Raw genomic sequence first — 98469 nt, forward strand, 5'->3', positions numbered from 1 at the left:
GAACGCGTCGTGACGGCGCTGCCGCCCGGCCCGACCACCGACGACGCGGCGCTCCTCGTCGCCCGGACCCACCGGCTCGGCCCGGACCAGGTCGTCGTGCACGAGCTGGAGGCCGACCCGGCGACGGTGGCCGACGCCCGCAAGGAGGCCGCCCGCAGCCTCGAAGACTGGGGCATGGGCGTGCTGGGCTTCACCACCGAGCTGATCGTGAGCGAGCTGGTCACCAACGCCGTCCGCTACGCCGAGGGGCCCATCCAGCTCCGGCTGATCCGGGACGGGCGCACCCTCGTGTGCGAGGTCTCCGACCGCGGTCACACCTCCCCCCACCTGCGCCGCGCCGCCGCCGAGGACGAGGGCGGACGCGGCCTCTTCCTCATCGCCCAGCTCGCCCGGCACTGGGGCACGCGCTACACCCCCACCGGCAAGACCATCTGGACGGAGCAGGACCTGGACGCACCCGGCCTGGACGTCGCGGGGTGACGCGTCCGTACGGCGCGCCCCGCCGGGGAGCGCGGCCGTCGCGCCCGGGTTCAGGCGCGGGCGTCGAGGAGCGCCAGCTCGGTCGCGAGGTTGTGCCGGGCCGGTGCCTCCCAGTGCGCGGCGCCGTGCGGGGTGCGGAACAGCCGGGGCAGGGCGAGGAGCTGCCGGAGCACGTCGGCGCGCCCGGCGGTGAACGCGTCGTCGGGCACGAAGGCGTACTCGGCGCGCACGGCCGCCGCGTAGGCCGCGTACGCGCCCGGTGAACCCGCCAGGACGGCGAGGTCCGCGTCGCACAGCACCTCCCCGTCGCGGTCGCCGGGCGCCGGGTCGTGGGTGACGGTCAGCCGGACCAGGCGGACCACCTCCGCCGTCCGGGCGGCCCCGACCCCGGCTTCGGGGAGGGCGCGCTGGGCGAGGCCGGCGCTCCGCTCCTCGTTCTCGCTGCGGTCGGGCCGGTAGACGGCGTCGTGGAACCAGGCGGCGAGCCGGACGGCGTCGGGGTCGGCGGCGTGCCCGGCCAGCGCGTCGACGCGGTCCAGGACGGCCAGCAGGTGGTCGGTCGTGTGGTAGCGACGGTGCGGCTCCGCCCACCGGCGGAGCAGGTCGCGCCCGTAGGGCTCGGGGTCGGGGGCGGCGTCGGCACCCCCGGTCATGCCGCCGCGGGCGGAGGTCAGGGTGGCGTTCCAGCGGGCCAGGAGGGCGGCGGAGGCGGGGTGCGTCTCGGACATGGCATCCATGGTGCGGGCGGGGCTACCGCTGCCGGTGCGGGTGTGGCACTCTAACCCACATGTCTAGACCAATTCTTGAGGTGATCGCGCTCTCCGCCGACGACGCGGTGGCGGCGGAAGCGGGCGGGGCCGACCGCCTCGAACTGGTCACCGACATCGCCGCGGACGGCCTGACCCCGTCCCTGGAGACCTTCACCGCCGTCCGCGACGCCGTCCGCATCCCCGTGCGCGTCATGCTGCGCGCCACCGACGGCTTCGCGGCGGGCAACGCCGTCGAACGCGCCGCCCTGCGCGACCGGGCCGCGGCCCTGCGCGCCGCCGGGGCGGAGGAGTTCGTGCTCGGCTTCCTCGACGAGACCGGCGGCCCGGACCTGCCCGCCGTCCGGAGCCTGCTCGACGTCCTGCACGGCTGCCGCTGGACGTTCCACCGCGCCATCGACCACAGCACCGACCGGGCCGCCCTGCGCAAGGCGCTCACCGAGCTGCCCGGCCTGGACGGCTACCTCACCGCCGGTGCGGCCGACGGCGTCACGGCCGGCCTCGACGTCCTGCGGGCCGAGGCGCGGCGCTCGGCCCGGGGCGACCTGGGCTACGAGGCACGCGTCATGGCGGGCGGCGGACTGTCCCTCCCGCACGTCCCGATCCTGCGCGACGCGGGGGTCGACGCCTTCCACATCGGCGGCGCCGCACGGCCGGGCGGCTGGTCGGCACCGGTCGAGGCCCCCGCCGTCCGGCAGTGGCGCACGGTCCTGGACGCCTGACGGCCGCCCCGGAGCGGCGCACGTCGACCGCCCGGCCGGTCCGTACACCGCCGGCCGGTGGGCGGGCCCGCGTCAGCGCCGGTGGGGGCGGTGCGCGGCGGGGTGCTGCGCCTCGTCCGTCTCGCCCAGCACCGCCACGCGGAACGCCGAGGAGACGAAGACGCGGACCGCCCGCAGCGCGTTGCCGAGCCGGTGCGGCGGATGGTGCTCGGTGGGGCCGACCGCGGTGGCGCCCTGCGCCCGTGACGGCGACCGACCGCCGTCACCCGGTCCGCCCATCGCGGGGGTAACCGATGCGGTACTCATGCCACCAGCATGCGCGGCGCACGCCCCGCGACACATCGGCCGAAGGTCCCGTCCCCCCGCTGGCGCACCCCCACCGACGGGTGTAGGGGCCCTGGGGCCCGAGGAGCCGGCCGCCGCCGGGGCGGGCTCGCCCGGACACCGACGGCCGACGAGCCCGTACCCGGGCGGCGGACGAGCCTGTACCCGGGCGGCGGACGCCGGCGCAATCCGTTCGTCCGGACGGCGGGAGGCGGGTATGCTCGCGCGTCTTGCCGCCTCCCGGTCCGGGGAGGACCGCGTCCGGTCGGAACCGGACGCCTCCCACCCGCACCGCAGACCACCGGAGGCCCCTCCCCGTGCCCGCCCCCGCCGAGGGCCCGCTCCACGCCGAGCAGGCCCACCTCACCGCGTCCCGAACCGCCCTGCGCACCATGCGCGCCGACGTCGAAGCCCTCGACATCCGCGACGTGGCCGCCAACTGGGTGAACGCCGCCGTCCTCCAGACCCAGGTCGGCGAGCGCATCGCCGCCCTCGCCGACCTGGCCCACACCCCGCTGTTCTTCGGCCGCCTCGACTACGGGGGCGGCGACCACGCCGGCCACCGCTACTACATCGGACGCCGACACGTCCACGACGCGGCGGGCGACCCCATGGTCGTCGACTGGCGCGCCCCCGTGTCCCAGCCGTTCTACCGGGCCTCCCGGCGCGACCCGCAGCACGTCGCGCTGCGCCGCCGCTTCGGCTACACCGCCGGGGAGCTGACCGCCTACGAGGACGAGCACCTCACCGACCCCGCAGCCGCCGACGCGCCGGCCGGCGCGCTCCTCCAGCGGGAGATCGAACGGCCCCGCGTCGGCCCCATGCGCGACATCGTCGCCACCATCCAGCCCGAGCAGGACGAGATCGTCCGCGCCGGCGTCGAGGGCACCGTGTGCGTGCAGGGCGCCCCCGGCACCGGCAAGACGGCCGTCGGCCTGCACCGCGTCGCCTTCCTGCTCTACGCCCACCGGGAGCGGCTGGCCCGCACCGGCACCCTCGTCATCGGCCCGAACGCGTCGTTCCTGCGCTACATCGAGCAGGTGCTCCCCGCGCTCGGCGAACTCCAGGTGCGGCAGTCCACCGTCGACGCGCTGGTGGCCCACGTCCCCGTGCGCGCCGAGGACGACGCGCGGGCGGCGGCCGTCAAGGGCGACGCCCGCATGGCGGAGGTGCTGCGCCGCGCCCTGTGGTCCCACGTCGGCGAGCCGGACGCACCCTGCGTCGTCGTGCGCGGCTCCCGGCGGTGGCGCGTCGCCACCGACGAACTGTCCGCCGTCGTCGCCGAACTCCGCGAGCGCGGCATCCGCTACGGCGCCGCCCGCGAGGCCCTGCCCCAACGCATCGCGCACGCCGTCCTCGTCCGCATGGAACGCGCCGGGGAGGCCCCCGACGACCGGACGCAGAACGCCGTCGCCCGCGACGCCGCCGTCAAGGCGACGGTGAAGTCCCTCTGGCCACCCGTCGACCCCGCCAAACTCGTCCTGCGGCTCCTCTCCGACGAGGGCTTCCTCGCCACCCACGCCGACGGCCTCCTCACCGCCGACGAGCAGAAGGCCGTGCTGTGGCCGAAGCCGGCGCGCGGCGTGAAGTCCGCGCCCTGGACCCCGGCCGACGCCGTCCTCGTCGACGAGGCGAGCGACCTCGTCAGCCGCACGCCCTCCCTCGGCCACGTCGTCCTGGACGAGGCGCAGGACCTCTCGCCCATGCAGTACCGGGCCGTCGGACGCCGCTGCTCCACCGGCTCCGCGACCGTCCTCGGCGACCTCGCCCAGGGCACCACCCCCTGGTCGACCGCCGGTTGGGCCGAAGCCCTCGCCCACCTCGGCAAGCCCGACGCCGCCGTGGAGGAACTGACGCGCGGCTTCCGCGTCCCCCGGCACGTCATCGACTACGCCTCCCGCCTGCTGCCCGCCATCGCCCCCGAACTGGCCCCCGCCACCTCCGTCCGCGAGTCCCCCGGCGACTTCGCCGTCCGCCCCGTCCCCGCGGCCGAACTGACCGACGCCGTCGTGGCCGCCTGCCGCGAAGCCCTCACCCGCGAAGGCTCGGTCGGCCTCATCGCCGCCGCCGCCCGCCTCCCCGCACTGACCGCGGCCCTCGACGCCGCCGGGCTGCCGTACCTCGACCCCGGCGAGGAGACCACCCCCACCGCCCGTCTCACCCTCGTCCCCGCCACCCTCGCGAAGGGCCTGGAGTACGACTCCGTCGTCCTCGACGAACCCGCCGCCATCGTCGACGGCGAACCCGACACCCGCACCGGCCTGCGCCGCCTCTACGTCACCCTCACCCGCGCCGTCACCGCCCTCACCGTCCTCCACGCCACCCCCCTCCCGCAGGAGTTGGCCGACTGACGCCTCTGGACACCCCTTCCCCGCGATCAGCACGGCCCCTCACGGGCGAGGTCGGCAAGCGTGTCGATCTGCCTCCTTGCCGAGGACGCGCTTGATCAGGCCATGGACTTGACCGCTGCGGGACGGTCCTTCTCAACTGGCCGCAAGCGGCCCGGCAAAGGAGATGGCGATGGCGTTACGGTTCGTCGGGATGGACCCGAACACCGGTGGTGAGGGATCACCGACCGTGTGGGTGGAAGAGGAGAGTGCGGACGTCGTTCTTCAGGGTGAGGAGGCCGACGAACTTCTCCTGGCCCTGGTGGGTTCGACACAGTGGGTTCCCGGCCACACTCTCGGCGTCCCGGCTCACGAGCGTGTCATCCGAATCCCGGCCCGTATGGTGCCGATCCTGAGGGAGGCGTGTGATGTCGCTGAGCACCGCGACGTTCGCTGAACTGCTCGCCGCGACTCGGCATAGTGCTGTTCACCTGGAGATGCGGGACTCCTACGCGGTGGGGGACGAGGCCGAGGACTATGAGACGTTCCTGCGGACCGGCGTCGCCAACACCGACCCGACGCAATCGTTCTGGCCGCAGTGGATGCCGCTGGTGATCGAGGCCGTCGACCGCGGCGTAGTGATGCGCCGCGCACGAATCGTCTCCGAACCGGTCACCGACTACATCCGCTACGAGCATGCCATCACGCAGCTGAACCGGCAGGCGGGAGAGGAAGTGCGTTGGCTGCCCCGTCGTCACGCGAGCGACATCCCGCTTCCGGGGAACGACTTCTGGCTGTTGGATGACCGGATCGTGCAGTTCAACCACTGGACCGGTGACGGCGACTGGGCTACCCCGCCCAAGGAACGCACCGACGATCCCGCAGTGGCCGCGCTGTGCTCGCGCGCCTTCGCCGTGGTGTGGGAGCGTGCGATCCCGCACGAGAAGTACTCCGTCTGATTCAGCAACCGGACAGCCCGTGCCCGCTTCCCCCTCCTCCAGCGCCCAAGCCGCACGCGAAGCTCTCGCCGTGCGGCTGGCTCATCTGATGAGAGACGCCGGGGTCAGCGGGCGCGAGCTGTCCTCCCGGTGCCGCTGGCATCCGGCCAAGACCTCCCGCATTCTCCACGCGAAGGCTGTGCCCTCCGATGCCGACATCCGTGCCTGGTGCACGGCGTGCGGCGCCGACGAACAGGTCGACGATCTCATCGCTGTCGCACGGGCGGTGGAGTCGATGTACATGGAATGGCGGCGTCTGCACCGCCACGGAATGCGTCGGGTTCAGGAGGACGTCCTCACCCGCAATGCTGCCGCTCGCCTCTGCCGCGCCTACACCTCCAACGTCATTCCGGGCTTCTTCCAGACCGCGCCCTATGCCGAAGCCCTGATGCACGCCATCACGGACTTCCAGGGGACCCCCGACGACGTCACTCAGGCTGTTGCTGCTCGGCTGGCCCGGAGCCGATACCTATACCAAGGCGGTCATCGCTTCGTCGTCCTCCTCGAAGAATGGGTGCTCCACTCGCGTATCGGCACCGTCGAGACGATGGCAGGCCGACTTCAACACTTGTTCACGGTGATGCCGCTGCCCTCCGTCTCCCTCGGCATCATTCCGCAGGCGGCGCAGCGGACGGTATGGCCGCTGGAGGCGTTCTACCTCTACGACGACCGGCACACCGTCGTCGAAACGCTGACCGCAGGCATTCATGTCCGCCAGCCTCGGGAGCTCGCTGACTACGCCCGTGCCTTCACCCGCCTGTCCGGTATGGCCGTTCACGGCCATGCGGCTCGCGCGCTCATCCGGGCCGCACTCGAGTCACTTGGGTGATGGCGGCGCAATCATCCGCAACATGGTTGAGCCTCGTCGCCACGTGTCCATAGCGTCAGTGGTCCCGCCGAGCGCTTGTGGTCGGCTTTCGCCGGTGCGCGAGGCGCTGATGGAGACTCGCCCTTGGTCCGGCCCTGGCTTCTCGCAGCGCTCCGCACGTGGGCCGCTCAACTGGCACCCTTGCACGCCGCCGGTTGGGCCCACGCGGACGTTCAGCCCACCAACACGCTCGTCACCGAGCACGGACGCGTGGCGGTCATCGACTACGCCTCGGCCTGCGGTCCCGGTACTCATCGGCGCCTGCCCTACCGTGGGGCGCTCACCCACACCACCGCTCCCGAGATCGCTGCGGCCATCCTCGACACCTCCTCGGACACGCACATTCAAGCGCAGCCGAGCGCCGACATCTGGAGCCTGGGCGCCTCCCTGTTCTGGTGCTGGACCGGCCACCGCCCTGTCGCCTACGACGACGTCACCGAGCGGCTGGAAAAGCTACGTGCGATCTCCAGGGGCACGACCTCGCCGTTGAGCGATCTCCGCCCCTGGTCCTTTCCCGCATTCGAGGAAGCCATCACCGCGTGCCTGGCTCCCGTCCCCGCCGATCGCCCCACTGCTGGTGAACTGGCCGACTCGTGGTGATTCTGCGACCTCTTGTTCCCGAAGATGCCGCTGCCCTTCAGCATGTCTACAGCGGCGCCTCCATCCGATTCACCACCGGAAGTGCACTCACCTACAGTCAGGCGCAACAGAAGATTCGCTCAGCGCTCGCAGAGACAGACGAGAGCCCCCGCACGCGGTGGAGTTGGGGCATCGTCGCCGACAACGTCTTGGTCGGCAAGATCGCTGTCAGGCGACGCTCCTGCCACACGGGTACGCTCAGGTACATTCTCTGCGAGGCGGCATGGGGTCACGGCTACGCCACCGAGGCAACGGAGCGGGCTGCGACCTTCGCCTTCACCGTGGTCCGCTTTGACCGACTGGAAGCCGAGCACCACCCCGCCAACCCCGCCTCCGGCCGTGTCTTGACGAAAGCCGGATTCCGCTACGTGGGGACCTCTGAGCGGTGCATGGGGGGCGGGGCCGTCCTGCCGTATCCGACCTACGTGTTGCTGCGCATGTGAGGTGGCGCGGGGGCGGAGTGCCTATGCCGGGGGTGTGGAGAGTTCGGCCCAGACCGTCTTGCCCGGTGCTGCGGGGCGGGGGCGTGTGCCCCAGGCCGAGGCGAGTTGAGAGACGAGGAACAGTCCCCGGCCGCCCTCGGTATCGTCAGGCGGCTGCCGACCGGACAGCTCCGGCAGCCGCTCGTCCCGCGCGTCGCATGCGGAGTGACCTACCGCGCGGGGCCGCGTTGGCGGCAGTGGAGGTGGCGTGGATGAGCGAAGAGTCGACCGAAGACGGAACCCAGGCCGACCATGAGCCGAGTGCGGGCATCCTGTCCGTCTTCGGACGCCAACTCAAGCGATTCCGGCTGAGAGCAGGTATGGAACGGGCCGAACTCGGCGCCGCGACCGGTTACTCGGTCTCCACCATCGCGTCCTACGAGCAGGGCCGCCGCATTCCACCGCCGACGTTCATCGACAAGGCCGACGAGGTTCTGGACGCGGGCGGCGTGCTGCTGGAGATGAAGGAGGAGGTCCGGCGGGCGCAGTATCCGCCGTTCTTCAGGGGCGCGGCGAAGCTGGAGGCGGAGGCCATGGAGGTACACGTCTACGCCAATCAGGCTCTGCCTGGACTGCTACAGACGGAGGAGTACGCCAAAGCCGTGTTCCGAATGAGGCGTCCGCTCCTGGACGAAGAAGTCGTGGAAGAGCGTGTGTTGGCCCGTATCGCTCGTCAGGACATCTTCTGCCGCAAGCTGCCCACCCTGATTTCGTGGTGGAGGAAGCGGCTCTGACGCGGCCCCTCGGTGGTCCTTCGGTGATGAGGGGACAGCTTGAGCAGGTCCTCCTACGTGGTCAGCTTCGCCATGTGGAAATGCAGATCATGCCAACTGCCTGTGTAGAGCATGCGGCTTTGGCTGGACCGTTCACCTTGATCGAGACCAGAGATGAACGGAGGATCGCCTATGTGGAGGTGCTGAAGGAGAGCCGCCTGTACGCAGATCGCCGTGCGGTCAGGGAGATCGAGGAGTGTTACGGCATCCTTCGAGCTCAGGCTCTCAGCCCACGAGAGTCACTGGTGTACGTCGAGAAGCTGCTGGGAGAGCTATGAGTGCCGCAGAAGCATGGCAGGCCATGTCCGCCTTGGCCTGGTTCAAGAGCAGCTACAGCAGTGGTGAGGGCGGGGAGTGCGTAGAGGTCGCGGTGGCCTGGCGCACATCCAGCTACAGCGGAAGCGCTGGCGGGGAGTGTGTCGAGGTGGCGGAGTGTCCCGGCACCGTGCACGTGCGGGACTCCAAGCGCCGGTCCGGGCCGGTGCTGTCGTCGACGCCGCAGGCGTGGGGCGCGTTCGTCGGCTTCACCTCCGAGGCCGGTCACGGGAGTACCTGAGTATCCCGACGGATGTCCGGGGTGGCCGGTGTTCGGTGGGATGGGCGGATGAGTGCTTCCTCGTCAGCGTCCGCAGCGGGTACCGGCGACGACCGGAGGGCCGTGCCGTCGACCGTGCCGGTCCGGTCGGGGCGGCGGGCCCGGGTGACCGCCTCCGTGCTCGGGGCGGTGGTGGACGTGCCGCTGCTGGCCCTGGGGTTCGCGTTGGGCACCCATCCTTTCCTGCTCCTGTGCGCGCCGAGCCTGCTGTTCGTCCTCCTCGGGTGGGTCGTGCCGGATCAGCGCGGCGGGCGCGGGCTCGCCATCGCCGGGAGCGTCATGGCCGTCCTCGCGGCCCTGTTCTTCCTCGTGCTCTTCGGCATGCTGCTCTACCTGGGTGCGACGCTCGACACCTGAGCGCGGTCCCGGGCGGGCGGCGCGGCCTCAGGCGCCTTCGGTGGCGTCGGGTTCGGGGAGGTCGGTGGCGTCGATGATGCGGTAGGCGTAGCCCTGCTCGGCGAGGAAGCGCTGGCGGTGGGCGGCGAAGTCCTGGTCGACGGTGTCGCGGGCGACGACGGAGTAGAAGCGGGCCTCGTGCCCGTCGGCCTTGGGCCGCAGGACGCGGCCGAGGCGCTGGGCCTCCTCCTGGCGGGAGCCGAACGTCCCGGAGACCTGGATGGCGACGGTCGCCTCGGGCAGGTCGATGGAGAAGTTGGCGACCTTGGAGACGACGAGGACGGACAGCTCCCCGGAGCGGAAGGCGTCGAAGAGCTTCTCGCGCTGCGCGTTGCTGGTCTCGCCCTTGATGACGGGGGCGCCGAGGCGTTCGCCGAGTTCGTCGAGCTGGTCGATGTACTGGCCGATGACGAGCGTCTGGTCGCCCCGGTGGCGGCGGACCAGGGTTTCGGTGACGCGCAGTTTGGACGGCGTCGTGGCGCAGAAGCGGTACTTCTCGTCGGTCTCGGCGGTGGCGTAGGCGAGCCGTTCGGTGTCGGTGAGGCTGACGCGGACCTCCACGCAGTCGGCGGGGGCGATGTAGCCCTGTGCCTCGATCTCCTTCCAGGGCGCGTCGAAGCGCTTGGGGCCGATGAGGGAGAAGACGTCGGACTCGCGGCCGTCCTCGCGCACGAGGGTGGCGGTCAGGCCGAGGCGGCGGCGGGCCTGGAGGTCGGCGGTGAACTTGAAGACGGGCGCGGGCAGCAGGTGCACCTCGTCGTAGACGATGAGTCCCCAGTCGCGGGAGTCGAACAGTTCCAGGTGCGGGTAGACGCCCTTCCGCTTGGTCGTCAGCACCTGGTAGGTGGCGATGGTGACGGGCCGGATCTCCTTCTTCGTGCCGCTGTACTCGCCGATCTCGTCCTCGGTCAGTGAGGTGCGCCGCACGAGTTCGTGCTTCCACTGGCGGGCGGAGACGGTGTTGGTGACGAGGATCAGCGTCGTCGCCCTCGCCTCGGCCATCGCCCCGGCGCCGACGAGTGTCTTGCCGGCGCCGCAGGGCAGGACGACGACGCCGGAGCCGCCGTGCCAGAAGCCCTCGACGGCCTGCTTCTGGTAGGGGCGCAGCGCCCAGTCGTCCTCCTTGAGCGCGATGGGGTGCGCCTCGCCGTCGATGTAGCCGGCGAGGTCCTCGGCGGGCCAGCCGAGCTTGAGCAGCGCCTGCTTGATCTGGCCGCGGTCGGAGGGGTGGACGGCGACGGTGTCGGCGTCGATGCGCTCGCCGACGAGGGGCTTGATCCGCTTGGAGCGCAGCACCTCCTCCAGCACCGGCCGGTCGGTGGTCTGGAGGACGAGGCCGTGGGCGGGGTGCTTGGACAGGCTGAGGCGCCCGTAGCGGTCCATGGTGTCGGCGATGTCGACGAGCAGCGCGTGGGGGACCGGGTAGCGCGAGTGGGTGACGAGGGCGTCGACGACCTGCTCGGCGTCGTGCCCCGCCGCCCGCGCGTTCCACAGCCCGAGCGGGGTCAGCCGGTAGGTGTGGATGTGCTCGGGGGCCCGTTCCAGCTCCGCGAAGGGAGCGATGGCGCGGCGGCAGGCGTCGGCCTGCTCGTGGTCGACCTCGAGCAGGAGCGTTTTGTCGCTCTGGACGATCAGGGGGCCACTGTTCACCGTTCGGTCCTCACGCGTGGGATCGGTCGACTCTCCAGTCTCTCGCACGCCGCGCCCGTGTCCCCCCTCCCGCAGGGTGTGCCCTTGCCCACGGAGAAGGGTGTCACTCGTTGGAGTCGATGTCGTTGGCGGTGTCGTTTGGCAGGCTGTATCGTCAAACTTTGACGCGATTGCCTCTCAAACGACATGGCCCGATGCTTGGAGCCGCCGTGCTGCTTCGCTTCCAGGTGACGAACCACGCCTCCTTGCGCGATGAGCAGGAGCTCTCACTCGTCGCGACCGACCGGCATGAGAGCAGGGCGGAGGGTGAGGTCGCGGGCGGTGGGCACCGGGCCGTCCCCGTCGCGGCGATCTACGGAACCAATGCCTCCGGCAAGTCGAACGTGATCGACGCCATGGGTTGGATGAGGGCGGCGATCCTCTCCTCCTTCCGGCGGTGGGACCCCAGCGGCGGCGTGCCGAGACGGCCCTTCGCCCTGCGGGAGCGGCCCTCCTCGTTCCCCAGCACCTTCGTGATGGACTTCGCCCTCGACGGGGTGCGGCACGAGTACGGCTTCTCCGTGGACGACGTCGAGGTCCGGGAGGAATGGCTGTACTACTACCCGGAGGCGAGAGCGCGTCGGCTGTACGAGCGGAAGCGGGGTGAGCCCGTCGCCTTCGGCCGGTGGCTCACGGGCCACCGGAAGGTCATCTCGGAGCTGCTACGGCCTAACAGCCTCTATCTGTCCGTCGCCGCCGCTCAGGGCCATCCACAGCTGGGCCGGGTCTACCGCTGGTTCCAGTCGGGCATGCGCATGGCCACGGACGAGGATTTCGCCTCCCGGCTCGATCACACGGTGCGGCTGTGTCTGGACGGCTCGACCCGGGAGGACGGCGGATCCGTGCTCGCCCTGCTCACCTACGCCGACCTGGGCGTGTCCGGGCTGCGGATCGAAGAACCGGACGAGGAGTCACGTGCGGCGCACGAGCGGCTGACCCGTGCGGTGCGTGAGGCGCTGGGGGACAAGGTGAGGGTGGCTCAGGCCCGGCAGGACGTGCTGGTCGAGCACCGCGCGACGGGCGGGACGTATCGCCTCGGTCTGGGGGAGGAGTCCAGCGGCACGCGGACGTGGATCGGCCTGGTCGGGCCGGTGATCACCACGTTGGCCAGCGGCGCGGTGCTGTGTGTGGACGAACTGGACGCACGCCTCCACCCGTACCTCGTGGACGCGCTCGTGGGCATGTTCCAGTCCCCGGAGACGAACCGCACCGGGGCGCAGCTCGTGTTCAGCACCCACGAGGCGGGCCTTCTCGGCCGCAACGCGCGGACCGAGCTCTACCGCGACCAGGTGTGGTTCACGGAGAAGGACCCGGAGTCACTGGCCACCCGGCTCTTTCCGATGACCGAGTTCCGTGTGCGTGACCAGAGTGGCGAGAACCTGGAGAAGCGCTACCTGGCGGGGCGATACGGGGCCGTGCCGTATCTGGACGACGATCTGCTGCGGTCCCTGGCCGCGGCCTGCCGAGGTGGGAGTGCGGGTGGGGCCGGGCAAGCCGCTGAAGCGGACGAAGGGCGTGCGCCCGGAGCAGCGTAGGTTCCTCATCTACTGCGAGGGCGAGTGCACCGAGAACCAGTACTTCAAGGGGTTGCGCGGCGAGTTGCGGGCCCTGCCCGTCTCGATCTGCATCGGAGGCGAGCACGGTGAGCCGAAGTCCTTGGTGAAGGCGGCGATCGCGCACCAGGAACGGGCCCCGAGGTCCGCAGCGGACCGCTACACCCCGTACGACGAGGTCTGGTGCGTCGTGGACGTGGAGGCTCCCGTGGCTCAGCCCTCGCTGGAGGCCGCGCGCAGGCTTGCCGACCGGCACGGCGTCGCCATCGCCTACAGCAACCCCTGCTTCGAGCTGTGGCTGCTGCCGCACTGTGCCCCGGTGACGGCCTATCACACGTCGGCGCAGATGCAGCGGGCGCTGGAGCACAGTGGTGCGTGCGGCTACGCCACGTCGCGCAAGCACCTGGAGTACGAGGCGCTGCGGGCCGGGTATCCGCAGGCCCGCGCGCGGGCGGTGGAGCTGAGGCGGCGCGGTTCCGGCGGCTGGTCCGGCAACCCGTGGACCAACGTGGACCACCTCGTGGAGTGCCTGCGGTCCGCCCGGCACGGTGTCCCGCCACAGCTCTGATCCCCTCATGCACGAACGGGCCGACCGACAGTGGCCCGTCCGGGCTGGAGTGGTTGCTGTTGCGGGTGTGAACGTAAGAGGTCTAAATGGATGGGAGGTACAAATGGTACGAATCCGAAGGGGATGATCCGATGCTGCCGCTCAACGAACCGCTGACCGACCAGGCCACCAGGGAAGCGCTCGCCCAGGACGTGGACGCCGCCCTGAACGCGACCGAGGCCGACGGGACGTTCCGCGACACCAGTGAGTGCGCCGGGCTGCTGCTGCTGGCCGGTGCGGTCCTGCTTTCCCCGCCCGCCCCGCGGCCGAAGAAGGGATGAGCTGACCGCTCGTGGCTGAAGCAACGTCGCCCGCGTCCGGACTGCCGGACGCGGTGCAGAACACCGCTTCGGTGATTGCCTCCGCCCTCGCGGGCGGGGGCAATCACCTGTCCGCTCCCGATCTCGCCGGGTCGGTCGCGCTGTCCGCGCACGACCCGCTGCTCGTCGCCTGCGTCCGGGTGCTCGGCGCGGACGCGCTGGCGCCCGCCCTGCTGTACGGGGTCGCTGCCGCGCCGGCCGACGTCGCGCTCGCGGAGACCGCCCGTGACGCCTACCCGCCCCCGCCCGAGGCGACGGCGGCGTCCGCGTGGAGCCACTGGGGGCTCGCCGAGGCGCTGCGGACGCTGACCGGGCGCGGCGTCCGGGAGACGCAGCCGGACGCCGACTGGGTGGCGGGGGAGCCGTGGCCGCGCCTGGCCCACCGCATGGCGCAGCTCGCCCCCCTGGCCGTCCCGGGCGTGGAGTCGGCGCTGGCCACGGGGGCCGCCAAGCGTCCGGTGGACCTCGGGCGCGGCTTCGTGCGGGCCGTCCGCCGCCGCGACTGGCTCCAGGCGGCGGGGCTCGGTCGCTGGCTCGCCCTCGTCCCCGGGGTGCCGACGACGCTGGGCCTGGACGCCGGGCTGGACTTCGTCCACCACATGGGCGCCGCCGCCGACGCCCGCGTCGCCCTGCACGTGCGGGCCGCCCAGCTCATGCGGGTGACCGCGCCGGTCCGGCGGGCCCCGGCATGAGTGCCGCCGACGCCCCCGTCGACGCCCCGACCGGGAGCGGCGTCCAGGCGGCCGTGCTGCGCCGGGCGCTGGGCTGGCTGTCCGCGCACCGGGAGCGGTTCCGTCCGCCGCCGGACGCCGCCGAGCGGGCCGAGCCGGACGTCACCGTCAAGCCGCTGGGCGAGCTGGCGGAGCTGATGGCCGCCGTCCTGCGCCGCACCGCGCCCGGCGGGCAGGAGCACGCGCTGGCCGGGGAGTTGCTGGAGGCGGCGTGGGACGCGTCCGGGCGCGGGGAGCTGTTCCTCGCCCTCGCGCGGGCCGAGCCGCACGCCACCTACCCCCTGGAGATGTACGCGGCGTTCGCGGGGGCGGGTCGTCGGCACGCGGGTTTCGAGGCGTTCGCGCGGTCGGCAGCCGCGACCCGGTCGTGGCACTGCACCGAGCGGGAGCCGACGCGCGCGCTGGCCGTGCTGGGCGCCGAGCGGCGCCTGGGCCTGGCCCCGCACACCGACCCGGCGGCGGTCGCGGCGGGCACCTGGCTCGGGGGGCTGCCGGAGCCGTGGGCGTTCGAGAGCCGGTCGGGGTACGCGGCCACCCACCACGTCTTCCACGTCACCCGGTGGGGCGCGGCGCCCGAGCTGCTGCCCGCCGACGTGCGCGGCCACCTCGCCGCCTGGCTCCCGGCGTGGACGGTGGCCTGCCTGGAGGAGGAGTCCTGGGATCTGGCGGGTGAGCTGCTCGCCGTGCGCGCCTGTCTGCCGGAGCCGCCGCCCGCCGACGCGGAGTGGGCCGCCTACGCGGCGGGGCAGGGCCCGGACGGGGTCGTCGCGCCACGCGGCCCGGCTCCCGAAGCCACCGACGAGGCCGCGTTCCGTGCCTGCTACCACCCCACGCTGGTCGCCGCGTTCGCCGCCGCCCTCACTCTCACCAGCACCCCCGCAGATCCCGCAGATCCCGCACTTCCCGACCCCGCCGCCCTCAGTCCGTCCGCCGGAGGCCGACCGTGACCACCCGCCCCCAGCTCCTGCACGACGTCGGTGTCCGGGCCCTGGAGTGGCTGTCCGACCACCGGCGGCACTTCCGGCTCAGCCTGGAGCCCGGCGAGGTCCCCGACCTGGGCCGGCTCAAGCCCGTCGGCGAGCTGGCCGTCATCGGCACGGCCCTCTTCCGCGAAGGGGTGGCCGGCAGCCGGCAGGCCCGGCTGGCCCGCGAACTCCTCGACTTCGCCTGGGAGGAGGTGCTGGAGGGCGGCGCCGTCCTCGACCGCGTCCAGCGGGACGAGCCGCTCAGCCCGATGCCGCTGGAGGTGTACGCGCCGTTCAGGGAGGACGGCCGCCGCCACCCGGGGCTGGAGCGCGGCGTCGCCCACGGCCGGGCCCTGGGGAGCTGGGCCGCGCTGGAGATGCTGCCGGTGCGCCGGCTCGGGTTCTCCGTCACCGAGGAACGCGCCGGGCTGAGCCCGTCGCTGGGCATCGCCGAGGCGACGCGCCGCACCTGGCTGGGGCGACGGCCGGAGCCGTGGACGCTGGGCTACCACATCGGCTACGACGTGACGCACACCGTCTTCCACCTCACGCGCTGGGGCTCCCGCCCCGAGGGGCTGCCGTCCGACCTCGCCGACTACCTCGACCTGTGGCTGCCCACCTGGCTGGAGGACTGGGCCGAGCGCGGGCACTGGGACCTGCTCGGCGAACTCCTCGTCGTCGACGCCTGCCTGCCGCGGCCGACGCTGGACGAGGACGCCTGGCGGCGCTACGCGGCGGCCCAGGACGGCAGCGGGGCCATGCCGATCGAGGGCGGGATGCCGCAGACCGCCGACCCGGCCGAGCTGTTCGACCTCCTCCACCACCCCACCCTCGTCGCCGCGTTCGCCTCCGTCATGGCCACCTCCCGCTCCCTGGCGGCGCTCCCGGCGGGTCCGGCGTGACGGCCGGGACGCTCCGCCGGGCCACCGCGGCGGGCTGGGAGGAGCGGGTGCGGGCGGCGGTGCGGTCCCTGGACGGGCCCGACGTCGTCGTCGCCGTCAGCCGCGACGGGGAGCGCCTCGTGCACAGCGGGGGCCACGGCCCCGCCCGGCACGCCGACCGGGAACGGCTGCGGTACGAGATCGGGTCGGCATCCAAGACGTACACGGTGCTGCTCCTGGCGGCGCTGGCGCACGCCGGCCGCGTCGGCGCCCACGACCCCGTCACGGCGCACCTGCCGCCCCTGCGGCCGGACCCGCACCGGGACGCCATCACCCTCACCCACCTGGCCACCCACACCTCGGGGCTGCCCCGGCTGCCGCACGACGCGGAGTTCCTGCGCCGCGCCGTCCCGGCCTGGCGCACCAACCCCTACGCCGACTACGGCACCGGGCACCTGCTGGACGCCTTCGCGCGCGCCCGCGTCCGGCACCGGCCGGGCAGCCGCTGGTGGTACTCGAACTTCGGCGGCGCGCTGCTCGGGCAGGCCCTGGCCCGCACGACGGCCACCTCCTACGCCGACCTGCTCACCGACCACGTCCTCGGGCCGCTCGGACTCGGCAACACCGGCCTGCACCCGGGAACGTCCGGCCGGGACGCCGTGGGGCACCGCCGGGACGGCACGACGCCGGTGCCGCCGCTGGTCATGCGCGGCTTCGCCCCGGCCGGGGCCGTCCGCGCCACCCCGCACGACCTGCTGACCTTCCTGGAGGCCCACGTCGCGCCGGAGCGCACGCCGCTGACCGCCGCGCTGCGGGAGGTGACCCGGCCGGTGCTGCGGCGGGGGCTGCGTCCCCGGCAGACCCACACCCTGACGTGGTTCCGGGACGGCGAGGTCTTCTACCACCCCGGTGCGACACCGGGCCTCGAGGCGTTCCTCGGCTTCCACCGGGCGACCCGCACGGCCGTCGCCGTCCTCGCGGCCCGCAGCTGGAGCCGTCGCAGCTCCCTCGGGCTGACCGGCTACGCGCTCCTGACGGAGGCCGACGGCTGAGCTGCGGCCCGTGAACTCCGGCCGCTGAGCTCCGGCCCCTGACGGGAGTTCAGTCCTCGGCCAGCTCGGCCACGCCCGTCACCCGGTGGAGGGCGAAGGTGCGGACCTCGTCGGCCGTGTGGTCGTAGGCGGTCACGAAGCCGCCCTCGACCCGGACGGGTGCGATGACGCGCTGGCTGGCCGCGCCGTCCGCGTTGACGTAGCCGATCCACACCGCCGTCCCCGTCAGCACCGCCGACTGCATCGTGGCGAGGGTGTCGGCCGATGTCGTCCGCGGCGGCTCACCCGTGGGCGAGGCGCCGCCCGGGGCCCGGTGGGGTGCGGTGGCGGCCAGGTCGCCCGCCCGGACGGCCCGCACGGCCGCCGCCAGGAGGGTCGGGCCGGGCGGCGGCGGCCCCTCGGGCACCGGCTCGGGCGGTGTACGCGGGGGCGTGCGGTGGGCGCCGGCGCGGGCGATCAGCACGTCGCCGTCGGCCGACTCGGCGGCCGGGGCGTGCCCCATCTCCCGCAGGGTCTCCAGCAGTCGGCCGGGCTCGGCCGTGGCGGCCAGGACCGTCGGCGCGAGCAGCCGCAGCCCGAGGGCGGCCGAGCGCCGGTCGGCCATGATCTCCGCCAGCAGGGCGTCGTCGTCGCAGCGCACGTAGGCGGAGGCCGCGCCGACCCGCAGCCTGCCGTGCCGCCGGGCGACGTCGTCGACGAGGTAGGTGAGCGGCTGCGGTACGGGGGTGCGGGAGTGGGCGGCGAGGAAGGCGTGCAGGTCGGCGGCCGAACGCCCGGCGTCCAGAGCGCGCCGTACCGAGGCGGGCGTGAAGCGGTAGACGGTCGCGCCGCCCTTGGACTCGACGTCGGCCAGCACCGCCAGCGCGTCCGCCAGCGGGCGTTCCAGCGGGCCGGGGGCGACGGCCGTCAGGTCGGCCTGGAGCAGGACGTGGTCCAGCGGCTCGGGCAGGAGCGGGGCGAGCCGGGCGGCGGCGGCGTCCGCCGCGTCCGCCCAGGCGTCGGACGCGCGGGCGGCCGTTGCGGCGTGGGCCGTCCCGGTGTCGGCCGTCGCGGCGTCGCCGGTCCCGTCGTGGGCCGTGTGGTCGGCCGCGTGGGGGGCGAGCAGTCCGCGCGCGTACCCGGCGAGCGCCCCCCGGCCGGTCAGCCCGAGCAGCTCCGCCTCCTGCGACGCCGCCGCACACAGCCGCGCCCGCAGCTCCTCGGGGCCGCGCGAGGGGCGTTCCCAGCGCAGCCGGGCCAGCACGTCGTCCGGCAGGGGAGCGCCGCCCTGCGGCAGCTCCGCCAGCAGCTCCAGGACGCGGCGGCGCACCTCGGGGGCCAGGGACCGGTCCAGGCCGGGCCCGAGCGCGGCCAGCGCCCGGCCCTTCGCGTCCCGCCCGCCGACGAGCCCCGGCACGCGGGTGGCCGGGAGCCAGGCGGCCACCAGCCGCGCCCAGCGCTCCTGCGGCGGCAGGTCCCGCCACCGGTCGGCGACGGGGGTGGGCGCGTACCGTTCGTCGGCCTCCCCGTCGGAGGCCACCAGGCCCGCCGCGTAGGCGAGTTCGACCCAGAACGCGGCGGCCGGCTCGGGCAGGTCCAGCGCCAGGGCGGTCCGCTTCAGGTCACGCACGCCCAGGCCGCCCGCCCGCAGCACCGGCGGTGGCAGGCGCTCCCAGCCCGCCAGCAGCTCCTCGACGGTGGCCAGGGCGGTGAACGCCTGGCCCGCCGCCGTGGTGTCCACGGTGCGCACCTCGTGGGAGCGGGCGACCCCGACCTGCGGGGGGACGGGCTCCAGCTCGCGGTGCGCCCGGCCCCCGCGCAGGTGCAGGGCCACCTCGCGGGGCAGGACGACCGTCCGACCGCCGCTCCCCTGCCCGGCGGGCAGCAGCAGCCCCCGGTCCAGCAGCCAGCGCACCGGGGCCGTGGCGGCGCCGTCGGCGGTGCCGCCGTCGGTGGGCGTCGTGCCGCCGCCGAGGGTGCCCAGCGGCGGGCCCCACACGAGCTTTCCCAGGACCTCGCGGGCCCCGGCGGGCGCCTGCCCCAGGAGGGCCGCCAGCCGGTCCGCGTCGGCGAACAGCCCGGTCAGCGCGGCGAGCGCGCTGACCGGGTCGTGCGTCGTCGGCAGCCCGGCGTGCGCCAGGATCTCCTGGAGCCGGCCCGGCGACATCCCGGCCGCCGCCTCCGCCAGCGACGGGCCCAGGCCGGTCGGTGACGGGGCCGCCGCCGACGGCGCCAGCACCTCGCGCGCGGTGCGGACCAGCCGCAGCTGCGTGTCCGGCCCCCACACCAGCGCCCGCACCCGCAGGACGGCCAGCGCGTCCGGCAGCGCCTCCTCCCCGCCGGGCAGCAGGGCGGCCAGTTCCTCGCGGGCGCAGGGGTCGGGCGCCACGGCCAGCGCCTGGGCGGTCTGGAGGGCGAAGCGGTCCAGCCGTTCCAGGGAGCGGACGACGGACGCCCGCGTCGCGGCCCGGGTGGCCAGCTGCGTCACGTCGCCGGGGACCGGTGAGAGCAGGTCGGGACGGGCCCGCAGCAGCTCGGCGAGTGCGGCGTCGGGCCTGCCGCGCAGCTCGTCGGCGAGCGTGCGCGGCGCGGCGGTCTCACGGGTCATCCCACCCACGGTACCGGGCCCGGCCCTGTACGGTCGGGGCGTGGGGATCGAGAGTGAGAAGCTCGTCTTCGACTACCTCAGCCGGGTCGGCGACGTGGCGCACCGAACGACGATGACGGCGGCCGAACGGGCGCGGCTGGTCGGCGAGTTGCGGGCGGGTATCGAACGCATGCGGGCCGAGGGCAGTGTGGAGTCCGTGGCGGAGGTCCGGCGCATCCTCGGCCGCTTCGGCAAACCGGAGGACGTCGTCGCGGCGGCGCGCGGCGGAGGCGGCGTCCCGACGCCGCGTCCCGCCGAGGACTCCGGCGAGTCCGGCGACCGGCCGTCGTCCGCCCGTGCCGCCCGCCGCCGCCGCGCGCCACGGGCGGAGCCGCCCGCCCCGACCGGGCCCACGCCGCCGCACCTCGTGGGCCTGGACGAGCTGCCCCCCGAGGCGGCGGACCCGCAGTGGTGGAACGGCGACGGCGGCCCCTTCGGCAAGACCAGCGGCGGCCACGTCGACGGCTTCGTCGGCGGCATCGAGATCCCCGAGATGCTGGTGCCGCCCACGGCGGACGGCGACGCCCCCAAGCTCGTCCCCGGCCAGGCGCTGCCCGGCGAGGCGCCGCCCGGCCGGGTGCCGCTGGGCAAGGAGCCGTCGAAGCCCGAGGGCGGGGCGTCCGCGGGCCCGCCGGAGCCGGCCGGGGCCGAGGAGCCCGCGCCGCCGGACGGCCGGTGGGCCCGGCTGCGTCGGCTGGCCCGCGTGCCCGTCCCCGCGGGGGGTGCGGGCGTGGCCCGCGTCGGCGGCCCGGTGGAGCTGCTGGCCGTCGCGGCGCTCGTCGCCGGCACCGTCCTCGGCTCCCTCCTGGCGCTCGCCGCCGGGTGGCTGGTGGCCTGGTGGTCGCCCCGGCTGCCGCTCGCCGAGCGCAAGTGGGCGGTCCTCGGCATGCCCGCGCTCGTCGCGGGCGGGGGCGCCGTGTGGCTGTGGGGCCGCGCGACGGGCCGCTGGGGCGAGCCCGTGCCCGAGGGCGCGCTCGGCGACGTGCTCCAGGAGAACTACCCCTGGTTCGTGCGCGCCGCCGCCCTGGCCTCGGCGGTGTTCCTCCTCTGGCGCGCCCGCCGCGTCCAGGGCTGAGCCCGGACCTGCGGTCCACCGGCTTCCGGGTGGCCCGTACGGGTGACGTGGGCGGCCCGCACAATGGACGGCATGCCCGAGCTGACCCCGGAGGCCGTCACCGTCGGCTTCGACCTGGACATGACCCTCATCGACACCCGACCCGGCATCAGGGCGGCCTACGACCTGCTGGCCGCCGAGACGGGCACCCCCATCGACAGCGCCCTCGCCGTGAGCCGGCTCGGGCCCCCGCTGGAGACGGAGCTGGCGTACTGGTTCCCGGCCGACGACGTCCCGGCGGCGGCGGCGCGCTACCGCGAGCTGTACCCGGACCACGCGATCGCCCCCGCCCGCGCGCTGCCCGGCTCCCACGCCGCGCTGGCCGCCGTCCGGGCGGCGGGCGGCCGGACCCTCGTCGTCACGGCCAAGAACGAGCCGCACGCCAAGCTGCACCTGGACCACCTCGGGCTGCTGCCCGACGCGCTGGTCGGCGGGTTGTGGGCGGAGGCCAAGGCCGCGGCCCTGCGCGAGCACGGCGCGCACGTCTACGTCGGCGACCACGTCGGCGACGTGCGCGGGGCCCGGGCGGCCGGAGCGGTCTCGGTCACCGTCACCACCGGACCGTGCTCCGCCGAGGAGCTGCGGGCGGCCGGGGCCGACGCCGTCCTGCCGGGCCTGGCGGCGTTCCCGGCCTGGCTGGCCGCCCACCGCGCGGGGGCCGGCTACCCCGGCGAGCCCTCGGGCGTCGCCTGACCGTGGCGGCGCGCGGCCCGCCGCTGCGCCGCCACCCCCCGCAGGAAGCCGGCCCCGGCGAGCGCGAACCCCACGCCCATGAGCATCGACAGCACGTACGCCGCCGTCGGGAAGGGCTCGGTGCCGAGGAACAGCGGGAGGAACGTGATGACCGTCGCCAGCGCACCGAGCGTGAAGACGACCATCCCGACCCGGATCAGCACGTCCCCGGGCCGACGCCCGTCGTCCGACGCGGAGGAGGAAGCGGAAGGTGTAGTGGTCACCTGTCCAGGGTAAGACCGGTGCACCTGTGCACGGCCTCGACCGTCGCTGACTCTCCGGTGGCCTCTTGTCACCGGCCACGGGGAGATTAATCTTGGGTACGGCGGGTCGAGAGCGGCCCGCCGTACCGTTATCCGGATGCCACACGAGTGCGAGGACAGGACAGACGTGCCTACCGGCAAGGTCAAGTGGTTCAACAGCGAGAAGGGCTTCGGCTTCCTCTCCCGTGACGACGGCGGCGACGTCTTCGTGCACTCCTCCGTACTCCCGAGCGGCGTCAGTGCCCTGAAGCCGGGGCAGCGGGTGGAGTTCGGCGTCGTCGCCGGACAGCGGGGTGACCAGGCGCTGTCCCTCACCCTGCTCGACCCCGCGCCGTCCGTCGCGGCGGCGCAGCGCCGCAAGCCGGACGAACTGGCGTCCATCGTGCAGGACCTGACGACGCTGCTGGACGGCGTCTCGCAGCAGTTGGAGCGGGGGCGCTACCCGGACAAGCAGCACGGGGCGAAGATCGCCGGAATGCTGCGCGCGGTGGCCGACCAGCTCGACGTCTGACCGCGCGACGCCGGGTCGGGGCACGCCGCTGCGGCGTGCCCCGTTCGCGTTCCTCCCGGTTTCCCGGTCTTCCCGGTGCGCGCCCGCGTCAGCGGCGCAGGGCGTCCGGCGCCAGGGGCGGCACCAGGCCCTCGGCGGCGGCGCGCGTCAGCAGGCCGCGCACGGCGGCGTACCCGGCCTCGCCGAGGTCGGCGGTGAACTCGTTGACGTACAGGCCGATGTGCTGGTCCATCACCGCGTCGTCCATCTCCTGCGCGTGCTCCCGCACGTACGCCCGCGACGCCGCCGGGTCGTCCCAGGCCCTGCGCACCGAGGCCCGCGCGGCGTCGGCGAGGGCCGCCAGCCGCTCCGGGCCCAGCGAGCGGCGCGCGACGATCGCGCCGAGCGGGATCGGCAGCCGCGTCGTGCGCTCCCAGTGCTCGCCCATGTCGGCCAGCTGGTGCAGCCCGTACCGCCCGTAGGTGAAGCGGGCCTCGTGGATGACGAGGCCCGCGTCGACCGAGCCGTCCCGCACGGCGGGCATGATCTCGTGGAACGGCAGCACCACGATCTCCCCGATGCCGCCGGGCACCTCGGCCGCGGCCCACAGCCGGAACAGCAGGTAGGCGGTCGAGCGTTCGCTCGGCACGGCGACGGTGCCCCCGGTGAGCGCACGGCCCGGTTCGCGGGTCAGCACCAGCGGACCGCACCCCGTCCCCAGCGCCCCACCGCACGGCAGCAACGCGAACTCGTCCAGCACGTACGGCAGTTGCCCGTAGGAGATCTTCAGCATGTCGAAGGGGCACGCGGCCCCCCGCTCGGCCAGCCCGTTGGTGACGTCGATGTCCGCGAACGTCACCTCGATCGGGGGCGCGCCCGGCACGAGCCCGTGCGCCCAGGCGTGAAAGACGAACGTGTCGTTGGGGCACGGCGAGTACGCCACCGCCAGCGGCCCCCCGTGGCCCTCCGCGCGGGCCTGCGTGTCAGCCATGCGATCCCCTCGGCATCCCGGACGTCGTCCACGTCCCCAGCAGCGGCGCGGCGGCGCGGAACACCCCGGTCAGAGCCGACAGGGCCTCGGGGACGCGCCACGCCGCCCGGTCCCGGGGACCCACGGCGTTGGAGACGGTCCGCACCTCCAGCACCGGGACGCCGTACCCGGCGGCGGCCTCCGCCACACCGAAGCCCTCCATCGCCTCGGCCGCCGCGTCCGGGTACCGCCGGACCAGCTCGGCGGCGCCCCGCGCGGTGCCGGTGACGGTGGAGAGGGTCAGCACGGGCCCGAGGACGCCGTCCACGGCCCCGGCCAGCTCGCGTGCCGCCCCGGCCGGCGGCAGGTGGACGGAGGTGCCGAAACCCAGCTCCGTCACGGGCAGGAACCCCTCGGCCGTCTCCGCGCCCAGATCCGCCGCGACGATCCGCGACGCCACCACGGCCCGGCCCGGCGCCGGCCCGAAGCCGCCGCCGATGCCCGCCGAGACGACCAGCCCGTACGGCGCACCCGCCAGCACGGCGGCCGTCAGGGCCGTGGCCGTCCCCGCCGCGGCGGCGGCCGGACCGACCCCCGCCGCCAGCACGTCCAGCTCGACCTCCGCGCCCGGCGGCCCCGGCAGCGTCCACACGACGCGGCGCAGCTCCGCCGTCCCCGGCAGCTCGACCGGCTGCGGCGGGCACGGCGCGGCGCGCGTCACCGCGTCCCGCTCGGGCGGGACGGCGGTGACGACCAGGACGCGCGCGTTCACGTTCGCCGCTACCGGGACGTGCTACTCGCTCAGTTCGAGCTCGAAGTTCCAGACGCCGTAGTAGCCGGGCTGCGCCTGCTGCTCACCGGCGTCCGGGAGCGGCGTCTCGACGATCGACATCTTGACGCTGTCCACCTCCTGACCGCCGCGCTGCAGGGCCTGCACGATGATCGAGGCGTCCACCGACTGGTAGGTGGAGTCGGCGAACGCGTCGAACGGCTGGCCCTCCAGCCAGATCTGCCAGCCGCGCTCCGCGATGTCCGGCTCCACACCGACCTTGATGCTGTCGTTGCGGTCGATGGAGATGGAGGGGGCCTCCTTGGCGTCCTCGACGCACGTGGCGAAGGATTCCTCGGTCAGCTTCTTGCCGTCGTTGTAGCAGGCCGCCTCGGAGTAGACGCTGTCCGAGCCGACGGTGACCGTCGTCATCGGCGTCGGCTTCTCGCACGCGGACAGGGCGACGAGCGCGAAGGCGGCGCCGGTCGCCGCGAGGGCCCGGGTGTGACGGCCCCGGAGCCGAGAGAGCATGCTGGTCATGGTGGGCAGGCTATCGCCCCGCGTCCCTCAGGCGACGCGGGGGTGCGGCGTGCCGCGGCGGGCCGCACCCAGCAGCCCCCGCACCGACGCCACGGCCCCGGCCGCGATCAGACCCGCCCCCACGGCCATCCCGAGCGTCCCGATCAGCGGCAGCACGATGCCCACCGCGCCCCCCGCCACCCACGACATCTGCACCAACGTCTCCGACCGGGCGAACGCCGAGGTCCGCACCTGCTCGGGCACGTCGCGCTGGATGAGCGCGTCCATCGACAGCTTCGCCAGCGCCTGGCAGACGCCCGCGCACGCGGCGACCGCCGTCACCGTCGCCGTGTCGTACCGGACGGCCGCCACCACCGTCGCGCCCAGGGCCAGCGCCAGCACCGTCGCGATGATGATCTCCGGACCCCGTGCCCGCAGCCACGCCCCGACGGCCGTGCCCAGCGCGTTGCCCGTGCCCGCCGCGACGGCCACCAGACCCAGGGAGAACGCGGCGCCGTGGCCGTCCAGCGGGTGCTCGCGCAGCAGGAAGGCCAGAAAGAAGGTGAGGAACCCCGACAGCGCGCGCACCGAGGAGTTCGCGATGAGCGCGTTCAACACCGAGGCCCCGACCGTCCGCAGGCCGGGACGCTCCTCGGACCGGCGCCGGTGGCCCGGGCTGTGCTTGGCCACCCACGGCTCGGGCTCCCCCCGGTCGGCCGCCAACTGCGCGCGCGCCTCGCCCTTGGCCGAGTCCACCTGGTGGGGCAGCGTGAAGGCCAGGAACAGCCCGATGACGAACACGGCGAACGCCCCGTACAGCGGCCACTGCGGACCGAACTGGTGCAGCCCGGCACCCACCGGAGCCGCCGCCCCCGTCGCCAGCAGACCCGCCAGGGTGATCCGGGAGTTCGCCTTGACGAGGGAGATGCGCGGGGGCAGCAGCCGCGGGACGACGGCCGACCGCACGATGTTGTACGCCTTCGACGCCACCAGGACGCCCAGCGCCGCCGGATACAGCTCCAGCCCGCCGTCCGCCACCGCGCCCGAGAGCGCGAGCGCCAGCAGCGCGCGGGCCAGCATCGCCCCGGCCATCGCGGCCCGCCGCCCGTGCGGGATGCGGTCCAGCAGCGGCCCGATCACCGGGGCCAGCAGGATGAAGGGCGCCAGCGTCACCGCCAGGTACAGGGCCACCCGTCCGCGCGCCTCGCCGGTGGGAACGGAGAAGAAGATGGTGGAGGCCAGCGCGATCGTGATGAGCATGTCGCCGGCCGAGTTGATCATGTGCAGCTCGGTGAGCTTGCCGAGCCCCGACTCCCCGGCGCCCTGCGCGTGCGTCGCCCGGCGGATGCCGCGCCCGAGCGCGGCCGGCGGACGGTGCACGGCCCGCCCGAAGCCCCGCGCGACGCGCCGCGCCACGCCCGGACGTCGCCCCGCCCCGAGGCCGTCCCCCACCTCCGCGGGAGCCTGCGCCACCGGCGGAGCGGACCGCAGCCGCGCGTCGGTGCGCTTCGGGCGTCCGGCCCCGTCCGTCAGGCGCGTGCCCCCCACTTCGTCAGTCACGTCGTCAGTGTGCCCCACGGCGCGCGCCTTGAACGGGACCCCTGCCGGACGGTCGGCGACCGCCTCGCGCGGTTGCCCGGCGGAGTGGTGGGGTAGCGTGGGTGCACAGCGCGCCCCGTACGGCATCGTCCCCTGTGTGTCCCCGGCGCGGGTACGTCGCAGCGGTCCACCGGTCCGCTCCGTCCCCCCACGGCGAACACGCGGCTCCTGTCGTGCGCGCAGGCGCGACAAGGCGTAGGGAAGAGACGATTGCTGTGAGTGCTGCGATGCGAAGCCGTACCCCCGACCGGCTGTGCGCCGAGGCAGTGGAACTCGCCCGCGAAGCCGCGGCCGAGGCCGCCCACCCCGGGACCGTCGGCGACTACCTCGGGGCCGTGGCCGACGCCGACCGCGTGGTCACCCACTTCTTCGAGTGCCAGGAGTTCGGCTACCGGGGCTGGCGCTGGGCCGTCACCGTCGCCCGCGCCTCCCGCGCCCGCGTCGTCACCCTCGACGAGACCGTGCTGCTGCCCGGCCCGGAGGCCGTCCTGGCCCCCGAATGGGTGCCGTGGAGCGAGCGGCTGCGCCCCGGCGACCTCGGCACCGGCGACCTCCTGCCCACCGAGGCCGACGACGTGCGCCTCGAACAGGGCTACACCGACGAGGAGGCCCCGCCGCCGAACTCCGTCGTCGCCGAGGAGCCGCCCACCGCGCCCCGGCCCGCCGAGATCGGCGCCGTCGCCGACGAACTGGGCCTGCGTCGCGCCCGCGTCCTGTCCCGACTCGGCCTCCACCTGGCCGCCGAGCGCTGGGAGGACGACTTCGGCCCCCGCACGCCGATGGCCCAGGCGGCGCCCGCCTCCTGCCAGACCTGCGGCTTCCTCGTGCCGCTCGCCGGTTCGCTCAAGCAGGCGTTCGGGGTGTGCGCCAACGAGTACGCCCCCGCCGACGGCCGCGTCGTCTCCTTCGGCTACGGCTGCGGCGGGCACTCCGAGGCGGCCGTCATGCCGACGCCGCCGCAGCCCCCGCCACCGGTGATCGACGAGAACAGGGTCGACGCGCTGGCCCTGCACGACACCCCGCCCCCGGACGCCGCCACGCAGACCCGCCCAGGCGAAACCGGCAGCTGACCCCTTCCCCCTTCCTCCCCGTTCCCTCCGCCGCCGGAGCGGCTCGTTCCGCCGAACCCCGCCCCGCTGCGGCGCTAGAGTGACGCCCGCACGCCGCGTAGCCGACCGGCCACGCGGCACGCGCCGAACGCAGGCGAGGCGAGAGGGCGGGGAGCGATGTCCTTCGAGGAGGAATGGGCCCGGCTGCACGAGCAGGCCGGGCTGCGGCTCGCGGGAGTGGCACCGATCGACGGCGGCGGCGGGGCGCCCGGACCGAAGCTGAAGGTCACGCCCAGCCTGCTGGAGAACCGGGCCGGTGAGGCCGACACCGTCCGCGACGCCCTGCGCCGGGCCGACGACGCCACACTCCGCGAGACCGGACAGATCCCCGGCGGCCTCGCCGGATTCACCTCGGCGGGGGCCATCCCCGTCTTCCAGGAGCGGTGGGCCGAACAGATGACCCACCTGGACGACCTGCTGGACCGGGGCGTGGCCCAGAGCCTCCGCAACGCCGCCGGACTCCTGCGCACCGAGGACCTCGCCCAGGCCGACAACGCGAAGGGCATCGACGTCCCCAAGGGGTGACGGGCCGATGCGGAGGGGGTGTACGGGGAGATGGTGACCTACCGGGACCTGACGAGCGCCGATCTCGGCCCACTGGACGAGGCCGTCGTGAAGTGGCGCAACCTGCCCAGCCAGTTCAACACGATCAGCCGGGAGTTCGACGGCAACGTGGCCGCGCGGCTGCGCGGCTCCGACTGGACCGGCGAGACGGCCGACGCCGCCTTCGTGCGGCTGGACGACGTCACAGCGCAGTTCCACGCCGCCGAGGACGAGGCGGGCGCGATCCACCGGCTCCTGGAAAGCGCCCTGGAGGCGTTCAGATCCGCGCAGAAGCGGGCGCGAGCGGTCCGCGACGAAGTGGAGGAGGACCGCAACCTCAGCATCTCCGCCCAGGGCGTCGTCTCCTTCTCCGCGACCGCCGACGATGACGACGGCAGCCGGCAACGGCTCTACGCCGAGACGATCAGCGGCTACAACACCCGGGTCCGGGCCGCGGTGGGCGACGCCACGGACGCCGACGAGGCCCTGCACTGGGCCCTGACGCAGGACCGCAACGGACGGGACCAGGGCTTCAACGCCGGCACCTACGACAGCGTGCAGGTGGCGGCCGAGGGCAGGCGCCAGGCGGTCCGCGACGCCGAGGCCGTCACCCGCATCCTCGCCGAGGGCGCTTCGGCAAGCCACGCGGACCTCCAGCAACTCAACAGGACCCTGAGCCGACGCGAGGGCGACCCGTTCTTCGCCGAGCAGGTGGCCCTCAAGGCCGGGCCGCGCGGCGTCCTGGAGTTCTGGTCCGGCGTCACAGCCGACCAGGACCGCAGCAAGGCGGAGGAGAAGATCCTCACCCGGTTGCAGGAGTCCCTGGGCCACACCCTGGCCACCGCCACCCACTCCCAGAGCCCGGAGATGCGGGAGTGGAAGAAGGACATCATCGACCTGGGCTCCGACCGCGTCTTCGGCGCGGTCAACTCCTCCGCCGACCCGCAGAAGAGCCGACCGCCCTACGGCTTCCAGCTGCTGAGCAGCCTGATGCACGAGGGGGACTACGACTCCGACTTCCTCCAGACCTACGGCCGGGAACTCATCGACTTCGAGAAGAAGAACAGCGAGCACGTCTGGACTGACAGCGTCGACCCGTACGAGCTGCACATCGGTGGGTTGGACAAGGGTAACGATCCCTTTTCCGGATTCCTGACTGCTCTGGGGAACAATCCCGAAGCCTCCAAGGGATTCTTCTCCTCAGATGAGGGAAAGCTGGACAAGGAACTGCAGTACCTCCTCTTGGATCGCGACTGGCCCCACGACCCGGTGGAGGGCGAGGACCCTCGGCGCGGCTACGCCTACGACGAGCTCGGCCGTGCCCTGGAGTCGGCGACGCTGGGCGTCCCGTACCGTGAGGTCGGACTCCAGCGCGACGACGTCACTGCCAACGTCATGGAGCAGGTGGTAGCCGTAGTGGCGGAGAGGCACGACCTCTTGGATAAGATGCCGGGTTTGACTAACAGCTTGGCAGAGATGGGCGCCGGCTACATCGACGATCTGACGTGGGCCACCGCGCTTATGGGCGGCTCCATGGAGCCGCCCATGCGTGCGGATTTGTTTGACCGCAGTAGCGCTGGTCACGCGGAGTTTTCTTCGACTGACGCTCGCTGGTTTCTCTACAACGTTGGTCAACAGGCCGGTGGTCACGAGGTCCTCTCTGCTTCCCAGCACGCTTACACTGCGAGCCTCATGGAGGCCCACGGTGATGAGGTGTCGATGGCACGCCATGCGCAGAACGTGGGTGCCTACAATCATGGAGTACTCGATGAGGCCCGGACTTCACAGATTGACCAGGATTTCAGAGGAAAGGCCGAGGCGGCGAACAAGGCCAGGGAAGACTCGTCGTCATGGCAGAAGTACAGCGTGAGCACGGCCGTCGGTGGCATCGCAGCCCTGGGTGTGACTGCGGCGGCGGGGCCAGGGGCTGGTATCGCCACGGCCGTTGCTGTTCCGATCGTCGTGGACGCGGGCGTCAAGGCATTCGACACCTATTTCGGAAATGAGATGAACGAGAACCTCAAGGCGATGGAGAAGGATTTCTCTGCTGAGGCGGGGTTGGCGTCTGAGGAATTTGTTGAGAGGGGTCGGGCAATGGCGATCAGTAACGGGCACGCCTACCAAAAGATCCACCAGGTGGATAACCCGGGTGAAATGAGCACGGAGGCCAACTCTGCCTATAGTAACGGGAAGCTGGACGCGGACTCCATGGATGCAGATTGATGGGCAGGATCCTCCTTTTTGCCGCGTTGCTGATTTCGGTCCTTGTCGGCTGTAGTCAGAATCCGGACGATGATGAGTCTGTGGAGTTGCAAGCCGCCTGTCACGGAATTCTTGATGGCCGGGTCGCGGCAGGAATTATTGAGACGGGCAGGCATGATCCCGAAGAGCTCGTCGAAATCGCGGACGACAAGGTGAAGTACCCCGGGAAATTTTGTAACGTTCAACGGAAGAGTGATGCTCTCCTGCAATTCGATTTGTCCTACGCATGGGTGGACATTAGTGACGCTCCCGCTCCTCCGGAAGAGAGGCGCAGCGACGATTCCGGTTATGTCTACGACGCCGGGGAGGATATTGAGATTGTTTCTGGCGGGCGCCTCGATCCCGGTGTTTCGACCGTGCGGTTCCGTTGTGAAGTAGCCGACCCCGGTCCTCGCGCGGTCGAAGGTCGCTTGATCGAGCATTTGTTCGGCTTGAATCAGGAGGCCACGTTCTCCGTCCTCCTCGCGTCGGCGGAGAAGGCGGCGGAGGGGTTCGGGTGTCGTAACGCGTTGGACTTCCCGGACGCCGCCGACGTCAAGGGGCCCGCGCCGACCGCTTCGGCCACGCCGGAGGGCTGACGGCCCCTCCGGCCGGGGGAGCGGGTCCGGGGAGCGGTACGGTCGGCCGCATGGACGGTGATGTGTTCGGGGCCGGGGAACTGCGGCGGCGCGTGCTGGAGGCATGGGCGGCCTCGCCCGCCCGGTTCCGGGAGGACGCCAACGCCGAGGAGGAGCTGGCGCTCGGGGGCTACCGGGACCGGCTCGTCGTGGAGCTGGCCCAGAACGCGGCGGACGCGGCGGCCCGTGCCGGGGTGCCGGGTCGGCTGCGGCTGACGCTCCGGGACGGCACGCTGGTCGCGGCGAACACCGGGGCGCAGCTGGACGCCGCCGGGGTGGAGTCGCTGGCGACGCTGCGGGCGTCCGCGAAGCGGGACGAGGTCGGCACCGTGGGTCGGTTCGGGGTCGGGTTCGCGGCCGTGCTGACGATCAGTGACGAGCCGGCCGTGGTCAGCCATGGCGGGGGCGTGCGGTGGTCGCTGGCCGAGGCGCGCGGGCTGGCGGCCGCCGTGCCGGGGCTGGCGGAGGAGTTGCGGCGCCGTGACGGTCACGTGCCGCTGCTGCGGCTGCCGTTCGCGGCCGAGGGCCAGGCGCCCGCCGGGTACGACACGGCCGTGGTGCTGCCGTTGCGGGACGCCGCCGCGCACGAGCTGGCGACGCGGTTGTTGGACGGGGTGGACGACGCGTTGCTGCTGGCCCTGCCGGGGCTGGCGGAGGTCGTCGTGGACACACCGGAGGGCGAGCGCACTCTGACGCGCCACGAGGACGGCCCGTACACCGTCATCGGCGGGCGCCGTTGGCGGGTGGCCGCCGCGCGGGGGGCGACGGACCCGGCGCTGCTCGCGGACCGGCCGGTGGAGGAGCGTCGCCGTCCCACCTGGTCGGTGACGTGGGCGGTTCCGGTGGACGCCGCCGGGGCGCCGGTGCGTCCGGCGACGGAGCCCGTGGTGCACGCGCCGACTCCCACCGACGAGCCGCTGGGGCTGCCCGCGCTGCTCATCGCCTCGTTCCCGCTGGAGTCCACCCGGCGGCACACGGCGCCGGGGCCGCTGACGGACTTCCTCCTGGATCAGGTGGCCGACGTCTACGCCGAGCTGCTGCGCGCGTGGCACCCGGTGGAGCCGGGCGTCATCGACCTCGTTCCCGGGCCGCTGGGCCGGGGAGAGCTGGACGGTGCGCTGCGGGCGCGGTTGTTGGAGCGGCTGCCGGGCGTGCCGTTCCTGCCGAGCGCGGGGAGGGACGACGACGGCGAGCCGCACGTGCTGCGGCCTCGGGACGCGGAGGTCGCCGAGGGTGCCGGGGCGGCGACGGTGGAGGTGCTGGCGGAGCTGTTCCCCAGCCTGCTGCCGGCCGGGCTGGAACGCCGTACCGAGCTGCGCACGCTGGAGGTGCCGCGCATCCCGCTGGGCGAGATCATCGACCGGCTCGCCGGGGTCGAGCGCGATCCGGCGTGGTGGCGGCGGTTGTACGACTCGCTGGCCGGGGTGGATCCGGACCGGTTGACGGGTCTGCCCGTGCCGCTCGCCGACGGTCGCACGACGATCGGCCCCCGGCAGGTGCTGCTGCCGCTGCCGGATCTGGCCGGGGCCGATCGGCTCGCGCGGCTCGGGTTGAAGGTGGCGCACGCCGAGGCCGCGCATCCGCTGCTGGAGAAGCTGGGCGCCGTCCCGGCGACGCCGCGCGCCGTTCTGACCACTCCGCAGGTGCGCGCGGCGGTCGCGGCCTCTCTGGACGCCGACGAGGTGTGGGACGAGGACGACTCGACGCTGGACGCGGAGGAGCTGGCCGACCTCGTGCTGGGCCTGGTCCGTGACGCGGGGCTCGCGCCCGGCGACGAGCCGTGGCTCGGGGCGCTCGCCCTGCCCGACGAGGACGGTGAGCCGGCCCCGGCCGGGGAGCTGGTGTATCCGGGCAGTGCCTTCGCGGCCGTCCTCCGTGTGGGTGAACTGCCCGTCTGCGACGCCGAGCTGGCGGAGCGCTGGGGCGAGCAGACGCTGACGGCCGCCGGGGTGCTGGCCGGCTTCCCGCTGGTCCGCGCCGCCGACGTGGTCCTGGACCCGGACGAGCTCGACCCGCGCGACTCGGACTACGCGGAACCCGACGACGCCGGGCTGCTCGACGCCGTCGACGTGTGGTGCGAGGACGTGCTCGACCAGCTGCCCGAGACGCCCGTACCACCGGTGGTCACCGAGCTGCTGGCCGTCCGCGATCTGGACCTGGTGGACGACGACCGGTGGCCGCAGGCGCTCGCGCTGCTGTCCCGGCCGCCGCTGCGCGACGCGCTGGCCACGCCGGTGCGCGTCCTGCTGCCGGACGGTACGGCGGAGACCGTACGGCCCTACACCGCCTGGTGGCTGCGCGGTCATCCGGTGCTGGACGGGCGCCGTCCGGCGGGTCTGCGCGCGGCGGGCGGGGACCCGCTGCTGGCCGGGCTGTACGAGGAGGCCGACGCGCGGGGCTTCGACGACCCGGCCCTGCTGCACGCGCTCGGCGTCCGCACGTCGGCCGCGGCGCTGCTGGACGAGCCGGGTGGTGCGGCCGAGCTGCTGGGCCGGCTCGCGGACGCGGAGCTGCCGGTGGGCCCGGCCCAGCTCCACGGCCTCTACACGCTGCTGGCCGAGCTCGACCCCGACGAGGTGACGCTCCCCGACGACGTCCGGGCCGTGGTGGACGGCCGGGTGCGGGTCGTCGACGCGGCGGGCGCGCTCGTCGCCGACGCCCCGGACCTGCTGCCGCTCGCGACGGGCCGCGCCCTGCTGCCGGTGCGTCCGACGCTGGCCGCCCGGCTGGCGTCGGTCCTGGACGTCGGCCTGCTCAGCGACGCGGTGCCCGCCCCCGCCCCGGCGGGCGGCGCGGTGCGCGCGGTGCCGGACGGCGTCCGCGCGCTGCTGGGCGCCCGGACGCCGGACTCCTACACCGAGCACGACGAACTCCTCGTCGACGGCGTGGAGCTGGACTGGCGGTTCACCGGGGACGGTGGTCTGCACGCGGCCACGCTGGAGGGTGTCGCCGCCGGGCTCGCCTGGGCCGCCGGCGCCTGGCCGCGCCGCTTCGAGGTGGCCGCGCTGCTGGAGGACCCGGAGCGTACCCGCGAGCTGACGGTGGCCCGCTGGTTCGACTGACGCGTGCTGGAGGGGCGCCGGTCGGACGCCGGTCGGACGCCGGTCCGGCGCCCGTCCGGCGTGCCACCGGCCGTCTCAGCCCCCGGACAGCCCCGTTGCCCGGCTACCGAGCCGTTAGGCTCGGGCCGTGGCTGAGATCCAGATTCCCGCTGACATCAAGCCCGCCGACGGACGCTTCGGGTCGGGCCCCTCCAAGGTGCGGACCGAGGCGCTCAGCGCCCTGGCCGCCACCGGCACGTCGCTGCTGGGCACCTCGCACCGCCAGGCTCCGGTGAAGAACCTGGTCGGCCGGGTCCGCGAGGGCGTGCGCGAGCTGTTCTCCCTGCCCGAGGGCTACGAGGTGGTCCTGGGCAACGGCGGCTCCACCGCCTTCTGGGACATCGCGACGCACGGGCTCATCGAGCAGCGCTCGCAGCACCTGTCCTTCGGCGAGTTCTCCTCGAAGTTCGCGAAGGCGGCCAAGCTGGCGCCGTGGCTGGCCGCACCGACGGTCGTCGAGTCGCCCGCCGGGACGCACCCGGAGCCGCGCGCGGAGGAGGGCGTCGACGTCTACGCCTTCACGCACAACGAGACCTCCACCGGTGTCGCCGCCCCGCTCTCGCGGGTGCCGGGCGCCGACGCGGGCTCGCTCGTGCTGGTGGACGCGACGTCGGGCGCGGGCGGTCTGCCCGTGGACATCGCCGAGACGGACGTCTACTACTTCGCCCCGCAGAAGTCCTTCGCGGCCGACGGTGGTCTGTGGATCGGGGTCTTCTCCCCGGCCGCGCTGGAGCGGGCGGAGCGGATCGCCGCCAGCGACCGGCACATCCCGGCCTTCTTCGACCTGCCGACGGCGATCGACAACTCGCGCAAGAACCAGACGTACAACACCCCGGCGCTCGCCACGCTCTTCCTCCTCGCCGACCAGCTCGACTGGATCAACGGGCAGGGCGGCCTGGACTGGGCCGTGCGCCGTACGGCCACCTCGGCCCGCGCGCTGTACGGGTGGGCCGAGGACGTCAAGTACGCCTCGCCGTTCGTCGTCGACCCGGCGCAGCGCTCGCAGGTCGTCGGCACCATCGACTTCGCGGACGAGGTGGACGCCGCCGCCGTGGCGAAGGTCCTGCGGGCCAACGGCGTCGTCGACACCGAGCCCTACCGCAAGCTGGGTCGCAACCAGCTGCGGGTGGCGATGTTCCCGGCCGTCGAGCCCTCCGACGTCGAGGCGCTCACCCGCTGCGTCGACTACGTGATCGAGAACCTCTGATCCGCCGCTGACGAGGGGCCCGTCCGCCCGGACGGGCCCCTCGCGCGGGTCCGGCGGCCCGGGAGAGCGTGCCTACCGGCTCAAGCTGCCGTAGGTGCGCACGGCGAGCGGCAGGAACACCGCCGTGACGACGACCGGCCAGACGACGGCCATGAGCAGCGGGTGTGTCTCGATCCAGCTGCCGCCGGAGGTCGCCATGGGCTGCCCGAACAGCTCCCGCACGGCGCCGGCCGTGGAGGAGACGGGGTTCCACATGGCGATCGCGCCGAGCCAGTCGGGCATCATCGACGGCGGTGTGAAGACGCTGGAGATCATGCCGAAGGGGAACGCGAGGGCGAACAGGTTGCCCGCCGACTCCTGGTTCTTCACCCGCAGCCCGATCCAGACGCCGACCCAGATGAGCGCGAAGCGCAGGACCAGCAGCAGCGCGAAGGCCGCCAGGGTGGCCGCGATCCCGCCGCCCGGCCGCCAGCCGATGACCAGAGCGATGCCGGCGAGGACGGCGAGGTCGAGCGCGGCGTGCAGCACGTCGGACACGCCCCGTCCGGTGACGACGGCCGAGGGGGCCATCGGCATGGAGCGGAACCGGTCGATGACGCCCCGGTCCTTGTCGACGGCCACGGCCATGGCGGTGTTCATGAAGCCGAAGGCCATGGTCATGGTGAACATGCCCGGCATCGCGAAGTCCTTGTAGTCCGTGGTGCCGCCGACGTCCATGGCGCTGCCGAAGACGTAGACGAACAGCAGGACCGAGACGATGGGGAAGCCCAGCTGCCAGGCGATGATCGTCGGCTGGCGGACGAGGTGCGTCAGCTCGCGGCGGACGATCGTCCAGCAGTCGGCGAGCGCCCAGCGCAGCCGCTGCCCGGGGCCGTCCTCCCGTACGGGGTCGAGGGTGATGCTCATGCCGCGGTGACCTCCTGGGACGTGGTGCCGGCGCCGTCGGCGCCCTCGGAACGGGTGGTGTTCTCGGCGGGGGAGCCGGTGAGGCGCAGGAAGACCTCGTCGAGGGTGGGGCGCCGCACGGCGAGGTCGACGACGTCGACCGCCTCGTCACGCAGCTGCCGGGCCACCTCGGTGAGGGCCTCGACCCGGTCGGCGACGGGGGCGCTGACCCGCAGCGTCTCGGCCTCGGTGCGCGGTGCGGCGCGGCCCACCCGCGCGACGACCTTCTCCACGGCCGCCAGGTGTTCGGGCCCGGCGGCGACGACCTCGACCTGGTCCCCGCCGATCCGGTTCTTCAGGGCCTCGGGGGTGTCGTCGGCGATGGTCCGCCCGCCCTCGCCGTCGGGTGCGGAGATCACGGCGATGCGGTCCGCGAGCCGGTCGGCCTCCTCCAGGTACTGGGTGGTGAGCAGGACGGTCGTGCCGGCGGCGGCCAGCTCACGCACGGCGTCCCAGACCTCGTTGCGCGCCCGGGGGTCGAGCCCGGTGGTGGGTTCGTCGAGGAAGAGCACCTTCGGGGCGAGCACGAGGGAGGCGGCCAGGTCGAGACGGCGCCGCATGCCGCCGCTGTATCCGGAGACGACCCGGTCCGCCGCGTCGGTGAGCCGGAACTGCTCCAGCAGCTCCCGCGCGCGGGCCCGGGCGGTGGCCGGGCCGAGGTGGAAGAGGCGGCCGAACATCTCCAGGTTCTGCCGGCCGGAGAGGATCTCGTCCACCGCCGCGTACTGGCCGGTGAAGCCGATCTGACGCCGTACCAGGCGCGGCTGGGTGGCGACGTCGTGGCCGCCGACGCGGGCCCGTCCGCCGTCGGCGGTGAGCAGGGTGGCGAGGATGCGGACGGCGGTGGTCTTCCCCGCGCCGTTGGGGCCGAGCAGGCCGTACACCGACCCGGCGGGGACGGCGAGGTCGAAGCCGCTCAGCGCCGGCTTGGCGGACGGGCCCTTGCCGTAGCGCTTGTGCAGCCCCTCGGCGAGGACCGCGTGATCGGTCGGTCGGTCGTGGTGCACGGAGGGTCCCCCTTGCAGCGTGGACGAATAACTGGGTACGTTGTACTCAGTTCAAATAGCGTACACAATACGCAGAGGCTCGGACGACTCGGAGGTTTACGATGTTCGACACGATGGCGACGACGGAACACACCGGAAGCGGCGACCTCAGCCGGAGCATGGCCCTCCTGTGGGGCACCGACGAACCGCCCTCACGCGGACCCAAACCCGGGCTGAGCGTGACGGCCGTCGTCGCCGCCGCCGTCGAACTGGCCGACGAGGAAGGGCTCGCGGCCCTCTCCATGCGCAAGGTCGCCGCCCGGCTCGGCGTCGGCACCATGTCGCTCTACCGCTACGTACCGGGCAAGGGCGAGCTGCTGGACCTGATGCTCGACCACGTCCAGGGCCCGCTCACCGAGGGCGTGGACCAGGCGGACCGGGACTGGCGCGCCACGCTGGAACTCGTCGCCCAGGCGACCTGGGACCTCTTCCTGCGCCACCCCTGGCTGCTGCAGATCAACCAGACGCGGCCCGTCCTCGGCCCCCGCTCCCTGGCCGCCTTCGACGCCGCGCTCACCGGCCTGCGCGGCCTCGGGCTCACCGGGCAGGAGAAGGTCGCGATGCTGGTGACGATCGACAACTTCGTCACGGGCACCGCCCGGATGGTCGTCCTCGCCCAGCAGTCCGCCGAGCAGTCGGGCGTCAGCGACGAGGAGTTCTGGAGCGCCCAGACCCCGTTCCTGAACGAGGCGATGTCCGGCGGCGCCTACCCCGAGGTCGCCGCGCTGCCCGCCGACGTCTTCGAGTCCGACGGACTGGACATCCTCGCCTTCGGACTGACCCCCCTCCTGGACGGGTTCGCCGCCGTCATCGACGCCCGCGCCCACGACCCGGGAGCACAGCCGGACGCCGCGCACACCCTGGGCGCGGCCATGGGAGCGTGCCCCGAGGAGGAGTGACGGGCCGCCCGCCCGCGCGGCCCGCCCCCGCGTGCGCCGCGCCCCGTCCGGCGGACGTCAGTCGCCCCGGCGTCGGCGTCCGCCGCGCAGCGCGATCCACACGGCGAGCGCGATGGCGAGCCCGGCGCCGCCGAGGGACACGCCGTCCCCGTCCACGTCCCGGCCGCCGTCGTCCCCCGCGCCGCCGCTGCCGCCCCCGGCCGTCTCCCCGGCCTCCTCGTCGGCCCGCCGCGCGTCCTCGGGGAGCAGTTCGCCGCTCAGCTCCTCCGCGCGCACCTCCTCGCCCTCGCCCTCCGAACCGAACAGCACCGTCCGGCCGTCCGGCGTGAAGGCCAGCGACTCGCCCTGGCGCTGTATCGGCACCGGCAGCCGCCCGATCTCGCGCGGCCCGCCGTCCTCCCACGCGTACATGCGGCCCCCGAAGTAGCTGCGCACGGCCAGCCGGCTGCCGTCGGGGGAGAACGCGGCGTCCGTGGCCCACAGGTCGACGTCCGCGACCCGGGTGAACGTGTTGACGCCCTCGGTGGACAGCTCCTCCGGCCCGGCGTACAGGCCGTCGCCGCCCTCCCGCTTCCCGACGATGTAGACCCGCCCCGTCCCCGGGTGCACGGCCAGCGACTCGGCGTCGCGCGGCCCGTCGGCGTACCGCACGGTGTGGACGGCCGGTTCGACCGTCGTGTCCGCCAACTCGGCCGGCTCGGCGAACCGGTAGATCCACACGTGCGGCCAGGTGCCGCCGAGGTTGTCGCCGATGTCGCCCACGTAGAGGTCGCCGTCGGGGCCGACGGAGACGGCCTCCAGGTCCCGGCCCGCCACGCCGGCGAGCGTCACCGTGGCGAGCGTCCGCCCCGTCGCGCCGTCGACCGCGAACACCTCGGCCGCGTTCGCGCTGTCGTTGTGCGTCCAGTACACCCCCGGGTGCGCGCGGCTGGCCGCCAGACCGCTCGCCTCCGTGATCCGGGGGTCCCGAACCGTGAACCCGGGCTCGTCCGCCGCGACCGCGCCGTCCGCCGCGACCAGCAGCGCACCCACCGTGCCGAGGGCCACGACGGCCCCGCGCACCGCCCTGCGGACCGGGGAGGGCCCCGCCGCCGCCCGGGTGGCACCGGTGCTTCCCGGCCCCCGGCCGGGCGACTGTCGACGCATGATCCGAATGTAGCGCCCCGCGAGGCCCCGGCGGACCCCCGCCCCGGACGCCCGCACGGCGTGACCGGTATCACGCCGCAGGTCAGGGCGGGTGCCCGGCAGAATGTGCCGGGTGCGTTTGATGCCAGTCGGAGACTCGATGACGATCGGCAGCGCCGGTGACCACACCTGGCGCTACCGCCTGTGGGCCCACCTGTGCGCGGCCGCCGAGCCCGCCGACCTCGTCGGTCCCCGCACCGCACTCCACGAGGGCTCCCACCGCTACGCCGAACCGGCCTTCCCCACCCGCGCACGCGGCCACCTCGCCGGGTGGGGCGAGGGGTGGCTGCACCACAAGGACGTCGTCGCCGACGCCGTCCGCACCCACCGCCCCGACATCCTGCTCGTCTCCCTCGGCCTCATCGACCTCGGCTTCTACACCGACGCCGAGCAGACCGCCCGCAACGCGCGGCACTTCCTCACCGAGGCGCGCCGCGCCGACCCGGCGGTCCGGGCCGTCGTCCTGCCCGTCATACCCAACGTGCGGGCCGTCACCGACGCGCCCTTCGCCACCGAGGTCGCCCGCTTCAACACGCTCCTCGCCGCCCTCCTCGCCGAGCTGACGACGCCCACCGCGCCGCTGGTCCTGGCGACGCCCCCCGCCGACTGGGACCTCACCCGCGACACCTACGACGGCACCCACCCGGCCGGCCCCGGCGAGCACCGGCTGGCCGCCGCCTTCGCCGCCGCCCTCCACGACGCCTTCGCCCTCGGCGCGCCCTACGCCGCACAGACCGAACCCGCCCCCGCCGTCCCGGCGTGACCCCGTCGCCGTCGGGCTGACGCTCTCCACCGACGCGTTCCCCCGCGACTGAGCCGCGGCCCGGCGGCGCGTCGCCGGGGTGGGGTCTTGCCCCCGGCGCGCTTCAGCGGCTTGGCTGGCGGTATGAAGTACACACAGCTGGGACGCACCGGGCTCAAGGTCAGCCGACTGGTGCTGGGCACCATGAACTTCGGGCCGCAGACGGACGAGGCGGGCAGCCACGCCATCATGGACGCCGCGCTGGAGGCGGGCGTGAACTTCGTCGACACGGCCAACGTCTACGGGTGGGGCGAGAACAAGGGGCGCACCGAGGAGATCATCGGGTCCTGGCTCGCGGGCAGCCCCGAGCGTCGCGAGAAGGTCGTCCTCGCCACCAAGGTCTACGGCAACATGGGCGTGGACGGCGAGCACTGGCCGAACCATGACCGGCTGTCGGCGGTGAACATCCGCCGTGCCGTGGAGGCCAGCCTCCGTCGCCTGCGCACCGACCACATCGACGTCTACCAGTTCCACCACGTCGACCGGCGCACGCCGTGGGAGGAGATCTGGCAGGCCGTCGACGTCCTCGTGCAGCAGGGCAAGGTCCTCTACGCGGGCTCCTCCAACCACGCCGGGTGGCACATCGCCCAGGCCAACGAGACGGCGGCGCGGCGCGGCTCGCTCGGCCTGGTGAGTGAGCAGTGCCTCTACAACCTCGCCGAGCGGCGCGCCGAGATGGAGGTCATCCCGGCGGCGCAGGCGTACGGGCTGGGTGTCATCCCCTGGTCGCCGCTGCACGGCGGGTTGCTGGGCGGGGCGATCCGCAAGGAGAGGGCGGGCGGCGCGGCCCGCTCGACGTCCGGTCGTTCCGGTGACGCCCTGCGCGACACGGCCCTGCGTGAGCAGGTGCAGGCCTACGAGAACCTGGTCGAGAAGCACGGTCTGGAGCCGGGTGAGGTGGCCCTCGCCTGGCTGCTCAGCCGCCCCGGGGTGACCGGGCCGATCGTCGGCCCGCGCACACGGGAGCAGCTGGAGTCCGGGCTGCGCGCGGTGGAGCTGGAGCTGGGCGAGGAGCTGCTGGCGGAGCTGGACGGGATCTTCCCCGGCCCGGGCCCCTCTCCGGAGGCTTTCGCCTGGTGATCCGTCCGCGCGGTGGGGGCGGGCGCGTGTCCGTCCCCACCCGGGCGGGCCGCCGTCAGCGGCCGAAGGCGGCGGCCACGGCCACGACGGCGAACATCACGACGAGGCCGAGCGTCACGACACGCGTTCTGATCTTGGCGTTCACCCTTCCACGGTAGCGGGCCGGGCCCGCCGCCGGGCGGGCGGCCCGATCAGCCGCCGAGCGGCCAGGACGCCAGCTCCTCGTAGTGCGGCTGTTCCCCGGGCACGCCGGAGCGCGGCAGGTGGCTGCGGACGAGCGTGAGCCGGTCGGCGGGCCAGGCCGGGGCGGTGAAGTCGGCCAGTGCCGAGGTGAAGGGGGCCAGGGGCGTCGGGGCGCCCCGCCGGACCCGGGCCAGGGTGAGGTGCGGGCGGTGGCCGTGCTCGCTGCCGGGCGCGCCGACCCGCCGTCCGGCAGCCGCCGCCGCGTCGGCCAGGTGCGCGAGTTCGGCGCGCGCTCCGGGGGCGTCCTCGGTGACGTCGGCCCACAGGGCCTGGCCGCCGAACCGTCCGCCGCCGCGCAGCCGCAGCGGGAGGGGCGCGCCTCGGCGGGCGGCCCGCTCCAGCCGGGCCGTCAGCTCGGGGACGGCGGTGTCGGGCACGTCGCCGTAGAAGGCCAGGGTGAGGTGCCAGCCCTCCGGCCGCGTCCAGCGCAGCGCGTCCGAGCCCGGGAGCGTGCGCAGCTCGGCGACCTGTCGCCGCAGGGCGCGGACGACGTCGGGCGGCGGCATCAGCGCGGCGAAGAGTCTCACCGGGACGCCCCCACCGCGGCCGGTGGCGCGGGGGCCGGGCTCGTCGGCCCGGCCACCGGGGAGACGGGCAGCGGCTCGCGCGTCTCGCGCGGTACGAAGGCCACGCGGCGGCGGCCGGGTCGCAGGTCCATGCTGAGCCGCAGGCCCGCCGCCCTGGCCAGGGCCAGGCCCACGAGCACGGCGCCCAGCAGGGAGAGGAAGGCGCCGGCGAGGAGGCCGACGCGCGGGCCGTGGGTGTCCGTGATCCAGCCCATGAGCGGTCCGCCGATCGGGGTGCCGCCCATGAACACCATCATGAACAGGCTCATCACCCGGCCGCGCATGGCCGGGTCGGTGGCGAGCTGGACGCTGGAGTTCGCGGTGACGTTGAAGGTGAGCCCCATGACGCCGATGGCCACCATGAGCGCGGCGAAGACCCAGAACCACGGCGTCACGGCGGCGAGGCCGAGGAGCAGCGCGAAGAGGGCGGCGGAGCCGACGAGCAGCCGCCTCCCGGCGGTGCTGCGGCGGGCGGCGAGCAGCGCCCCGGTCAGCGAGCCTGCGGCCATGAGGACGTTCAGCAGTCCGTAGACGCCGGCGCCCTGGTCGAAGACGCGCTCGGTGAACGCGGTGAGCCAGATGGGGAAGTTGAAGCCGAAGGTGCCGATGAAGCCGACGAGGATGATCGGCCACATCAGTTCGGGGTGGCTGCGCACGTAGCGCAGTCCCTCGCGGAGCTGGCCCCGGGCGCGCCGCACGGGCTCGGCGGGGGACAGGTCGGCCCGGCGCATCAGCAGCAGGGCGGCGATGGGTGCGAGGAAGGAGAGGCCGTTGACGAGGAAGGCCCATCCGCTGCCGGCGGCGGTGATCAGCACACCGGCGACGGCCGGGCCGACGAGCCGCGCGGACTGGAAGTTGGCCGAGTTCAGGGAGACGGCGTTGCGCAGCTGGTCCGGCCCGACCAGCTCGGCGACGAACGTCTGCCGGGCCGGGTTCTCCACGACGGTGACGAGGCCGAGGGCGAAGGCGAGCCCGTAGACGTGCCAGACCTGCACCGAGCCGGTCAGCGTCAGCGCCGCGAGGGCGAGGCCGGTGAGGCTCATCGTGACCTGGGTGAGGAGCAGCAGCCGCCGCTTGTCGTAGCGGTCGGCGATGACACCGCCGTAGAGGCCGAAGAGCAGCATGGGCAGGAACTGCAGGGCGACGGTGAGGCCGACGGCGGTGGCCGAGCCGGTGAGGCTGTGGACGAGCCAGTCCTGCGCGATGCGCTGCATCCAGGTGCCGATGTTGGAGACCAGCTGGCCGGAGGCGAAGAGTCGGTAGTTGCGGACCCGCAGGGAGCTGAACATCGAGGTCCTGGGGGTCCTGGGGGCCTTCGGCGGCTTCGGTCCGGTGGCTCGGGTGTCGGGGGTGTCGGGGTCGTTCGGTGCGGGTGCGGAGTGTGCTCCGGGTCCCGTACTCAAAGGTGCTTCGCCTCCTGCTCTCGTCCTCGTCGCTGTCTAGAGCTGCGCGAGCTTCTCCAGGACGGGCGCCGCGTCGCGCAGCTTCGCCCAGTCGTCCTCGTCGAGGCCGCCGGCCAGGTCGGCCAGCCAGCGGTTCCGTTTGGTGCGGGCGGCGGCCAGCATGGACTCCGCCCGTTCGGTCTGTGTCACGATCTTCTGCCGCCGGTCCTCCGGGTGGGGGTCCAGGCGGACGAGCCCCTTGCCCTCCAGCATGGCCACGATCCGGGTCATGGACGGCGGCTGGACGTGCTCGCGGCGGGCCAGCTCGCCGGGGCTCGCGGAGCCGCAGCGGGCGAGGGTGCCGAGCACGGCCATCTCCGTCGGGCTCAGCGACTCGTCGACCCGCTGGTGCTTGAGGCGGCGGGAGAGCCGCATGACCGAGGCGCGGAGGGCGTTCACGGCTGCGGCGTCGTCGCCGTGGGTCAGATCCGGCATGTTGTTAGGTTAACTCATTACTTCGCCTAACGACTACCGGGTTTCCGGTATTCCGCATCACACGTACGGGTGACATCGCCCCGAAAGCCGGACCATCACATCGGAGGGGCCCCGACGGTGGGGGCATGACGTCTCGCGTACTCACCCTGCGGATGGACGGCGCGTTGCTGGAGCGGCTGGCCCAGCACGCCGCCCAGCGGCGCATGACCCTCCAGGACTACGTGGTCCGCGCCCTCGCGCGCGACGACTTCGACCAGCGCTTCCGGGCGTCCGTCGAGCGCACCGAGCGCTTCTACGACAGCTGACGGGCCCGCTCCCGCCGCCCGGAACGGGGCCGGGGGCCCGAAGGCCGTGGCCTTCGGACCCCCGGACGGGTGCGGGACGTTCGGGCTCCCGCGCGGGCGCGGCGCCTTCCGGTCACCGCGCGGGCGCGGTGATCAGGACGCGGCGCGCCGTGCGACGTCCGCGTCCCACTGCCGCCCGATCGAGCGCAGCAGGGCCGGGTAGACGCCCAGGTAGCGGAACGGCTTGATGGCGGCCATGTAGAGGGCGCCACGCACGCCGTTCGGCTTGACGAGGACGGCCATCCGCGCGTGGTAGCCGCCCTTGCCGTTCCCGTCGGCGACCCAGCCGAGGTGCATGACGGCGTGCACGGTCCGGTTGACGATCTCCGCGGCCCACTCGTCGTGCGTCTGGTAGATCGACGTGAAGGGCACGGACTTGAGGTCGGTGGCGGGGCAGCTGTCCCGGAGGTCCTCCGGCAGCCGGTCCCGCAGGGTCGGCACGCCCGCCCGTCCGGCGCGGATCTCGTCCCAGCCGAAGATCTCGCCGAGCTTCCAGCGGACGGCGAAGAGGGCCCGCGACAGCGGGGAGTGGGTGTGCGCGCCGTCGCCGTCGTGCATCTGGCGCACCAGATGGGCGAAGTCGTCGGGGCCGCCCGGGGTGGGCAGGGCCCACACGTCCTCGATGTGGAAGTCGTCGGCGATCTCGTGGATGCGCCACGGGCGGACGGTGTGCGCGGTCCTGGGGAGTCTCATGCGCGGGGCCCCTATCTATACGATGCCGTACACAAGCAGGCTAGCAGCAGGTTCATACGGCGCCGTATAGAGGGCGGCCGACATGAGGGGAGACACGGCATGGGCGTCATTCGCACGCCGCGCGGCACCTGGATCGACGAGGGGCTGCGGGCCCTCGCGGCCGGGGGCCCCGAGGCGGTGCGCGTGGAGGCGCTCGCGCAGGCGCTCGGCGTCAGCAAGGGCGGCTTCTACGGGTACTTCGCCAACCGGGGCGCGTTGCTGACCGAGATGCTGGACGTCTGGGAGCGCGGCGTCACCGACCGCGTGATCGAGGAGGTCGAGCGGGAGGGCGGGGACGCCCGGGCCCTCCTGGACCGCCTGTTCGCCCTGGTCGGGTCGGACCGGCTCCCCCTGACGGACACCGGCGTGGAACTCGCCGTCCGCGACTGGGCCCGGCGCGACGCGGACGTCGCCGCGCGGCTGCGGCGCGTCGACAACCGGCGGATGGACTACCTGCGCTCCCTCTTCGGGGCGATCTGCCCCGACCCGGACGACGTCGAGGTGCGGTGCCTGGTGACCTTCTCGATGCGCATCGGCACCCACTACATCGCCGCCGACCACGTCGGCCGCACCCGGGAGGAGGTCCTGGAGCGGACCCAGCGGTGGCTGCTGAGCTGAGTGGCCCCCGCCGTCGGGCCGGTCGGCGGACCGCCGCCCCGGGAGGCGGGTCGGTCCGTCAGCCGATGCCGAGGAGCTGCTCGATCGGGTCGAGGAGGAAGTAGACCAGGAAGCAGACGCCGACGGCGTTGAGCAGCCACGGCACCTCCCGCATCCGGCCCGTCCCCGCGCGCAGCAGGATGAAGGCCAGGACGCCGATGCCGATGCCGTTGGTGATGCTGTAGGTGAACGGCATCGCGATCATCGTCAGGAAGGCGGGGACGGCGATCGTGAGGTCGCTCCAGTCGATCTCCTTGACGTTCGCCGCCATGATCAGCACACCGACGACGACGAGCGCCGGGGTGGCCGCCTGCGAGGGCACCACCGTGGCCAGCGGCGTGAAGACCAGCGCCAGCAGGAACAGCCCGCCGGTGACGAGGTTGGCCAGCCCCGTCCTGGCCCCCTCGCCGACGCCCGCCGTGGACTCCACGAAGCAGGTGTTCGCCGAGCAGGAGCCGAAGCCGCCGCCGACCACGGCGACGCCGTCCGTCATGAGGATGCGGCCCATGCCCGGCAGCCGACCGTCCTCGTCCGTCAGCCGGGCCTCCTCGCCGACACCGATGATCGTCCCCATCGCGTCGAAGAAGCCGGACAGCAGCACCGTGAAGACGAACAGGCACCCGGTCAGGACGCCGACCTCCGCGAAGCCGCCGAAGAGGCTGACGTCGCCGACGAGGCCGAAGTCCGGCGCGCTGACGACCTGCTCCGGCAGCGTCGGCACGGCCAGGCCCCAGGCGGCGTCGGGGACGGAGGCCACGGCGTTCAGGGCGACGGCGAGCACCGTGGTCGCGGCGATGCTCAGCAGGATCGCGCCCTTGGTCCGGCGCACGACGAGCACGGCCATCAGCGCCAGGCCGACGACGAAGACGACGACCGGCCACCCCTGGAGCTGGCCGCCCTGGCCCAGGCCGAGGGGGACGGTGGTGTCGGCGGCGTCCGGGTTGCGGGTGACGAAGCCGGAGTCCACCAGTCCGATCAGGGTGATGAACAGGCCGATGCCGATGGCGATGGCCCGCCGCAGCCCGCCCGGGATCGCGTCCATCACGCGCTCCCGCAGGCCGGAGGCGACCAGCACCATCAGCGTGATGCCGGCCAGGCACACCATGCCCATCGCGTCCGGCCAGCTCATCTGGGGCGCGAGCTGGAGCGAGACGACGGCGTTGATGCCGAGCCCGGCCGCCAGGGCGATCGGCACGTTGCCGATGACGCCCATGAGGATCGTCGTCAGGCCCGCCATGAGCGCGGTCGCGGTGACGAGCTGCGCGTTGTCGAGCTGCTGCTCGTACTTGTCGGTTCCGGCGCCCAGGATGATCGGGTTCAGCACGATGATGTAGGCCATCGCGAAGAACGTCGCCAGGCCGCCGCGCACCTCGCGGCCCGGCGTCGACCCGCGTCGGGTGATGCCGAAGAAGCGGTCGAGCGGGCCGGTGGGCGGCGGGGGAGTGCCGTCGGCCGTGGTGGCGGCAGCCGGAGCGGACATGCGCATACCTCTTGGAGGAAACGACGACGAACGTCGTCTGACGGGGGATGGTTGCAGTATGAACAGACAAGCCGCGTCAGGGCGAACCCCGGCGCCGTACTGCGGCGCTCCTCACACCCGCCCCACCCACCCCGCCGGGCCGGGGCGAGAGCCGGGGCGCCGCTCCGGCTGACTATCCTGGGAGCCGACCGCCCCGGCCGCCCGGGGCACGGGGAAGGGGAGGCGCGGGACACGATGCGTCTGAGCACCTTGCTGGACGGCGACCGGGAGGCACCCGAGCCGCTGGAGGGCGACGTCGTGCTGACGGTCACCGTCGGCACCGTCGTGTGGTTCGCCCTCTTCCTCGGCCAGCTCCCCTTCTACGGCTGGTTCGCGGACCACGGGCACACGTGGTGGGTGTGGACCTGCCTCGTCGGCGGCTGCGGCGGCCTCGTCGGGCTCTGGTACGTCCGCCGCCGCGAGGCCGCGATCCGGCGCGCCGCCGCCCGCCCGGCGTCCCCGCCGGACACCCCCGGCCCCGGCTCCGAGCCGCGTACCTGACCGGCGGAACGGGCGGATCATGCCGCAGGGGTCAGACCGCTCCCGCGGCCAGTGAGGCGGGGGTGCCGAACACGATGCCCAGGTGGTGGTCGAAGCGCGTGAGGTCGGCCTCGACCTCGGGGTTCTTCTCCACGTCGAAGGCGGCGAAGGTCGGCAGCGCGGAGAGGCCGACGAACCGGGCGCTCAGGTGCACGGGCAGCAGCATGTCGTCGACCGACGCGCCGCGGAGGAACGGCTCGGAGACGTCGTCGAACGCCTCGCGCGGGGCGTTGAAGGTCACCGACAGCATGTAGCGCGCGTCGGTCAGGGAACCGCCGGTGCCGTAGTCGGCCTTGGGGTTCTCCGCGACACGACCGTCACCGGCGCACAGGCGGCCGTCCATCAGGACCTAGCCAGGGGACGCCCTGCTTTGGCGGGGTGGGGAATGGCTTCTGAGTCCTGCTCTGACCTCAACTGTGTGCATGGATTTGCGCTGTTCACTTGAGCTCACCTTTCTGTCGCACTAGACCTGCGACGTGTGTATAGTGATCGCGTGACCGTGACCAGGAAGGTTCGCCGATTCTCCGGCGGCGTGTACGACCTCGGGCTCCACATCGTGTGGTGCCCGAAGTACCGCCGCCCGGTCCTCGGTGGCCGGGTCGCGGAACGCCTGGACGAACTGATCCGGCAGAAGGCCGACGAACGCGGCTGGGAGATCATCGCCCTTGAGGTGATGCCCGACCACGTGCACCTCTTCGTCAAGCACGACCCGAAGTCCTCGGCCTCATACGTGGCGAACCAGTTCAAGGGCTTCACGTCCCGCGTGCTGCGCGAGGAGTTCCCGCACTTGAAGTCGCGGATGCCCACCTTGTGGTCGTCGTCGTACTTCGCGGCCTCGGTCGGCGCGGTATCGGCGGCGACGGTCGAGAGGTACATCGACGCCCAGTGGGAACGCCCGTGGAAGAAGGGGGACGGCTCGTGATCCGCGCGTACAAGTTTCTCCTGCGTCCCACGGCCCGTCAGACGGTCGCGCTCGGCGAGATGCTGCGCGACCACTGCTCCCTCTACAACGGTGCGCTGCAAGAGCGCCGGGACGCCTACCGGCACACATCCAAGACCAGCGTCCGCTACGGCGACCAGTCCGCGCAGCTCAAGGAGATCCGGGCGTTCGACCCGGAGCGCCAGGGGCGCTGGTCCTTCAGCTCGCAGCAGGCCACCCTGCGCCGCCTGGACAAGGCGTTCGCCGCGTTCTTCCGCCGTGTCAAGGCCGGGCAGACACCGGGCTACCCGCGCTTCAAGGGCGTCGGGCACTTCGACACCGTCACCTTCCCCAAGGACGGTGACGGCTGCCGCTGGGACTCCGCCCCCCACGATGCGCAGACTCGCGTCCGCCTTCAAGGCGTCGGGCACATCCGCGTGCACCAGCACCGGCCCGTGCGGGGCCGCGTCAAGACGATCTCGGTGAAGCGCGAGGGGAGCCGCTGGTACGTCGTCCTTGCCTGCGACAGCGTGCCCGCCGAGGAACTGCCGCCCACGGGGGCGGTCGTCGGTATCGACATGGGCGTCGCCCACTTCCTGACCACCTCGGACGGCGAGCACGTCGCCAACCCGCGCTTCCTCACCGCGATGGCCGAGGAGATGGCCGAGGCCCAGCGGCACCTCGCGACGTTCCCGAAGCGGACCAGACAGCGCACCAAGCGCCACCGCGCCGCCGCCCGGAAGGTCGCCAAGCTGCACGGAAAGATCCGGCGGCAGCGTGCCGACTTCCACCACAAGACCGCCCGCGCACTGATCGCCGACCACGACGTCATCGCGCACGAACGACTCAACACGGCGGGCATGACCAAGAGCCCGCAACCGAAGGCCGACCCTGAGCAGCCCGGCGGCTTCCTGCCGAACGGTGCTGCCGCGAAGGCCGGACTCAACCGCAGCATCCTCGACGCGGGCTGGGCGCAGTTCCTCGGAATCCTGGCGAACAAGGCTGAGAGTGCCGGTCGCCTGGTGGTTCCGGTGGACGCGCGCAACACCTCCCGCACGTGCCTGGCCTGCGGGCACGTCGCGAAGGAGAACCGCGCCACCCAAGCAAGGTTCCAGTGCACGGCGTGCGGGTTCGCGGCCAACGCGGACTACGTCGGCGCGACGAACGTCCTCAACAGGGCCGGGCTGGCCCTCTGCGCGGCGGCCTAGCCACCGACGCAGGAAGCCCGCGCGTTTACGCGTGGGTGGAGTCACCCAGTTGACGGGGAACTGCATGATGACGGTGTCCGCCCACCGCGCGACTTCGGTGTCGACGTCGTACCCTCGCGCGACCTCGGTCACCCGGACCTGGTGGCCGAGGCTCTCCAGGTGTCCGGCCGCGCGGGCGGTCAGGGGGCGGTTCAGGGTGCCCGGGGAAACCGCGTGGGGCTGGTGGCCGTTGATGATCAGGCTGTTCGGCACGGTGTGTCCTCGCTCGGTTCCGGGGCGCCGGGGTGCGGCGGACTGGCTGTCCGACCGGCTCGCCCCAGATTGCCGTGGCACGGAAGCGAGCATCGAGCGCGACGCGCGGGCAACGCGCCGTCGCGAAGGCGTCGCGTCGGGCCGTGCGCAGGGTGCAGGGTGGGGGGATGGGACTGGCAGCGGAGCTTCGCAGGGCCGTGCAGGGCGAGGTCGAGTTCGACGCCGCGAGCAGGGCGCTCATGACGATGGACGCCTCCAACTACCGCCGGGTGCCGGTCGGCGTCGTCGCGCCGAGGGACGCCGCCGACGTGGCCGCCGCGCTCGCGGTGTGCCGGGAGCACGGGGTGCCCGTGGTGGCCCGGGGCGCGGGGACGAGCATCGCCGGGCAGGCCACCGGCACCGGCGTCGTCCTGGACTTCACCCGGCACATGAACGCCGTGCTGGAGGTGGACGCCGAGACGCGCACCGCCGTCGTCCAGCCCGGCGTGATCTGCGACGTGCTGCGGGACCGGGCGGCGCCGTACGGGCTGACGTTCGGCCCCGACCCCTCGACCCACAGCCGCTGCACGCTCGGCGGGATGATCGGCAACAACTCCTGCGGCTCCCACTCGGTGGCCTGGGGCACGACGGCCGACAACGTGCGCGCGCTGGAGGTGCTGACGTACCGGGGCGACCGCGCGCGGTTGACGCCCGGCGGCGACGGGGTGCCGGAGCCGTTGCGCGGCGAGGTGCGGGCGCTGGTGCGGGGGGAGTCGGCGCGGTTGCGGACCGGCTTCCCGGACCTGCCGCGCCGCATCTCCGGCTACGCGCTCGACGCCCTCCTGCCCGAGCGGGGCGAGGACTGGGCGCGGGCCTTCACCGGCAGCGAGGGCACCCTCGGCGTCCTGACCGAGGCCACGGTGGCGCTCGTGCCCACCCCCGGCGCCCGCGTGCTGGCGGTCCTCGGCTACCCGGACGAGAGCGCCGCCGCCGAGGCCGCCGCCGGGCTGCTGCCGCACCGGCCGCTCACCGTCGAGGGCATGGCGGGCGACCTCGTCGGCGACGCCGCCCGCGCCGCGCTGCCGCGTGGCGGCGCCTGGCTGTTCACCGAGGTGGGCGGCGACACCCCGGCCGAGGCGGAGGCCGAGGCGGCGCGGCTGTGCCGGGCGGCGGCGTCCGGCACCACGGCCCACGCGCTCGTCGTGGCGCCCGCCGCGCAGCGGGCGCTGTGGCGCGTCCGGGAGGACGCCTCCGGCACGGCGACGCGGCTGCCGGACGGCGGTGAGGCGTGGCCCGGCTGGGAGGACTGCGCCGTGCCGCCCGCCCGGCTCGGCGCGTACCTGAAGGACTTCCGCGCCCTGCTGCGCGACCACGGCCTGCGCGGCCTGCCCTACGGCCACTTCGGCGACGGCTGCATCCACGTCCGCATCGACTTCGACCTGGTGACGCCCCCGGGCGTCGCCCGCTTCCGCGCCTTCTCCACCGACCTGGCCGAACTCGTCGTCCGGCACGGCGGTTCGCTCTCCGGCGAGCACGGCGACGGCCTGGCCCGCGCCGAGCTGCTGCCGAGGATGTACGGGCGGGAGACGGTCGCCCTCTTCGAGCGGTTCAAGGACGCCTGGGACGGCGACGGCGGCCTCAACCCCGGTGTGCTCGCCCGCCCGCAGCGCCTGGACGAGAACCTGCGCTTCGCCGTCCTGCCCCGCGAGCCCGTGCCGACCGCCTTCGCCTACCCGCACGACGGCGGCGACTTCTCCGCCGCGGTCCGCCGCTGTGTCGGCGTCGCGAAGTGCCGGGACGCGTCGGTGTCCGGGACGGCCGTCATGTGCCCCTCCTTCCGGGTGACGGGCGAGGAGCGGCACTCGACGCGGGGCCGGGCGCGGCTGCTGCACGAGATGCTGGCCGGGGGCGTCGTCCGGGACGGCTGGCGCTCCGCCGAGGTGCACGAGGCGCTGGACCTGTGCCTGTCCTGCAAGGGCTGCCGCAGCGACTGCCCCGTCGGCGTCGACATGGCGACCTACAAGGCGGAGTTCCTGCACCGGCACTACGCCGGGCGGCTCCGGCCCATGGCCCACTACGCCATGGGTCGCCTGCCGCTGTGGCTGCGGCTGGCAGCGGCCACCCGCGCGGCGCCGCTGCTGAACGCGGCGGCGCGGACGCCGCTGGCCGCGCCGGCCAAGCGGGCCGCCGGGATCGCCCCGGAGCGGGACATTCCGCCGCTCGCCCCGGTGCCGTTCACCCGCTGGTGGCGGGCACGCGACCGCAGCGCCCAGCCGTCCGGCCCGACGACCGTCCTGTGGCCCGACACCTTCACCAACTACCTGTCCCCGGAGGCCGGTTCGGCCGCCGTGGCGGTGCTGCACGACGCGGGGCTGCGGCTCGCCGTGCCGCCGTCCCCCGTCTGCTGCGGGCTGACGTACGTCTCCACCGGCCAGCTCGACCAGGCGCGCGCGGTGCTCCGCCGCACGCTGGACGCCGTGGGGCCCGCGATCGACGCGGGGCTGCCCGTCACCGTGCTGGAGCCGCCGTGCGCCGCCGCCCTGCGCACCGACCTGCCCGAACTGCTCCCGGACGACCCGCGCGCCGCGGCCCTCGCGGGGCTCGTCCGGACCTTCGCCGAGACGCTGGAGGAGCAGGCGCCGCACTGGCGACCGCCGCACGTCGGCCGGCCCGTCACCGGGCAGACCCACTGCCACCAGCACGCCGTGCTCGGGGACGCCGCCGACCGCAGGCTGCGGGAGCGGGCGGGGCTCACCGGGGAGCTGGCGGGTGGCTGCTGCGGCCTGGCGGGGAACTTCGGCTTCGAGGCGGGCCACTACGACGTCTCGGTGGCCTGCGCGGAGGACCAGCTGCTCCCGGCCGTGCGCCGGGCCCCCGCCGACGCGGAGGTCCTCGCCGACGGGTACAGCTGCCGCACCCAGCTCGACCAGCTCTCCGACACCCGCAGCCGCCACCTCGCCGAGGTCCTCGCCGAGCACCTGCCCGGCGGCGGCTTTGGGGAGGCGGGCGGCGAGGAGCGCCGGTGACGCTCGGGGGCGCCGGTCACGGCACGAGGACGATCCGGCCGCGCAGACCGCCCTTGGCGTGGCGGGCGTGGGCGTCGGCGGCGTCGGCGAGCGGGTAGGTGTGCGCGACGCGCGGGGTCAGGGCACCCAGGTCCACGAGCGTCGCCAGCGTGGCCAGCCGGGCGCCGTCGGCCCGGACCCCGACGGTCGCCGTGCGCACACCGCGCTCCGCCGGGGGCTGGGCGGGAGGACGGACCCCGGTGTAGGCGCCGCCGTCGCGGACGAGGGCGAGGGCCGGGGCCCCCAGCACGGCGGCGTCGAGCACGCCGTCGAAACCGTGCGGCAGGGACGTCGCGGTGCGCGGCACGAAGCGGTGGGCGCCGAGTGAGCGGACCAGCTCCTCGTCGCCGGTCCCGGCGAGTGCGGTGACGTTCAGGCCGTGGCGCACGGCGAGTTGGATCGCGTAGCCGCCGAGGGCGCCGGCCGCGCCGGTGACGAGCAGGTTCTGCCCGGCGCGGAGCGCGAGCAGGTCGAGGGCCTGCGCGGCGGTGAGTCCGTTGAGCGGCAGCGTCGCGGCGTGGACGGCGTCGGTGGAGGCCGGAGCGGGGGCGAGGGCGGAGGCGTCGAGGACGACGTGGTCGGCATGGCTGCCGAGCGCCTTGTGCGGGCCGTGGGCCAGGCCCACCACCTCCTCGCCGACGGTGAACCCCGCGCCGTCGCCGACCGCGTCGACGGTTCCGGCGACGTCCCAGCCCAGGCCGAGCCGTCGGCCGTCGCCGCCGAACAACCCCGAGCGCACGGCCGCGTCGACGGGGTTGAGGGCGGCGGCGGCGACCTTGACCCGCACCTGACCGGGCCCGGGGGCGGGGACGGGGACGTCGGCGATCTCGACCTGCTCGGGGCCGCCGAAGGACGAGACGAGTGCTGCACGCATGGCGAAAAGCCTTCCTGACGAGGGGAGATGGGCCGGAGTGGGACCTCCGTGCCCTGGTGCGCCCTACGTTAGGGGCGCTACTCTCCTTCGGTAAGTACGTACCTCGGAGTGCGTAGGGGACGTGGAGGTGTGCCATGGCGACCAGGACGGCGGCCCAGCGCCGCGCGGAGGAGCGCGTCGCGTACGACGCGTTCATGCGGGAGTGCCCGACGAACCAGCTGCTCGCCCGGATCAGCGACAAGTGGGTCAGCCTCGTGGTCAGCGCGCTCGGCGCGGGCGGCCCGATGCGATACAGCGACCTCGGGCGGAAGATCCCCGGTGTCAGTCAGAAGATGCTCACCCAGACCCTCCGGACGCTGGAGCGCGACGGGTTGGTGACGCGGACGGTGACGCCGTCCGTGCCGGTACGCGTCGACTACGCGCTCACCGGCCTCGGACACAACCTGTGCTGTCTGCTCTCCGCCGTGAAGGACTGGGCGGAGACGCACTTCGACGAGGTCGACGCCGCGCGCAGGCGCTACGACGCCGCGCCGTGAGCGGGCCGGGCCGCGCGACCCCGTGGCCCCCGGCCCGCCGGGCGCGGTCATGAAATCCAGCAAGCACGCTTGATTGTTTCTTCCCGGGGTGCCACGCTGAGCGGGCGTCCAGCCGGGAGGGGGTTCGCGTGCTGCGGATCGGGAATGCGTCCGGGTTCTACGGTGACCGGTTCACCGCCGTCGAGGAGATGCTGAGCGGCGGCCCGCTCGACGTCCTGACCGGCGACTACCTCGCCGAGCTGACGATGCTCATCCTCGGCCGGGACCGGCTGAAGGACCCCGGGCGCGGCTACGCCCGCACGTTCCTGCGGCAGCTGGAGACGAGCCTCGGGCTCGCCCGCGACCGCGGCGTCAGGCTCGTCGTCAACGCGGGCGGGCTCCACCCCGCCGCCCTGGCCGACGCCGTGCGGGAGCTGGCCGAACGCCTCGGGGTGCCCACCCGGGTCGCCCACGTCGAGGGCGACGACCTCATGGCGCTCCCGGGCGGCTGGGGGAAGGGCGTCCTCACCGCCAACGCCTACCTGGGCGGCGGCGGCATCACCGCCTGCCTGCGCGGCGGCGCGGACGTCGTCGTCACGGGGCGCGTCACGGATGCCGCGCTCGTCAGCGGGGCGGCGGCCTGGTACCACGGCTGGTCCGACGGCGACCTCGACGCGCTGGCCGGGGCCGTCGTCGCCGGGCACGTGCTGGAGTGCGGCACGCAGGCGACCGGCGGCAACTACGCCTTCTGGCAGGAGCTGCCGCAGGGCCCGCCCTACGGCTTCCCGCTCGCCGAGGTGGCCGCCGACGGCAGCAGCGTCATCACCAAGCACCCCGGCACCGGGGGCGGCGTCACGGTCGGCACCGTCACCGCGCAGCTCCTCTACGAGACGGACGGCGCCCGCTACCTCGGCCCCGACGTCACCGCCCGGCTCGACACCGTCCGGCTCGCCCAGGACGGGGCCGACCGCGTCCGCGTCGACGGGGTGCGCGGCGAGGCGCCGCCGTCCACGGTGAAGGTCGGCCTCACCCGGCTCGGCGGCCACCGCAACGAGGTCGTCTTCGTGCTGACCGGGCTCGACGTCGAGGCCAAGGCGGCACTCGTCCGGGAGCAGATGGAGGCCGCACTCGGCACAGCCCGGCCGGAGCAGGTCCGTTGGGAGCTGGCGCGCACGGACCGGCCGGACGCCGCCGTCCAGGAGGAGGCCGGTGCGCTGCTGCGGCTGGTCGTCCGGGACCGGGACGCCGAGGCCGTCGGACGGGCCGTCAGCGGGGCCGCCGTCGAGCTGGCCCTCGCCAGCGTCCCCGGCTTCCACCTCACGGCGCCGCCCGGCAGGGGCGCGCCCTACGGCGTCTTCGAGGCCGCCCACCTCCCGGCAGCCGACGTCCCGCACACCGCCGTGCTCCCGGACGGCCGCCGCGTCCCCGTCCCGCCGCCCGGCGCCACCCGCGCCCCCGCCCCCGTCCCCGAGCCGCCACTGCCGCCGCCGCCGGCTCCCGGGCCGTCGCGCCGCGCGCCGCTGGGCGCCGTGGCGGGGGCCCGCAGCGGCGACAAGGGCGGCAGTGCGAACGTCGGCGTCTGGGTCCGCACCGACGACGCCTGGCGGTGGCTCGTCCACACGCTGACCGTCGACCGCTTCCGCGCCCTGCTGCCCGAGACGTCCGAACTCCCGGTCGTCCGGCACGTCCTGCCGAACCTGCGCGCGCTGAACTTCGTCGTCGAGGGCCTGCTGGGCGAGGGCGTGGCCGCGCAGGCCCGTTTCGACCCGCAGGCCAAGGCGGTGGGGGAGTGGCTGCGCTCCCGCCACCTGGAGATACCCGAGGTGCTGCTGTGACCGTCCTGCCCACCCTGCTCGACCCGGCAGCCCCCGAGCACGCCGCGAACCGTGCGGCGATGCTGGAGAAGCTCGACGCCCTGCACGCCGAGCACGCCAAGGCCGTCGCGGGCGGCGGCGCGAAGTACGTCGCCCGGCACCGCGCACGCGGCAAGCTCCTGGCCCGCGAGCGCATCGAGTTGCTGATCGACCCCGACACGCCGTTCCTGGAGCTGTCGCCGCTGGCCGGGTGGGGCAGCGACCACACGGTCGGAGCCTCGCTCGTCACCGGGATCGGCGTCGTCGAGGGCGTGGAGTGCGTGATCACGGCCAACGACCCGACCGTGCGCGGCGGCGCCAGCAACCCGTGGACGCTGAAGAAGGCGCTGCGCGCCAACGAGATCGCCCACACCAACCGGCTGCCCTGCGTGAGCCTGGTGGAGTCCGGCGGCGCCGACCTGCCCAGCCAGAAGGAGATCTTCATCCCCGGCGGCGCCCTGTTCCGGGACCTCACCCGGCTGTCGGCCGCCGGAATCCCCACGGTCGCCGTCGTCTTCGGCAACTCCACGGCGGGCGGCGCGTACATCCCCGGCATGTCCGACCACGTGATCATGGTCAAGGAGCGGGCCAAGGTCTTCCTCGGCGGCCCGCCGCTGGTCAAGATGGCCACCGGCGAGATCGCGGACGACGAGGAGCTGGGCGGCGCCGACATGCACGCCCGCACCTCCGGGCTCGCCGACCACTACGCGCAGGACGAGCCGGACGCGCTGCGGCAGGCCCGCCGCGTCGTCGCCCGCCTCAACCACCGCAAGGCGCACCCCGACCCGCCCCTCGCCGAGCCGCCGAAGTACGACGCCGAGGAACTGCTCGGGCTCGTCCCCACCGACCTCAAGGCCCCCTTCGACCCGCACGAGGTCATCGCCCGCCTCGTCGACGGCTCCGACTTCGACGCCTTCAAGCCCCGCTACGGCCCCTCCCTCACCACCGGCTGGGCCCGGCTGCACGGCTACCCCGTCGGCATCCTGGCCAACGCGCAGGGCGTTCTGTTCAGCGAGGAGTCGCAGAAGGCCACGCAGTTCATCCAGCTCGCCAACCAACGCGACATCCCGCTGGTCTTCCTGCACAACACCACCGGCTACATGGTCGGCAGCCGGTACGAGCAGGGCGGCATCATCAAGCACGGCGCCATGATGATCAACGCGGTGTCCAACTCCACGGTGCCGCACCTGTCCGTCCTCCTCGGCGCGAGCTACGGCGCCGGGCACTACGGCATGTGCGGACGCGCCTACGACCCGCGCTTCCTGTTCGCCTGGCCCAGCGCCAAGTCCGCCGTCATGGGCCCGCAGCAGCTCGCCGGGGTGCTGTCGATCGTCATGCGCGAGTCGGCGGCGGCCAGGGGCACGCCCTACGACGAGGAGGGCGACGCGGCGCTGCGCGCCATGGTGGAGGAGCAGATCGAGGCCGAGTCGCTGCCGATGTTCCTGTCCGGGCGGCTCTACGACGACGGCGTCATCGACCCCCGCGACACCCGCACCGTCCTCGGGCTGTGCCTGTCCGCCGTCCACACCGCGCCCGTGACCGGCGTGCGCGGCGGCTTCGGCGTCTTCCGGATGTGAGGGACGGACCATGGAACGACCGATCACGTCACTGCTGGTCGCCAACCGCGGCGAGATCGCCCGCCGCGTCTTCCGCACCTGCCGCGACCTGGGCCTCGCCACCGTCGCCGTGCACTCCGACGCCGACTCCGGCGCGGCCCACACCGCCGAGGCCGACGCCGCCGTCCGGCTGCCCGGCGACGCACCCGCCGACACCTACCTGCGCGGCGACCTCGTCCTCAAGGCCGCCCTCGCGGCGGGCGCCGACGCCGTCCACCCCGGGTACGGATTCCTCTCCGAGAACGCCGACTTCGCCCGCGCCGTCACCGACGCCGGACTGGTGTGGATCGGCCCGCCCCCGCAGGCCGTCGAGGCGATGGCGTCCAAGACCCGCGCCAAGGAGCTGATGCGCGCCGCCGGGGTGCCCCTGCTGGAGCCCCTCGACCCGCACGCCGTCACCGACGCCGACCTGCCCGTCCTCGTCAAGGCGGCGGCGGGCGGCGGCGGCCGGGGCATGCGCGTCGTCCGCGAACGTGCCGCGCTGGCCGACGAGATCACCGCCGCCCGCGCCGAGGCCGCCGCCGCCTTCGGCGACGGGGAGGTCTTCGTCGAGCCCTACGTCGAACGCGGCCGGCACGTCGAGGTGCAGGTCCTCGCCGACGCGCACGGCACCGTCTGGGCGCTCGGCACCCGCGACTGCTCCCTGCAACGCCGCCACCAGAAGGTCATCGAGGAGGCCCCGGCCCCCGGCCTCACCGACGCGCTCCGCGCCGAACTGCACGCGGCGGCCACCGACGCCGCCCGCGCGGTCGGCTACGTCGGTGCCGGGACCGTCGAGTTCCTGCTGTCCGCCGACGGGCGGCCGTACTTCCTGGAGATGAACACCCGCCTCCAGGTCGAGCACCCCGTCACCGAGGCCGTCCACGGCGTCGACCTCGTCGCCCTCCAGATCCGCGTCGCCGAGGGGCGGCCCCTGGAGGCGCAGCCCCCGCCGCCGCGCGGCCACGCCGTCGAGGCCCGCCTCTACGCCGAGGACCCCGCCCGCGACTGGCGGCCGCAGACCGGAACCCTGCACCGGCTCGCCGTCCCCGGCGACGTCCGGCTCGACAGCGGCGTGCGCGACGGCGACACCGTCACCCCGCACTACGACCCGATGCTCGCCAAGGTCGTCGCCCGGGCGCCCACCCGCGCCGAGGCCGTCCGCGTCCTCGCCCGCGCCCTCGAACGCGCCCACGTCCACGGCCCGGTCACCAACCGCGACCTGCTCGTGCGCTCCCTGCGGCACCCCGACTTCGCCGCCGCCCGCCTCGACACCGGCTTCTACGACCGGCACCTGCCCGCACTCACCGCCCCCGACGCAGCCGGCCAGGGCCTCGCCGCCCTCGCCGCCGCCCTGGCCGACAGCGCCGGACGCTCCCGCTTCGGCGGCTGGCGCAACGTCCCCTCCCAGCCGCAGCGCAAGACCTACCGGGCCGAACCCGACGGCACCGAGCACGAGGTCCGCTACCTGCGCACCCGCGACGGGCTGGCCGCCGAGGACCACCCCGGCGTCCGGCTGCTGCACGCCGCCGCGGACCGCGTCGTGCTGGAGGTCGACGGCGTCCGCCGCACCTTCGACGTCGCCACCTACCCCGGCGGCTCCCCCGGCGCGGGAGCGGGCCCGGCCGTCCACGTCGACTCGCCGCTCGGCGCCCACGCGTTCACCGCCCTGCCCCGCTTCCCCGACCCCACGGCCCGCACCGAACCCGGCTCGCTCCTCGCCCCCATGCCCGGCACCGTCGTCCGCGTCGCCGACGGGCTCGCCGTCGGCGACGCCGTCACGGAAGGGCAGCCGCTGCTGTGGCTGGAGGCCATGAAGATGGAGCACCGCGTCACCGCCCCGGCCGCCGGGACGCTCACCGCACTGCACGCCGAACCCGGCCGCCAGGTCGACGTCGGCACCCTGCTCGCCGTCGTCACGGAACCCTCCGGCGACGCCCCCGCGCACCCGCCCGCGAAGGAGACGCAGCCATGACCGCCGTCCCGCACGCCGCCGCATCCCACGTCCTCCCGCAGAACGCGCTGATCGAGTCCGGGGAACTCGCGGACCTCCGCGCGTCCGTGGCCGCCCTGGCCCGCTCCTACGGACGCGCCTACTTCCAGACCGTCACCCGCGAGGGCCGCCACACCGACGCCCTGTGGGCCGAGGCCGGAAAGCTCGGCTTCCTCGGCGTCAACCTCCCCGAGGAGTACGGCGGCGGGGGCGGCGGCATGCGGGAACTGTGGGCCGTGCTGGAGGAGTTGGGCGCACAGGGCTGCCCGCTGCTGATGATGGTCGTCTCACCCGCCATCTGCGGCACGGTCATCGCCCGCTACGGCACCGAGGAGCAGAAGCGCCGCTGGCTGCCCGGACTGGCCGACGGCACCCGGAAGATGGCCTTCGGCATCACCGAACCGGACGCCGGCTCCAACAGCCACCGCATCACCACCACCGCCCGCCGCGACGAGGCCACCGGCGACTGGCTCCTCACCGGCCGCAAGATCTACGTCTCCGGCGTCGACATCGCACAGGACACCCTCATCGTCGGCCGCACCGAGGACGCCCGCACCGGCACGCTCAAGCCCTGCCTGTTCGTCGTCCCCCGCGACACCCCCGGCTTCGTGCGCAACCTCATCCCCATGGAGCTCCAGGCCCCCGAGAAGCAGTTCGAACTCGTCCTCGACGACGTCCGGCTCCCCGCCGACGCCCTCGTCGGCGACGAGGACGCCGGGCTCCTCCAGCTCTTCGCCGGGCTCAACCCCGAGCGCATCATGACCGCCGCCTTCGCCCTCGGCATGGGCCGCTACGCCCTGACCCGGGCCGTCGAGTACGCCAAGGTCCGCACCGTGTGGAAGCAGCCCGTCGGCGCCCACCAGGCCATCGCCCACCCCCTCGCCCAGGCCCACATCGAGCTGGAGCTCGCCCGGCTCATGACGGTCAAGGCCGCCGCCCTCTACGACGCGGGCGACGACACCGGCGCGGGGGAGGCCGCCAACATGGCCAAGTACGCCGCCGCCGAGGCCAACATCAAGGCCGTCGACCAGGCCGTCCACACCCTCGGCGGCAACGGCCTCAGCACCGAGTACGGCCTCGCCGCGCTCATCAACGCCGCCCGCGTGGCCCGCATCGCGCCCGTCAGCCGGGAGATGATCCTCAACTACGTCTCCCACCAGTCGCTCGGCCTGCCCAAGTCCTACTGACCCCGCTGTCCTCCTGACCCCGCCGAAGGTGCCCCCTGCCATGACCGACGCCCCCCAGGACACCGCGCCCGTCGACGAGGCCCCCGTCCTCAGCGCCGACGAGCGCGGGGTCCGCACCCTGACCCTCGACGCGCCCGAGCGCCGCAACGCCCTCTCCCTGCCGCTGATGACCGCCCTGCGCGACGCCCTCGACCGGGCCGCCGACGACGACGCCGTCCGCGCCGTCGTCCTCACCCACACCGGCAACACCTTCAGCGCGGGCGCCGACCTCAGCGGACGCGGCGGCACGCCGCACGACCTCGTCGCCCTGCTGCGCGCCCTCGTCGAGCTGCCCAAACCCGTCGTCGCCCGCGTCACCGGCCACGTGCGCGGCGGCGGCCTCGGCCTCCTCGGCGCCTGCGACCTCTCCTTCGCCGCGAACGCGACGTCCAGCTTCGCGTTCAGCGAGGTGCGCGTCGGCGTCGCCCCCGCCGTCATCTCCCTGCCCCTGCTGCCCCGCCTCGACCCCCGCGCCGCGACCCGCTACTACCTCACCGGGGAGCGGTTCGACGCCGCCGAGGCCGCCCGCATCGGCCTGATCACCGAGGCCGCCGAGGACGTCGACGCCGCCCTCGCCCCCGTCCTCACCGCCCTGCGCCGCAGCTCCCCCCAGGGCCTCGCGGCGGCCAAGCGGCTGGTCACGGCCGAGGTGCTGCGCGCCTTCGACCGCGATACCGATAACCTCGCCAGCATGTCCGCGCGACTGTTCGGTTCGGCCGAGGCCCGCGAGGGCATGACCGCCTTCCTCGAACGACGGGAACCCACGTGGGCTCAGTGACGACACCCAAGCAGGACCGCAGCCGGGCCACCCGGCAGCGCCTGCTGGAGTCGGCCGTGACCTGCCTGGCCGAGCACGGCTGGACGGGCAGCACGGTCACCGTCGTCGCCGAGCACGCCGGCGTCTCCCGGGGCGCCGCCCAGCACCACTTCCCCACCCGCGAGGACCTCTTCACCGCCGCCGTCGAGTACGTCGCCGAGGAACGCTCCGCCGAACTGCGCGCCCTCGACGGCGAGCGCGGCACCCACGCCGCCGTCGACGCCCTCGTCGGCCTCTACACCGGCCCCCTCTTCCGCGCCGCCCTCCAGCTGTGGGTCGCCGCCTCCAACGAACCGCAGCTGCGCCCCCGCGTCACCGACCTGGAGGCCCGCATCGGCCGCGAGACGCACCGCATGGCGCTGCGCCTCCTGGGCGCCGACGAGACCCGCCCCGGCGTCCGCGAGACCGTGCAGGGCCTCCTCGACATGGCCCGCGGCCTCGGCCTGGCCAACCTCCTCACCGACGACAGCGCCCGCCGCGCCCGCGTCGTCACCCAGTGGGCCACGATCCTGGACGACGTCCTGCGCTGACCCCCGCCGCCCGCCCCGGCCGGGTCAGGCGCCGAACAGGGTGCTGGCCAGGGTGACGTGGGTGAGCGTGCCGCCGAGGATGCTGAGCAGGGCGTTGCGCCACCGCAGGTGCAGCCAGACCGTCACGGCCAGGGCCGCCAGCGGGGCCAGGGCGCGGGCCTGCGTCACCTCGACGTCGTGCAGGCAGTAGACGACGAGGATCACCATGACCCCGGCCGGCATCCGGGTGCTGAGGTACTGGACGGTGCCGCTGGCCCGCAGGGGCGCGAGGGCCGCGAAGGGCAGGGCCCGCAGGGCCCAGGTGACGGCGGCGGCGACGAGCACCGCCGCGACGGCGTAACCGGGGTCAGGCACGGCCGGCCTCCCGACGGGTCGCCACGTGCCGGGCCAGCAGCGCGGCGGTGAACAACGCGAACGCGACGAGCAGCAGTCGGTCCGGCGCGACGACCCACGCGAGCAGTGCGCTGAGGAGTGCGAGCAGCGGCGTCGGCAGGTCGTGGCGGCGCTCGCGCACGGCGTCCAGGGCCAGCACGGTGAACAGCGCCGTCAGCGCGAACTCCAGCCCGACGACGCCGTCCGGGATGAGCGCCCCGAGCAGCGCGCCCGCCGTGGCTCCCCCGACCCAGTACAGGTGAAGGAGCAGCTGCACCCACAGCACCCGCTGCCCCGGCCAGGCCCGCGCGCCCGCCGTGCCGGTGAGCGCGTACGCCTCGTCCGTCAGCGCGAACGTGCTGTACGCCTTGCCGAGGCGGCCCCGCACCCGGTGCAGCGGGAACGACAGCGCGTAGAAGACGTGCCGGACGTTCACCAGGAACGCGGTGACGGCGACCGTCGCCAGCGGAGCGGCGGCACCGACCAGGCCGATGAGCAGGAACTCGAACGAGCCGCCGTAGATCAGCGCGGACGACAGGGCCGCCCACCACCAGTCGAGCCCGGACTGCGTCACGAGCGCCCCGAAGGCCACCCCGAGCGGGATGAAACCCAGGCCGACGGCGGCGGACTCCTCGAACGCGCGCCGCGCCTCCGACCGTCCCCGTCGGGCGGGTGTCGAAGCATCGAAGGCGGTCGGCCGATCGGCCACAGCAGTGCGTATCCCCATGCCCGACACTTTAGAAGGAATCGCGCCTTATTTGGTTACTATGCATGGCCGTACGATGCCCCTATGAGCAATGAAGTAGCCCTTGACGCCGTAGACCGTGAAATTATCTTCCACCTGCGCCAGGACGGCCGACTGACCAACGTCGAGCTGGCCAAGCGCGTCGGCCTCACGCCGCCACCCTGCCTGCGCCGCGTCAAGCGGCTGGAGGAGAGCGGCGTCATCACCGGCTACCGCGCCGTCATCGACCCCGCCGCGATGGGGCGCGGCCTGGAAGTCCTCATCGATGTCGAGATCTACGCCAACGACCGCAAGACCGTTGAGGAGTTCGAGGACACGGTCGCCGCGTACGAGGAGGTCATCGAGTTCCGCCGCATGTATGGCCGCCCGGACTACTTCATCCGCGTCACCGTCGCCGACCACGCCGCCTACGAGACCTTCCTCACCGGCAGGCTCAGCGGCCTCCCCGCCGTCCTGCGCCTCGAATCCCACCTGCCCATGAAGACGATCAAGACCTACTGAGGCCGCCCCGCCCCGCTGTCCGCCTGTCATGGCCCGTCCGGCTCCCCGGCCCGGGGCTTGCGATGTCGCCCGCGCCCGGGGCGCGGCGGCCGGGCCCCCGGCCCCGGCTGCCCGGAGGGCGCCTCGTCCTCCTGCGGATACAGGACGGCCTTCGCCTCGGCGAGGCTCGCCGCGAACACGTGCGGCTCCCACGCGTAGCCGTTCCACCGCTCGATGACGCGCGGCGCCTCCGGCTCGACGTGTGCACCCCGCGGGCCCTGCCCGGTGACGGCGTGCACGGCACGCAGGCGGCCGATACGCCCGTTCCGGCGTTCCGCCCAGTCCTTCAACGACTCGTCCTCCACCGCGCCGCTCCTTCCGTCGCCGGATCGCCCCCCGTGACCAACAGCGGTTCCGCGCCGCGCCCCGTCACGCCCGGCGCGGAACCGTCCGGCCGGGATGCTCCAGCCAGACGGTGTGGCGGCCGTCGGACGTCACCGTCATGCCGAAGTCGCCGGGGCCGGGACGCCCGGCGGCCACCCACCACCGGTAGGCGTCCTCCACCTCCCGCCACAGCCGGCGCGGGCCGTGCTCCCAGACGGTGAACGTGCCGTCCGCCGCGCCGACGTCGTCGACCGCGGCCCAGGACGCGGCGTCCGTCGTCGCCACCCACAGGCGCGAGCGCACCCCGGGCACGCCCGGGTCGTGGTGCCGGGCCCACCACACGTCCGGCAGCAGGAGCCCGATCGCGAACCCGGCCGACCAGTCCTCCCCGGTGACGTCCGAGGGCGGCAGCGTCGTTGTGGACTCCTCGGGGACGTGCGCGTCGCGCACCACGTCCCGGAAGATCCGCAGGTCCGTGCGCTGGCCGCGCATCAGCATGAACGCCGCGTGCGGGAGGAACGGGCCCGAGGCCGAGCCGTCCAGCCCGACGCTGAGCCGCAGCAGCCCGAAGCAGAGCCACGGCGACTCCCACGGCGTCAGGACCACCCCGCCCGGCACCACGCCCCCGATCCACCGGCCGGGCACCCGCCGCACCGAGCACGTCGCGACGAGCCGGTCCACGCCGTCCGGTGCGAGGGCCGCGCCGTCCCCCGTGACGACGCGCGGCTCCACGCCCACCGACGCCAGGTTCGCGCGGGCCCGCGCGGCCAGAGCGGCGTCCACCTCCACCGAGGTGACGAGCGACGACCCCAGCCGGTGGGCGAGCAGCCCCGCGTTCCACCCGGTCCCGGTGCCCACCTCCACGACGCGCTCCCCGCCCTCCAGCGCCAGCAGGTCGAGCATGCGCAGGACGATCTCCGGGGCGGACGCGGACGAGGACGCCCACCGCTCGCCGTCCGGCCCCGGGTCCGCGCCGTCGTCGACCTGCGTGACGACCGGCGCGTCGGTGTAGGCGGCCCGCAGCCACGCCTCCGGCGCGTCCGCCCGGCTGCACGGCGTCAGCCCCTCGCCGAGCCAGACCGTCTCCGGGAGGAACGCGTGCCGGGGCACGCCCAGGAAGGCCGCCTCCCACGCGGGCGCGAGCGGACGCCTCGCGCCGAGCCGGCCGAGCAGCCCGCGCGCGGCGGCCCGCTCGGCCGGTCCGTCCCCGTACGTCACCGCTCCTCCTTGCCCCGGTGCTTCGGCTCGCCCCGGGGGTGCTGGGTGTCCGGCGACGGCTTCGCCGTGCCGGGGTCCTTGCCTCCCGCGTGCCTCCCCTCGCCGCCGCTGCCGCCCTTACCGGTTCCCCATGCCATGGGACCTCTCCTCTCGTCGTTCCGTACCGCTTCGATCTCCGGTGACCGGGACGGGCCGGAGCGTCAACTCCCAGGCGCAGTCCCGCCCGACGTGGTGGCGGAACAGCGGCTCGCCGTTCTCCAGCCGCCGCCGCGTCTCGTCCCGCGCGGCCTCGCCGCTCCAGTCGCGGAACACGCCCGCCACCTCGTCGTCGTCCCCCAGCGTCTCCGCCACGCACAGGGCCCGCTCACGGGCCCAGCCCTGCACCTCGCCCGCCGCGAGCCCGAACGCGTCGCCCAGGTGGTACATCCGGGCCTCCGGCTCGCTCTGGTAGGCGACCAACTCCGCCCGGTAGGCCCGCGTCACGGCCCCCACCCGGCCCGTGCGTCACGTCCGTCGTCGCCGGGCGGACACCGGAACCACACCGCCTTGCCCTCCCCGACGCGGGTGTGCCCGAAGGCCGTGACCATCTGCCGTAACAGCCACAGCCCCCGGCCGCGTTCGGCGTCCCACGCCGGTTCCGACACCACGGGCGGATCGGGCGACCGGTCCACGACGCGCACGACCACCGCGTCCCCGGACCGCTCCACCTCGATCCGGCACCGCGTGTCCGGCACGTGCCGCACCACGTTGCTCAGCAGCTCCGACACCCCCAGCCGGGCCACCGCCACGGCCTCCAGCCCGCCGCCCAACGCCCGCACCGCGTCCGCCACTTCCCGCCGACACCGCTCGACGTCCCGCGCCGTGACGGTCACGTCCCACACCCGGCGCGCGGAGCACCGCCCCGCCCGCGCCGCCACCCGGCCCCCGGCCGTCCCGCTCACCGCTCGCCCCTCCGCCGCTCGGCGACCGCCCGCCCGACCGAGCACACGGCGCGGTGCCGCCGCAGCAACACCCGGCAGTCCACCGCCCCCGAGTGGTCCCCTCTCCGCCGCGCCCGCTCCTCCCTCTCCCGCCACCGCACACACTCCACACACCCGCTCATGCGGACCTCCACAAAGCTGTACGAAGTTCCCCGCCGCCTTGCCGCGACGGATACGCTTAGCGAACACCGAACGACACTGCGTGGGCACGCGGACGCGGTCGCGGGCATGGTGAAAGCGGTGAAAGATCACGCGTCGAAGGAGCGCTGTGGCGCTGACTCCAGGTCGTAACAGCAAGCTTGAATCACATCTCGCCGAGGCGGGCTGGACGCACGCGCAGCTCGCCGGAGCAGTCGTGCGCGTCGCGCGCGAGAGCGGTGTAGCGCACCTGCTAGGCATCGGGCGCTCACACGTCTCCCATTGGGTGCGTGGCACCAAGCCGTCAGGTCGTGCGCCGCAGGTCCTTTCCGAGGCGTTCTCGCGGCGGTTGGGCCGCTCTGTCACTCCTTCTGATCTCGGTCTCGCCGATGCTGGGGATCTCCCTCCGTATGCCTCACTCTGGGATGCGGATACGCTGACTGCTCTGGCCGGACTCGGAAGGGCAGACCTCGACGTGGACCGCAGAGATCTCTTAGGGAAGGCCACCTACTCGGTCGCGGGCCTCGCCGTCCCGGGATCAGCGTGGTGGCGGCAGCAGGAACGCACGTCCCGGCCCAGCACGGACCGAGGTTCGCGCCGCATCGGTCGGGGAGAGCTTGACGCGGTGCACGACATGATCGCGCTGTTCCAGCGAGTCGACCAGCGCCGAGGGGGCGGACATGCCCGTTCCGCCGTTGCCCAGTACCTCATGGCGGATGTCGCTTCCTACCTGCGGTGTTCCTACGCTGACGAGGGCGTGCGACGTGGGATGCTTGCCGGCGCGGGGGAACTCGCTTATCTGGCAGGCTGGATGGCCTTCGACAGCGGTGAGCACGGGACGGCGCAGCGCTACCTCCTGCTTGGCGTCAAGCTCGCCGCTGAAGCAGCCGATGCCCCGTTGGCCGGACACATCCTCCGCGCACTTGCGCACCAGGCTCTTGACCTCGGGCACCCGGGGCAGGCACTAGGGCTTGCCCAGGCATCGGTGGAAGGGGACCGGTACGCGAGGGCCGCCCCGCGTGAGAGAGCGTTGCTGGAGGTCGTCCACGCGAGGACTTGTGTGGCAACAGGCGACGGGGCTGCCGCCTCTGCTGCACTGCTACGTGCTGAGAACGAGCTTGCGGCAGCAGGCGAAGACGACGACGAACCAGCACGTGTCTTCTTCTTCGGAGAAGCCTCACTTGCCCACGAGACCGCCTGCGCCTTGCGGGACCTTGGGGATCTCAAGGGCGCCCAGGACGAGTTCAGGCGCAGCGTCCGCACGAGGAAGGCTGCGACCTTCACCCGCACGCACGCCGTGACGCTGGGGTATCTGGGGGAGGTGCAGGCGCGGAAGGGAGACGTAGAGGAAGCCTGCGCCACATGGCATCGCGCACTGGACGCGATGGAGGGCGTACGGTCCGGAAGGACCCGGCAGGTCGTCGTAAACCTGCGGAGGACGCTGTCGCCCTATCGGAGCCGACGGATCGACACCGCTCTCGAACTCGACGCACGAGCTGCCGTACACCTGATGGGCACACACTGACCAGGACGCCACCAGCCGGAGCGAGGAGTGCGCATGGGCGAAGAGAACTACACCGTGCAGGCGTTGGCCCACGTGGTGGGTGGACGGGAGAAGCCGACCGACGACTTCTGGGGCGGTACACGGGCCGTCATCCGTATCGATGACCCCCGGTTCACCGCTGACGCCACGAAGGGGCTGGAGGACTTCTCGCACCTGGAGGTCGTCTTCCGGTTCCATCTCACCGACCCCGACGATCTGCACCTCGGCGCACGTCGTCCTCGCGACAACCCCGCCTGGCCCGAGGTCGGCACCTTCGGGCATCGCAACATGCGCCGGCTCAACTGGCTCGGCGTATCGCGTTGTCGTCTGATCGAGGTGGACGGCCTCGATCTGCACGTGGAGGACCTGGACGCGGTCGACGGCACCCCGGTCCTCGACATCAAGCCCTGGTTCGCGGAGATGGGGCCTCGGGGCCCGCAGCATGAGCCGTCCTGGCCGACGGAGATGCTCACCGACTACTACGCCCCGCACCGCGATTCCCCCTGACCGTCCCGAAAGGTGAGCGATGCCCCTGACACCCCCTGCGGGAGGCGATGCCGACCCGCGTGCGCCGCACGTCAGGGCAGCGGCGGCGCTTCGAGACGCCATCCTCTGCGGAACGTGGCCCCCGGGATCGGCCCTGCCCACGACTTCGGAGCTGGCCCGGCTCCATGGGGTGCGCGAATCCGTTGCTGCCCAGGCGATCTCCCTCCTCATCGAAGAGGGCCTGGTCACGACGAGCGGCCCGCACGCTGCCGTCACCGTTCGGCCATGCCGCCAGCAGACGGTGCGGCCCGCTGACAGCGGGCAGCCCGTCGGGCCGGGGGAGTCGTACCGGTGGCTGAGCGTTGCCGAGCGGCAGGGCAAGCGCGGCACGATCACACTGCTCGACGTTGCCGAGGTGCGGCCTCCGGCCGAGGTGGCGGATGCGCTGGAGTTGGGCGAGACGGGCACGGCCGTGCTGCGGCGCCAGCTCCTCCAGCACGACGGCGAGCCGGTGGAACTGGCCGAGTGCTACTACCCAATGGAGATCGCCAGGGGAACGGCACTCGTCGAAGCCCGCCGCATTCGCGGCGGCACGCCGACGCTGCTGGCGGGTCTGGGTCTATCGCCGCACCGGACGGTGGACCGCGTCTCCGCGCGGGTGCCGACCCAGGCGCAGTACGAGGCGTTGCGACTGCCGGGCGATCTGCCGATTCTGCGCACGTTCCGTGTGGTCTACAGCAAGAGCGACGGCAGGCACCGTCCCATCGAGACGACCGTCATGGCCAAGGCCGGTCATCTGTACGAGGTGCGGTACGAGTTCTGACGGCAGGAGCCCCGGGCACCGCCCATGCTGCACCTGAGGTCGCCATACTGGCCGCCATGGCGAACCCCACCCTTGCTCCCGAGGTCGAGCGCTTCTACGCCGAGGTGATCGATGAGGGCGCCCGGCTCAGCAAGTCGGCTGACGGACGTCTGGAGTTGCTGCGCACACAGGAGTTGCTGAGGCGGTTCCTTCCGGCGCCCCCGGCCCGGGTGCTGGACGTGGGCGGCGGCACGGGGGTGCACGCCCGGTGGCTGGTCGCCGACGGCTACGAGGTGGAGCTGGTCGACCCCGTGCTCCGGCATGTGGAGCAGGCGGCGCAGGTCTGTGACGCTTCGCTGGGTGACGCCCGGAAGCTGGCCGCTGCGGACGCCACGTACGACGTGGTGCAGCTCCTCGGCCCGCTCTACCACCTGCCGTCCGCCGACGACCGCCGGGCGGCGCTCGCCGAGGCGCGACGGGTGGTGAAGCCGGGCGGTCTGGTGGCCGCAGCGGCGATCAACCGGTACGCGTCGCTGTTCGAGCACGTCACCTACGCGCACCTGCACGCTCCACGGCTCCAGGAATCGATTGCGACGATCCTTCGCACCGCCGTCCACGACGGCCGGCGTGGCTTCACGCTGGCGTACTTCCACCGCGCCGAGGAACTGGCGGAGGAGCTGCGCGCATGCGGGTTGAGCGACGTACAGGTCTACGGCATCGAGGGCCCGGCGTGGTCGATCCTCAAGGCGGTGGAACAACAGTCGGGCGTGAGTCCGTCCGACGCGCTCTTCGACTCGGTACTGACGGCCGCCCGGATGGCCGAGCCGTACCCGGAACTCCTGGCCGCCAGCTCCCACCTCCTTGCCATCGGCCGTGCGCCGACCCCGGGCGACTGAGCATCCCCGACCGCACACACCGCAAGCGCCGTGCCGACGCCCGCAGGTGCGGCGAACGCGTACCGGACGGGGGCCGCATGCACGGACACCCCGGCTGCGCAGCCCGTCGTCGGCGCGGGCCACCCGTGCCGTCCGCACGCGTCCAGGACCCGTGCGGACGGCCGGTCGGTGCCGCATCACGCGGAGCCCGGCTCCCGGCGTCGCGTGTACCGCGCACGAGCGGCCTCGTGGGCGGTGTGCAGCAGGTGCGTGACCGTGTCCGTCGTGCTCTCAGCGGGGTTGACCACGCAGACCCAGCCGAGCGGGCCGTAGACCGGGTGGGGCATCACGCTGTCCGTGGCCGCGTAGTCGTGCGGACCGCCGAGGTCGCGTGGCTCCTCTCCCGTGAGCTCCCGGAACGTCGCACGGTCGAGGTGGACGTTCACGCGCCAGCGGCCCGGAGGGTCCAGATCGGACGCGTCGTCGTCGGGGTAGTTCTTGGTGATGATCGTTCCGTACGGCTGCACGTTGTGGGGAATCCGGCCGTCGGGCGCGTAGTAGAAGAACGCGTCGCCCCAGGTCAGTTCGGGGAAGTCGCCTCCCGGTTCCGGGATGACCACGAGCGCGCCGTCGAGGTCGCGCACGGTCGCGATGATCTGTTCCATACTCATGGTTCAAGCATCACCTTCATGTGCTGATGTGGGGTTGGCCGGTGAACGAGACCGTGGGCGAAGGGCGACGGGTGCCGCTGAGAACGGCCGACGTCGCCAGGGAGTCGGACTACTCGGTGCAACAGGTCCGCGACCTGGAGCGGCTGGGCGTCATCCCTCCAGCCCCTCGATCGAGCAACGGCTACCGCTCGTACACGTCGGCTCACGTGCATGCGCTGCGCGCCTATCGCGGCCTGGCCGGTGCCGTCGGACCGGTCGCGGCCCGGCAGTTGCTCGCGGAGCTGAGGACGGGGACGCTCGCCGAGGCGGCCTCGGCGATCAGCGCGGTGCACGTGGGGCTCGCACGGGAACGGGACGAGACGCTGCGTGCTCAACGAGCGTTGCGCGCGATCGAGGGCGAGCCGCGCGCGGAGCCGGAGCACGAGAACGACACGATGACGATCACGCAGCTCGCCGCAGCGCTCGACGTCCGTCCCTCCACGCTGCGGTTCTGGGAGCAGGAGGGGCTCGTCGCCCCGGAACGGGTGACGTCGCTGCGAGCTCGTCGATACGGGCTTGCGGCCGTCAGAGCGGCCCGTATCGTCGCTGCGCTGCGCGGCGCGGGGTACGGCATCCCCGCCGTGCGCGCCATCCTGGGCTCGCTGCACGAGGTCGGCGGTCCGGGAGAGACACGGCGTCTCCTGCACCAACGCCTCGACCGGATCGCCGTGCGCACCGTCGCCCTGCTGCGTGCGGGCACAGACCTGGCAGCCGTCGTCACGTCGGCCGAGGAGCCGTCGACCGACGGGTAGCCCCCGACCCGGCCTCGCGGCCGGGTGGCACCCCCGAGCGGCGGACCGGGAGCCGCACTTGGTCTGGACCAATGGGCATGCTCATGCAAGAGTACGTCGACATCCTTGACGAGAGCAGGAGTGTCCCCATGGCCCGCTTGCGCGTTCCCCGACGGTTATCCCTTGCCGGAGTGGCGGTATCCGCCCTGTTGCTCCTGGGCTCGGCGCCCATGGCGACGGCCGCACCCGCCGAGCGGCTGCCGACCGCGCGGCTGCTCCCGATCCCGTCGGACGGGCTGCACAGCTTCGTCCGGGGGCTGAACAACAGCGGCACGATCGTCGGTGAGTACCACGCGGAGAGCTCCGGCGGGCCGGCCGCGATCCGGTGGAACGCCTACCGCGACGGCTACACCCGCCTCGCGCCCCTGCCCGGTGAGAAGTTCAGCCGCACGACCGCACTGAGCGAGTCGGGATGGGTGGCGGGCCTGTCCTACGACGACCCCTCCCACCTCCACCCCGTCCGCTGGACACCGTGGGGCACCCCGAAGCGGTTGGCTCTTCCCCGGGGTTCCCTCGGCGGCAACGCGGCGGCCGTCAACAACGCCGGGGTCGTGGTCGGCGACGCCCAGCGGGAGGACTCCCGCTCCCGCCCCCTGCGCTGGCGGCCCGACGGCCGCAAGACCCTCCTGCCCCTGCCGCCCGGTGCGAGCAGCGGCACCGCCACGTCGGTCAACAACGCGGGCACGGTGGTCGGGTGGACCGAGCGGCCCGACGGCGCGGCGCACCCCGTGCGCTGGAACGCGGCGGGTGCCGTGAACGAACTGCCGCTTCCCCCGGGGTTCACGGGGGCCCGGACGAGCGAGATCACCGACACCGGCGTGGTCTTCGGTCACGGGCGGCTCGCCGGGAGCACGGAGTACGACCGGGTCCTGGTGTGGGCCGCCGACGGCACCGTCCGCGACGCGGGACGCGGCCGGGCCTACGACGTCAACCTGACCGGCACGGTCGTGGGCTCGTCGCTGGACGACTCCCCGAACGGTGATCCGGCCCGGTGGAACGCGAACGGCACACGGACCGTGCTCGCCAACCCGGCGGAGGCGGCCGGGGAGGTGCTGGCGATCAACAACTGGGGCATGGCCGTCGGGTACGCGTGGCCGCCGGCGGGCAACCCCGCGTTGGACAAGGCGCTCATGTGGAAGCCCGACGGCACGGTCGTCCCGTTGCCGCCGACTCCCCTCGGCCCCTACACGGCGGCGTTCGACGTCAACGATGCCGGAGTGATCAGCGGATTCGCCGTCGGCACCGACGACGACAACAACCCGACGACCTGGCGCGCGACCGTCTGGAAGCGCTGACGCCCTCGGTGACCCGGAAAGGCGAAGCCCCCCGTGAGCCGTTCGGCGGCTCACGGGGGCTTCGTCGCTGCTCTGATGCCCGATGCGATGATCAGTGCGGAGCGCGATGAATCAGTCGTCGTCTCGCGACATCTCGTCCAGCATGACGTCGGCCTCACCCGTGGCACCCGGGTCGTTGTTCATGCCCCCGCCACCCTTGGGCGCGTTCTTGCCGGCCTCCTCCACGGCCTGTGCGGCCATCAACGTACCGACCACGATCTCCGTGATTCCCATCACGCACCTTCCGTCCTGACCGTACGAAATCTTCGATAGCCGGGCCCACGGGCCACGTTCTTTCCAATCCGCCACCCGTGAGGCAATGGTCACGGACCCCGACGCCCCCACCTGGGTGCACGGAGATCACGTGAATTACTCGTCCGGGTCCTTCCACACCAGGTATGCGTAGTCCTGCCCCAGCGTGACACGCCCGAATCTTCCCTCGCCGGTGCGGACGCAGTGCACCGCACCGGAAAAGATCACTTCGATGTCGGTGGCGGTCCGCCAGGATTCCTCCGGTAGTCCGGAGCATTCCTCACGGTCGGGCAGTGCGCTTCGCCATTCGGCGATGCGTGCCTCGCCCACCCCCTCCAGACCCCAGGGGTTGACGGCGCCGCCATGGGTGAAGTCGGCACCGGGGGTGCCGGCGTGCTCGTGGACCTTGCCGGTGTCGAGATCCACATGCGTGTCCCCGACCAGCCCGGTCGGGTCGAGCGTGAAACTCCCCTCCCAGTGGATCCGCTCCCCGATGTCGCTGATCAGCAGGGTGGAGTCCGTGCCAGGGACGACCTCGACCGCTATACGCCGGTCCTCCACGGTCGTGACGAACTCGCCGTCCATCCTGACTTCCAGTTTGCGCAGCGTGTCGATCCGGTAGACGGTGACCTCCTTCTCGCCGTTCACCGTCCGGGTCACGGTCAGTACCGTGTCGTCCTCCGGTTCGAACTCCCCCTTCGCCTGCTCGGCCAGATATCTCTCCAGTGCGAACGTTCCGATCTCCACCAGGATGTCCAGCCCTGGATTGACGATCGGAAGTCCGTCGACCACCGTCAGGGCGATCGACGTGAAGGACCGCCCCTCCCGGGTCTCGCCGTCATGGGTGACGGCGGGGACCACGCAGCCGGTGCCTCCGAACAGCACCGCACACAAGCTCACCAGAATTCCCACTGTTCTCAGGCGTAACAGTGGACGACGCGAACGAATACCCCACGGAAACCCAGACATTGAATCCCCCGTGCTCCTTACGGAACCTTGCCTCCATTACAGCGTACGCATAAGACGTTCAATATGTACACACGCCTCAAAGCGATCTTCATTGACGCGGAGAAGGGCGCACCGCGTCAGGAAAGCGCCCAGCGGGTGGCGGGTCCGGGGCGGGTGGTGGTGACGGTTCGTGGGAGAGCGCCGGTCGGCGACGGGGCATGTGTCAGCAGGCGCGGTGGCCGGCGGCGGGAGCGGTGAGCGCGCGTCGGGCGTGGAATGTCCCGGGCCCTGGGAGGTCTCGGAAGTCGCCACCTCTCCGGGTGACCGGATCGCCGTCAAGTGCCCGAGCTCGAGGGCGGGCGGATGCCCGCGGGGCGGTGCGGATTTCGGTAACGGTTCGGCAACGTCGCGGGAGGGGTGCGGGGGTGGACGCATCGGTGGTGGTGAACGCCCTGCACCAAGTCAAGGATGGGGAAGCCCATGAACGACGCCGGACCCTGCTTGCCACTGCGCCCGGTGGCCAGTGGAGCCGTCGCGCTCTCGCTGCTCGCCGGGCTGCCCGGAGCCGCCCGGGCCGACGGGAATCCTCCTGGCCGAGGGTGGGAAGCCGAGACCGCGGTCGACCACCGGCCGGGCGGGCCGCGTCGGGCAGGTGGATCTGTACCGGGACGACGTCGCGTACGACGGGCTGCCGGACGCCCGCGACGGCAGGCAGCTCGGTCCGCTGCCCCGGGGGCCGGTCCGGCCGGTGATCAAGGAGAGGTTGATCACGGCGTGGAGCGGGGGCACCAGGAGCTGCGCCGCCCGGCCGGTGCCGAATCGGCCGGCAAGTGCCCCCGCCCCCGCCCCCACTCCGTCCTCGCCGAGCGAACCGACGACACCATCGCCGTCTGTTCCAGGTGCGGTCACCGGTACCGACTGATCAGGTCGGAGCGACCGCCTGCCGGAATCCTCGGGTCTCGGCGCGGTCCGGGCGCCCGGTCGAGGGTGCCCCGCGGGGCGCAGGGCCCTGCGCCCTCTGAACGGCGGCGGAGCGTCGTCTCGCCGGGTGCGGTCGCTGCCTGTGACGTATCGCGGGTGACCCCACCACTGGAACGAACGTACGTCTACTGTCGTCGGACGACGCTGACCGGATGGATGGATTCCGGTACGGCGTACCGGGAGCGAACGGCTGTCGAGCCTCCTGGTGCGCGCGCAGTCCATCCCTTCCGGGCCTGCGCGACCGTGCGCCGTCCGGCCGAACTTCAGGAGCACCATGACTGAGTACGCGGGACCCTCCGTCGTCGAGCGTTCGGACACGGAGCTGACGGAAGCGATACGCACCGGTGCCGAGCAGGCGGCGGTGGCGGAACTGTACGCCCGCCACCGGTCCGCCGTGCTGGCCTACGCGCGGACGTGCTGCCGTGACGCGCACACGGCCGAGGACCTCGCGGCCGAGGCGTTCGCGAGGACCCTGGAAGCCGTGCGGTCGGGCGGGGGTCCGACCGGGCCCTGGCGGCCCTACCTGCTGACCGTCGTGCGCAGGACGGCGATGGCCTGGGCGACCACCGCCCGGCGGGCCGAGGTGACGGAGGACGTCGAGCAATGGGAGCACGCCGTCCCGCACACCCACGACGGCGAGGAGTTCACGCTGCGAGGCGAGGAGGACGACCTGGTCCTGCGCGGCTTCCGCGCGCTTCCCGAGCGCTGGCAGGCGGTGCTGTGGCACACGGTCGTGGAGGGGGAGAGCGCCCAGCAGGTGGGCACCATGCTGGGACTGAGCGCCAGCGGGGTGTGGTCCCTGGCGGAGCGGGCCCGGGAGGGGCTGCGCGAGGCGTACCTGTCGGAGCACGCCCACAGCCCACGGGCGTCCGCCGAATGCCGCCGCCACAGCCCGGCGATGGCCGCCGCGGTGCGCCGGGGGCGCCGCACGGCCGGACGCCGCCTCGACCGGCACTTGGTCGAGTGCCGCTCCTGCCGCAGGGCGTTCCGCGACCTGACGGAACTCAACTCCCGGCTGCGCGTGGTCCTGCCGGGCGCCGTGCTGCTGTGGGGTGCGGAGAAGTACGTGTCCTCGTACGCCGCCGCGGCTGCCACGGCCGCCGGAAGCGGTGGTGCGGCGGCCGGTGGCTCGGTGGTGGCGGCCGGTCTCCCCGCCGCCCAACTCGCCGGGGCGTCGCTGGCGGTTGTGACGGCGGTCGGCGCCCTGGTCTACGTCGCCGTGCCCCAGGGCACCGATGCCGGGCGGGCGGATCCGCCCGCGGTCAGCGAGGCTCCCACACGGCCCGGTGCGGGCAGGGCCGCGGCGCCCACGCCGGCTCCGTCGGCTCCCACGCCCGACACGTCCCCCTCGTCCGTGCCGACGTCCGTGTCGACCTTCGCCCTGGCGGAGCCCGTCAGAGCGTCCACGTCCGTACCGGCCGCGCCTGACGAGCGCACGCGGCTGCGGATCGACTCCACGGGCCTGTGCATGGAGATCCCGGGCGGCAGCAGGGAGGTGGGGGCGCAGCCGAGGGAGGCGGCGTGCTCGGGGGCCTCCCACCAGGAGTGGGACGTGACGCCTCAGGAGAAACGCCGCCGGGTGATGCTCCGGAACGTGGGCACCGGGTTGTGCCTCTCCCACACCGGCACCACCACCCCGGGCGCCCCCGTCCGGCAGGCCGCCTGCGACTCCGGCGACGCCCTCCAGATCTGGAGCATCAACCGGCACGACGACCGGGGAATGGCCGGGATCTTCACCAGCGACAACATGTACCTCGGCCTCAAGCAGTGGGCGCCGGCCGCCCGGGGCGAGCCGCACGACTCGCTGATCGCCACCTCTCCCCACTACTACCTCTCCCCGTCCCTGCACTTCCGCACCGACTGGTGACGTGCCGGGCCACGCCTCGCGACCGGGGAATCGGCCACCGACCGGGATACGCGGTCGGTGGCCGATTCCGTGGAGGCCCCCGGTGGGTGGTCAGGTGCCCGCATGGTCTCCGCCTCCGCGTACGGGCGGCTGCCGATCCCGCGGTACGCACGGTCCACCGACGGCACGGTCAACGGTCCGGCGCCCGGACCGGCTCGGCCTGCTCGCGGGAGGGCAGGGCGGGCGACCGCTCGACGGCTTACCGGCGCGGCGCCGCCGGGGTGGCCTGCGAGCTGATCTTTCCGATCACCTCGTTCGCCTGCTCGCTGGGCGACCGCGACGAGCCGAGGGCGCTTGCCTGCGGTGCCGTACCCGTCCGGGATCCGTCGAGCACCGCGGGGGCGTAGGAGTCACGGGCGCGGAGCCGGTGGCTGACCGCCTCGTCCAGGGTCACCGGCCGCTCCAGCCGTGCGGCCAGCCGGGAGGCCTCCCGGCCCAGTGCGGTCACGTCGTCCCAGCGCAGCCTGAGCACCACTGCGAGTTCGGCCTCCCCGTCCGCCAGGGCACGGACAGGGTTGGGGCCAGGGTCGTTCATCGAAGGGTTCCTCCAGTCGTCGGGGTCTTTGGCCGTCCGCCCCGCAGCAGTGGCGGGCTGACCGACGGCTCGCACCGTGCACATGAGGGGAGAGCTGCCTTCCTCGCCGGGCTCCGCCGCTTTGCCCGACCTTTACCGATCGCCGCCATCGATGGGGTGAAGGCCGAAAGTCGACCTTTCTGACCTGCATGGAGTCCGCCGGGCCAGGCGCGCCGGCCGGGTGCGCCGGGAAGCCGACAGGTAAAGAAATGACAAAGCGTCGGGAGTGTGGCGATCCCGTCTCGCTCTTCGCTGGTGACGAGCCACGAAACCGGAGGAGTGCGGAGCGCCATGGGACTCAGCCTGAAGAGGATTGCCGGAGCGGCGGCCGCGTCGGCGGCGCTGTTCGCGTCCGCGGGGGCCGTGGCCTCGCCGGCCGCCGCGGACGCGGGCACTCACCTGGCCGCCACGGGCGGCAACGCCACCGCCACAGTGCTGACCATGGCCGGCGCCTCGCTCCTGCTGCTCCTGGGCGTCTTCATGCTGCGGGGCGGACACAGCAAGCGCTCACGCCGCTGACGCCGAGGGCACGTATCGTCCGGCCTCGCCCACGGGGGGCCGGACACCGCCCGGCATCGGCTTCACCGTCAGCCCTGCGCCGACCGTGACGACGGCCGCACCTGTGAGACCTTCGAGAAGAGGACGGACGTGTCCGCAACGATCTGCCCCCACTGCAACACCGCTCGAGCCGCCCGGGACGCTGACTGCCACTGTGTGGACGCCGGGGCTCATGCGCACGATGACACCGAGCGGTTCGGGCGGACGTGGGTGCGCCCCTACCTCGGCCCGTCGCAGCACGGCGCGTCGTCTTCGGGCACGCATGCGGAACCGTGCACGAGAGAGCCGGTTCCGGACCCTGTGTTCCGGACCGCTCCTGGTCCGGTACTGGGCATCATGCAGGCGTACGTGTCACTGCGGCAGGACGAGGGTCCGGGGCAGGAGTTCCGCGAGGCCGATCCGCAGGCAGCACCTCTGGAAGGGGGGTCGTTCCTGCACCGTCCGCCGGCCGGCATCGCCCAGCCATGCGGACCTCCCGCCCCCGCGTCTGCGCCCCTCCCCCTCGACGACCACGGGGTCGTCCCGCATCCGGTCGACGCGCAGCGCACCGGCGACCCGTCCGGCACTCCCCGGAACGGGGCAGGGCCAGGCGGGCTCCGCGGGAGAACGGCGGCAGCGCATCGGTACGCCGTCCGGAGCGGGCCGGCCAAGGCGGTGGGTGCCGTGGTCCTGCTGGCGGCGGCGATCGGGACCACCACGTTGACCGGCGTGCTCGTCGGCGCCGGCGGAACCGCGCACCGGGGGGCCCCGGAAGCGACGTCCTCCGCCGCATCCGTCACGGAACCGGACACCCCACCCGACCCCGTCGGCCAACCGAGCCGGGCGCCCGACGATGAGACAGCCACGGGGATCGATGGTGGGTCTTCGGTGGTGAACTCCCCTTCGATGCAACCTCCCACGCCCACGCCCACGCCCACATCCTCACGGGCCGCGACATCCTCACGGGCCGCGACACCCTCACCCGACACCACGCCGGAGCCCGCCTCTCCCGGACGGAGGGCCGAAGTCTGCGACGCCCCCCGTCTCCCCGGGGCACCGTGCCCGACCAGCGGAGAGCCACCAGCCTCCCCACCGCCGCGGCAACCCGACGGCCTGTGCTGCGGCGCCACCGGCCTCGACGTAACCGAACTGCAGCTCCGGCTCCGGTGGATCGACTTCCACCAGGGCACGGCCGACGGCATCTACGACCAGCGGCTGACCGACTCGGTCGCCGCCTACCAGAGGAGCCGTGGCGTCACCTCCGACCCGCCCGGCCAGTACGGAGCGGAGACCCGGACCGTACTCGAGCGCGAGGTGCCCGATGTCGTCAGCGACTGAGCCCGGTCGGTGCGCGGGAGCCGGTGCCCATGGGTGATTCGTACGGGTGGAGCGGTCCGCTTCCCCACAGCGCTCCGACGCACACTGCTGGGATGTTCGCCGGACGGTGAGCGTTGCCGAGCGCGTCCCCCTCCCCGAGGCACGGAGCAGGGGAGCCGCGTCGGCGCACGCGTCCAGCGGCCGGGGAGGACGTCGCCCTGCTGTTGGAGGCCGAAGCTCACGTTGAGCCCCGGCCGCTCACGAGTAGGTCAGGCCGTCCGGCTTCGGGGGCGTTCCTCGACGAGCTCGCCGAAGACGATGAGCCGCCCCCGGGTGCTGTACTCGGGGGTGCAGGTCGTGAGGGTGATGTACCGGCCGGAGGTGGTGAAGGGCGATCCGCCGGGGACGGGTCGGAGCACGCTGACGTCGGTCGGGGGTGTCTCGGGGATGCGGCCGGCGACCTCGTAGGTGTAGGAGGCGCTCGCGGTCTCCACGATGATCTTGTCCCCGGGCGCCAGTCTGTCGATCTCCCGGAACGGCTCGCCGTGGGTGTTCCGGTGCGCGGCCAGCGCGAAGTTCCCGGTGGGGTCGGCGGGCATCCCCGTTCCCGTGAAGTGCCCCACCAGCCCTTTGTCGAGCACCTGCTCCGTCCCGGTGCCTTCCGCGATCGGTGAGGCCAGCCCGAGCGCCGGGATGCGGAGGATCGCGAATCCCTCGCCCTGCTCGAACGCACCGGCCTCCTCGACCGTCTGGGGGTCAGGGGGCTCGTCGGTCCATGTCTGTTCCAGCCGGGAGAGTGCCTCGTCGGCCTCGGCTCGGGCCTGGACGTTCGTCCACCACACCTCGTGGACGACGAAGAGGACCATGGCCAGGCCCGATGTGATCAGCATCGTGCTCGCGGCCCGGGATGCGCCCTTGGACGGCGGCTTCCTGCGGCGGCCGGGCGCCTGGCGCCGACGGGAGCCGGTTCGGCGCCTCGACGCCCGTCGGGCCGCGGGCTGTGGTGAGGAAGCCTCCTCCGCATCCGGTGTCGCGGGCTCCGGAGCCGCGCTCGCGTCGGGAACGGGCTCTGGTGGGAGAAGGGCCCCGCCGGTGTCGCCTTGCATGCCAGGCGACCACTCGTGGTGCTGCGGCGCGGCGGCGTGCGGCTGCTGTTCGTGGGTGTACCAGCTGTCGGGTGTCGGGGTGGGTGTGTGTGGTTGTTGGTCGTAGGGATGTGGGTGGTGGGGCCAGTGGTGCTGCGGCGCGGCGGCGTACGGCTGCTGTTCGTGGGCGTACCAGCCGTCCGGCCAGTGGGCCGGTGTGTACGGCTGAGGGGCTGCTGGGGCCGCGCCCCAGTGCGCGGCGTCCTCCGGATGGGGCGTGGTCATGAGAGGCGTTCCTCCGAAGTCTCGGCCGAGGTGGCCCGGCAGGTCTGAGGGCGGCTGTCACGGGGGCGCAGCACAGCGCAGGGCGCCGGGTGGAGAGTTCTGCCACGGCTTGCGTCCCGGGCCGCTGCGGGCGGAGGGCCCGGGATGCTCCGGTGCGGACTGGGCCGGTCGCGATGTCGTCGGGTACCCGTTCGCCGTGAAGCGCGGCGGTCGGGCGGCGGCCAGAGCGGGGCGTTCGCCCAGGCCCGCAGCGTCTGGGGAGGGAAGCCGCGGGCCTGGGCGAACTGGGCGGCGCCGGGTGGGCCGGTCGCCGTAGGGGGCCGGTCAGAGGCTCTGGGTGGCCCTGCGCCGGGAGCGGGCTCGGCGTGCGGCGACGAACGCGCCGCCGAGCACGAGCCCGGTGCCGCCGATGGCGGTCAGCGTGAGCGTGGTGCCGTCGCTGCCCGTTGCGGCGAGGTTCTGGCCCGGGAGGCCGGGGGTGTGGCCGACCTTGCCGGACGGAGCGTCGGTCGAGGGCTGCGCGGTGTCCGTGGCGTCGCCCTCCTGCGTGGCCTCGTTCTGCGTGGCCTCGTCCTGTGCGGCGTGCTGGTGTGCGGAGTCGGTGCCGGTCTCGTCGACGTCGCCGGGACCGGTGGGCACGGCCGGGTCGGTGACCTCCATGGGAGTGGTGGTGTCGGCCGTGTCCTCCGGTGCGACGGCGGTGCTCGGCGCGGCGTCCTTGGCCGGGGTCTTGCCGTCGAGACCGACGGCGATGGTGGCGGCGTCGTCGGTCTGGCCGGTGACCTTCACGGTCACCTTGGCGGCGTCGTCGCGGAGTTCGGTGACGCCGGCATTGCGGTCGGTCGTGTCCAGGACGATCGGGACGGCGGTGTGGTACTTGCCGTCGTCGACGCGGTAGGCGTAGACGCCATCGAGGTTCTTGTCCAGGTGGCCGGAGGGGCGGCGGTATTCGAGGAGCAGGCTCTGCTTGTCCCCCATCGGGATCTCCAGGGCCCGGGTGCCGTTCTGGGAGCCGTAGAGGTGCTTGAGGCTGAAGGTTCCGGAGCCGGTGACGCGCTGGTGTTCGGCGGTCTCCAGCCAGCCCATGCGGATCAGCTGGTTGGCGGAGAGCCCGGCCCCTCCGTTGCCGCCCATCGGGGACCGGCCCGCGACGGCGGCGCGGTCGTTGCAGTCGACGAGGTCGCCGTCCTTGCACTTGTAGCGGACCTGGTGACCGAAGCCGATGTTGTGGCCGAACTCGTGCCGGATCGTGGTCTCGGAGACGGTGTTGTTCTTGGTGTTCAGCCAGGTGAAACGGCCGCCGACGGAGCCCATGCCGGACCAGTAGCAGCTGATGTTGGGAAGGACGATGGACAGGTGGTCCCAGTCCTTCTTCCGTTCCAGGCCCATGGCGGCCACCTGGGCCTCGGCGTCCTCGCGGACTCCCCGGAGGTTGCTGCAGCCCGCCTTCTGGTGCAGCGTCAGCGGGCCGATGACCTTCTCCTTGGCGGCGGGCACGAAGGTGAACCGCCCGCGCGACGTCTCACTGAAGTAGGTGGACAGGGAGTCGCCGGGGCCGAAGTACTTGTCGAGGGCGTCCGCCCGCATCGCCTCGGGGTCGGAGTGGGCGCGGTCGGCGAAGTTGGCCACAACGACCAGGACGCGCCCGGTCTTGGCGTCGTCCGCCGCGGCCGGTGAGGCCGAGGCCCCGACCGCCAGCGCGGTGAGGGAGGCCGCAACGGCCAGGATCCTGCCGGTTCTGGTGTGCATGTGCTCTGTACTCCCGTTGCTCGAAGACTGACGTCACAGGGGGAGAGCGGGCACCGACCGACACCCTCGTGCGGCGTTACCGGTTCGTTACCTTCGGGTCGGGAGGTGGCGTCGCATCCTCGGGCATTCCTGGGTATTCGCGGCGTGCGGTCCTAGGGTGCGGTGGGGGTTGGCCGGGCGCGGAGGGCGGTGTCGAGGGTGCGCAGGAGCGCGCCGACCCGGCCGCCGCCGGAGGCGGCGTGCGGGAGACGGCCGAGGACCGCGCTGACGGCGGGCGGGGCGTGGTCGCGCGCCCAGTCGAGCGTTGTCGTCGGGGCGTCCTCGTGCTCCCCGGGCGTCAACTCCTCGACGCGGGCCGCGTGGGCCGCGGCGCCGAGGATGTGCTTGACCTGGTGGGCGCTGGCCTTGGGGTGGAGGTAGGCCGCGGCGGCGGCATGGCTCGCCGCGCGTGCGGCGTCGACGGCGGCGGCCGGTGCGGCCTCCTGTGCGGCCTTGTACGCGGCCCAGGCGCGCTGTCGCAGTTCCGCCGTGCGCCGGCCGCCCTCGGCGAAGACGGTCGCGGCGTCGATGGCCTCGCGTGGGCGGGCGTCGCCGGGGACGTGCTGCTCGAAGACGGGGAGCACGCGCCGCGCGCACTCCGCCGCGTAGCCGGTGATGCCACGCAGTTCGTCTTCGCTGAGGGGGATGTCGGCTGGCTCGGTCGGCATGGCGGCCATCCTGCCGCACCGGGTGGCTCCGCCGCGCCGGTCGGGGCCCGGAGGCTTCAGGCTCAGGGGGAGGGGGAGGGGGAGGGGGAGGGGGAGGGGCGGGGCTGGGACGCATCATCGGGGGCGTCAGCCTCGTCGCGGGGCCCGCCCGGTGGAGCGTCGCGGGGCGGCCACCCTGGGGGCGCCGCGACGGCCGGTGGGGACGAGGAGGCCCTCGGCCTCGGGCACGTTGCGGTGGAAGTTCGAGGGGTCGAGTCGGGCGTCCCGGGCCGTCTCGTAGACGCCGCGCAGTTCGGTGATGGTGAGCTCGGGGTCGCAGAAGCTGGTAACGCGACGCGGCTCCTGGTGAGCCTGCTTGCCGCTCCCGGCTTCCCGTGGCGCACCGTGGACCCGGCCGGCGTTCCCGGACCCGCCGCCCGGCCGCGCCGCCCCCGGCCCGGGTCCTTCACCGGGGGCGGAGACGGCGGAGACGGTCCGGGGCCGACGGCCCGGCGGGTGCCGGCTGCGGTCGCCGGGGGCGGGCCGCCGCCGACCCCGGTGGCGGGTCAGCGGGCGACGGTGGAGAAGCCGTCGATCTCCTGCGGGCCGCGGCGGCCCGGGCCGGTGTAGCGGGCGGAGGGGCGCACGAGGCGGCCGGTGCGCTTCTGCTCCAGGATGTGCGCGGACCAGCCGGCCGTGCGGGCGCAGGTGAACATGGAGGTGAACATGTGCGCCGGCACCTCGGCGAAGTCGAGCACGATGGCGGCCCAGAACTCGACGTTGGTGGCGAGGACGCGGTCGGGGCGGCGGGCCTTCAGTTCGCTCAGCGCGGCCTTCTCCAGCGCCTCGGCGACCTCGAAGCGCGGGGCGCCGAGCTCCTTGGCCGTGCGGCGCAGGACGCGGGCGCGGGGGTCCTCGGCGCGGTAGACGCGGTGGCCGAAGCCCATGAGCCGTTCGCCCTGGTCGAGCTGATGCTTGACGTAGGCGGTGGCGTCGCCGGTGCGCTCGATCTCCTCGATCATGCCGAGGACGCGGGAGGGCGCGCCGCCGTGGAGGGGGCCGGACATGGCGCCGACGGCGCCGGAGAGGGCGGCGGCGACGTCCGCGCCGGTGGAGGCGATGACGCGGGCGGTGAAGGTGGAGGCGTTCATTCCGTGCTCGGCGGCCGACGTCCAGTAGGCGTCGACGGCGGCGACGTGCTTGGGGTCGGGCTCGCCGCGCCACCGGCGCATGAACCGCTCGACGACCGTGTCGGCCTTGTCGATCTCGCGCTGCGGGACCATGGGCAGGCCCTGGCCACGGGCGGACTGGGCGACGTAGGACAGGGCCATGACGGCGGCGCGGGCCAGGTCGTCGCGGGCCTGCTCGGCGTCGATGTCGAGCAGCGGTTTGAGGCCCCACACGGGGGCGAGCATCGCGAGGGCGGACTGCACGTCCACGCGGATGTCACCGGAGTGGACGGGGATGGGGAAGGGCTCGGCCGGGGGCAGCCCGGGGTTGAAGCCGCCGTCGACCAGCAGCCCCCAGACGTTCCCGAAGGAGACGTGCCCGACCAGGTCCTCGATGTCGACACCCCGGTAGCGGAGGGCGCCGCCCTCCTTGTCGGGTTCGGCGATCTCCGTTTCGAACGCGACGACTCCTTCGAGTCCGGGGACGAAATCGGACATCAGGCGGCTCCTCTGCGTGGGTCGGAACGGCTCCGCTGCCGACTGTGCCGCGGGCTTGCGGTCCATTGCCGAGATCCGGATGGTGCGCGCGCGGGTGATCTCCCCGCCTCGGGCGCGGTCGAACACGATAGCCGCGCCCGGCGCCCCCGGTCCCTTCACCGTCGGTGATTTTCGCCGGTTCGTCACCTCGGGGAGGTGAGTGAGAAGGGGCACACGCGGTGATCGGGTTGCCCTGGGTGTAGGGCGTGTGGAGACGGGGAAGACTGGGCCATCACAGCCGGAGACCGGCGTGCGGTCCGTGGTCCGGGCTCGTGACGGTCCGCGTCTGTCGTGCGGCCCCTGCTCCCGTGTCCCGGGCCGGGGGGTTGCTGCAAGATGAGAGGCGTGTCTGACGCCCAGGATCACCCTCACCACGCAGACCCGTCGATCGAGGCCGCCTTCGTGGCGCAGGCGGCGGCCGACGTCGCCGAGTCCGCGGCCGCCCGCGCCCGCCGGGCCCTGGACCCGGCCGCGATGCGGGCCCACTACCGCAGCGCCGGCCTCCTGGAACGTGATCTGGCCGACGAGCCGGCCGAGCAGTTCAGCCACTGGTTCCACGACGCGGAGGCGGCCGGGCTGCACGAGCCGAACGCGATGGTCCTGTCGACGGTGGACGCCGAGGGCCGTCCGAGCTCCCGCACGGTGCTGCTGAAGGCGTACGACGCGGCCGGGTTCGTCTTCTACACCAACTACGGCTCCCGCAAGGGGCGGGACATCGCCGCGAACCCGCAGGTGTCGCTGCTCTTCCCCTGGCACGGCATCGCCCGGCAGGTGATCGTCGCGGGCCGGGCGGCCCGGATCGGCCGGGCCGAGACGGCGGCGTACTTCCGCACCCGTCCGCACGGCTCGCAGCTCGGGGCGTGGGCGAGCGAGCAGTCGTCCACGGTGGCGTCGCGGGAGGAGCTGGACGCGCTCTACGCGGAGCTGGCCGCCCGCTACCCGGAGGGGGAGGACGTGCCCGCGCCGCCGCAGTGGGGCGGGTTCCGCGTCGTCCCGGAGACGGTGGAGTTCTGGCAGGGCCGGGAGAACCGGTTGCACGACCGGCTGCGCTACCGCCGCGAGGACGGGGGCTGGGCGGTCGAGCGGCTGTGCCCGTGAGCGCCGCGGGGCGCGTGGGGAGTCACGGGAACGCAGACGGCCTGCGGGTCGCTTCCCCTGACCGCCGTGGCGGCAGGGGGCCGGTCGGACGTACCGGCGACCCGCAGGCCGGGTGACTGCGTGGATATGAGCCGGGCTGAGCCGGCTGCGCTGAGCGAGACGGCAGGCCCTTAGGCCGCAGTCACCTCACGCGTCCGGTGGTCATGCATGCTCCGGATCACCTCCTTTCTCGTGTGCCCGCACGCTAACTCCGCTCCCCGGGGCCGGGCAACGGAATTTCAAGGGCGCAACGATTTCCGCGAACGGGGTGTGTGTTGCGTCACGTTCGCGTTGAATGAGTGTGCGTGCCCCGTGCACGTAATCGCCCGTACACGCGGGTCCAGGAGTCCACCGCTTCGAGCAGCAGAGCGGCACGGCCACGAGCCGGGCCGCCGGGGGTGCAGATGTCCGCTCAGCCCGATACCCACTCCGAGCCGACGGCCGACGGCGGGGAGGGCACCTCCGCCGCCCCCGAGGTGCCGGACGGCTCCTGTCTGCTCGCGGCGCTGCTCGACGGCATGGACGCCGCGCTGTTCGCCCTGGACGGCGACGCCGTCGTCACCCACTGGAACCGCGAGGCCGAGCGGATGCTCGGCTGGAGCCAGGAGGAGGCCGTGGGGCGGCGCGGCCTGAGCGGCTGGGCGGTCCGCCCGGCCGACGCCGCCGACGTCGAGGAGCGGCTGCTGGCGCCGATGCGCGTGCCGGGCCGCCAGGTGCACGAGTTCGCGCTGGTCACGAAGGACGGCGGCCGGGTGCTGGTGCGCACGCAGTCCTCCGTCGTGCGGGATGCGGCCGGGGAGCCGGCGGGCGTCTACTGCGCGTTCAGCGAGGTGCACACGCAGATCGACCTGGAGCGGTCGGTGGCGCTGAGCGAGGCGTTGTTCGACGACGCGTCGTGGGGCGTGGTGCTCATCGACGCCGACCTGCGCCCGGCCGTCGTCAACCAGCACGCGGCCCGCGCCTTCGGGGTGCGGCGCTCGACGCTGCTGGGCCGGCCGCTCGGCGACGCCCTCAGCAACGGCCTGGAGGAGCTGGAGAGCGCGCTGCAGCACGTGCTGGCCGAGGGCACCCCGCCCGCCCCGGCGGACCTGTGGGTCACGCTGCGGCCGCACGGCGACGGCCCGGTGGACCCGCCGCTGCGGCGGTGCTGGCGCAGCGGCTTCCTGCGGCTGTCCTCGCCGCTGGCGGAGGAGCCGGTGCCGCTGGGGGTGGCCTGGCTGTTCCACGACGTCACCGAGACCAAGCTGGCCGAGCAGCAGGCCGCCCGGCTGCGGTTCCGCGACAGCCAGCTGCACCGGGCGGCGCGGGCGGCGGCCGAGTGCGAGGACCCGATGGAGGCCGCGGTCGCCCACCTGGACTTCGCCCTCGCCGGGTACGCCGACCACGCCCTGCTGGACCTGGCGGCCGGCGCGCGGCTGGTGCGGACGGCGCACGCCCCCGGCGGTTCGGCCTGGCACCCGACGCCGGAGAGCGGCCTGCCCGTCCCGTACATGGCCAACCACCCGGCGCTCCAGGCGTTCGAGCACGGCGGCCCGGTGCGCGCGGGGGCGGGCGGGAGCACGTCCCCGGAGTGGGCCGCGGCGCGTTCGTGGCCGGAGGGGACGGCGTACGGGCTGTGCGCGGCGCTGCGCAGCCGGGGCCGGACGCTGGGCGTCGTCACGTTCCTGCGCGGCCCGGCCCGGCGCAACTTCGACCGGGCGGACACCGTGTACGCGCAGGACATCGCGGTGCGGATCGCGGCCTCCGTGGACCTGGCGCAGGCGGTGCGCGGGGAGCGCCGCCCGCGCGGCGGCCCGGCGGCTCAGTCCCGGTAGAAGATCCGGTCCGCGTACTCCGTCATGACGCGCTCGTTCCAGGCGTGCCCGCCGTCGACGTTGCCGGAGCGCAGCAGCGGCGGGGTGAGGCCCCGCTCGGCGAGGACGCCGGCCGCCGTGGCGACGGCGGCCTGGAGCAGGGCGCTGGCGACGACGGTGGAGGCGGGGGCGAAGGGCGCCGGGATGCCGGGGTGCGTGAGGGTGGCGTCGCCGACGGGGACCCGGCAGTCGAGCACGACGTCGCAGTGGTCCTTGAGGAAGGTGCCCGAGGCGTGCCGGGAGGCGGTCTCCCGCGCGTAGGCGGCCGACGTCAGGCCGATCACCCGCAGCCCCAGTTCCCGGGCGTGCTGCGCCATCTCCACGGGCAGCGGGTTGCGGCCGGAGAGCGAGACGACGACGAGGGCGTCCCCGGCGCGGGCGGGGGAGGCGTCCAGGGTGGCCGTGGCCAGCCCGTCGACGCACTCCAGGGCGCTGCCGAGGGTCGCGGGGCGGACGTCGACGCCGACGACGCCGGGGACCGTCAGCAGGTTCACGACGGCCAGGCCGCCGGCCCGGTAGACGACGTCCTGGGCGACGAGCGAGGAGTGCCCGGCCCCGAAGGTGAACAGTCGGCCGCCCTCGGCCACGGTGTCGGCCAGCAGCGTGCCCGCCGCGGCGACGGACGCCGCCTCCCCTTTCCTGACCTGCTCCAGCAGGCCGATCGCACCGTCGAAGAACCGGTCGGCAAGCTCACTCGCGCTCATGGCGCTCACGCTAGAGGACCGAAGAGGTCTGGACCAGAGGGCCCGCGCCGCCGGTGCGCGCCCGCTGTGTGGGCACGGTGGCAACGGTTGTCGGCCGCATGCGTCAGAATTGAGGCCAGGGCCACCGCACCAGCTGACGAGGGGCACGTAGACCAGATGTCAGGACTCATCGACACCACCGAGATGTACCTCCGCACCATTTTGGAGCTGGAGGAAGAAGGCGTCGTGCCCATGCGTGCCCGCATCGCCGAGCGCCTGGACCAGAGCGGTCCGACCGTCAGCCAGACGGTGGCCCGGATGGAGCGGGACGGTCTGCTGACCATCGCCGGGGACCGCCACCTGGAGCTGACCGGCGAGGGCCGCATGCTCGCCACCCGCGTCATGCGCAAGCACCGGCTCGCCGAGTGCCTGCTCGTCGACGTGATCGGGCTGGAGTGGGAGCAGGTCCACGCCGAGGCGTGCCGCTGGGAGCACGTGATGAGCGAGGCCGTCGAGCGGCGGGTGCTGGAGCTGCTGCGGCACCCCACCGAGTCCCCGTACGGCAACCCGATCCCGGGGCTGGAGGAGCTGGGGGAGTCGGGGGACGGGGAGCCGTTCCTGGCCGACGCGATGGTGAGCCTCGCCGACCTGGCCCCGGGGCCGGACGGCAAGACCGTCGTCGTCCGGCGCATCGGCGAGCCGATCCAGACGGACTCCCAGCTCATGTACACGCTGCGGCGGGCGGGCGTGCAGCCCGGCTCCGTGGTCACCGTGACGCCGGCTTCGGGGGGCGCCGTGCACGTCGGCAGCGGGGGCGAGGCGGCCGAGCTCCAGGGGGAGGTCGCGGCCCACGTCTTCGTCGCCAAGCGCTGAGCGGAGGTATCCGTTCCGGTGGGGCACCGGGTGGGCGTCGGCCGTGCGACCTGCGGTTCTTCGCCGATCGTGCTGACGTCGCGTCAACACGGGTTTTTTCCTCGGGCACTTGACCGGAATGCGTCCGGCCGGGTGCGGGGCGTGACACCCTGGCACCTGACGCATCGGTCGGGCGGAAGGGGTGGACGTGGCCGGACGGCTCGTCGCGGAGGCCCCGGCGCCGCATGCGACCGGGGCCCCGCTTCCCCGCACCCCCTGTCGGGTGCGGCCCGGATCCCCGAGCATCCCGGGCCGCCTCCCTCGGGCGCCCGATACCTCCCGATTCCGTGTGGCGCCCGCCTCCCGCTACGTCTCTCCCCGGCGCAGGGGGCGTCAACCGTGATCCGCCGTCACTCGAAGGTGGGAAGTTGCGCTGCTTCCACGCGTGTTCGAATGATCGTTCGATACCGTGGGGTGTGCGCCGAGGGCCGGGGTCGGTTCCCCGCCCGGAGGCCGGGCAAGCGTCGTAGAGCGGATTTCCAGCCAGTTTCCGGATGGGGGTGTCGGGTCATATGGTGCGACGCATCGATGTCACCGGTGCGGGCGGAGTCGGGCTCGCCGCCTGGGAGTTCGACGACCCGCCCAAGACGCCCCCCGACGGGGAGCGGGCGGCGGCCGCGTCGGAGGAGCAGCACCGGCCCGCCGTGCTCTTACTGCACGGACTGATGGGCCGGGCGTCCCACTGGGCGACGACGGCCCGCTGGCTGTCGTCCCGCTACCGGGCCGTCGGGCTCGACCAGCGCGGGCACGGGCGCAGCGACAAGCCGCAGGACGGCCCGTTCGACCGGGACGCCTTCGTGTCCGACGCCGAGGCCGCCGTGGAGCAGCTCGGTCTCGGGCCCGTCGCGCTCGTGGGCCACTCCATGGGCGCGCTCACCGCCTGGCAGCTCGCCGCGCGCCGTCCCGACCTCGTCCGCTCCCTGGTCGTCGCCGACATGCGGGCCTCCGCCCTCGGCGAGCAGTCCCAGCGCGAGTGGGAGGCGTGGTACCGCTCCTGGCCGCTGCCGTTCGCCACCCAGGCCGACGTACGGAGGTGGTTCGGTGAGGACGATCCGGCGCTGGAGCGGCCCAGCCGTTCCCGGGGCGCGTTCTACGCCGAGGTCATGGCCGAACAGGCCGACGGCTGGCGCCCGGTGTTCTCCCGCCGGCAGATGCTGATGGCCCGTGAGGCCTGGGTGCACGACGCGCACTGGGACGAGCTGGCCCAGGTCCGCTGCCCCGCCCTCGTCGTCCGTGGCATCGACGGGGAGCTGGGTCGCGCCGAGGCGCAGGAGATGGTCCGCGTCCTGCCGGACGGCGCGTACGCGGAGGTGCCCGACGCGGGACACCTCCTCCACTACGACCAGCCGGAGGCATGGCGCGCGGCGGTCGAGCCCTTCCTGGCGGCGACGCTGCCCTGACCGCGCCGCCACCGGTCCGACCGGGGCGGCGCGGGCCCGGTCAGCTCCGGCGGGACGCCGCCGCCTCCTGGCCGCAGCAGTAGGCCAGCTGCGGGAGGAGCTCCGCCACGTCCGGCAGCCACCGGTTGGCCGCCGTGGGACGCCGTGCCCACTGCACCGAGCCCCGCACCCCGACGCGGGTGGGCGGGGCGGCGACCCACGACCCGGCGGCGTGCGTCGCCAGGTCCAGCGCCCCCGGCGACCACCCCAGTCGCCGGATCAGATCGGGGGCCTTCGCCGCCGCACCGGGGAGCACGAAGAACAGCATCCGCCCCAGCGGCGTGCACGTCACCGGACCCAGCGGCACGCCCATGCGCTCCATGCGGGCCAGGGCCAGGCACCCGGCGACCTCCGGCACGTCGACGGCCTCGAAGGCGCGGCCCGTCGGCAGCAGCACCGAGGCGAACGGCGACCGCTCCCACAGCCGCCGCGCGGCCGCCCCGCTGCCCGTCGCGTGCGCGGCCCAGCCGGGCTCGGCGGGGTGGGCGCCGGGCGCCGGACAGCCCGCCGAGCCGCAGGTGCAGCGCGGCACCCCGTCGACGATTTCCAGCCAGGTGCCGGGCAGGACGTCCCAGTGCCGCTCCCCGGCGTACCGGACGGCGTGGTCGAGCGGTGTGTCGCCGTGCCGCGGGACCGGCTGGCGGGGCACCTTGGGGGACGGCTGCGGGGGCGGGCCCGCCGGGGTGACTGCGATCGTCTCTTCCACGCCCATCACAACTCCCGGCCCCGGCCGGGGTTACGGCCGGTCGGTACCGCACCGGAGGTGCACCGGTCCCGCAGCCCTCCCCTCCCGTGCACGCGAGGGCACGCCGGGGCACGCAGGGGTCCTCGCGGCGCACGGAAGCACGGACGGGGGCGCAGACCCGGCCGACGCGGTGCGCGTGGGTAGCCACTCCCGGTGCACGCCGTCGGATCGAGGGGACCACCATGGCCACCGCACCACCGACCCCGCGCCACCTGACCGCCCGGCAGCCCAACGAACGCCTCGGGTCGCTCATCGAGGAGGCCGGCTGCTCGAACGCCGGCCTGGCACGCCGCGTCAACCTCGTCGGGGCCGAGCACGGCCTCGACCTGCGGTACGACAAGACGTCCGTCGCCCGCTGGCTGCGCGGCCAGCAGCCGCGCGGCCGGGCGCCCGCCGTGATCGCCGAGGCCCTCGCCCGCAAGCTGGGCCGCCCGGTCGGCGTGGAGGAGATCGGCATGGCGGGTCCACGCCACCCCGCCGCCGGGCTCGGCCTGCGCTACGAGCAGAACACCACCGCCGCGGTGGAGGAGGCGTGCGAGCTGTGGCGCCTTGACGCCGGCCGCCGAGAACTGGTCACCGGCCGCCCCGTCGCCGCCTCCGCCCTCGTCGAACCCTCCCGGGACTGGCTGATCAACCCGCCGGACGCGGGCGTCGAGCGGACCGTCGGGCCCCGCGTCGGCATGGCGGACGTCGTGGCCGTCACGGCGACGACCGAGGCGCTCTCCGCGCTCGACCACCGATTCGGCGGCGGGCACGTGCGCCCGGTCCTCTCCCACTACCTGGCCGGAGTCGTCGCCGGGCTGCTGACCGGTTCCTACCGGGACGCCGTGGGCCGCGCCCTCTTCCGCGCCGCCGCCCGGCTCGCCGAACTGGCCGGGTACATGGCGGTGGACACCGGTCGGCCCGGGCTGGCCCAGCGGCACTACATCCAGGCGCTGCGCCTCGCCCAGGCGGGCGGTGACCGCGCCTACGGCGGCTACGTCCTCGCGGCCGGGATGAGCCACCTCGCCGCCTCGCTCGGCAGCCCCCGGGAGGTCGCCCAGCTCGCCCGCGCGGCGCAGGAGGGCGCCCGCGGCCACGTGACCCCGCGCACCGAGGCCATGTTCCACGCCGCCGAGGCGCGCGGCCACGCGGTGCTGGGCGACGCGCCCGCCTGCCGCCTGGCCGCCGGGCGGGCCCTCGCCGCCTTCGAGCGTGCCGAGGCGGCGACCGACGCCGGGGACGACCCGTCCTGGATAGCGCACTTCGACGCCGCCTACCTCGCCGACGAGCTGGCCCACTGCCACCGCGACCTCGGCCGGCCGAACCCCGCCCGGCGCCGGGCCGAGGAGGCGCTCTCCCTGCACCCGGAGGGCCGTACCCGGCGCCGCGCCATCGGTCTGCTGCTGCTCGCGGACGCCCAGGCCGGTCAGCGCGAGGTCGACCTGGCGTGTCACACCGGGACCGAGGCCCTCGCCCTGCTCGGCACGCTGCGCTCCGAGCGCGGCCGGGAGTACCTGGACGCCTTCCGGCGCCGCCTGGAGCCCTTCGCCACCGAGCCCGCCGTGCGGGAGTTCACCGAACGGTCGGCCGCCGGACCACCCGCCTGAGCCGGTGCCGGACCGGCTCGCGGGGGACGACGTGGTCGTGTGTGCGAGCCACCCGGTAGCGTGAGCCGACGATGCCCCGACCACGGGGCCGAAGGTCAACGCGCCATCCGGGTCGGTGGGATGAGCGCTCGGGTGCACAGCTGCAAGGTGTGAGGAGTGCGTCGGTGACAGCGCACAGCGGGCACGGCGACGAGCCGCGCGAGGGTGTCGTCCTGCCGTCCAACAGCGAGCCGTGGCCGCCGAGGACCGAGGAGCACGCGCAGTCGGCCCCGCCGACGGGCGGACAGCCCTGGGGGCAGCCCTGGGGACCGTCGGCCGCCGTGCCGCCCCCGCCGCCCGCACACCTGCCCCCGGCCCCGGCCGGCCCGCCGCCCCCCGCCCCGGGGGCCGGCGCGGCGGACGAGACGCAGCTGATGCCGCCCCACCCCGGCGTCCAGCCCGCGCCGCCGCACCAGGGCGTTCCGGGCCCGGCGGACGCGACGCAGGTGCTGCCGCCGCTGCCGTCCGGCGGGGCGCCGTCCTACGGTGGCCCCCCGCCGCCGCACCACGGCGCTCCGGGCCCGGCCGACGAGACGCAGCTGCTGCCGCCGCAGCCGTCCTACGGCGGCAGCCCCCCGCCGCACCGGGGCGTTCCTGGTCCGGCGGACGAGACGCAGCTGCTGCCGCCGCAGGGCGTGCCCGCTCCCGGGGCCGACGCGGCCTCGTCCGCCGCTGCGCAGGGCGGCCCGGAGAGCACCCAGCAGCTGCGCCGGGTCCCCGCGCAGCAGCGCGCCGGCAGGCACCGCGCCCAGCCCCCCGCCCAGCAGTCCGCACAGCCCCCCGCCCAGCAGCCGCCGCCGGGGAAGCCCTTCGGCATCCGGCCCGGAGCGCCGGAGGACCGGCAGCCGCCGGCCGAGTTCGACAGCCTGTTCCGCCCCGCCGACGGAACGGCCGCCGTCGCGCCCGAGCGCCCGGCCGCCCCCGGCCGGGCCGGCTACGGCTACCCGCAGCCCCGCTCCGGCTACGGCTACCCGCAGCAGGCGGGCGGGCCGCACCCCGGCCACGCCCAGCCGCCCGGTGGCCCCGCGGGCCCCGGCGGCCCCGGGCCCGGCGGCCCGCAGGGACCGGAGGAGCCGTACGGGACCGAGGGGCGGCGCCGGAACCCGCTCCTGGTCGTGGCCGCCGCCGCCCTCGTCATCGTCGCCGCCGGGCTGGCCGTCGGCGTCGCCCTGAGCGGCGGGGACGAGGAACCCGTGGAGGAGCCGGGACGCAGCGCGGCGCCCTCGGCCGAGCCGGAGGAGCCCGCCGGTGACACGGCCGCCGAGCAGGCCCGGGCGCTCGACGCCCTGCTCGCCGACAGCAACAACAGCCGTGACGCCGTCATCAGCTCGGTGGAGAACATCAAGGAGTGCACGAAGCTCGGCAAGGCGGCCGAGGACCTGCGGGACGCCGCCGGGCAGCGCAACGACCTCGTGGACCGCCTCGACGAGCTCGACCTGGACCGCCTCCCGGACCACGAGGCGCTGACCGAGCAGCTGACGGCCGCCTGGAAGGCGTCCGCGGAGGCCGACGACCACTACGCCCAGTGGGCCGACGACGTCGCGGGTTCCGGCGGCTGCCCCGGCGGCGAGGCCAGGACGACGGAGGCGCTGGGCGCGGGCAACCGCAGCAGCGGGGAGGCGACCGCCGCGAAGAAGGAGGCGGCGGCGCTGTGGAACCCGATCGCCCGCGAGCACGGCCTGAGCGAACGGCAGCCGACCCAGCTCTGACGCGTGACGCCGGCACCGGCCCGCCCCCGCGCGCCGGTGCCGACGGCCGGTGCCGCCACGAACGGCGGCGGGGCCGGTCCGGTCAGCCGCCCGTGATCTGGTTGAGTGTGCGGCCGATGTCCACCGGGTTCGGTCGTGCCGCGACGAGTTGCCCGTCGCGCACCTGCTGGAAGTTGACCATCGAGTTCACGATGCGCGGGTAGTTGGGGGAGCCGAGCAGGTCCTCGTACTGCCAGCTCAGGTCCGGCGTGATGCCGCCGGTGCTGACGGGCCCGGTGGCGTCGAGCGCCTGGTGCACCGTGCGGTGGGTGATCTCCTGCCCCTCCATGCCCTCCAGGACGGACCTCAGCACCGTGTAGGCGACCCACGTCGTCTGCACGCCGGGATCGGCGAGGTCGATGCGGTTGTCACCGAAGGCGTGCTCGGTGGTGGCGGCGCGCATCTCGTCCCACACCGGCTCCTGGCTCGCCGGGTACCAGCTGGTGACGTAGGAGCCCTCCAGCATGCTGTCCGCGCCGCCCGTGCGGTTGACGAGGGACTGCTCCACGCTGCCGAGCACCGAGGCGAACGTCACCTCGGCGGACGACTCCCGCAGCCGGCTGAAGGAGTCGATGAAGGTTCCGGTGCGTCCGCCGAGGGTGGCGGCCACGCAGGCGCCGTCGGCGCCGCCCGCGTCGGCGATGGTGCTGAACTCGCCGTTCCCCGGGCCGGTCCCGGTGTCCGGGCCCGCCTCCGACGCCTCCGCGTCCGGCGCCTCGGGGACGCCCGCCGCCCGCAGCGCCGTACGCGCCTCCCGGGTGTACTCGGCCGAGTCCTCCGGTGCGGGGACGTCGACGGCCTGCCCGGCCTCGCCCCGGGAGGCGAGGCCCGCGTTGAACAGACCGGGCAGCTCGTCCCCGGCGATCGTGTCCGGCCGGACGAGGGCGACCTCGTCGCAGACCTCCGCGAGCTGCCGGCCGCTGCCGGCCACCAGGGCGGGCTGACCGCCGTTGACCGGGTAGGACAGCGGGCTGGAGAACTCCTCCTCGGTCAGGCCGTAGCCGCCGAGGTAGGGGATGCCGTGCAGTTCGAGCGCGGGCATGATCGTGCGGGCGTGCGTCGTGTAGGAGCCGACGACGGCGACGGCCCCGACCTCGCGGGCCTTGCGGGCGCAGCCGGCGGCCTGCACGCCGTCGTTGCCCTCGTTGCAGGTCACGACCTTCAGCTCGCGGCCGTTGATGCCCCCGTCGGCGTTGACCCAGCGGGCGTACGCCGTGGCGGTCGCCGTCATGCCGGGCATGTTGGTGGCCTTGGTGTCGATCGGTGCCAGGGTCATGACGGTGATCGGGTCGTTCTCGGCGGCGGAGAGGGTGCCGCAGCCGGTCAGTGAGGTGCCGGCGGCCGCGACGGCGAGCGCGGCCGAGACGGCGGTCCGGAGTCGGGGGCGGGGGGCACGGGGCTCGCGCGAGGCGGTCATGACAAGCGACCCTGCCGGGCGGCATGTAACGCTCGAGTGATGCCCACCGAACGGAAGGCGACCTCCGGGTGAAGAGCGCGGACCCCTGCCCCCGGGCCCCCGGACCTGCGTACGTACGATCGATGACCGTGCAAGCACAGGACAGCTCTTCCCGTCGCGCCCGTCGGTCCAGCACCATGGGCGGCATGCCGGTCAACGACATGCCGTGGTGGCGCTGGCGCAGCAACGTGCGCTCAGCCCTGCACATGCTCTCCGATCCCGTCTTCCAGCAGACCCACTGGCTGGAGGGGCGCCCCGGCTACGGGGACGTCACCGACGCCGTCTACCGCCTGGTGGAGGACACCTGGCTGGACCACTGGTCCGCGGAGAAGTACGTGGGCTCGGTCTTCCGCGACACGGGGGAGGCGGCGGCCGTGGACGCCGTCGTGCTCCGCGTGCTGCGCATCCTGCACCAGGTGGGGGCGGACGCACCGGTCTCCGCCTACCTGGAGCACCCGGCCTGGCCGGACGCGCTCCAGGCCGCCCGCGCCGCACACGTCCTGCTGGCGGGCAACGACGGCGAGGATCCGGACGAGCCGCCGAAGTCCCTCGACGTCCTGGCGATCATGCTGCGCTCCGCCTGACGGCAGGGCCGGGGCACGCGGGTCCCGGCCGGTTCGAGGACCCGTGGGCCGGTCCCCCCGACCGGTCGGTGTGTGCCACTCTTGTGCCCATGAGCCCGTCGCCGCCGGCCGCCGCAGCCGACCAGTACGTCCTGACGCTGTCCTGCCCGGACAAGCAGGGCATCGTGCACGCCGTCTCCAGCTACCTGTTCATGACCGGCTGCAACATCGAGGACAGCCGGCAGTTCGGCGACCACGACACCGGACTGTTCTTCATGCGGGTCCACTTCAGCGCGGAGCCCCCGGTCACGCTCGAGAAGCTGCGCGCCAGCTTCGCCGCCATCGGCGACTCCTTCCAGATGGACTGGCAGCTGCACCGGGCCGAGGCGAAGATGCGGATCGTGCTGCTCGTCAGCAAGTTCGGGCACTGCCTGAACGACCTGCTGTTCCGCTCGCGCATCGGCGCGCTGCCGGTGGAGATCGCCGCCGTCGTCTCCAACCACACCGACTTCGCCGAGCTGGCGGGCTCCTACCACGTCCCCTTCCACCACATCCCGGTCACCAAGGACACCAAGGCCGAGGCCGAGGCGCGGCTCCTGCGGCTCGTGCGCGAGGAAGGCGTGGAACTGGTGGTGCTGGCCCGCTACATGCAGGTGCTCTCCGACGACCTGTGCAAGGCCCTGGCCGGTCGCATCATCAACATCCACCACTCCTTCCTGCCGAGCTTCAAGGGCGCCAAGCCCTACCACCAGGCGCACGCCCGGGGGGTGAAGCTGATCGGCGCCACGGCGCACTACGTGACGGCCGACCTCGACGAGGGGCCGATCATCGAGCAGGAGGTCGAGCGCGTCGGGCACGAGGTCACCCCGGAGCAGCTCGTCGCCGTCGGCCGGGACGTCGAGTGCCAGGCCCTCGCCCGGGCGGTGAAGTGGCACAGCGAGCACCGCGTGCTGCTCAACGGGAACCGCACCGTCGTCTTCGCCTGACCCACCCGCCCGGCGCGCTGACTTCGGGACCAGCACCCTGCCGACCCTGGGCGCGCCTACAGCCGGGAGAGCGAGGCCGTCGCG

The 98469-nt window shown here is 73.8% G+C and carries 97 protein-coding genes and 1 pseudogene (1 of these 98 cut by a window edge); 61 read left to right on the forward strand and 37 right to left on the reverse strand.

Annotated elements, in window-relative coordinates; translation table 11 throughout:
* A protein-coding gene (locus tag IF129_RS15495) for a SpoIIE family protein phosphatase (RefSeq protein WP_191210246.1) crosses the window boundary here: on the forward strand, nucleotides 1-480 show its 3' end. Its footprint begins 1974 nt before the window's first position; only the last 480 of its 2454 coding nucleotides appear in the window; the start codon falls outside the window, past its left edge; it ends in the stop codon at nucleotides 478-480.
* A 50-nt stretch (nucleotides 481-530) separates the two neighbouring features.
* On the opposite strand, the gene IF129_RS15500 is transcribed toward IF129_RS15495, so the two are convergent.
* Nucleotides 531-1208 carry an HD domain-containing protein gene (locus IF129_RS15500; protein WP_191210247.1) on the reverse strand — a complete coding sequence of 226 codons (678 nt, stop codon included), beginning with the start codon at nucleotides 1206-1208 and terminating at the stop codon, nucleotides 531-533.
* Between the two features lie 59 nt (nucleotides 1209-1267).
* Here IF129_RS15500 and IF129_RS15505 point away from each other — a divergent pair, with 59 nt between their 5' ends.
* Nucleotides 1268-1969 carry a copper homeostasis protein CutC gene (locus IF129_RS15505; RefSeq protein WP_191210248.1) on the forward strand — a complete coding sequence of 234 codons (702 nt, stop codon included), beginning with the start codon at nucleotides 1268-1270 and terminating at the stop codon, nucleotides 1967-1969.
* Nucleotides 1970-2041: 72 nt separating this feature from the next.
* On the opposite strand, the gene IF129_RS15510 is transcribed toward IF129_RS15505, so the two are convergent.
* The gene (locus IF129_RS15510; protein ID WP_381480034.1) at nucleotides 2042-2275 is read right to left on the reverse strand and encodes a hypothetical protein; all 234 of its coding nucleotides are present in this window, start codon (nucleotides 2273-2275) and stop codon (nucleotides 2042-2044) included.
* 335 nt (nucleotides 2276-2610) lie between these two features.
* Here IF129_RS15510 and IF129_RS15515 point away from each other — a divergent pair, with 335 nt between their 5' ends.
* The 9 genes and pseudogenes from IF129_RS15515 to IF129_RS15555 all read left to right on the forward strand — a co-directional run bounded on the left by IF129_RS15515 (nucleotide 2611) and on the right by IF129_RS15555 (nucleotide 9332).
* Entirely contained in the window at nucleotides 2611-4644 is a 2034-nt protein-coding gene (locus IF129_RS15515; RefSeq protein ID WP_318153765.1) for a HelD family protein, read from the forward strand.
* Nucleotides 4645-4813: 169 nt separating this feature from the next.
* On the forward strand, nucleotides 4814-5077 hold the full coding sequence (locus tag IF129_RS15520; protein ID WP_191210249.1) for a hypothetical protein: 264 nt from the start codon (nucleotides 4814-4816) through the stop codon (nucleotides 5075-5077).
* A complete protein-coding gene (locus tag IF129_RS15525; RefSeq protein WP_191210250.1) occupies nucleotides 5049-5579 on the forward strand; it encodes a DUF6879 family protein in 531 nt (176 codons plus the stop codon). Before IF129_RS15520 ends, IF129_RS15525 begins: the two co-directional genes overlap by 29 nt.
* Nucleotides 5580-5598: 19 nt before the next feature.
* A complete protein-coding gene (locus IF129_RS15530) occupies nucleotides 5599-6447 on the forward strand; it encodes a helix-turn-helix domain-containing protein (protein ID WP_191210251.1) in 849 nt (282 codons plus the stop codon).
* Nucleotides 6448-6522: 75 nt separating this feature from the next.
* Entirely contained in the window at nucleotides 6523-7086 is a 564-nt protein-coding gene (locus IF129_RS15535) for a protein kinase domain-containing protein (RefSeq protein ID WP_191210252.1), read from the forward strand.
* Nucleotides 7080-7568: a GNAT family N-acetyltransferase gene (locus IF129_RS15540; RefSeq protein WP_191210253.1), complete on the forward strand. Its 489-nt coding sequence runs from the start codon at nucleotides 7080-7082 to the stop codon at nucleotides 7566-7568. The genes IF129_RS15535 and IF129_RS15540 overlap by 7 nt, the downstream gene beginning before the upstream one ends.
* A 251-nt stretch (nucleotides 7569-7819) precedes the next feature.
* Nucleotides 7820-8658: pseudogene (locus tag IF129_RS15545) on the forward strand (helix-turn-helix domain-containing protein).
* The gene (locus IF129_RS15550) at nucleotides 8655-8936 is read left to right on the forward strand and encodes a DUF397 domain-containing protein (RefSeq protein ID WP_224755015.1); all 282 of its coding nucleotides are present in this window, start codon (nucleotides 8655-8657) and stop codon (nucleotides 8934-8936) included. The pseudogene IF129_RS15545 and the gene IF129_RS15550 overlap by 4 nt, the downstream one beginning before the upstream one ends.
* Before the next feature lie 102 nt (nucleotides 8937-9038).
* Nucleotides 9039-9332, forward strand: a complete 294-nt coding sequence (locus tag IF129_RS15555) for a hypothetical protein (protein ID WP_191210254.1) — start codon at nucleotides 9039-9041, stop codon at nucleotides 9330-9332.
* Nucleotides 9333-9359: 27 nt separating this feature from the next.
* On the opposite strand, the gene IF129_RS15560 is transcribed toward IF129_RS15555, so the two are convergent.
* Entirely contained in the window at nucleotides 9360-11021 is a 1662-nt protein-coding gene (locus IF129_RS15560) for a DNA repair helicase XPB (RefSeq protein ID WP_318153767.1), read from the reverse strand.
* A gap of 209 nt (nucleotides 11022-11230) precedes the next feature.
* On the opposite strand from IF129_RS15560, the gene IF129_RS15565 reads away from it, so the two are divergent.
* The 7 genes from IF129_RS15565 (at nucleotide 11231) to IF129_RS15595 (ending at nucleotide 17169) form a co-directional block, all read left to right on the forward strand.
* Nucleotides 11231-12595 carry an AAA family ATPase gene (locus IF129_RS15565; protein WP_318153768.1) on the forward strand — a complete coding sequence of 455 codons (1365 nt, stop codon included), beginning with the start codon at nucleotides 11231-11233 and terminating at the stop codon, nucleotides 12593-12595.
* Nucleotides 12576-13181 (forward strand): RloB family protein, encoded by a 606-nt coding sequence (locus tag IF129_RS15570; protein WP_318153769.1) that lies wholly within the window; start codon nucleotides 12576-12578, stop codon nucleotides 13179-13181. The genes IF129_RS15565 and IF129_RS15570 overlap by 20 nt, the downstream gene beginning before the upstream one ends.
* A 131-nt stretch (nucleotides 13182-13312) precedes the next feature.
* Nucleotides 13313-13501 carry a hypothetical protein gene (locus IF129_RS15575; RefSeq protein WP_191210257.1) on the forward strand — a complete coding sequence of 63 codons (189 nt, stop codon included), beginning with the start codon at nucleotides 13313-13315 and terminating at the stop codon, nucleotides 13499-13501.
* A gap of 11 nt (nucleotides 13502-13512) precedes the next feature.
* The gene (locus tag IF129_RS15580; RefSeq protein ID WP_318153770.1) at nucleotides 13513-14232 is read left to right on the forward strand and encodes a hypothetical protein; all 720 of its coding nucleotides are present in this window, start codon (nucleotides 13513-13515) and stop codon (nucleotides 14230-14232) included.
* Nucleotides 14229-15218, forward strand: coding sequence for a DUF6895 family protein (locus tag IF129_RS15585; protein ID WP_191210258.1), 990 nt, complete (start codon nucleotides 14229-14231; stop codon nucleotides 15216-15218). The genes IF129_RS15580 and IF129_RS15585 overlap by 4 nt, the downstream gene beginning before the upstream one ends.
* Entirely contained in the window at nucleotides 15215-16138 is a 924-nt protein-coding gene (locus IF129_RS15590) for a DUF6895 family protein (protein WP_191210259.1), read from the forward strand. The genes IF129_RS15585 and IF129_RS15590 overlap by 4 nt, the downstream gene beginning before the upstream one ends.
* Complete coding sequence (locus IF129_RS15595) at nucleotides 16135-17169, forward strand: serine hydrolase domain-containing protein (protein ID WP_191210260.1); 1035 nt, start codon at nucleotides 16135-16137, stop codon at nucleotides 17167-17169. The genes IF129_RS15590 and IF129_RS15595 overlap by 4 nt, the downstream gene beginning before the upstream one ends.
* Before the next feature lie 49 nt (nucleotides 17170-17218).
* Here the strand turns inward: IF129_RS15595 and IF129_RS15600 are convergent, their stop codons facing one another.
* The gene (locus tag IF129_RS15600; RefSeq protein WP_191210261.1) at nucleotides 17219-19756 is read right to left on the reverse strand and encodes a helicase C-terminal domain-containing protein; all 2538 of its coding nucleotides are present in this window, start codon (nucleotides 19754-19756) and stop codon (nucleotides 17219-17221) included.
* 40 nt (nucleotides 19757-19796) lie between these two features.
* On the opposite strand from IF129_RS15600, the gene IF129_RS15605 reads away from it, so the two are divergent.
* A complete protein-coding gene (locus tag IF129_RS15605; RefSeq protein ID WP_191210262.1) occupies nucleotides 19797-20870 on the forward strand; it encodes a hypothetical protein in 1074 nt (357 codons plus the stop codon).
* Nucleotides 20871-20942: 72 nt separating this feature from the next.
* The gene (locus IF129_RS15610) at nucleotides 20943-21602 is read left to right on the forward strand and encodes an HAD family hydrolase (protein ID WP_224755016.1); all 660 of its coding nucleotides are present in this window, start codon (nucleotides 20943-20945) and stop codon (nucleotides 21600-21602) included.
* Here IF129_RS15610 and IF129_RS15615 read toward each other — a convergent pair.
* A complete protein-coding gene (locus tag IF129_RS15615; protein ID WP_381480040.1) occupies nucleotides 21572-21865 on the reverse strand; it encodes a hypothetical protein in 294 nt (97 codons plus the stop codon). The genes IF129_RS15610 and IF129_RS15615 overlap by 31 nt on opposite strands.
* Nucleotides 21866-22031: 166 nt before the next feature.
* On the opposite strand from IF129_RS15615, the gene IF129_RS15620 reads away from it, so the two are divergent.
* The gene (locus tag IF129_RS15620) at nucleotides 22032-22415 is read left to right on the forward strand and encodes a cold-shock protein (RefSeq protein WP_191210264.1); all 384 of its coding nucleotides are present in this window, start codon (nucleotides 22032-22034) and stop codon (nucleotides 22413-22415) included.
* Between the two features lie 88 nt (nucleotides 22416-22503).
* Here IF129_RS15620 and IF129_RS15625 read toward each other — a convergent pair whose 3' ends face one another.
* Genes IF129_RS15625 through IF129_RS15640 form a run of 4 tightly spaced genes read right to left on the reverse strand, consistent with a single transcriptional unit; the run spans nucleotide 22504 to nucleotide 26104 of the window.
* Entirely contained in the window at nucleotides 22504-23385 is an 882-nt protein-coding gene (locus IF129_RS15625) for a 1,4-dihydroxy-6-naphthoate synthase (RefSeq protein ID WP_191210265.1), read from the reverse strand.
* A complete protein-coding gene (locus IF129_RS15630; protein ID WP_191210266.1) occupies nucleotides 23378-24136 on the reverse strand; it encodes a futalosine hydrolase in 759 nt (252 codons plus the stop codon). The genes IF129_RS15625 and IF129_RS15630 overlap by 8 nt, the downstream gene beginning before the upstream one ends.
* 21 nt (nucleotides 24137-24157) lie before the next feature.
* Complete coding sequence (locus IF129_RS15635; protein WP_191210267.1) at nucleotides 24158-24673, reverse strand: DUF2771 domain-containing protein; 516 nt, start codon at nucleotides 24671-24673, stop codon at nucleotides 24158-24160.
* A 27-nt stretch (nucleotides 24674-24700) separates the two neighbouring features.
* Nucleotides 24701-26104, reverse strand: coding sequence for an MFS transporter (locus tag IF129_RS15640; protein ID WP_381480108.1), 1404 nt, complete (start codon nucleotides 26102-26104; stop codon nucleotides 24701-24703).
* Between the two features lie 374 nt (nucleotides 26105-26478).
* Between IF129_RS15640 and IF129_RS15645 the strand changes: the two genes are divergently transcribed.
* The 6 genes from IF129_RS15645 (at nucleotide 26479) to serC (ending at nucleotide 35090) form a co-directional block, all read left to right on the forward strand.
* Nucleotides 26479-27321, forward strand: a complete 843-nt coding sequence (locus tag IF129_RS15645; protein ID WP_191210269.1) for a DUF3027 domain-containing protein — start codon at nucleotides 26479-26481, stop codon at nucleotides 27319-27321.
* Nucleotides 27322-27477: 156 nt separating this feature from the next.
* On the forward strand, nucleotides 27478-27885 hold the full coding sequence (locus tag IF129_RS15650; RefSeq protein ID WP_191210270.1) for a hypothetical protein: 408 nt from the start codon (nucleotides 27478-27480) through the stop codon (nucleotides 27883-27885).
* 30 nt (nucleotides 27886-27915) lie between these two features.
* Nucleotides 27916-30126, forward strand: a complete 2211-nt coding sequence (locus IF129_RS15655; protein ID WP_191210271.1) for a hypothetical protein — start codon at nucleotides 27916-27918, stop codon at nucleotides 30124-30126.
* The gene (locus tag IF129_RS15660) at nucleotides 30126-30743 is read left to right on the forward strand and encodes a hypothetical protein (protein ID WP_191210272.1); all 618 of its coding nucleotides are present in this window, start codon (nucleotides 30126-30128) and stop codon (nucleotides 30741-30743) included. Before IF129_RS15655 ends, IF129_RS15660 begins: the two co-directional genes overlap by 1 nt.
* A gap of 50 nt (nucleotides 30744-30793) precedes the next feature.
* A complete protein-coding gene (locus tag IF129_RS15665) occupies nucleotides 30794-33844 on the forward strand; it encodes a sacsin N-terminal ATP-binding-like domain-containing protein (protein ID WP_191210273.1) in 3051 nt (1016 codons plus the stop codon).
* Nucleotides 33845-33971: 127 nt separating this feature from the next.
* Nucleotides 33972-35090, forward strand: a complete 1119-nt coding sequence (gene serC / locus IF129_RS15670; RefSeq protein ID WP_191210274.1) for a phosphoserine transaminase — start codon at nucleotides 33972-33974, stop codon at nucleotides 35088-35090.
* 72 nt (nucleotides 35091-35162) lie between these two features.
* Here the strand turns inward: serC and IF129_RS15675 are convergent, their stop codons facing one another.
* Together IF129_RS15675 and IF129_RS15680 are read right to left on the reverse strand one after the other, a co-directional pair.
* Complete coding sequence (locus tag IF129_RS15675; protein ID WP_191210275.1) at nucleotides 35163-35996, reverse strand: ABC transporter permease; 834 nt, start codon at nucleotides 35994-35996, stop codon at nucleotides 35163-35165.
* Nucleotides 35993-37042 (reverse strand): ATP-binding cassette domain-containing protein, encoded by a 1050-nt coding sequence (locus tag IF129_RS15680; RefSeq protein ID WP_191210276.1) that lies wholly within the window; start codon nucleotides 37040-37042, stop codon nucleotides 35993-35995. Before IF129_RS15680 ends, IF129_RS15675 begins: the two co-directional genes overlap by 4 nt.
* 113 nt (nucleotides 37043-37155) lie before the next feature.
* Between IF129_RS15680 and IF129_RS15685 the strand changes: the two genes are divergently transcribed.
* On the forward strand, nucleotides 37156-37980 hold the full coding sequence (locus tag IF129_RS15685) for a TetR/AcrR family transcriptional regulator (RefSeq protein ID WP_191210277.1): 825 nt from the start codon (nucleotides 37156-37158) through the stop codon (nucleotides 37978-37980).
* A gap of 57 nt (nucleotides 37981-38037) precedes the next feature.
* On the opposite strand, the gene IF129_RS15690 is transcribed toward IF129_RS15685, so the two are convergent.
* A complete protein-coding gene (locus IF129_RS15690) occupies nucleotides 38038-39126 on the reverse strand; it encodes a hypothetical protein (protein WP_224755018.1) in 1089 nt (362 codons plus the stop codon).
* A gap of 139 nt (nucleotides 39127-39265) precedes the next feature.
* On the opposite strand from IF129_RS15690, the gene IF129_RS15695 reads away from it, so the two are divergent.
* Nucleotides 39266-39928, forward strand: coding sequence for a GDSL-type esterase/lipase family protein (locus IF129_RS15695; protein WP_263576232.1), 663 nt, complete (start codon nucleotides 39266-39268; stop codon nucleotides 39926-39928).
* A gap of 123 nt (nucleotides 39929-40051) precedes the next feature.
* Nucleotides 40052-41047: an aldo/keto reductase gene (locus IF129_RS15700; RefSeq protein ID WP_191210278.1), complete on the forward strand. Its 996-nt coding sequence runs from the start codon at nucleotides 40052-40054 to the stop codon at nucleotides 41045-41047.
* Between the two features lie 191 nt (nucleotides 41048-41238).
* Here IF129_RS15700 and thpR read toward each other — a convergent pair whose 3' ends face one another.
* Genes thpR through IF129_RS15715 form a run of 3 tightly spaced genes read right to left on the reverse strand, consistent with a single transcriptional unit; the run spans nucleotide 41239 to nucleotide 43733 of the window.
* Nucleotides 41239-41817, reverse strand: a complete 579-nt coding sequence (thpR, locus tag IF129_RS15705; RefSeq protein ID WP_191210279.1) for an RNA 2',3'-cyclic phosphodiesterase — start codon at nucleotides 41815-41817, stop codon at nucleotides 41239-41241.
* The gene (locus IF129_RS15710; protein ID WP_191210280.1) at nucleotides 41814-43259 is read right to left on the reverse strand and encodes an MFS transporter; all 1446 of its coding nucleotides are present in this window, start codon (nucleotides 43257-43259) and stop codon (nucleotides 41814-41816) included. Before IF129_RS15710 ends, thpR begins: the two co-directional genes overlap by 4 nt.
* A gap of 36 nt (nucleotides 43260-43295) precedes the next feature.
* Complete coding sequence (locus tag IF129_RS15715; protein WP_191210281.1) at nucleotides 43296-43733, reverse strand: MarR family winged helix-turn-helix transcriptional regulator; 438 nt, start codon at nucleotides 43731-43733, stop codon at nucleotides 43296-43298.
* A gap of 125 nt (nucleotides 43734-43858) precedes the next feature.
* Between IF129_RS15715 and IF129_RS15720 the strand changes: the two genes are divergently transcribed.
* Nucleotides 43859-44038, forward strand: coding sequence for a ribbon-helix-helix protein, CopG family (locus IF129_RS15720; RefSeq protein WP_191210282.1), 180 nt, complete (start codon nucleotides 43859-43861; stop codon nucleotides 44036-44038).
* A 132-nt stretch (nucleotides 44039-44170) separates the two neighbouring features.
* On the opposite strand, the gene IF129_RS15725 is transcribed toward IF129_RS15720, so the two are convergent.
* A complete protein-coding gene (locus IF129_RS15725) occupies nucleotides 44171-44770 on the reverse strand; it encodes a DUF2867 domain-containing protein (RefSeq protein WP_191210283.1) in 600 nt (199 codons plus the stop codon).
* Between the two features lie 99 nt (nucleotides 44771-44869).
* On the opposite strand from IF129_RS15725, the gene IF129_RS15730 reads away from it, so the two are divergent.
* A complete protein-coding gene (locus tag IF129_RS15730; RefSeq protein WP_191210284.1) occupies nucleotides 44870-45427 on the forward strand; it encodes a TetR/AcrR family transcriptional regulator in 558 nt (185 codons plus the stop codon).
* 58 nt (nucleotides 45428-45485) lie between these two features.
* Here IF129_RS15730 and IF129_RS15735 read toward each other — a convergent pair whose 3' ends face one another.
* Nucleotides 45486-46952 (reverse strand): NCS2 family permease, encoded by a 1467-nt coding sequence (locus tag IF129_RS15735; RefSeq protein WP_191210285.1) that lies wholly within the window; start codon nucleotides 46950-46952, stop codon nucleotides 45486-45488.
* A 228-nt stretch (nucleotides 46953-47180) separates the two neighbouring features.
* On the opposite strand from IF129_RS15735, the gene IF129_RS15740 reads away from it, so the two are divergent.
* Nucleotides 47181-47486 (forward strand): DUF2530 domain-containing protein, encoded by a 306-nt coding sequence (locus IF129_RS15740; protein ID WP_191210286.1) that lies wholly within the window; start codon nucleotides 47181-47183, stop codon nucleotides 47484-47486.
* A gap of 31 nt (nucleotides 47487-47517) precedes the next feature.
* Here IF129_RS15740 and IF129_RS15745 read toward each other — a convergent pair whose 3' ends face one another.
* Nucleotides 47518-47868, reverse strand: a complete 351-nt coding sequence (locus IF129_RS15745) for an NAD(P)H-dependent oxidoreductase (protein ID WP_191210287.1) — start codon at nucleotides 47866-47868, stop codon at nucleotides 47518-47520.
* Between the two features lie 156 nt (nucleotides 47869-48024).
* Between IF129_RS15745 and tnpA the strand changes: the two genes are divergently transcribed.
* From tnpA to IF129_RS15765, 3 genes are all read left to right on the forward strand, one after another.
* Complete coding sequence (tnpA, locus tag IF129_RS15750; RefSeq protein WP_191210348.1) at nucleotides 48025-48447, forward strand: IS200/IS605 family transposase; 423 nt, start codon at nucleotides 48025-48027, stop codon at nucleotides 48445-48447.
* Nucleotides 48444-49652, forward strand: a complete 1209-nt coding sequence (locus tag IF129_RS15755) for an RNA-guided endonuclease InsQ/TnpB family protein (RefSeq protein WP_191210288.1) — start codon at nucleotides 48444-48446, stop codon at nucleotides 49650-49652. Before tnpA ends, IF129_RS15755 begins: the two co-directional genes overlap by 4 nt.
* A 419-nt stretch (nucleotides 49653-50071) precedes the next feature.
* Nucleotides 50072-52909, forward strand: a complete 2838-nt coding sequence (locus tag IF129_RS15765; protein WP_191210289.1) for an FAD-binding and (Fe-S)-binding domain-containing protein — start codon at nucleotides 50072-50074, stop codon at nucleotides 52907-52909.
* A 16-nt stretch (nucleotides 52910-52925) separates the two neighbouring features.
* Here the strand turns inward: IF129_RS15765 and IF129_RS15770 are convergent, their stop codons facing one another.
* Nucleotides 52926-53822: an NADP-dependent oxidoreductase gene (locus tag IF129_RS15770; RefSeq protein ID WP_191210290.1), complete on the reverse strand. Its 897-nt coding sequence runs from the start codon at nucleotides 53820-53822 to the stop codon at nucleotides 52926-52928.
* Between the two features lie 134 nt (nucleotides 53823-53956).
* Here IF129_RS15770 and IF129_RS15775 point away from each other — a divergent pair, with 134 nt between their 5' ends.
* The 7 genes from IF129_RS15775 to IF129_RS15805 all read left to right on the forward strand — a co-directional run bounded on the left by IF129_RS15775 (nucleotide 53957) and on the right by IF129_RS15805 (nucleotide 62351).
* Nucleotides 53957-54358, forward strand: coding sequence for a winged helix-turn-helix transcriptional regulator (locus IF129_RS15775; RefSeq protein ID WP_191210291.1), 402 nt, complete (start codon nucleotides 53957-53959; stop codon nucleotides 54356-54358).
* Nucleotides 54359-54486: 128 nt separating this feature from the next.
* On the forward strand, nucleotides 54487-56172 hold the full coding sequence (locus IF129_RS15780) for an acyclic terpene utilization AtuA family protein (RefSeq protein WP_191210292.1): 1686 nt from the start codon (nucleotides 54487-54489) through the stop codon (nucleotides 56170-56172).
* Nucleotides 56169-57767, forward strand: a complete 1599-nt coding sequence (locus tag IF129_RS15785; RefSeq protein WP_191210293.1) for an acyl-CoA carboxylase subunit beta — start codon at nucleotides 56169-56171, stop codon at nucleotides 57765-57767. The genes IF129_RS15780 and IF129_RS15785 overlap by 4 nt, the downstream gene beginning before the upstream one ends.
* 10 nt (nucleotides 57768-57777) lie before the next feature.
* Complete coding sequence (locus IF129_RS15790) at nucleotides 57778-59760, forward strand: acetyl/propionyl/methylcrotonyl-CoA carboxylase subunit alpha (RefSeq protein WP_191210294.1); 1983 nt, start codon at nucleotides 57778-57780, stop codon at nucleotides 59758-59760.
* Nucleotides 59757-60965, forward strand: a complete 1209-nt coding sequence (locus IF129_RS15795) for an acyl-CoA dehydrogenase family protein (RefSeq protein WP_191210295.1) — start codon at nucleotides 59757-59759, stop codon at nucleotides 60963-60965. Before IF129_RS15790 ends, IF129_RS15795 begins: the two co-directional genes overlap by 4 nt.
* A 40-nt stretch (nucleotides 60966-61005) precedes the next feature.
* On the forward strand, nucleotides 61006-61782 hold the full coding sequence (locus IF129_RS15800) for an enoyl-CoA hydratase family protein (protein ID WP_191210296.1): 777 nt from the start codon (nucleotides 61006-61008) through the stop codon (nucleotides 61780-61782).
* The gene (locus tag IF129_RS15805; RefSeq protein WP_191210297.1) at nucleotides 61770-62351 is read left to right on the forward strand and encodes a TetR/AcrR family transcriptional regulator; all 582 of its coding nucleotides are present in this window, start codon (nucleotides 61770-61772) and stop codon (nucleotides 62349-62351) included. The genes IF129_RS15800 and IF129_RS15805 overlap by 13 nt, the downstream gene beginning before the upstream one ends.
* 24 nt (nucleotides 62352-62375) lie before the next feature.
* Here IF129_RS15805 and IF129_RS15810 read toward each other — a convergent pair whose 3' ends face one another.
* Together IF129_RS15810 and IF129_RS15815 are read right to left on the reverse strand one after the other, a co-directional pair.
* Complete coding sequence (locus IF129_RS15810; RefSeq protein WP_191210298.1) at nucleotides 62376-62705, reverse strand: branched-chain amino acid transporter permease; 330 nt, start codon at nucleotides 62703-62705, stop codon at nucleotides 62376-62378.
* On the reverse strand, nucleotides 62698-63450 hold the full coding sequence (locus IF129_RS15815) for an AzlC family ABC transporter permease (protein WP_191210299.1): 753 nt from the start codon (nucleotides 63448-63450) through the stop codon (nucleotides 62698-62700). Before IF129_RS15815 ends, IF129_RS15810 begins: the two co-directional genes overlap by 8 nt.
* A 63-nt stretch (nucleotides 63451-63513) precedes the next feature.
* On the opposite strand from IF129_RS15815, the gene IF129_RS15820 reads away from it, so the two are divergent.
* The gene (locus IF129_RS15820; RefSeq protein WP_191210300.1) at nucleotides 63514-63969 is read left to right on the forward strand and encodes an Lrp/AsnC family transcriptional regulator; all 456 of its coding nucleotides are present in this window, start codon (nucleotides 63514-63516) and stop codon (nucleotides 63967-63969) included.
* Between the two features lie 26 nt (nucleotides 63970-63995).
* On the opposite strand, the gene IF129_RS15825 is transcribed toward IF129_RS15820, so the two are convergent.
* From IF129_RS15825 to IF129_RS26970, 5 genes are all read right to left on the reverse strand, one after another.
* Nucleotides 63996-64313: a DUF6087 family protein gene (locus IF129_RS15825; RefSeq protein WP_191210301.1), complete on the reverse strand. Its 318-nt coding sequence runs from the start codon at nucleotides 64311-64313 to the stop codon at nucleotides 63996-63998.
* 64 nt (nucleotides 64314-64377) lie between these two features.
* Entirely contained in the window at nucleotides 64378-65550 is a 1173-nt protein-coding gene (locus tag IF129_RS15830) for a methyltransferase domain-containing protein (protein WP_191210302.1), read from the reverse strand.
* Entirely contained in the window at nucleotides 65547-65687 is a 141-nt protein-coding gene (locus tag IF129_RS15835; protein WP_191210303.1) for a hypothetical protein, read from the reverse strand. The genes IF129_RS15830 and IF129_RS15835 overlap by 4 nt, the downstream gene beginning before the upstream one ends.
* On the reverse strand, nucleotides 65668-66033 hold the full coding sequence (locus IF129_RS15840) for a hypothetical protein (protein WP_191210304.1): 366 nt from the start codon (nucleotides 66031-66033) through the stop codon (nucleotides 65668-65670). Before IF129_RS15840 ends, IF129_RS15835 begins: the two co-directional genes overlap by 20 nt.
* On the reverse strand, nucleotides 66030-66491 hold the full coding sequence (locus IF129_RS26970; protein WP_318153771.1) for an ATP-binding protein: 462 nt from the start codon (nucleotides 66489-66491) through the stop codon (nucleotides 66030-66032). Before IF129_RS26970 ends, IF129_RS15840 begins: the two co-directional genes overlap by 4 nt.
* Nucleotides 66492-67302: 811 nt before the next feature.
* Here IF129_RS26970 and IF129_RS26435 point away from each other — a divergent pair.
* The 4 genes from IF129_RS26435 to IF129_RS15865 are packed head-to-tail and all read left to right on the forward strand — an operon-like array spanning nucleotide 67303 to nucleotide 70395.
* Nucleotides 67303-68193, forward strand: coding sequence for a hypothetical protein (locus IF129_RS26435; protein ID WP_224755020.1), 891 nt, complete (start codon nucleotides 67303-67305; stop codon nucleotides 68191-68193).
* Between the two features lie 33 nt (nucleotides 68194-68226).
* Entirely contained in the window at nucleotides 68227-68718 is a 492-nt protein-coding gene (locus tag IF129_RS15855) for an SAM-dependent methyltransferase (RefSeq protein ID WP_191210306.1), read from the forward strand.
* A 19-nt stretch (nucleotides 68719-68737) separates the two neighbouring features.
* On the forward strand, nucleotides 68738-69520 hold the full coding sequence (locus IF129_RS15860) for a GntR family transcriptional regulator (protein WP_191210307.1): 783 nt from the start codon (nucleotides 68738-68740) through the stop codon (nucleotides 69518-69520).
* 56 nt (nucleotides 69521-69576) lie between these two features.
* Nucleotides 69577-70395, forward strand: a complete 819-nt coding sequence (locus tag IF129_RS15865) for a class I SAM-dependent methyltransferase (protein ID WP_191210308.1) — start codon at nucleotides 69577-69579, stop codon at nucleotides 70393-70395.
* 176 nt (nucleotides 70396-70571) lie between these two features.
* Here the strand turns inward: IF129_RS15865 and IF129_RS15870 are convergent, their stop codons facing one another.
* The gene (locus IF129_RS15870) at nucleotides 70572-71039 is read right to left on the reverse strand and encodes a DUF6194 family protein (RefSeq protein WP_191210350.1); all 468 of its coding nucleotides are present in this window, start codon (nucleotides 71037-71039) and stop codon (nucleotides 70572-70574) included.
* 47 nt (nucleotides 71040-71086) lie between these two features.
* Between IF129_RS15870 and IF129_RS15875 the strand changes: the two genes are divergently transcribed.
* Nucleotides 71087-71836 (forward strand): MerR family transcriptional regulator, encoded by a 750-nt coding sequence (locus IF129_RS15875; RefSeq protein ID WP_381480054.1) that lies wholly within the window; start codon nucleotides 71087-71089, stop codon nucleotides 71834-71836.
* A gap of 170 nt (nucleotides 71837-72006) precedes the next feature.
* Nucleotides 72007-73170, forward strand: coding sequence for a hypothetical protein (locus tag IF129_RS15880; protein WP_191210309.1), 1164 nt, complete (start codon nucleotides 72007-72009; stop codon nucleotides 73168-73170).
* Between the two features lie 111 nt (nucleotides 73171-73281).
* Here the strand turns inward: IF129_RS15880 and IF129_RS15885 are convergent, their stop codons facing one another.
* Both IF129_RS15885 and IF129_RS15890 read right to left on the reverse strand, forming a co-directional pair.
* Nucleotides 73282-73443 carry a hypothetical protein gene (locus IF129_RS15885; protein ID WP_191210310.1) on the reverse strand — a complete coding sequence of 54 codons (162 nt, stop codon included), beginning with the start codon at nucleotides 73441-73443 and terminating at the stop codon, nucleotides 73282-73284.
* A 135-nt stretch (nucleotides 73444-73578) separates the two neighbouring features.
* Nucleotides 73579-74322, reverse strand: a complete 744-nt coding sequence (locus IF129_RS15890; RefSeq protein ID WP_191210311.1) for a hypothetical protein — start codon at nucleotides 74320-74322, stop codon at nucleotides 73579-73581.
* 1342 nt (nucleotides 74323-75664) lie between these two features.
* Between IF129_RS15890 and IF129_RS15895 the strand changes: the two genes are divergently transcribed.
* On the forward strand, nucleotides 75665-77257 hold the full coding sequence (locus IF129_RS15895) for a sigma-70 family RNA polymerase sigma factor (RefSeq protein WP_191210312.1): 1593 nt from the start codon (nucleotides 75665-75667) through the stop codon (nucleotides 77255-77257).
* 238 nt (nucleotides 77258-77495) lie between these two features.
* On the opposite strand, the gene IF129_RS15900 is transcribed toward IF129_RS15895, so the two are convergent.
* On the reverse strand, nucleotides 77496-77831 hold the full coding sequence (locus tag IF129_RS15900) for a hypothetical protein (RefSeq protein ID WP_191210313.1): 336 nt from the start codon (nucleotides 77829-77831) through the stop codon (nucleotides 77496-77498).
* Nucleotides 77832-78161: 330 nt separating this feature from the next.
* On the opposite strand from IF129_RS15900, the gene IF129_RS15905 reads away from it, so the two are divergent.
* Nucleotides 78162-78389 carry a hypothetical protein gene (locus tag IF129_RS15905; RefSeq protein ID WP_191210314.1) on the forward strand — a complete coding sequence of 76 codons (228 nt, stop codon included), beginning with the start codon at nucleotides 78162-78164 and terminating at the stop codon, nucleotides 78387-78389.
* Between the two features lie 924 nt (nucleotides 78390-79313).
* Nucleotides 79314-79745, forward strand: a complete 432-nt coding sequence (locus tag IF129_RS27095; RefSeq protein ID WP_224755068.1) for a peptidoglycan-binding domain-containing protein — start codon at nucleotides 79314-79316, stop codon at nucleotides 79743-79745.
* Nucleotides 79746-79993: 248 nt separating this feature from the next.
* Here IF129_RS27095 and IF129_RS15915 read toward each other — a convergent pair whose 3' ends face one another.
* The 4 genes from IF129_RS15915 to IF129_RS15930 form a co-directional block, all read right to left on the reverse strand.
* Entirely contained in the window at nucleotides 79994-80614 is a 621-nt protein-coding gene (locus IF129_RS15915; RefSeq protein ID WP_263576233.1) for a class E sortase, read from the reverse strand.
* Between the two features lie 804 nt (nucleotides 80615-81418).
* Entirely contained in the window at nucleotides 81419-82843 is a 1425-nt protein-coding gene (locus IF129_RS15920) for a metallopeptidase domain-containing protein (RefSeq protein ID WP_191210316.1), read from the reverse strand.
* Between the two features lie 152 nt (nucleotides 82844-82995).
* Nucleotides 82996-83550: a putative immunity protein gene (locus IF129_RS15925; RefSeq protein WP_191210317.1), complete on the reverse strand. Its 555-nt coding sequence runs from the start codon at nucleotides 83548-83550 to the stop codon at nucleotides 82996-82998.
* A gap of 545 nt (nucleotides 83551-84095) precedes the next feature.
* The gene (locus IF129_RS15930) at nucleotides 84096-85196 is read right to left on the reverse strand and encodes a citrate synthase 2 (RefSeq protein WP_191210318.1); all 1101 of its coding nucleotides are present in this window, start codon (nucleotides 85194-85196) and stop codon (nucleotides 84096-84098) included.
* A gap of 513 nt (nucleotides 85197-85709) precedes the next feature.
* Here IF129_RS15930 and pdxH point away from each other — a divergent pair.
* Both pdxH and IF129_RS15940 read left to right on the forward strand, forming a co-directional pair.
* Nucleotides 85710-86333 carry a pyridoxamine 5'-phosphate oxidase gene (gene pdxH / locus IF129_RS15935; protein WP_191210353.1) on the forward strand — a complete coding sequence of 208 codons (624 nt, stop codon included), beginning with the start codon at nucleotides 85710-85712 and terminating at the stop codon, nucleotides 86331-86333.
* 443 nt (nucleotides 86334-86776) lie between these two features.
* Complete coding sequence (locus tag IF129_RS15940; RefSeq protein WP_191210319.1) at nucleotides 86777-88186, forward strand: PAS domain-containing protein; 1410 nt, start codon at nucleotides 86777-86779, stop codon at nucleotides 88184-88186.
* Here IF129_RS15940 and IF129_RS15945 read toward each other — a convergent pair.
* Nucleotides 88174-88929 (reverse strand): SIS domain-containing protein, encoded by a 756-nt coding sequence (locus tag IF129_RS15945; protein WP_191210320.1) that lies wholly within the window; start codon nucleotides 88927-88929, stop codon nucleotides 88174-88176. The two genes, IF129_RS15940 and IF129_RS15945, sit on opposite strands and share 13 nt — an antisense overlap.
* 156 nt (nucleotides 88930-89085) lie before the next feature.
* On the opposite strand from IF129_RS15945, the gene IF129_RS15950 reads away from it, so the two are divergent.
* Together IF129_RS15950 and IF129_RS15955 are read left to right on the forward strand one after the other, a co-directional pair.
* Complete coding sequence (locus tag IF129_RS15950) at nucleotides 89086-89781, forward strand: metal-dependent transcriptional regulator (RefSeq protein WP_191210321.1); 696 nt, start codon at nucleotides 89086-89088, stop codon at nucleotides 89779-89781.
* A gap of 551 nt (nucleotides 89782-90332) precedes the next feature.
* Nucleotides 90333-91220: an alpha/beta fold hydrolase gene (locus IF129_RS15955; RefSeq protein WP_191210322.1), complete on the forward strand. Its 888-nt coding sequence runs from the start codon at nucleotides 90333-90335 to the stop codon at nucleotides 91218-91220.
* Between the two features lie 40 nt (nucleotides 91221-91260).
* On the opposite strand, the gene IF129_RS15960 is transcribed toward IF129_RS15955, so the two are convergent.
* Nucleotides 91261-91974: a bifunctional DNA primase/polymerase gene (locus IF129_RS15960; RefSeq protein WP_381480061.1), complete on the reverse strand. Its 714-nt coding sequence runs from the start codon at nucleotides 91972-91974 to the stop codon at nucleotides 91261-91263.
* Nucleotides 91975-92186: 212 nt separating this feature from the next.
* On the opposite strand from IF129_RS15960, the gene IF129_RS15965 reads away from it, so the two are divergent.
* Entirely contained in the window at nucleotides 92187-93593 is a 1407-nt protein-coding gene (locus IF129_RS15965; RefSeq protein ID WP_191210324.1) for a transcriptional regulator, read from the forward strand.
* A 164-nt stretch (nucleotides 93594-93757) separates the two neighbouring features.
* The gene (locus IF129_RS15970) at nucleotides 93758-95341 is read left to right on the forward strand and encodes a hypothetical protein (protein ID WP_191210325.1); all 1584 of its coding nucleotides are present in this window, start codon (nucleotides 93758-93760) and stop codon (nucleotides 95339-95341) included.
* 82 nt (nucleotides 95342-95423) lie between these two features.
* On the opposite strand, the gene IF129_RS15975 is transcribed toward IF129_RS15970, so the two are convergent.
* Complete coding sequence (locus IF129_RS15975) at nucleotides 95424-96797, reverse strand: ABC transporter substrate-binding protein (protein ID WP_191210326.1); 1374 nt, start codon at nucleotides 96795-96797, stop codon at nucleotides 95424-95426.
* Between the two features lie 122 nt (nucleotides 96798-96919).
* Between IF129_RS15975 and IF129_RS15980 the strand changes: the two genes are divergently transcribed.
* Together IF129_RS15980 and purU are read left to right on the forward strand one after the other, a co-directional pair.
* Nucleotides 96920-97420 (forward strand): SCO4402 family protein, encoded by a 501-nt coding sequence (locus IF129_RS15980; protein ID WP_191210327.1) that lies wholly within the window; start codon nucleotides 96920-96922, stop codon nucleotides 97418-97420.
* An 89-nt stretch (nucleotides 97421-97509) separates the two neighbouring features.
* Nucleotides 97510-98385, forward strand: a complete 876-nt coding sequence (gene purU, locus IF129_RS15985) for a formyltetrahydrofolate deformylase (RefSeq protein WP_191210328.1) — start codon at nucleotides 97510-97512, stop codon at nucleotides 98383-98385.
* Nucleotides 98386-98469: the final 84 nt, after the last annotated feature.

The organism is Streptomyces chumphonensis, assembly GCF_014779715.1.
GTDB classification, from domain to species: domain Bacteria; phylum Actinomycetota; class Actinomycetes; order Streptomycetales; family Streptomycetaceae; genus Streptomyces; species Streptomyces chumphonensis.

What these genes read in the sequence shown, in the direction of transcription:
- IF129_RS15500 (WP_191210247.1), bottom strand. Translation starts at nt 1,208, where the DNA reads ATGTCCGAGACGCACCCCGCCTCCGCCGCCCTCCTGGCCCGCTGGAAC.
- IF129_RS15505 (WP_191210248.1), top strand. Translation starts at nt 1,268, where the DNA reads ATGTCTAGACCAATTCTTGAGGTGATCGCGCTCTCCGCCGACGACGCG.
- IF129_RS15510 (WP_381480034.1), bottom strand. Translation starts at nt 2,275, where the DNA reads ATGAGTACCGCATCGGTTACCCCCGCGATGGGCGGACCGGGTGACGGC.
- IF129_RS15520 (WP_191210249.1), top strand. Translation starts at nt 4,814, where the DNA reads ATGGCGTTACGGTTCGTCGGGATGGACCCGAACACCGGTGGTGAGGGA.
- IF129_RS15525 (WP_191210250.1), top strand. Translation starts at nt 5,049, where the DNA reads ATGTCGCTGAGCACCGCGACGTTCGCTGAACTGCTCGCCGCGACTCGG.
- IF129_RS15550 (WP_224755015.1), top strand. Translation starts at nt 8,655, where the DNA reads ATGAGTGCCGCAGAAGCATGGCAGGCCATGTCCGCCTTGGCCTGGTTC.
- IF129_RS15575 (WP_191210257.1), top strand. Translation starts at nt 13,313, where the DNA reads ATGCTGCCGCTCAACGAACCGCTGACCGACCAGGCCACCAGGGAAGCG.
- IF129_RS15585 (WP_191210258.1), top strand. Translation starts at nt 14,229, where the DNA reads ATGAGTGCCGCCGACGCCCCCGTCGACGCCCCGACCGGGAGCGGCGTC.
- IF129_RS15600 (WP_191210261.1), bottom strand. Translation starts at nt 19,756, where the DNA reads ATGACCCGTGAGACCGCCGCGCCGCGCACGCTCGCCGACGAGCTGCGC.
- IF129_RS15610 (WP_224755016.1), top strand. Translation starts at nt 20,943, where the DNA reads ATGCCCGAGCTGACCCCGGAGGCCGTCACCGTCGGCTTCGACCTGGAC.
- IF129_RS15625 (WP_191210265.1), bottom strand. Translation starts at nt 23,385, where the DNA reads ATGGCTGACACGCAGGCCCGCGCGGAGGGCCACGGGGGGCCGCTGGCG.
- IF129_RS15635 (WP_191210267.1), bottom strand. Translation starts at nt 24,673, where the DNA reads ATGACCAGCATGCTCTCTCGGCTCCGGGGCCGTCACACCCGGGCCCTC.
- IF129_RS15645 (WP_191210269.1), top strand. Translation starts at nt 26,479, where the DNA reads ATGCGAAGCCGTACCCCCGACCGGCTGTGCGCCGAGGCAGTGGAACTC.
- IF129_RS15650 (WP_191210270.1), top strand. Translation starts at nt 27,478, where the DNA reads ATGTCCTTCGAGGAGGAATGGGCCCGGCTGCACGAGCAGGCCGGGCTG.
- IF129_RS15655 (WP_191210271.1), top strand. Translation starts at nt 27,916, where the DNA reads ATGGTGACCTACCGGGACCTGACGAGCGCCGATCTCGGCCCACTGGAC.
- IF129_RS15660 (WP_191210272.1), top strand. Translation starts at nt 30,126, where the DNA reads ATGGGCAGGATCCTCCTTTTTGCCGCGTTGCTGATTTCGGTCCTTGTC.
- IF129_RS15665 (WP_191210273.1), top strand. Translation starts at nt 30,794, where the DNA reads ATGGACGGTGATGTGTTCGGGGCCGGGGAACTGCGGCGGCGCGTGCTG.
- IF129_RS15675 (WP_191210275.1), bottom strand. Translation starts at nt 35,996, where the DNA reads ATGAGCATCACCCTCGACCCCGTACGGGAGGACGGCCCCGGGCAGCGG.
- IF129_RS15685 (WP_191210277.1), top strand. Translation starts at nt 37,156, where the DNA reads ATGGCGACGACGGAACACACCGGAAGCGGCGACCTCAGCCGGAGCATG.
- IF129_RS15690 (WP_224755018.1), bottom strand. Translation starts at nt 39,126, where the DNA reads ATGCGTCGACAGTCGCCCGGCCGGGGGCCGGGAAGCACCGGTGCCACC.
- IF129_RS15695 (WP_263576232.1), top strand. Translation starts at nt 39,266, where the DNA reads ATGACGATCGGCAGCGCCGGTGACCACACCTGGCGCTACCGCCTGTGG.
- IF129_RS15700 (WP_191210278.1), top strand. Translation starts at nt 40,052, where the DNA reads ATGAAGTACACACAGCTGGGACGCACCGGGCTCAAGGTCAGCCGACTG.
- IF129_RS15715 (WP_191210281.1), bottom strand. Translation starts at nt 43,733, where the DNA reads ATGCCGGATCTGACCCACGGCGACGACGCCGCAGCCGTGAACGCCCTC.
- IF129_RS15720 (WP_191210282.1), top strand. Translation starts at nt 43,859, where the DNA reads ATGACGTCTCGCGTACTCACCCTGCGGATGGACGGCGCGTTGCTGGAG.
- IF129_RS15725 (WP_191210283.1), bottom strand. Translation starts at nt 44,770, where the DNA reads ATGAGACTCCCCAGGACCGCGCACACCGTCCGCCCGTGGCGCATCCAC.
- IF129_RS15730 (WP_191210284.1), top strand. Translation starts at nt 44,870, where the DNA reads ATGGGCGTCATTCGCACGCCGCGCGGCACCTGGATCGACGAGGGGCTG.
- IF129_RS15735 (WP_191210285.1), bottom strand. Translation starts at nt 46,952, where the DNA reads ATGCGCATGTCCGCTCCGGCTGCCGCCACCACGGCCGACGGCACTCCC.
- IF129_RS15740 (WP_191210286.1), top strand. Translation starts at nt 47,181, where the DNA reads ATGCGTCTGAGCACCTTGCTGGACGGCGACCGGGAGGCACCCGAGCCG.
- IF129_RS15745 (WP_191210287.1), bottom strand. Translation starts at nt 47,868, where the DNA reads ATGGACGGCCGCCTGTGCGCCGGTGACGGTCGTGTCGCGGAGAACCCC.
- IF129_RS15765 (WP_191210289.1), top strand. Translation starts at nt 50,072, where the DNA reads ATGGGACTGGCAGCGGAGCTTCGCAGGGCCGTGCAGGGCGAGGTCGAG.
- IF129_RS15770 (WP_191210290.1), bottom strand. Translation starts at nt 53,822, where the DNA reads ATGCGTGCAGCACTCGTCTCGTCCTTCGGCGGCCCCGAGCAGGTCGAG.
- IF129_RS15775 (WP_191210291.1), top strand. Translation starts at nt 53,957, where the DNA reads ATGGCGACCAGGACGGCGGCCCAGCGCCGCGCGGAGGAGCGCGTCGCG.
- IF129_RS15790 (WP_191210294.1), top strand. Translation starts at nt 57,778, where the DNA reads ATGGAACGACCGATCACGTCACTGCTGGTCGCCAACCGCGGCGAGATC.
- IF129_RS15795 (WP_191210295.1), top strand. Translation starts at nt 59,757, where the DNA reads ATGACCGCCGTCCCGCACGCCGCCGCATCCCACGTCCTCCCGCAGAAC.
- IF129_RS15800 (WP_191210296.1), top strand. Translation starts at nt 61,006, where the DNA reads ATGACCGACGCCCCCCAGGACACCGCGCCCGTCGACGAGGCCCCCGTC.
- IF129_RS15815 (WP_191210299.1), bottom strand. Translation starts at nt 63,450, where the DNA reads ATGGGGATACGCACTGCTGTGGCCGATCGGCCGACCGCCTTCGATGCT.
- IF129_RS15820 (WP_191210300.1), top strand. Translation starts at nt 63,514, where the DNA reads ATGAGCAATGAAGTAGCCCTTGACGCCGTAGACCGTGAAATTATCTTC.
- IF129_RS15835 (WP_191210303.1), bottom strand. Translation starts at nt 65,687, where the DNA reads ATGGCATGGGGAACCGGTAAGGGCGGCAGCGGCGGCGAGGGGAGGCAC.
- IF129_RS26435 (WP_224755020.1), top strand. Translation starts at nt 67,303, where the DNA reads ATGATCGCGCTGTTCCAGCGAGTCGACCAGCGCCGAGGGGGCGGACAT.
- IF129_RS15855 (WP_191210306.1), top strand. Translation starts at nt 68,227, where the DNA reads ATGGGCGAAGAGAACTACACCGTGCAGGCGTTGGCCCACGTGGTGGGT.
- IF129_RS15860 (WP_191210307.1), top strand. Translation starts at nt 68,738, where the DNA reads ATGCCCCTGACACCCCCTGCGGGAGGCGATGCCGACCCGCGTGCGCCG.
- IF129_RS15865 (WP_191210308.1), top strand. Translation starts at nt 69,577, where the DNA reads ATGGCGAACCCCACCCTTGCTCCCGAGGTCGAGCGCTTCTACGCCGAG.
- IF129_RS15870 (WP_191210350.1), bottom strand. Translation starts at nt 71,039, where the DNA reads ATGGAACAGATCATCGCGACCGTGCGCGACCTCGACGGCGCGCTCGTG.
- IF129_RS15885 (WP_191210310.1), bottom strand. Translation starts at nt 73,443, where the DNA reads ATGGGAATCACGGAGATCGTGGTCGGTACGTTGATGGCCGCACAGGCC.
- IF129_RS15895 (WP_191210312.1), top strand. Translation starts at nt 75,665, where the DNA reads ATGACTGAGTACGCGGGACCCTCCGTCGTCGAGCGTTCGGACACGGAG.
- IF129_RS15900 (WP_191210313.1), bottom strand. Translation starts at nt 77,831, where the DNA reads ATGAACGACCCTGGCCCCAACCCTGTCCGTGCCCTGGCGGACGGGGAG.
- IF129_RS15905 (WP_191210314.1), top strand. Translation starts at nt 78,162, where the DNA reads ATGGGACTCAGCCTGAAGAGGATTGCCGGAGCGGCGGCCGCGTCGGCG.
- IF129_RS27095 (WP_224755068.1), top strand. Translation starts at nt 79,314, where the DNA reads ATGCAACCTCCCACGCCCACGCCCACGCCCACATCCTCACGGGCCGCG.
- IF129_RS15915 (WP_263576233.1), bottom strand. Translation starts at nt 80,614, where the DNA reads ATGCTGATCACATCGGGCCTGGCCATGGTCCTCTTCGTCGTCCACGAG.
- IF129_RS15920 (WP_191210316.1), bottom strand. Translation starts at nt 82,843, where the DNA reads ATGCACACCAGAACCGGCAGGATCCTGGCCGTTGCGGCCTCCCTCACC.
- IF129_RS15925 (WP_191210317.1), bottom strand. Translation starts at nt 83,550, where the DNA reads ATGCCGACCGAGCCAGCCGACATCCCCCTCAGCGAAGACGAACTGCGT.
- IF129_RS15930 (WP_191210318.1), bottom strand. Translation starts at nt 85,196, where the DNA reads ATGTCCGATTTCGTCCCCGGACTCGAAGGAGTCGTCGCGTTCGAAACG.
- pdxH (WP_191210353.1), top strand. Translation starts at nt 85,710, where the DNA reads ATGCGGGCCCACTACCGCAGCGCCGGCCTCCTGGAACGTGATCTGGCC.
- IF129_RS15940 (WP_191210319.1), top strand. Translation starts at nt 86,777, where the DNA reads ATGTCCGCTCAGCCCGATACCCACTCCGAGCCGACGGCCGACGGCGGG.
- IF129_RS15945 (WP_191210320.1), bottom strand. Translation starts at nt 88,929, where the DNA reads ATGAGCGCGAGTGAGCTTGCCGACCGGTTCTTCGACGGTGCGATCGGC.
- IF129_RS15950 (WP_191210321.1), top strand. Translation starts at nt 89,086, where the DNA reads ATGTCAGGACTCATCGACACCACCGAGATGTACCTCCGCACCATTTTG.
- IF129_RS15955 (WP_191210322.1), top strand. Translation starts at nt 90,333, where the DNA reads ATGGTGCGACGCATCGATGTCACCGGTGCGGGCGGAGTCGGGCTCGCC.
- IF129_RS15965 (WP_191210324.1), top strand. Translation starts at nt 92,187, where the DNA reads ATGGCCACCGCACCACCGACCCCGCGCCACCTGACCGCCCGGCAGCCC.
- IF129_RS15975 (WP_191210326.1), bottom strand. Translation starts at nt 96,797, where the DNA reads ATGACCGCCTCGCGCGAGCCCCGTGCCCCCCGCCCCCGACTCCGGACC.
- IF129_RS15980 (WP_191210327.1), top strand. Translation starts at nt 96,920, where the DNA reads ATGACCGTGCAAGCACAGGACAGCTCTTCCCGTCGCGCCCGTCGGTCC.
- purU (WP_191210328.1), top strand. Translation starts at nt 97,510, where the DNA reads ATGAGCCCGTCGCCGCCGGCCGCCGCAGCCGACCAGTACGTCCTGACG.